The following is a 112,377-nucleotide window of genomic DNA, read 5'->3' as shown; positions in this document are numbered from 1 at the left end:
GCCGTCGTCGTCCTGGCGACCGTGGATGTCTCTCGTCCTGGCGAGTGTCACACCCGGCGCCAGCCGCACCACCGCCTCGCCCCGGTACAGCCGGTCGTGGAAGTCGCGCTGGTACGCCGCCCAGTAGGCGGCCAGGTCGAAGTCCTCGGGCCGGTCGAACACCTCGTCGCAGGTGCCGAGTTCGAGGATCTGGTCGACGCGGAAGGTGCGCGGGCCGGGGCCCGCGACGACGTACCAGCGGCCTGCCTTCAGCACGAGGCCGTACGGCTCCAGGCGGCGCTCCACGTCGGTGGGTTCGCGCCAGCGGCGGTAGACGACCCGCAGGACGCGGCTGTTCCACACGGCGTCGGCGACCGCCGGCAGAAACGGCGCCTCGTCCCCGTCCGCGTACCAGCCGGGCGCGTCGAGGTGGAAGCGGCCGCTGATCCGGTCGGCGTGGGAGCGCAGTTCCGGCGGCAGGGCGGCGCGCACCTTGAGCTGGGCGGCGGCCAGCACGGAGCCGAGACCGAGCTCGGCGGCGGGTCCGGGGGCACCGGCGAGGAACAGGGCCTGCGCCTCTCCCGCGGTGAGGCCGGTGAGGCGGGTGCGGTAGCCGTCGAGGAGCCGGTAACCGCCGGCGTGGCCCGCGTCCCCGTACAACGGGACGCCGGCCGCGCCGAGCGCCTCCACGTCCCGGTAGACGGTGCGCACCGACACCTCCAGCTCCTCGGCGAGCTGGGCGGCGGTCATCCGGCCCCGGGTCTGGAGCAGGAGCAGGATCGAGACGAGTCGGCCGGCCTTCACTGACACAGGATGGCAGTGAAGTGGTCCTAGCGTCCTGTTCATGGCCTTCACGGAGAAACTGCTGACCGCGCCGCCGCCTCTCCGGGTGGCGGGGCGGCACATCAAGCGCTACCACGTCACCGCGGACCCGGCGGGCATCGCGCCCGACGTGGAGAAGGCGGCGTACGCGATCCTGCCGGAGCTGTTGCCGGAGCCGGACGGCACGCCGCCGGCGACGTTCGTGGTGCTGCACCGGGGCGGTGACGACGGCGCCTATCTGAACGCGTACAGCTGGGTGTGGGACAACGTCCTGCACTTCCGGGGCGCCGCGGCGGGACAGCCCGTTCTCGGCTGCCCGGACGACGATCCGACGCACTTCGTCACACCCGACCTCCCGTGGATCGGCTGCGTCTGGGAGCTGCCGCCGATCCTGCACGAACGGGACGCCTGGGTACGACATCTGCTCGCCCCCGAAGTCCCCTCCTTGGAGGGCTACTTGACCGACTCACTGCCCGCCGGGACGACCGGGGACCGCCGATGAGCGGCCCGCACGACTTCGACTTCCTGCACGGCGAGTGGGAGGTCCGCCATCGCCGCCGCACCGACTTCCTGGACCCGGCGGCCGGTTGGGAGGAGTTCGCTTCCACCAGCCGCTGCCGGAGTCTGTTCGACGGGGCCGCGAACATCGACGAGCTGGACGTGCCGGGTCAGGGGTGGAAGGGGCTGACCCTGCGGCTCTTCGACCGGGAGACCGAGGAGTGGTCGCTGCACTGGTCCTCCAGCCGCAGCGGAAGGCTGTACCCGCCGGTGGCCGGCCGCTTCGAGGGCGGGCGCGGCGAGTTCCACGGCGACGACACACACGACGGCAAGGAGGTGCGGGTGCGGTTCGTGTGGTCGGGGATCTCCGCCACCACGGCCCGCTGGGAGCAGGCCTTCTCCGCCGACGGCGGGGACACCTGGGTGGCCAACTGGTCCATGGACTTCAGCCGGGTTTCCTGAACGCCAGCACCGTGAACACCGGGTCGGGGCGTGGCCGGTCCTGGTCGGGGAGCGCTCCCAGACGGGCGGCGAACCGGGCGGCGAGCGGGTGGTCGGGCGGTACCCGCGTGAACCAGCCGCGCCGCAGGTCCGCGACCGTGCTGCGCGGGCTGCGGCCCTGCCCGAGGCCGGTGAACCGGGCCTGCCCGGCCGGCTCCAGTCCGCGGGCGACGGCGTAGCAGGTGACCGCGTCGGTGGCGTCCTGGGCGGGCCGGCGCGGGCGGGGCGCCAGTACCGCGTCGATGTCGCTGCCCACGTCGTGGGCGGCGGCCTTGTCGACGGTGGTGACATACACCCCGCCGGGCCGCAGGACGCGGGCACACTCGGCGACGACGGCCCGGACGTCGCCGGACCCGTCGAGCAGATGGAGCAGCCAGACGCCGGTGACGGCGTCGAACGCCCCGTCGGGGAACGGCAGCCGGCGGCCGTCCGCGAGGACGATCGCACCCGGCAGCCGCAGCGCCGCCATCCGGGCCATGCCGTACGTCAGGTCCGCGCCCGTCACCCGCAGGGCGGGGCGGGCCGCCGCCAGGCGCCGGGTGACGATCCCGGTGCCGCAGGCGACGTCGAGGAGGCGGGTGGTGTCCGGCGGGACCAGGCTGAGGACGGCGTCGGCGGCCGCGGCGGCTCGGAGCTCGCCGCCGCGGGTGGCGTCGTAGGCGTCGGCCTCCTTGTCGTAGTCCAGCACCTGTCACCGGGCTCCGTGGCCGGGGGCGAGCGCCTCCACCCTCGTCGCGAGTTCGAAGTCCAGCCCGGTCACGGCCCCGCCCACGCTGTGGGTGTTCACGGTCAGCGAGACGGTGTTGTAGCCGAGGGTGAGGTCCGAGTGGTGATTGAGCTCCTCCTGGACCTGGGCGATGTGGACGACCATCGCCGTGGCGGCGAAGTGCGTGCCGAGCCGGTAGGAGCGGGCGAGGCGGTCGCCGTCGAGCGACCAGCCGGGCAGCTCCGCGAGCCGGTCCTCGATCTCCTTCTGCGACAGCGGTTCGGGCATGACCGCGCTCCTTCCTGGATGCCGGGGCATTACCTCAGGCTGCCACAGCACGGTCGCCGCGGCCCTGGTCAGAAGGGTTCCCGGTGGTCACCGGGCGACACTCCCCCGGAGGGGGCGCCCCCACGCGGCGAGGTCGTCGGCGAGCGCGGCGATCCTCGCCCGGCCCTCGACCCGCTCCACCCAGGCGTGCGGCAGTCCGACGTCGCCGTACCGGGCGCCGAGCAGGTTGCCGCAGATGGAGCCGGTGGAGTCGCTGTCGCCCGAGTGGTTGACGGACAGCAGCAGTGCCTCCTCGATCCGGGGCTCGGCGAGGGCGCAGTAGACGCCGATGGCGAGCGCCTGCTCGGCGACCCAGCCCTCGCCCAGGGACTCGACCCTCTCCGCCGTGCCAGGCCCCTGCGCGGCCAGGTCGAGGGCCTCGCGCAGGGCGGTGGAGGTCTCCTCGTGGCCGCGGAACCGCTCCAGCTCGCGCAGGGCGCGCAGCACGGAGCCCTCCAGGGACTCCCCCTGGACGAGGTGCGCGACGATCGCGGCCAGCGCGCCGGCCGCGTAGTAGCCGGTGGGGTGGCCGTGGGTGATCTGCGCGCCGCGGGCGGCCATCGCGAAGGCCGCGTCGGCGGGGTTGACGAGACCGAACGGGGCCGAGCGCATCACGGTGCCGCAGCCCTTGGAGTCGGGGTTGACCTGTCCCGGTGTGCCGTCGAGCTCCAGCCACGGGTCGGGGGCGTACATCTGGGCGACCCCGGACAGACAGGCGTTGCCGGGGGCACGGCGGGAGTACAGCCAGGCCTCGGTGATCAGTCCGCCCGCGGGGGCGCCGTCCTGCGGGGGCGCGGCCTGCTCGGGACCCGGCTTCGTCTGGGTCTCCAGCCACCGCTCGTACGCCTGGAGCAGCAGCTGGGGCCACGCGCCGCCGATGCCCTTGGCCCGTTCCCGGGCGTGCGCCTGGTTCAGTGCCTCCACGGTGAACAGGGTCATCTGGGTGTCGTCGCTGATCCGGCCGACCACGCCGTGCGCGCCGGGCACGTAACCGGTCACGCCGCGTTCGCCGTGCGAGGCGCGGATCCGGTCCAGGGAGGCGAACTCGATCGGGTAGCCCAGGGCGTCGCCGACCGCGCCGCCCAGGAGGCACCCACGCACTCGGGCGCGGTACACCGCGGCGGTCTCCAGGGTCGGCTCCGGCAGCCAGGTCATGCGCCCACTCCTCCACTCGGTACGGCTGGTCCGCGGTGCCCGCGGCCACCCGTTCCTCGACTACGGTCGTCCTATGACCATTCTCGCGTCCGGTTCCGCCGCGTCCTTGGGCACCCCCGGCGACCAGGGTGTGGGCCCGCTGCTGCGGGCCTGGAGGGAGCAGCGGCGGGTCACCCAACTGGAGCTGGCGCTGCGGGCCGACTCCTCGGCCCGGCACATCAGCTTCGTCGAGACGGGCCGCGCCCGGCCGAGCGAGGAGATGGTGCTGCGGCTGGCCGAACACCTCGACGTCCCCGTCCGGGAGCGCAACGCGCTGCTGCTGGCGGCCGGTTACGCCCCGCGCTATCCCGAGACCCCGCTCGACGACCCGGCGCTGGGCGCCCTGCGCGAGGGCATGGAGCGGCTGATCCAGGGTTACGAGCCCTACCCGGCCCTCGTGGTCGACGCGATGTACGACGTGGTCGCGGCCAACCGGGGCGTCCTGCTGCTGCTCGACGGTGTCCCCGAGTCGCTGCTCGCGCCGCCGCTCAACGCGATGCGGCTGACCCTGCACCCGGACGGGCTGGCCCCGCGCATCCGCAACCTCCGTGAGTGGCGCGGGCATCTGCTGGCCCAGATGGAACGGCAGATCGCCCTGCGCCGCTCGAAGCCGCTGCGGGCGCTGTACGAGGAGGTCGCGGCCTACCCGGTGCCCGAGGAGTCGCCGGCCGGCCGGGAACCGGCCGAGCCCGTCCCCTACTTCGCACTGCCGATGCGGATCGAGCACGAGGGCCGGACCCTGTCGTTCATCTCGTCCATCTCCACCTTCAACACCCCCATGGACGTGACCGTCGCCGAGCTGGCCATCGAGACGCTGCTCCCGGCCGACCCGGCGACGGTCAAGTACCTTCACTCACTGATGTCCTGACGACTCCTCAGGGACGCGTACTGGAGCAGGGCGAACCCCGCGACGGTGAGCGCCTGGAGGACGGTCCACACCGCGCCGGCCGTGGTCGGCTCGAGCCACAGCCCCAGGGCCACGCAACTCACCGCCGCCCAGGCGAGGTTGGCCTCGATCACGGCCCGGACCGGCAGAACGGCCGGGCGGGCGCGGGCGGCGAGGAGACCGACGGCGGCCGCGTACACCGCGAGGAAGACGCCGAGACCGAGCAGCAGCCCCGAGTCGACTCCGAGGAAGCGCCCCAGCGGACCGGACGCGGCGAGGTAGGCGAGGCCGTTCACCCCGGTCACCACCGCGTCCAGGGCGAGGAAGCGGCGCAGCACGGCGTGCGGGTCGGAGGTGCGGGCGAGCGAGGCGAGCTGGGTCGCGGACATGACGAATCACCCTCCGTCGAGGTCGGGGCTGTGGGATGCCGGGTCCCGGGCCGGAGTGCGCCGGCCCGGAACCCGACGACACCACGATCCCGCCGGGCCGCGCCCCGGTCGATTACCCGCGAGGTAATGCCCGTTCCGTGGCCCCGTGAGCGGTGGAGGCGCCGATTTCGGGCCGCCTGGGGCTGGTGAGACCGACAGCGGAACATGGCACACTGCACGCAAGCTTCGACGCGTAGGGGAGGCGTGGCGTGAGTGAGCGGCGTCCTGCGCCCACCGTCGGTCAGGTGGTCCTCGGCAGACGCCTGCAGGAACTGCGGGAAGCGGCCGGCCTCAAGCGCGAGGAGGCCGCGCAGGTGCTGCGGGTGGCCCCGGCGACCGTGCGGCGGATGGAAATGGCCGAGGTCGCGCTGAAGATACCGTATGTCCAGGTGCTGTTGGAGACCTACGGTGTCGGCGAGGAGGAGACGTCCGCCTTCGTCGACCTGGCCGAGGAGGCGAACCGGCCGGGCTGGTGGCAGCGGTTCCACGACGTGCTGCCGGAGTGGTTCAGCCTGTATGTGAGCCTGGAGGGCGCCGCCCGGATCATCCGCTCCTACGAACCGCACTTCGTGCCGGGCCTGTTGCAGACCGAGGCGTACGCGCGGGCCGTCATGGAGGCCGGGACGATCGGACAGACAGGGCCGGGCGCGATCGAGCGGCACGTGTCCCTGCGCATGGAACGGCAGCGGCTGCTGGAGCGCGCGGAAGCGCCCCACCTGTGGGTGATCATGGACGAGACGGTGCTGCGCCGGCCCGTCAGCATGTGCGGCGAGGTCATGCGCGACCAGTTGGACCGGCTCCTGGAGTTCGCCGAGCAAGACCGCGTCACGCTGCAGGTCGCCGAGTTCGCGCAGGGCCCGCACCCGGGGACGTACGCGCCGTTCTCGCTGTTCCGCTTCGCCGAGCCCGAACTGCCCGACCTGGTCTTCACCGAGTACCTCACCGGCGCCCTCTATCTCGACTCCCGCAAGGAGGTCGCGACGCACCTGGAGGTCCTGGACCACATGTCGGCACGGGCCGCGTCCGCGGAGCGCACGAAGGAGCTCCTGCGCGAACGCCGGGCGGACTTCTGAGCGAGGCGGGGCACGACACACCAGCGCGGGGCACACCACACCAGCGCAGGGCACTCCGGCACGGAGAGACGGCACCACGGCACGGACGTACGGCACTTCCGCACTCTGGACCCGAACCGAGGAGAAGACACCGCATGACCGGATCCGAGGCCGCACCCCCCGCCGTCGACACCAGCAGGCCGCATCCGGCCCGGGTGTACGACTGGTGGCTGGGCGGCAAGGACAACTACCCGGTGGACGAGGCGCTGGCCCGCAGGATCCTCGCGGTGGACGCCACCGTGTTACGCGGGGCGCGCGCCAACCGGCGCTTCATGCACCGGGCGGTGCGTACCGTCGCCGAGGCCGGGACACGACAGTTCCTGGACGTCGGCACCGGCATACCCACCGAGCCCAACCTCCACCAGGTCGCGCAGGGCGTCGCCCCGGACGCGAAGGTCGTCTACGCGGACAACGACCCGATCGTGCTGCGGCACGCCCAGGCACTGCTGCACGGCTCGGCCGAGGGCAGCACCGACTACGTGCACGCCGACGTCCGCGACGTCGACACCCTGCTGGGCCGGGCGGCCGAGTGCCTGGACCTCACGCGGCCGGTCGCCCTGTCGCTGGTGGCCCTGACCCACTACCTGGACGACGATCCCGACGGCGACGACGTGCACGGCCTGCTGAAGCGGTACGTCGACGCGCTCGCCCCGGGCAGCCACCTGATCCTGTCCCAGGTCACCCCGGACCTCAGCCCGCAGGACGTGGCGAAGGCGACCGAGCACTTCCATCGCAGCGGCGTGCCCTTCCACCCTCGCCCGCTGGCCGACTTCCGGCGCTTCTTCGACGGGCTGGAGCTGCTCGGGCCCGGTGTGATGCCGGCCTCCGGCTGGCGCCCGGAACCGGAGGACGTGGCGGCCCAGGCGGAGGGCATCGTGCCCGTGTACGCGGGGGTCGCCCGCAAGCCCTGACCCGGACGGGTGCCGTCAGCAGGTGCGCTCCCCCGCCGGGCCCTAGGTTCGAAACAGCCACGGGCACGTCGGGGGACGCGCGCGGTCCACAGGAGTCGGTTCTGCCCCGCTGGGCGGCCTCGACCACGGGGACGGGCCGGGGACGGGCGGCGACGGGCCGTCCGGCCGGGACTCGGGGCGCGGACAGCTGCCGCCGGTGTCGGTGGAGAACCTCCACGGACCGCTCCGGTGGCGGACAGCCGACGAACCGGAGGAGGCCTGATGCCCTCGGACGCGGTGCTGTACCAGGCGGCGGCGCTCTGCCTGACGTATCCCGACGACGCCCTCCGCGCCCGTCTGCCGCTCCTGCGGGAAGCGGCCCCGCAGCTGCGGGAGTTCACCGACCACGCGGCGGTGACTCCCCCGCGGGAACTGGCCGCGCACTACGTCCGGGTCTTCGACTTCGAGAACGGGCACAGCCTGTACCTGAGCCGGTGGCAGGACGAGGACGCCCGGTGGCGCGGCAGGTCCCTGGCGCGCCTGAAGGACGTCTACCGTGCGCACGGCCTGGAGGTCACCGACGCGGAGCTGCCCGACTTCCTGCCCGCGGTGCTGGAGTTCTCGGCCCGCACCGGCGACCTCGGCCCGCTCACCGAGCACCGCGACGGCCTGGAGGAGCTCCGCTCCCGGCTCACCGCGTGCGGGACGCCGTACGCGGCCGTCCTGGACGCCGTCTGCGCCACCCTGCCGACCGCACCGGCCTGAGCGCGTCCGCCGGGACGCGGCCCGCGCCTACGCCCCACCGCCCTTGGTGTCCCGGTCCTCGTCGACGATCTCGGCGTCGACCACGCCTTCTTCCTCGGGTGTGCTCTGTTCGCGGGCCGTTCCCTGTTCGCCGGTCGAACCGCCGGCGGCGGCGTACATGGCCTGGCCCATCTTCTGGCTGACGGAGGCGAGTTTCTCGACGCCGGCGCGCAGTTCGTCGGTTGGGGCCTCGCGTTCCAGGAGCTGCTTCAGTCCGGTGACCGCGGACTCGACCTCCGATGTGGTGTCGGCCGGGATCTTGTCGCCGTTCTCGCGGAGGAACTTCTCGGTCTGGTAGACGAGTTGCTCGGCCTGGTTGCGGGTCTCGGCGGCCTCGCGACGCTCGCGGTCCTCCTCGGCGTACTGCTCGGCGTCGCGCATCATGCGGTCGATGTCGTCCTTGGGGAGGGCCGAGCCGCCGGTCACCGTCATCTTCTGTTCGCGGCCCGTGGCCAGGTCCTTCGCGAAGACGTGCATGATGCCGTTCGCGTCGATGTCGAAGGCGACCTCGATCTGCGGGACCCCGCGCGGCGCGGGCGGCAGGCCGGTGAGGTCGAAGACACCGAGCTTCTTGTTGTAGGCGGCGATCTCACGTTCGCCCTGGTAGACCTGGATGCCGACCGAGGGCTGGTTGTCGGTGGCGGTGGTGAAGATCTCCGAACGGCGGGTGGGGATCGTGGTGTTGCGTTCGATGAGCTTGGTCATGATGCCGCCCTTGGTCTCGATGCCCAGGGACAGCGGGGTGACGTCGAGCAGGAGGACGTCCTTGACGTCACCGCGCAGGACGCCCGCCTGAAGGGCCGCGCCCAGGGCCACGACCTCGTCGGGGTTGACGCCCTTGTGCGGGTCCTTCCCGGTGAGCTCCTTGACCAGGTCGGTCACCGCGGGCATGCGCGTGGAGCCGCCGACGAGGATGACGTGGTCGATCGCGGCCAGCTTGATGCCGGCGTCCTTGACCGCCTGGTGGAAGGGGGTCTTGCAGCGGTCGAGGAGGTCGGCGGTGAGCTCCTGGAACTGGGCGCGGGTCAGCTTCTCGTCGAGGTGCAGGGGGCCTTCGGCGGACGCCGTGACGTAGGGGAGGTTGATCGTCGTCTCGGAGGAGCTGGACAGTTCGATCTTGGCCTTCTCGGCTCCCTCACGCAGGCGCTGCACCGCCATCTTGTCGTTGCCGAGGTCGACGCCGTACTGCCCCTTGAAGCGCTTGACGAGGTACTCGACCACCCGCTGGTCCCAGTCGTCGCCGCCGAGGTGGGTGTCGCCGTTGGTGGCCTTGACCTCGATGACGCCGTCGCCGATCTCCAGGAGGGAGACGTCGAAGGTGCCGCCGCCGAGGTCGAAGACGAGGACGGTCTGCTCCTCGCCCCGGTCGAGGCCGTAGGCGAGGGCGGCGGCGGTGGGCTCGTTGATGATCCTCAGGACCTTCAGGCCCGCGATCTCCCCGGCCTCCTTGGTGGCCTGCCGCTGCGCGTCGTCGAAGTACGCGGGAACGGTGATCACCGCGTCGGTGACGTCCTCACCGAGGTAGGACTCGGCGTCCCGCTTCAGTTTCTGCAGCACGCGCGAGGACAGTTCCTGCGCCCGGTAGCGGGTGCCGTCCACGGCGCCCTCGGCCGGGAAGCGCCAGCTCGTGTCGCCCATGTGGCGCTTCACCGAGCGGGCGGTGCGCTCGACGTTGGTCACCGCCTGCCGTTTGGCGACCTCGCCGACGAGCACCTCGCCGTTCTTGGCGAAGGCCACGACGGACGGGGTGGTCCTGGCCCCCTCCGCGTTCGCGACGACCGTGGACTCGCCGCCCTCCAGGACGGCCACCACCGAGTTCGTCGTCCCCAGATCGATTCCGACCGCACGTCCCATCGCTGTCCCCTTCCGCCAGGGAGCCTCCCGCACTCCAGCACAAAACTTGAGTGCGTATCTGTCAATGGGTGGGTCAGGTCAGTGGGCGGCTCCGCTCACCGGGACGGGTACCCCAGTCGGCGCTCGTCCTGCCTCCCGCCCCGCAGGGCCACCGCCCGCCGGGGGCGGTCGGTGACCAGGACGTCCACCCGCGGGTCGGCGAGGAAGGCCCGCATCGGCGCGTCCTCGTTGACCGTCCACACCATGGTGAACAGGCCGTGCCGGGCCGCCTCGCGCAGCACGTTCGCGCGGGCCAGCCCCTGGTGCACGGCCACCCCGTCCGCACCGCAGGCGCGCACCCGGCGCATCGGCAGCAGCTCGCTCAGCCGGGTCCCCGCCAGCCGGACCGGGCCGACCTCCCGCCGGTCCCGGCCCAGCGACAGCGCCGTACGCACCGCGGGGAACGCCGACCCGATGGCGGCGACCGACGGGTCCTCCAAGGTGGTGGCGACGAAGCCGTCCACGCCGAGCAGGGCGATCGCCCGGTCGATCAGCTCACGCTCGTGGCCCGTCTCCTTCAGGTCGAGATGGCCCACCAGCTTCCCGGCGATCAGGGCCATCACCTCGTCGACGACCGGCACCGCGTACCCGGCGCGGTCGCTCAGCTCGGCGTGGGTGATCCGCGAGACGAGCGGGCCGGTGCGGGCCACCCTGGCGTCGTGGTAGACGACGAAGACGCCGTCGGCCGTGCGCCGGATGTCGAACTCGGCGTACTCGGCTCCGGACTCGACGGCGTCCTCGTACGCCGCCCAGGTGGCGGCGCCGGCGCGTTCGGATCCTCCCCGGTGGGCCGACACGGCGGGTCGTCGCGGCATGGTCGGCTCAGCTCCCGGAGGCGGGTCGGGGCGGGGGCACGGGAGCGGTCCGACCGCCGTCGGGCGGCGACAGGAAGGTGCCGGAGCGTCGGCTGACCCGCCTGAGCCGGAGGTATCCGATCACGACGAGGACGACGAAGGGAAGCCAGGCCAGCGTGTACGCCGCACCGTAGTGGCGCAGGTCGAGGATGGAGTGGCCGGCGTCGACGTCGGTGCCGTTGACCCCGAAGAACGTCAGCAGCAGGGTCGGCGGCAGGGCGATCAGGGTGGCCGCGGCGACCAGCCCGGAGACGGTGCGGGCGCGGCGGTCGTCGCGTTCGGCGAGTTCCGCGTCCAGGGCGGCGGAGCGGGCGCTGATCACGGAGGTGAGGCGCTCGACCATGCGGGCCGAGTTGTCGAGACTGTCGCGGATGCCGAGGGCGTCCCGCAGCGAGCTCTGGAAGCCCTCCATGAGCATCTCGGGGATCAGCAGGCTGTCGACGTAGGCCTCCACCCCGAAGGCCAGGTCCAGTTGGAGTTCGTTGACGCCCGCGGAGAGCCGGGAGATCAGGGAGCGGACCTCGTACGGCGAGTCGGTCGTGACGCGTTCGTTGGCCCGCATCGTCTCGAAGGCGGTGAGGCGGGTGCGCTGCAGGGCGGCGAGCGCGGAGATCATGCCGAGGGCGACCAGGGTGAGGCTGTTCTCCACGTGGGGCGCCCAGCCGGCCTGCACGGAGACGCCACGGCCGTGCGCGGAGAGGGTGAGGCCGTGGTCGCGCAGGTTGGGCGGCGTGGTGGCGTCGAGGTCCCGGTCGTGGTGCGCGGGCAGCCTGCCGCGGTAGACGAGCGCGTTCAGCAGGGCGGGCCGCCCGGTCGGGCCGTCGATCCCGGCCGCGAGCAGCTCGCGCAGTAACCGCCCGCCGGGGAAGACGAGTTGGTGCACGTTCTGGCCGAGGGCGAGCGGGGCGGGCAGGGCGAGCCGCTCGTTCAGCACGTCGAGCAGCGGCCGGTCGCCGAGGCGGATCCGCTCGCGTTCGAAGCAGGTGTCCGCGAGCCACGCGGCGAGGGCGGCGGGCTCGGTGTCGCCCGCGAAGGCGCAGTCCAGGAGCAGGGTGGTGTCGCCGCGCGGGGTGGCGACGACGGTGATCTCGACCGAGGCCAGGGTGAGTCCGTGGCTGCCGTGCGGCAGGTGCAGGTCCTCCGGCGCGGCGCGTTCGGTCAGGACCGGTACCGGGAGCACCTGCTCGCTGGAGCGCAGGTGCGGTTCGAAGCGGCCGAAGTCGTAGCGGTCGACCAGGGCGCCCAGTGGGGAGCGGTCCGGACGCATCCGACCGGACAGGCTGAACAGCAGTACCGCGCGGGTGAGTTCACGCGTGGCGGAGTCGAGTACCGCCGATCCGCCGGATGTTGTCGGCACCATCGCATCCCTTTCGACACCGTCATCCTGATACCCCACCCCCCGGTCACGAACCGACCGTCGCGCGGGCCGCCCCGGGTGGGGCCGCCCGCGCGACGGTCTCGGTGCGCCGGTCCGGTCAGGCGAGCTTCGCGGACAGGGTGATCGGTACGGCCTTCAGGGCCTGGCTGACGGGGCAGTTCACCTTGGCCTGCTCGGCGGCGGCGACGAAGCCGTCCTCGTCCAGGCCGGGCACCGTGCCCTCGACGGTGAGGTGGATGCCCGTGATGCCCTCGCCCGGCTGGAAGGTGACGTCGGCGGAGGTGACGAGCTTGGTGGGCGGGGTGCCGGCCCCCGCGAGGGCGTGCGAGAACGCCATGGAGAAGCAGCTGGAGTGGGCGGCGGCGATCAGCTCCTCGGGGCTGGTCTTGCCGTTCGCCTCCTGGGTGCGGGCAGCCCACGTCACCGGCTGCTCGTCGATGGCGCCGGAGGAGTCGAAGGTGACGACTCCGTTGCCCTCGAGCAGGTTGCCTTCCCAGACGGTGTGTGCGGAGCGCGTGGTGGCCACGGTCATTCCTTTCGTGTGGTTCCCGGTTCCGGGGTACGGGCCCCATCCGATCACACTCCGGCTCAGCCCACCCACAAGACCGGTCCACGGGCGCCGCAGGGCGGCCTCGTCCCCGCGGCTTCAGGCATGCGGCTCGGTGACCGGCGGGCAGCCGGCGCGGTGCGGGGCCGCGTCACGGCACACGATCCGCAGGTCGAGGCCGCGGCTGTAGCACCCGTCGAGGTCTACGCCCGCACGGCGCGGGCCGAGCGGACCGACCGAAATCTCCCCGCGGCCCCTGCCGCGCAGCGCGGGAGATGGGCTGCGCCGGACGACCGCCGCGCCCGCACGCCGCCGAGGTGCGGGTTCAGGCGGCGCGCCGGTCCTGGGGGTCGGACAGCGGCACCTGGGGGCCGTGCGTCTCCCGCAGCCAGCGGCGCAGCACCCGGTGGACGTGCTCGGCGCCGGCGAGTTCGGCGCCCGCCTCGACGGGTGCGGACAGGGCGAGCGGCGACAGCAGGAAGGGCTTGGCCTGGGCGCCGCCGAGGCCGCCGTGCGAGCCGATCTGCTCCTCGAAGGCGAGAACCTCGCCCTCGGCGGGGTCGTACCAGGAGTTGACCATGATGTCGGCGGTGTGCGGGAAGGAGTGCGTGCGCCGTACGACGTCGGCGGCGCCCGGGCCGAAGTCGGCGAGGGGGCCGGGGTTGTCGTCGAGTTCGTCGAGCGGGATCTCGGCGCCGAACGGGCCGAGGACGACTCCGCCGTGCTCCTCGCTGCGCACCAGCAGGAAGCCGACGCCGGGGTGGTTGGCGAGCGTCGTCAGCAGGGCCGGGTGGCGGGCGTCGATCTCCTCCTTGCTCATGCGGTGCCCCACGTCCGGGAAGGAGACCAGGCCGAGGTTGCCGGAGGCCAGCACGATCGGTTCCGAGGGGTGGTCGGCGGGCCGGTACTCCTCGCGGCCCTCCTCGACGGGCCTGCGCAGCGCGGCGCGTACGGCGGCGCGGGCCTCGGCGCCGCTGTGGGTGCGCCGCGCCTTGCGGGGCACGGGCAGTCCGCAGCCGGCCCGGACCAGGTCGCCCAGGGTGAGTCCGTAGCGGGTGCGGAAGGTCTCGCCGGGGCTCTGGCCGTGGTCGGACAGGACGACGATGCGGTACGGACGCGGGGCGTGCTCGGCGACGTTCTCGATCAGGGCGAGACAGCGGTCGAGGCGTTCGAGGACCTTGGCGGCGTCGCGGCTCCGCGGCCCGGAGTGGTGGGCCACCTCGTCGTAGGCGACGAGGTCGGCGTAGACGGCGGTGCGGCCGGCCAGCATGTCGCCGGTCACCGCGGCCACGACGACGTCCCGTTCGACGACGGTCGCGAAGGCGCGGACGAGCGGGTAGAGGCCGCCCCGGCCCACCCGCGGGCGCACCTTGTGCACGCGGGCCCGGGTGGACTGGCCGATCTCGCGGCCGACCTCGGCGACGAAGGACATCGCGGTGCGCACCGCGTTGGCCGGGTCGGAGAAGTAGGCGAAGTAGCCGGCCCGGGAGCGGTTCTCGCGGCTGCGGCGGCGGGTGGCGATGGACAGCACCAGGGCCTGTTCGTCGGCGCCGCCGGAGAAGAGGTTGCCGCGGCTGGCGCCGTCGAAGGTGAGCAGTCCGCCGTCGCCGGTGGCCTCGACGGCGCGTCGCTGGAGGTCGGCGGCGCTGGTGGGGCGGTTGCAGACCATCACCTCGCCGCGGTCCTTCTCGTACCAGCGGAAGGCGGGCACGTCGTGGTTGTGGCCGTGCAGGATGCCCAGCTGGCTGGCGCCGGTCTGGCTGGACCAGTCGGTACGCCAGGGGGTGAGCCGGTGGCTGGGCCTGCGCCCGGGGGCGGCCTCGGCGCCGAGCCAGCGGGCCACGGTGGGCATCAGGCCCCGGCCGACGGCGTCCAGCAGGACGTCGTGGCCGACGCCGTCGAGCTGCATGAAGACGGTGCCGTGGCCGGCCGGTCCGGCCGGCGAGGCTCTGCGGCGGCGGTCGGCGAGGCGGTACAGGCGGCGCCGGTAGGCGTCGTCGTCACGGACGGCCAGCGCGGCACCGGTGGCCGAGGCGACGGCGGACATCACGGCGGCGACCACCACCGCGGTCTCCGGGGCGGCGTCGCCCTGCTCGGTGGGGTTGAGACGCAGCGCCAGCAGCAGGAGCGCGCCGTTGAGGAAGAAGACCAGCAGTCCGAGGACGAGGGCCGGAACGAGCAGCAGCAGCCGTACCAGCAGGGGCCACACGAGCGCCGACAGCAGACCGAAGGCGCCGGCACCGAAGGCGGCGGTGACGGCGATGTCCGTGGCGCTGTCGCCGTCGGCGGACTGGAGCCGGAAGTCCGGCAGGATGCCCGCCAGCACGAGCATCGTGAGGGTGGAGACGGCCCACACCGCGACGCTCCGCCCGACCTGACTGGCCACCCGCCGCCAACGCCCTGCACGCACGCCCAGCACACCTCACGTCCCGGCCCGGCCCGTCATCGGCGCGGGCCCGGGGCCAGCCTGTCATACAAGCCGGTTCGGGCCTGGTGGAAGCGCCTGTTCGTCAGCCCGTCACCGACGTTCCCGAACAGCTCACCTAACGCCCGTCGTACCCGGCCGTCGGCATCGACAGCCTGCGGTGCACCCGGGCCTTCATCTGGGCGTCGTACGACGGCTCCGCGCGGCCCACCGTCTCGACCCGTACCCCGCGTCGTACGCACTCGGCGGTGAACTCCTCGACCGACGACAGGGCGCTCCGCAGAACGCGCAGGCTCGGCGCGACGAACAGATCGCGGCCGGGCCGCACGCCCTCCCACAGGACGCCGTGGTCGGGACGCAGTCCGCGCACGAGAAGTTCCCGGGTGACGACGTAGCCCCGCTCGGCGGCCCAGCGGGAACACATCGCGTGCTGGCTGCGGGAGTCGACCAGGAAGGGGTCGTCGTCGAGCTCCTCCAGGGGCGTCAGACTGGCGATCGCCGTCACGCGCAACGACGGACGCACGGGCGCACCGCGAACATCTCCCATGGAGTCCCCCTCACCTCCGCGTTTCGCCGCCGACCCTACTCCTGCCCGTAGGCTTCGGGGAGTCGCGCGAAGGAGGCAAAGAGGTGCCGGTGGAGATCACCTGGTGGGGTCACGCCACGTGCACGGTCACGGACTCGGACGTACGTGTGCTCACCGACCCCTTGTTCGCCCGCCGCCTCGCGCATCTGCGGCGCCGCCGCGGGGCGTTGCCGCCGCCCGCGGCCTGGCGTGCGGACGTGGTGCTGGTCTCCCATCTGCACGCGGACCATCTGCACGTCCCCTCGCTGGCGCGGCTCGCACCGGGCACGCGCCTGCTCGTGCCCCGGGGCGCACCACACGCGGTACCGGCGCTGCGCCGGCTCGCGCATCTGCGGATATCCGAGGTGGCGCCCGGGGACGAGACCACGGTCGGCGACATCACGGTGCGGGTGGTGCCCGCCCGGCACGACGGTCGGCGACTGCCGGTCGGACCGCACCGCTGCCCCGCCCTCGGTTATGTCGTCGAAGGTGAGGCCCGCACGTACTTCGCCGGGGACACCGGCCTGTTCGACGAGATGGCGAAGGAGGTCGGGCCGGTCGACGCGGCGCTGCTGCCGGTGGGCGGCTGGGGGCCCTACCTCGGGGAGGGCCATCTGGACGCGGGGCGGGCCGCGGAGGCGCTGACCCGGCTGGCGCCGCGCAGCGCCGTGCCGGTGCACTACGGCACGTACTGGCCGATCGGGATGGACGCGGTGCGCCCGCACGAGTTCCACGCGCCGGGCGAGGAGTTCGTGCGCCTCGCCGCCGAGCGCGCGCCGCGGGTGGCGGTGCACCGGCTCGGGCACGGGGAGAGTGTGCGGCTGGAGGTCGCCCGGTGAACTGGCTCGCCGTCGCCACGACGGGCGTGACACCGGGGCCCGCCCAGCAGGCGATCGGGTATCCGACGCTGTTCGTGCTGGTACTGCTCGGGGCGCTGGTGCCGGTGGTGCCGACGGGCGCCCTGGTGAGTTCGGCGGCGGTGGTGGCCTTTCACCAGACGGCGCCGTTCTCGCTGGCGCTGGTGTTCGTGACGGCGTCGGCGGCCGCGTTCCTCGGCGACATGGCCCTGTACTGGCTGGGCCGGCGCGGCATGAAGTCGAAGAACGGCTCGCGCTGGCTGGAGGCGATCCGCTCGCGCGCGCCCGAGGAGCGGCTCGCCCAGGCGCAGGAGAAGCTGACCGACCACGGGGTGGCGGTCCTGGTGCTGTCCCGGCTGGTACCGGCCGGCCGCCTCCCGATCATGCTGGCCTGTCTGATGGCCAAGTGGCCGATGCGCCGCTTCGCCCGCGGCAACCTCCCGGCCTGCCTGGCCTGGGCGGTGACGTACCAGCTGATCGGGATACTGGGCGGTTCGCTGTTCAGCGAGCCCTGGGAGGGCGTGCTTGCGGCGGTCGCGCTGACCGTGCTGATCAGCGTGGTGCCGAGCCTGTGGAAGCGGATCCGCCGCCCCGCGAAGGCCTAGGGGGTGGTCCGCGAAGTCCCGCCTGCCCCGCGACGCCCGGCACGCGCTCTCGCCTCTGCGGACACCTCTGGCGGGGCCCGCCGCGGCCCGGCCGGCGGGTGCGGGTAGGCCGGGGCCAGCCGCGGCCCGGCCGGCGGGTGCGGGTACGGAGAGCCGGCCGGGGACCGCTGGGGCCTAGCCGAGGGTGCGGGAGCCTCCCACCGGGAGGTCCCACAGGTCCTCTCGGGGCAGTCCCGCCTTCTGCCACGCCGCGCGGACGCGGGTGAGCGGCTCCAGCACTGGTTCCGCCGACAGCACGAAGGTGGCCCAGTGCATGGGGGCCATACGGCGTGCCCCGAGGTCCTGTGCCGCGCGGACCGCCTCCTCGGGATCGCAGTGGACGTCGCTGAGCCACCAGCGGGGGTCGTAGGCGCCGATGGGGAGGAGGGCGAGGTCGATGCCCGGGTAGCGCTGTCCGATGCGGGCGAACCAGTGGCCGTAGCCCGTGTCGCCGGCGAAGTACACCCGCAGGCCGTCGGAGTCGGTGAGTACCCAGCCGCCCCACAGGGAACGGCACGTGTCGGTGAGGGAGCGCTTGGACCAGTGGTGGGCGGGGACGAAGTCGAAGCGGACACCGCCCAGTTCGGCCGCCTCCCACCAGTCCAGCTCGGTGACGCCGGTGAACCGGCGCCGGCGGAACCAGTTGCCGAGTCCGGCCGGCACGAACACCGGGGTGTCGCGGGGCAGTCGGCGCAGGGTGGGCGCGTCCAGGTGGTCGTAGTGGTTGTGGCTGATGACGACGGCGTCGACGCGCGGCAGGGCGCTCCAGGGGATGCCGACGGGGGTGATACGGGCCGGGGTGCCGAGGATGCGGCGGGACCAGACCGGGTCGGTGAGGACGGTCAGCCCACCGATCTGAACGACCCAACTGGCGTGCCCCGCCCAGGAGACGGCGATCGTCCGCGCGTCCACGCGGGGCAGCGGGCCGGGGGCGAAGGGCAGGCGCGGGATGTCGGCGAGGCCCTCCGGGCCGGGGCGGATGGAGCCTTCGCGGGCGAAGCGGGCCATGGACTTCAGGTCGGGCAGTGGGGCGGTCAGCCGGTCGTGGAAGGACCGCGGCCACACGCGGCGTTCACCGAGCGGTCTGGGGGCCGTGGAGGGAGCGAGGGGGGACCGGGCCGGCGGAGCATCGGTGTCGTGGGCAGGTGTGCTCGTGGTCGACTCGGACTGCTGCGTCATCGAGGAGGCTCCCGTCGCTGAGCGTCGTCATGGAGATCATCGAGTACCGATTCCAGAAGGATCAACGCGCTTCGCACGTGTGGCAGTTCCAACGGCGAGGGTGAACGCAGGCATTCCGCGCGTTCCTCGTCCGTGCCGCCCAGCAGCGAGCCGGTGGACAGACGCACGCGCAGCGCCCCGAGGTCGTCGCCGAAACGGTGGCCCCCCGGTGCGGGCATGCCGAGCCGGGCGGTGAGGAAGTCCTCCAGTTCCTGGGCGTCGCCGACCCCGTGCGCGGTGAGCGCGGACCGCAGGGGGCCGAGGTCGGCGTAGAGATGACGGCCGGCCTGCGGGGGACGCGCCAGGCCGCCGGCCGCGACGACTGCCTCGTGCGCGGCGGCGGCCACGCGCGCGTGCAGGCGTACGGCGGCGGTGACGCGGGCGGTCAGCGGCTCGGGTTCGGTCAGGGCGTACGCGGCCGTCGCGGCGACCGGGGCGGCGACCCGGGCGCCGAGCGCGGTGAGCACGTCGAGCACGCGGGCGCGCAGGACCTCGCCGGTCTCGCCCTCGGCGAAGCGGGCGACGGCGGCCGGCCAGCCGGCCGGCAGCAGCGCACCGGCCAGGTCGGAGACGACGGTGACCTTGCCGGGCAGCATCTCGGCCGGGCTGAGCAGAACGGTCCCGTGCGGGTCGTGCACGGTGTCGCGCCAGGTCTCGTCGCTCACCAGGTGCAGCCCCTCGCCCACTGCCGCCTCGAGTGCCTCGTGCAGCAGTTCGGGGGGCGCCACGGTGGCGGTGGGGTCGTCGGCCACGGACAGCACCAGCAGCCGCGGGTCGCCGCCCTCGTCGCGTACCCGGCGGACGGTCTCCAGGAGGGCGTACGGATCCGGCACGCCGCCGCTCTCCACCGACGTCGCCACATGAAACGCGGGTCTGCCCAGCAGACGCGCGTACGGCGCCCACCAGGCGGCGCAGGGGCGGGGCACGAGGACGTCTCCGCCGACCGCTGCGGTGAGCGCGAGCAGCAGGGGCGGCGAGCCGGGGGCGGCGGCCACGCGGTCGGGCTCGGTGGGCAGGCCGCGCCGGGCCCAGTAGCCGCAGGCGGCTTCCAGCAGGGTGCGGCCGCCGCCGGCCGGTTCGCCGCCGCCGCGGCCGGCCGCGGCGGCGAGTACGGCGGACAGCTCGGGCAGCACGGGCAGCCCGTCCTCGGGAAGCGGCGGCCCGAAACGGACGGGGCCATGGCCTTCCGGGTCCGTCCGCGGCATACGTACCTCCGGGGTGGGGGGCTTCGGGCTTTCCTGTTCTGCCGTCGGTCGCCGCCGGCGTGTTCGGGGCGGGTGGTGCGGGTCGTGCCCTCGGGCTGTGAGTACCCAGCGGGGCGCTGTGGCATGGGTGCCGGTCCGGGTCGAGCGGATCACACGGCGCGGCGGCCCGGTCAGACGTCGGCGGTGGGCTTCCCGCGGCGCAGTCGGTAGACGGCGCCGGCGCACGCGCCCGCGATCAGCACACCGCCGGCGACCAGCGCGGGCACGGAGTCGGTGAAGGACCCGCCCTCGCCGGCCTGCACCCCGCGCGGGACCACCGCCCCGCCGCAGGAGTCGGCGTGCGGTTCGGCGCAGGGTCGGGTGCTGGGGCAGGTGCCGGCGTGCGACTCGGTACAGGGGTGGGCGGAGGCGCAGGACTCCGTGTGCGACTCGGCGCACGGCTGGGTGCCGGCCCGGGCGACGGTGAACGTGGCGCTCCACTGCTTGCCCTGTCCGCCGGGGGCCGCCGGGCAGGTGCCGTCGACGGTCCACGCGGAGTCGCTGCCGACCCCTTCCACCTCACCCTCCAGGGTGTCGGCGGGCCCGATGCGGGCGGTGCCGCTGTAGGCGGGGCCGACGATCTCGTCCTCGTTGCCGGAGACCAGCCGCAGTCGTACGGTGCCCGCCTCGAAGGCCTCCGAGGCGGCGTCCATCGTGGCCGGCGCGGCGCCTCCGGTCGGGTCGCACGAGACGGACACGGTCACGCTGCCGCCCGGCACGGCGCTGCTCGGGCTGACCTCGGCGGCCGGCTCCGCCAGAGCGGCCGGCCCGGCGATGCCCAGGGCGGCACCGGCCAGTACGGCGACGGACAGGGCGCGGGCGCTGCGGCGCATGGGGAGAACTCCTTCGGCCGACGGCTGCGGAGGCACGACCGCCGTGCCCCCGCCCCCATCACAGCCCGCCCACCACCCCACCGCGCGCGGCCGACCACCATTCGCGGGACGGGGAGGGCCGAGCGGGTGACCGCCGGGCGCGCGGTCACGGGGCGTGCCCGGGCGCGCGGTCACGGGGCGCGGCCGGGCGCGGGGGCGCGGGGCGCGACGGGCGTTGGGCGCGACGGGCGCGGGGCGCGACGGGCGCGGGGCGCGACGGGCGCGGGGCGCGACGGGCGCGGGAGCGCGGGGCGCGGCGGGCGGTCGCGGGGCGCGGCGGGCGGTCGCGGGGCGCGGCCGGCACGGGCACCTGCGGGCCTGACCGAGGGCCTGCGGGCCTGGCCGGGGGCGCGCGCCGGTGGGCGTGTGTGCCGGCACGCCACCCGTGCGCCTCATCAGCGCACACCCCCGTGGGGCGAGGCGGCGGCCCGCACGCGTGAGGCCGGGCCGGGGCCGGGGCCTAGCTCAGGCTTGGCAGGCCCGACGCCGCCCCGCATGCTCCCGTCAGGCGGCCGCGTCCCGCATGACCTGTTCCCTCAGTCGGCAGCAGCAGCGGTTGATCAGGCGGGAGACGTGCATCTGTGAGATGCCCAGCTGCTCGGCGATCCGGCTCTGCGTCATGTCCCCGAAGAACCGCATGTACAGGATCGCCCGCTCACGCTCGGGGAGGGCGGCGAGCCGGTACCTGACCGACTCGCGGTCCACCACCGTGTCCAGCGCGGGATCCGGCGAGCCCAGCGCGTCGCTGAGCGAGTAGCCGTCCTCGCTGCCGGGCAGTTCCGCGTCGAGGGACAGCGCGGTGAAGCTCTCGAGGGCCTGCAGGCCCACCCGGACGTCCTCCTCGCTCATGTTCGCCTGCTCGGCGATCTCCGCGACGGTGGGCCGGCGCCCCGAGATGGTCTGGGACAGGTCCTGCGTGGCGAAGCGGACGCGGTTGCGCAGCTCCTGGACGCGGCGCGGCACGTGCAGGGTCCACATGTGGTCGCGGAAGTGCCGCTTGATCTCGCCGCTGATCGTGGGGACGGCGTAGCTCTCGAAGGCGTTGCCGCGTTCGGGGTCGTAGCGGTCGACGGCCTTGACCAGGCCGAGGGCCGCGACCTGGCGCAGGTCGTCGTAGCTCTCGCCACGGTTGCGGAAACGCCCCGCGAGCCGGTCGGCCATGGGCAGCCAGGCTTCGACGATCTCCGCACGGAGCGTGTCACGCCGGTGTCCCGGAGGAAGCCCGGCGAGCTCGCGGAACGCCGGCGCGGTGTCGGGGGCGTCGTTGTGCGGATGGTGCTTCGCGCTCGCTTTGGTCGGCATGGTGCGTCGCAACTCCCTGGGAGGTGCTCTGGGATGGACGGTCACCGTGAGGGGGGCGTCTGCGAGGTTCGGACAGGCGCGGCCGTGGCGGCGTCTCGCCGCTCCCACGGACGTGCCTCCGGTCCGAAGCACTGACAGTCCGCCTGCCCCCGACCTCCGGGCACAAACATGCCTGGGTCGAGGGGGGATGGCCCGGCCGTGATCGAGTTCCTGACCGGCCCGGCCCTGCCGCCGGTCCCCCCGCTCGCCACCCGGGGCCCAGACGGAGGCCACGGCCGCGTCGGTCCTCAAGGGCGACGCGGACCGCGGCTCCATGGTCAGGCAGGGGTTCAGGGCGAAGGTGCGGGAGTTCCTGCCGGGGCGGGCGAAGAAGTGACCGCGGCGACCGGGGGTGGGGCGACGGCCGGTTCGTGCCGGTCGGCGTCCTCCTTCGGCAGCAGCAGCTCCTCGTAGCGGCCCATGGCCAGCACCACGCCGAGCATGAGGAACGGGATGATCACAGCGAGCACCGCCATGGCCTGTCCTTCTGCAGGAATGTGCGCGGGGGGCTCGCTCCGGGTCTCCCGTCATCGGGGGTGCAAACCCGGTGTCGGCGTCCGGTGCTCGGGTACGCGGTGGCCACCCGAGGGATCTGGAGGGAGACATGCAGCGAGGCAGCGACCGGCTGAGCCGCCACCGTGACGACGAGATGAAGCACGAACTTCAGGGGCTGCTGAAGTCCGGCCACCCCACGCGCAGCGAGGAGTGGCACGACCCGGAGCCGACCGCCGACGACGATCCGGAGATCTGGGGCGGTCCCGTGACGCCCGGCCGGGCCGGGACGTCGATGGAGGCCGTGCGTCTGGAGGCGGCGCGGATCCTGGGCCGTGGCTCGTTCCCGGCGACGTCCGTGGAACTGGCCCGAGGCCTGCGCCGCAAGCACGCCCCCGACGCCCTCACCGAGGCCGTGGAGCGGCTGCCGCGCAAGGAGACCTACGCCACCGCGCAGGAACTGGCGCAGGCGCTGACCCGGAGGGAGGCCTCGTAGTGTCCACCGACTTCGTGAAGGACGTCATGACGCCCGGCGTGGTCGCCGTACGCCCGGACGCCTCGCTGGTCGAGGCGGCGCGGCTGATGCGCGCCCAGGACATCGGCGACGTCCTGGTGGCCGACGGGCAGGACGTCGTCGGCATGCTCACCGACCGGGACATCACGGTGCGGGCCGTCGCCGAGGGCGCGGACCCGCTGACGACGAGCGCCGGGGCGGTGTGTACGCCGGATCCGGTGGTGGTCGGGCCGGGCGACTCGGTGTCGGCGGCGGCCGCGCTGATGCGTGAGCACGCCGTGCGGCGGCTGCCGGTCCTCGAGGGCGGGGTGCCGGTCGGGGTGGTGAGCCTCGCCGACCTCGCCGAGGCCGAGGACCCGGACTCGACGCTCGCCGACATCAGCCGGGCCCTGCCGGACGACGGCCGGGCCGGCACGTGAGGCGAGGCCGCGGCCAGGTCGCCGAGGTCGGCGCCGGCACCCGCCACCGCATCCGTTTTCTTCTCAGGAAAGGGCGTTGAACCATCATGCGCATCGCGTTTCTGACCGCACCCGAGGGCGTCGAACAGGTCGAGCTCACCGAGCCGTGGCAGGCGGCGAAGGACGCGGGGCACGAACCCGTGCTGGTGTCGACGCGGTCCGGCGAGATCCAGGCGTTCGAGCACCTCGACCAGGCGGACACGTTCCCCGTGGACGAGGTCGTGGGCGACACGTCGGCCGACTCGTTCGGCGCGCTGGTGCTGCCGGGCGGTGTGGCCAACCCGGACTTCCTGCGGATGGACGAGAAGGCCGTGGCGTTCGTGAAGGACTTCTTCGAGCAGGGCCGGCCGGTGGCCGCGATCTGCCACGCCCCGTGGACGCTGGTGGAGGCGGACGTCGTACGCGGACGGGTGCTGACCTCCTGGCCGAGTCTGCGGACGGACATCCGCAACGCGGGCGGCACCTGGGTGGACGAGCAGGTCAAAATCTGTGACCACGGCTCCAACAAGCTGGTCACCAGCCGCAAGCCGGACGACCTGAAGGCGTTCTGCCAGGCGTTCCTCGAGGTGTTCGCCCAGGAGAGCGCCTGACAGGGCGCTCGGGCGCGGTCTCAGGGGCGGGGAGTCGTCGACTCCCCGCTCTCGCGTTCCCGGGCCCCCTCGCGGGTGCGGCCCGCGGCCACCGGGCGGCGCGGGTTGCGGCGCAGGTACTCGCCCTCCAGCTGCGCCATGCGTTCGTTGTGGGCGCGCAGCGCGTCGTTCGACCCGTACAGCAGGGCGTCGTGGCGTGTGCGGTGGATGGTCTCCAGCTCCTTCATGAGCTGCTGCTCGTCCAGGCTGCTGGGGTCGACTCCGGTCATCGTGTGCCCCGCTCGTCGTGTTCGTCCATGAGGTTCGGGTACCCGCCCGGGACGCAATACCCCCAGCGGCATCCGGGAGGGAGCCATGGATCTCGCTTTTCTGCATCCACTCTACGAACACCCGGGCCCTTGGGCCTCCGTTTATGTCGACACCTCCCGCCATACGGAGTCCATGGCCCACGAACGGCAGCTGACGGCGGTGGCGCTGTCCAGGGAACTGTCCCGGCAGGGCGCCGACGAGGCCACCTGCCGGGCCGTACGGGAGGCCGTCGAGGCACTGGCCCACTCCCCCGAGCCGCACGGCCGGGCGCTGTTCGCGCGGGCCGGCGAGGTGGTCCTGGACACGCCGCTGACCAGGGCGCCGGACGGCGACCGCGCTCACTGGGCGCCGCTGCCGCACACCGCTCCGCTGCTGGAGCTGGCCGGGGAGGACCCGCTGTGCATCGTCGCCTACGTCGACCGCAAGGGCGCCGATTTCGAGCTGCGCAGCGGCCTGGGACGGCGGGCGGCCGGGACGGTCGCGGGCCGTCAGTACCCCGTGCACCGCACGAGTTCGGCCGACTGGTCGGAGCGGCACTTCCAGCTCCGGGTGGAGAACACCTGGGAGCACAACGCGGCGGAGATCGCCGACGCGCTGGCCGTCTCGCAGGAGGAGACGCGGGCCGACCTGCTGATCCTGGTCGGTGACGACCGGGAGCGGCGGTCCGTGCACGAGCGGCTTCCCAAGCGGCTGCACGACCTGGTCGTGCACGCTCCGCACGGCGCCGGCAGCAGGCTGCTCGACGAGGACGTGGAGCAGGCCCGCGCCGCGCACGTGCTGCAGCGGACGGAGCAGGAGCTGGAGCGGTTCCTGGCGGCCCGCGAGCCGGGCGACGACGGTCGGCCCGGGGCGGTCGAGGGCGTGCCCGCGCTGGTCGAGGCGGCCCGTGAGCACCGTATCGACGCGCTGCTGATCCGGCCGGACGGTCCGGACGCGCACCGCGAGGTGTGGATCGGCGAGGACCCCGACCAGCTGGCGATGCGCCGCACCGAACTGAAGATCCTCGGTGAGCAGAACTCCTGGTCGGCCCGCGCGGACGACGCGCTGATCCGCTCCGCGGTCGCCACCGGCGCCCCGGCGATCTCGGTGACCACGCTGGCCGAGTGGACCGAGGCCGACGCACCGGTCGGCGGCCTGGGCGCGCTGCTGCGCTGGACGTGAGCGGCTGAGCCCCGCGAGAAAGGGCCCGGTGACCTCCGGGTCACCGGGCCCTCTCGGGTCGTCGGGCGGTCAGCGGGCCCGTTCCACCCGGCGTTCGTCCCACACGGCCTCGGCCGTCTCCCGCACCCGGCCGTCGCTGCCGAAGACCAGGTAGCGGTCGAAGGAGCGGGCGAACCAGCGGTCGTGGGTGACCGCGAGGACCGTGCCGTCGAAGGCCTCCAGGCCCTCCTGGAGGGCTTCCGCGGACTCCAGGTCGAGGTTGTCGGTGGGCTCGTCCAGCAGCAGGGCGGTCACGCCCTGGAGTTCCAGCAGGAGGATCTGGAAGCGGGCCTGCTGGCCGCCGGAGAGCCGCTCGAAGCTCTGCTCGGCCTGACCGGTGAGTTCGTAGCGGCGCAGCCGTGACATGGCGGCGCCCCGGTCCTGGGCGTGCTCCTTCCACAGGATGTCCAGGAGCGTACGGCCCTCCAGCTCGGGGTGGGCGTGCGTCTGGGCGAAGTGCCCGGGCACCACCCGCGCCCCGAGCTTCCAGATCCCGGTGTGCGCCACGTCGTCGCCGGCCAGCAGCCGCAGGAAGTGCGACTTGCCGGAGCCGTTGGAACCGAGGACGGCGACCCGTTCGCCGTAGAAGACCTCCAGGTCGAAGGGCTTCATCAGGCCGGTGAGTTCGAGGCCCTCGCAGGTGACGGCCCTGACGCCGGTGCGGCCGCCCTTCAGGCGCATCGTGATGTCCTGCTCGCGGGGCGGCTCGGGCGGCGGCCCGGCCTCCTCGAACTTGCGCAGCCGGGTCTGGGCGGCGTGGTAGCGGGAGGCCAGCTCGTGGCTGATGGAGGCGGCCTGACGGAGGTTGAGGACGAGCTTCTTCAGCTGGGCGTGCTTCTCGTCCCAGCGCCGGCGCAACTCCTCGAAGCGGGCGAAGCGTTCGCGGCGGGCCTCGTGGTAGGTGGCGAAGCCGCCGCCGTGCACCCAGGCGTCGGCGCCCGTGGGCGAGGGTTCGACGGAGACGATCCGCTCGGCGGCGCGGGCGAGGAGTTCGCGGTCGTGGGAGACGAAGAGGACCGTCTTGCGGGTCTCCTTCAGGCGCTCCTCCAGCCAGCGCTTGCCGGGCACGTCGAGGTAGTTGTCGGGCTCGTCGAGCAGCAGCACCTCGTCGGTGCCGCGCAGCAGCGCCTCCAGCACCAGCCGCTTCTGCTCGCCGCCGGAGAGGGTGCGCACCTCACGGAACTGCGCCTTGTCGTAGGGCACGCCCAGCGCGGCCATGGTGCACATGTCCCACAGCGTCTCGGCCTCGTAGCCGCGCACCTCGGCCCAGTCGGAGAGGGCCTGCGCGTACTGGAGCTGCGCGGCCTCGTCGTCGACGGTCATGATCGCGTGCTCGGCCTTGTCGACGGCCCGGGCGACCTCCCGGATACGGGGCGGCGCGACCGACACCAGCAGGTCCCGTACGGTCGTCTCGTCCCGTACGGATCCCACGAACTGGCGCATCACCCCCAGGCCGCCGCTCACGGTGACGGTCCCGCCGTGTGGTTTGAGTTCGCCGGAGATCAGCCGCAGCAGGGTGGTCTTGCCGGCGCCGTTGGGGCCCACGAGGGCCACGACGGCGCCTTCGCCCACCCGGAACGACACGTCGCCGAGCAGCGCCCTCCCGTCGGGGAGGTAGTACTCGAGGTGTGCGGCTTCCAGATGTCCCATGAGGCCGCATTCTGCGGGCCGTGGGCCGGGCCGGGCAAACCGTTAATCCCTCACTCCGCGTCGACGGGCCGGCCCGCGGGGCCGCCCTCACCGGCGGGTGCGACCAGCGCGCCCGCCCACGACAGGGCCTTCCAGCCGTCCGAGGGCGACCCCTCCAGGATCACCACGCCGGTGTTCTCCAGCGGGCGGGCGGCGGCGAAGGACACCTCGACGTTGTCCGCGCGGGCGGCCGTCCACATCCGGATGGCAGCGCCGTGGCTGACCATGGCGACCGCCCCGGCCCCGCTCGCCGCGGCCTCCGCGACCACGCTGTCGTACCGTGCCAGCGCCTCGGCCCCGCTCTCCCCGCCCGGCATCCGCCGCCGCGTGTCGCCGGCCGACCAGGCGAAGGCCGTCTCCATGTAGGCGCGGCCGTGCTCCGAGTGGCCGGGCAGCATCTCCAGGTCCCCCGCGGACAGCTCCCGGATGCCGTCCCGGACGCGCACGTCGAGGCCGCGGGCGGCGGCCAGCGGGGCCGCGGTGTGCTGGGTGCGGACGAGGGTGGAGGCGTACAGGGCGTCGATGTCCTCGCCCGCGAGTGCCTCGGGCAGAGCGGCGGCCTGGCGCCCGCCGAGTTCGGTCAGGCCCGGGCCCGGGACGGCAGTGTCCAGCAGGAACCGCACGTTGCTGGGGGTCTGGGCGTGACGGATGAGCAGCAGACGCATGGGGGACCCTCCGGTGCGCCGCCCGACGGACAGGAAACGGCCACTGCAGGGTACCCGGCACCGTATGAGCCCAGACGTCGACCTCACCGTCCTGAAGCCCGGCGCGCACGCGGTGCGCGACCGGCTGCTCGCTCTCGACAGCCGGCTGTTCGAGTTCGCCGCCGAGCGGAACTGGCCGGCCGCCGAACCGGTCCTGCCGCGCCTGAGCCGCAGCGCGAACCACGGGGTGTTGTGGTTCGCGACGGCGGCCGCGATGGCCGCCGTCCGCACCCCGCGGGCCCGCCGGGCGGCCGCGCGGGGCCTCGCCTCGCTCAGCCTGGCCTCGCTGACCATCAACACCCTCGGCAAGCGCTCGGTGCGCCGCACGCGGCCCGCCTTGGACCCGGTCCCGCTGGTGCGGCAGTTGAAGCGGCAGCCGATCACCACGTCGTTCCCGTCCGGCCACTCGGCGTCGGCGGCCGCGTTCGCGGCCGGAGTCGCCCTGGAGTCGCCGTCCTGGGGCGCGGTGGTGGCGCCGGCCGCCTTCTCGGTGGTCATGTCCCGCGTCTACACCGGTGTCCACTTCCCGAGCGACGTGCTGGCGGGCGCGGCCCTGGGAGTGGGCGCGGCGTTCGCGGTACGGCGCCTGGTGCCGACCCGCGCCCAGGTGCTGCCTGCCGCCCGCCCCCGCGCGGACGTTCCCTCGCTGCCCGACGGAGAGGGCCTGGTCGTCGTCAGCAACACCGCCTCCGGCACCGCCGACCGGGTGCGCGCGCTGCGGGAAAGCCTGTCGGGCGCCGAGGTCGTGGAGTGTGAACCGGCCGATGTGCGGGACGCGTTGGAGAAGGCGGCGGCCCGCGCCCGGGTGCTCGGCGTGTGCGGCGGCGACGGCACGGTCAACACGGCCGCCGAGATCGCCCTGCGGCACGGTGTGCCGCTGGCGGTGCTGCCGGGCGGCACGCTGAACCACTTCGCCTACGACCTGGGCGTGGAGGGGGTCCGCGATCTGAGCCGGGCCGTCCGGGAGGGTGAGGGTGTGCGGGTGGACGTGGGCCGCTTCGCCTGCGGCGAGCGGCAGGGCGTCTTCCTCAACACCTGCAGCCTCGGTGTGTATCCGGAGCTGGTGCGCGAGCGGGAGCGGTGGTCTTCGCGGATCGGTGGCTGGCCGGCCGGCGTGCTCGCGGCGCTGCGCGTGGTGCGCGCCGACCGGCATCCGCTGGAGGCCGGGTTCCGTGGTGAGTGCCGGCCGCTGTGGCTGCTGTTCGCAGGCAACGGCACCTATCACCGGATGGGTCTCGCGCCCGGCCGTCGCCGCGACCTGGCGGACGGCCGGCTCGACGTACGGGTCGTGCACGGCGGACGGCGGCCCGCGCTGCGGCTGCTCGCCGCCGCGGTGGCCGGGCCGCTGACCCGCTCCCCCGCCCACGCGGCGGTCCAGGTGCACCGGCTGGACCTGACCGGCGTCGCCCCGGGCACGCTCCTCGCCTACGACGGTGAGGTCACCGAGGTGGCGGGCGAGGTGACGCTGGAGAAGCTGCCCGAGGCGCTGACGGTGTACCGCCCCCTGACCGGAAACTGATCACCCGTCAGTCCAGATGGCAAAACGGCGGTCTCATCATTCGACATACGCGCGTAGCGTGAGGCGTGTCCGAGGAGACGCCGAACAGGGAGCACACCCATGTCGAAGTCACAGGAGACCGCCGTCTACACGCACGGCCACCACGAGTCGGTGCTGCGTTCGCACACCTGGCGCACCGCCGCCAACTCGGCGGCCTACCTGCTCGGTTCGCTCAAGCCCCACATGAAGATCCTGGACATCGGCTGCGGCCCCGGCACGATCACCGCCGATCTGGCCGCGCTGGTCCCGGACGGGCACGTCACCGGGGTCGATCACGCGCCGGGCATCCTGGACCAGGCACGGGCCACGGCCGCCGCTCGCGGTCTGGCCAACGTCGATTTCGCGGTCGCGGACGTGCACGCCCTGGACTTCCCGGACGACACGTTCTGCGTGGTCCACGCCCACCAGGTGCTGCAACACGTGGGTGACCCGGTGCAGGCACTGCGGGAGATGCGCCGGGTGACCGCCCCGGGCGGCTTGATCGCCGTACGGGACTCGGACTACGCGGCGATGACCTGGTACCCCCGGACGCCGGGCCTGGACGACTGGCTGGAGCTGTACCGGCGGGTGGCCCGCGCCAACGGCGGCGAGCCGGACGCCGGGCGGCGGCTGAAGTCCTGGGCGCTGCGGGCGGGCCTGACGGACATCACCACGACCTCGGGCACCTGGACCTTCTCGACGGCCGAGGAGCGGGAGTGGTGGAGCGGCCTGTGGGCCGACCGCACCGTCGCCTCGGAGTACGCCGGGCGGGCGGTGGAGGGCGGGCACGCGACCGCACAGCAGCTGCGGGCCGTGTCGGAGGCGTGGCGGGGGTGGGGCGGACACGAGGACGGTTGGTTCTGTGTACTGCACGGAGAAATTGTGTGCCGAAAGTAAGCCTGAATCTCCATTTCCGGGAAACCCGGAGAACAGGAGGTTCACACTATGGTTCCCATCTTGCTCGTGCTGCTTCTGGTGCTGATTCTCTTCGGCGCCGGATTCGCAGTGGAACTGCTCTGGTGGATTGCGCTGGTCGTATTGGTGCTGTGGCTTCTGGGCTTCCTGATGCGGGGTACGACCGCGGGCGGAGGCAGGGGTCGCTGGTACAGGTGGTGAATGAACCGGGAGTGGACCCGGCGCGGGTCCACTCCCGGTAGAACTTCGACAAGACAGATTTCGGCAGAACAGATGAATGCACCCGGGTCTCATTCCCGGGGAAGCAGAGGTCCCAGCGGCCCGAGGTCCAGATTGAGGTCCTCGGGCCGCAGTCCGTAGCGCTCGCGCAGCTCGGTCATGCGGTCGTCGAGCAGCATCAGGGTGAGTCCGATGCGCTCCTCCTGGTCCTCACTGAGCTCCCCCTCGTCGAAGCGGCGCACCGCCTGGCGTTCCATGAGCTGCCGCAGCAGCTCCACCACGGTCAGGACGAGTTTGACCAGGTCCCGCTCGACGGTGTCGGGTTCGAGGTCCAGCCGGTTGTGTCGCTCGGTCACAGCAGCTCCCCAAACGGCGACGGCACCTGTGTGTTCACCGAGCTGATCAGGGCGTTCAGGTCGATGCGGACCAGGTCGACGTCGGCGATGCGCAGGGTGATGTCGCCGGTGATGACGACCCCGCCGGCGAGCAGCCGGTCGAGGAGGTCCACCAGCGCGACCTCGCGGCGTTCGATCGCCGTCACCGGTCCTCCTTCTGAGTCGGGTCACCGGACACCGGGTCACCGGACGCCGGGTCACCGGAGAACGAATAGGCGGCCCAGGGGCCGGTGAGTTCCACCCGCATTCCCGGCACCTCGCCCTTCGTGCGGTCCACGAGTTCCACGAATTCCTCGGATTCCGTGCGCGACACGAGATAGGCCGCGTTGAGCACGTTCTGTCCGGAGGCACCGGAAAGGGCGGCGTTCTGCGGGGCGTGCAGCCGGGAATCCTCGGCGTAGGTGGACAGCGTTTCGTGCAGGCGGTTCGCGAAGGTCTCCGCCTGCTGCCACAGGTCCTCGTTCGACCGCACCTTCATACGCCGCTGGCGCAGATAGTCACGGCCTGACGCGGGCTTCTCCGCAGGGGTCTCCTTGTCCTTGCTCTCTGTTTCGGCGTACACCTTCACGCCCCACTCCACCCGCCCCTGCAACCGGTCGAGGGTGCGCCGGAACGCCTCCTCGCGTTCCTCCATCATCACGCGCACCCCGCTGTCGTCGCGGAAGACGGTGGCCATCCGCAGCGGCAGCGGGGTGGTGACGACGGTGAGGGCGTCGATCACGCCCTGGTGGGCGCGGGCGGTCGCGGTCAGCCAGTCCAGGTCCTCCAGATGCCTGTGGAGCGGACCTTCGGCGAAGTCCCGCTCCGGCACGTGGCTGACCACGGCGACCAGACCGTGGTGGTGCAGCAGTCTGGGCGGGTCACCCGCCACGCCCGTCAGCTGGGCCTGCAGGGGCGTGCCGAAGGGGCGGCAGACGGCGTACACGTACCGCAGTCCTGTCACTGTGCCTCCTCTTCGGCGCGGGCGGGCTCCAGTTGGGCCAGTCGTTCACGCAACTCGGCGTTCTCCCGGGCGAGTTCCTTGTGGCGGGCGCGGGAGGACAACGCCGGGTCGTCCTCCCACCAGTCGATGCCCATCTCCTTGGCCTTGTCGACGGAGGCGACGATGAGGCGCAGTTTGATGGTGAGGAGTTCGATGTCGAGCAGGTTGATGCGGATGTCGCCGGCGATGACGATGCCCTTGTCGAGGACGCGTTCCAGAATGTCCGCGAGGTTGGCGCCGCTGCCCTGGCCCCAGGGTTCGGGCACTCGGCTGGGGGTTGTCATCGTCGGCTCCCGCCGTCGGCGTCCTCGTACTCGTCCTCTTCCTCGACCTCGTCCTCGGCCGCCGGCTCCTCATCCTCCTCCGGCTCCTCCTCGTCGTACTCGCCCTCCTGCTCCTCGTCGGCCTCGGGCTCCTCCTCGTCCTCGGCCTCGGTCTCGTCCTCGGCGTACGGGCCTTCCTCCTCGTCCTCGTCCGCCTCCTCGTCCTCCGCGGCGCCCTCCGCCTCGCCGTCCTCGGCGGATTCCTCCTGCTCCTGCTCCTCCTCCTCGGCCACGGCGTCGTCATGGCTCTTCACGAGCTCGCCGTCACGGATCTCTCCGCGCCAGCCTTCGTCCACCTCGCCCTTGAGGGTGATGAACCGGGCGAAGTGCTTGAGGTCGAGCCGGGCCCGGCGGCCCTGGGCGCGCCAGATGTTGCCGGTCTTCTCGAAGAAGCCCGTCGGGTAGTACTCGATGACCAGCAGGACACGGGTGAGGTTCTCGGCGAGCTGGTGGAAGGAGACCACGCCCTTGGTGGTGCCCTTGGCGCCCTCCGAGGACCAGGAGATCCGTTCGTCCGGCACCTGTTCGGTGGTGGTCGCCTTCCAGCTGCGGCTGGACCAGAAGACCTTCGCCTGCCAGTCGGAGTGCGTGTCGTCGGCGCGGCTCGCGCTCTTGACGCCCTTCGCGAAGGTGCTGAAGTCCTGGTACTGGGTCCACTGGTCGTAGGCGGTGCGCAGCGGGACGCCGACGTCGATGAACTCGATGATGACGGTCGGCTTCTGACCGGACCCTCGCTTCTTGCCCTTGCCGCCCCCGAGTTTCTTGAACGCGCCGACCACGTTGTCCTTGGCGCGGGAGGCGCCTAGTTCCAGCGCGCTGCGCAGGGGGCCCTTGCCCTCGGCGAGCTTCTTGCCGCCGTCGAGGGCGAGCTTGGCGAAGCCGGGGCTGTTGCCCTCGGCGATGTCGTTCAGCTTGCCCGTGGTCTCGCCGAGCTTGTGGCCGAGGCCGGTCAGCATGCGCTGGGCCTGGGCGGAGAGGTAGTCCTGCACCTCTTCCTTGAGCCGGTCTGCGGCCTCGCTCTTGACCACGTCGGTGATCGGGTTGCCCGTGGCCTGGTCCTTCGCCTTGTCGGTGGCGCCCCGCGCCGTTCCGAGAGTGTCGGTCATCGCTCAGCGCCTCCCTTCGGCATGCGGGCCCGGGCGCCGCGGGTGGCGCTCCCGCCCGAGCCGGTCTTCTTGGCGGCCGTCTTCTTGGCCCCGGTCTTCTTCGCCGGCGCCTTCCTGGCCGGCGACTTGTCAGCCGCCTTCTTCGCCGGCGCCTTCTTCGCGGGCGCCTTCTTGGCGGCCTTCCTCGGCGGGGACGAGGTCTTCTTCGCGGCCGGCCTGCGGCGCGGCTCCTCCTCGTCCTCCTCGTCCTCCTCGTCCTCCTCGTCCTCCTCGTCCTCCTCGTCGGCGTCCTCTGCCTGCTCCGCCTCTTCGTCGGTGTCCGCGTCCTCGTCGTCCGCGTCTTCGGCCTCTTCGGCGTCTTCGGCGTCTTCGGCGTCCGCGTCCTCGGCCTGCTCCGCCTCTTCGTCGTCCGCGTCCTCGGCTTCCGGCTCCTCGTACTCGTCCTCCGCCCCGTCGTCCTCATCGTCCTGGGCGGAGCCCGGGACGACGCCCGCGAGCTGGTCGCGGACCTGGGAGGTACGGCCGTGCAGCCGGTCGGCGAGGGAGTCGATCTGCCGTTCCACCATGGCACCTGAGGCGGCCTTGCCGACGCCGCGCAGATCCTGGCGCAGCTGGTCCCCGATCTCCTTGAACTGCGGGTTGTTCTGCAGTTGCTGGGACAACAGGTCCCCGATGGCCTTGGGGCTCAGGTGCATTCGTTTGCCGGCCACCGCCGTGCCGATCGCGAACGCCAGTTTCATCTTCTTGGTACGTCCGAGGACGTATCCGGCCCCTACCGCGAGGCCCAGTCCCACTCGGTTCATCGTGCCGTCCCGTCGCCAGTCCCCGCGCCGCCGCGCAGGCCGATCTCCAGCCGGTCGAGGAGTTCGTCCTCAAGGCGGTCGAACTCCTCCTCGTCGACCTCACCTGCCTCAAGCCGTTGTTCGAGTTGGGCGAGTTCGGCCCGGACAGCCGCCGGGTCGTAGTAGAGGCGTTCCGCCTCCTGCAGCACCTGCTTCATCACCCAGGCGCTACCGCGCACCGGAGCGAACGGCAGCAGCAGCACCTCGCCTATGAGTCCCACGGCGTCGTCACTCCTCAGCCCCGACGCCCAGCGTGGCGCTCTCGGACTCGTTCGGATCCGGTTCGACGAAGCTGTACGGCGGCAGCGGGCCGTTGACGCGCAGTTCGAGGTGGGGATGGCCGTCGCGGACCTGGTCCACCGCGGTCAGGAACGTCGCGGCGTCGTCGCGGCCCACCAGGAAGGAGAGGTTGGCCAGCCAGCCGCTGGACTCGGGGCCCACGCTCACGGCCTCGGCGGTCGGTTCCAGGGTGTGCCGCACGTCGGTCGCGTCCTCGGACTCCCGGGCCTTGATCGCGGACACCACCATCTCACCGAGGTGCAGCTTCTGGTCGTAACTGCCGCCGCCCGCCTGCCGGTTGGCCTCCGTCATGGCGCGGATCTCCGGGTTCTCCGACATCACCCGGTGCAGCACGGCCTCCTCGTTGTGGATGGCCTTGACGTTGTACTCGACCCTGCCGTCCAGGGCGCGCAGCCGTTCCAGGTAGTGGTCGGCTCGCTCGGCGAGGACCTGGGTGACGGTGCTGTCCTCGGGGGCGACGCTGCCGAACCGCATGGGAAGGATGCAGCCCTCGGCCCCCACTTCGCTCAGGACGTTCTGGTGGGCGAGCAGATCCTTGCGCTTGGGACGCAGCCCCTCGGGGGCCTCGCTGACGATCGCCGCCAGCTCGCCCTCCTTGAGGACCCGTACGGGACGGGGCGGGTCACCCACGCCTCCAAGCCCCTCGGGCAGCGAAGGATGCGACGCGGCGGTGATGCCGTAGACGTACGTGCTCACTCCTCTTCCTCCTTCCTGCGCGAAGCCGTGGACTTGCGGGCCCGAGGCCGGGACTGGCCCTCCTCGCGGGCCTCCTTGAACGCGCCGGAGATGGTCTCCGCGGCGCCGGACAGCGCGCCCTTGGACTTGCCGCGGGCGCCGGACTCGGTGATCGAGCCGACGACGTCGGGCAGACCGGGGCTCTTGTTGGGCCCGGATTCGAGGTCGAGCCGGTTGCACGCTTCGGCGAAGCGCAGATAGGTGTCGACGCTGGCGACGACGACCCGTATGTCGATCTTCAGGATCTCGATGCCGACCAGGGAGACCCGTATGAACGCGTCAATGACGAGACCCCTGTCGAGGACGAGTTCGAGGACGTCGTAGAGGCCGCTCGAGCCGCCTCCGCCACCGCTCTGCTGGGCCGGGACAACGGTCATGCCGACCGCGCCTCCTTCTCTGTGGACTGGGTTACGGATGTCGGTGCGGGGCCGGCGGCCTAGCGGCCGCCCTGCCGCGCGTCGGCGCGTCCGCGTTCGTAACGGCGTGCACGCCGGTAGCCGGTGAGCTGGCCGTCCGGGTCGAGTTCGACCTGGTAGCTCGCCATCAGGCTCATCGTGTCGGGCACGCGCTGGAGTTCGAGGACCTCGACCTCCAACGTCCAGCCGTCCTCCGTCTGTTCGAAGGACGAGACGGACTCCGCGGTCATGCCGGTCAGCTCCGCCAACTGGGTGCGCGCGTGGCGCAGCACCTCCATGGGGTTCGGCCGGTCGTTCGTCACGTCGCGCTCCGTGTCCTTTTCTTCTTGCTTGCGGGAATTCTGTGAACCCTGTGATTCCCCTGAGTTCTTTGTGTTCGCCATGGCCACCTCTCACTCCGGGTGGCCGCTCGCCGGACGGTCAAACCTTTGTGCGGGCGCGCTTCAGGAAATGAGCGCTCCGTACCAGGTCAGAGGCGGTACGTGCGTCAGCCACCCAGTGCTTTCAGGCGGCGCCGGGCGGGGCCGAGAGCGCGGCCCCTGGCCATCACTCCGGCCCACGGATCGGTGCGGGCCTGGTCGACGGCGTCGGCGACGGTCCACCGCTGGGCGTCGAGGCCGGGGTCGTCGAGCTGGGCCCATGCGAACGGTGTTGCCACGGGTGCCCCCGGCTTGGCACGGACGGTGAAGGGCGCGACCGCGGTCTGCGCGTAGGCGTTGCGCTGTATGTCCAGGTAGAGCCGGTCGCCGCGCTCCTTCTTGCGGGCGGCCGTGGTGAGCCGGTCGGGGTGGCCCGCGACGAGGGTGTCGGCGACGTTCCGGGCGAAGGAACGCACCTCGTCGAAGTCGTGGTGACCGTCGACCGGGACGATCACGTGCAGTCCGCGCGAGCCGGTGGTCATCAGCACGGACGGCAGTTTCAGCGCGTCGAGCAGCTCGCCCAGCAGCCGCGCCGCCTCCCGCACCGCCTCGAAGTCGTCGGCCGTGTCCCCGGCCGGATCGAGGTCGAAGACCATCCGGTCGGGCCGCTCGACCCGGCCGACGCGGGACAGCCAGCGGTGCAGGGTGAGGGCGGCCTGGTCGGCGAGGTACAGCAGGGTGGCGGTGTCGTCGCACACCGTGTGGCGGACCGTGCCGCCCTCCTTCGCCAGCTCGACCCGGGTGATCCACTCCGGGTAGTTATCCGGGGTGTTCTTCTGCATGAACCGGGGGCCGCCGACGCCGTCCGGGTGCCGCTCCAGCATCAGCGGGCGGCCGCGCAGGTGCGGCAGCATGAAGGGGGCGACGGACCGGTAGTAGTCGACCAGGTCGCTCTTGGTGTACTCCTTCGCGCCGCCCTCCCCGGGGAAGAGCACCTTGTCCGGCCGGTGCACCTCCACCGTGCGCCGACCGGCCCGTACGGTCCGTACGTCACCGTCGCTCACCGCACGACCGCCTCCTCCACCAGGAGCTTGCCGGCCGCCGCGATCGACTCGGCGTCGATGCCCGCGGCGTGCAGCTGCTCCTCCGGCGAGCCGGAACCGGGCATCGTACGGACGGCCAGACGCACCAGCCGCGGTACCGGCCGCCCGTCGGCGAAGGCGTCGAGCACGGCGTCACCGAGGCCGCCCTCCTCGTGGTGGTCCTCCACGGTCACCAGACAGCCGGTCTCCTCGGCGGCCCGGCGCAGGGTGGAGCGGTCGACGGGCTTGACCGAGTACAGGTCGATCACCCGGACCCGGATGCCCTCCCGGTCCAGCGCGTCGGCGGCGGCCAGCGCCTCGAAGACGGTGACACCCGCCGCGACGATCGTCATCCGGTCCTGCTCGGAGGAGCGCAGCACCTTGCTGCCGCCGATCGGGAACTCCTCGTCGGGCCCGTAGATCACCGGGCTGCCGCCGCGCGAGGTGCGCAGGTAGCGCACGCCCTCCCGGCCGGCCATCCGGGCGACCAGCTGTGCGGTCTGGTTGGCGTCGCACGGGTACAGCACGGTCGAGCCGTGTACCGCCCGCATCATCGCCAGGTCCTCCAGACCCATCTGGCTGGGGCCGTCCTGCCCGATGGCGACACCGGCGTGCGAACCGACCAGGTTGATGCCGGAACCGCTGATGGACGCCATGCGGATGAAGTCGTAGGCGCGCGTCAGGAAGGCCGCGAACGTGCAGGCGTACGGCACCCAGCCGCGGGTCGCGAGGCCGACGGCCGCGGCGACCAGCTGCTGCTCGGCGATGTAGCACTCGAAGTAGCGGTCGGGGTGCTTCTTGGCGAAGAGCTCGGCGCGGGTTGAGTCGCCGACCTCGCCGTCCAGGGTGACCACGTCACCGCGTCCGTCACCGAGCGCGGCGAGCGCCTGCCCGAAGGCGTCACGGGTGGCCACGTCGTCGCCGCCCTTGTCCCAGCGGGGCAGTTCCAGGTGTCCGGCGCGCACGGCGTGCAGCATCCGGGCGGCCGTCGGCTCGTGCACCGCCACCCGGACGTCCCGCGGGCCGCCGAGTTCGGCGATCGCCTCGTCGGGGTCCTTCAGCGGCTTGCCGTGCAGACCCTCGCGGTCCTCGACGTCGGTGACGCCCTTGCCCTTGAGGGTGCGGGCGAGGATCGCGGTCGGCTGTCCCTTGGTGGACGCGGCCTCGCCGTACGCCCGGTCGACGGCGTCCACGTCGTGGCCGTCCACCTCCACGGTGTGCCAGCCGAAGGCCTGGAAGCGGCGGGCGTAGGCGTCGAGGGCGTGGCCGTGCCGGGTGGGGCCGCGCTGGCCGAGCCGGTTCACGTCGACGATCACGGTGAGGTTGTCGAGATGCTCGTGGCCCGCGTGCTCGGCGGCCTCCCACACGGAGCCCTCGGCGAGCTCGCTGTCGCCGCACAGCACCCACACCCGGTAGCCGGTACGGTCCAGCCGCCGGCCGGACAGTGCGATGCCGACGCCGACGGGCAGCCCCTGGCCGAGCGAGCCGGTCGCGGTCTCCACCCACGGCAGCCGCCTGGGCGTCGGATGCCCTTCGAGCCGGCTGCCGAGCTTGCGGAACGTCAGCAGTTCCTCGTCGTCGATCACGCCGGCCGCCTTGTAGGCGGAGTACAGCAGCGGCGAGGCATGCCCCTTGGACAGCACGAAGCGGTCGTTGCCCGGGTGCGCCGGGCGGTCGAAGTCGTAGCGGAGGTGGTGGGCGAGCAGTACGGCCATCAGATCCGCGGCGGACATCGACGAGGTCGGGTGCCCGGAGCCCGCGGCGGCCGACGCACGCACGCTGTCGACGCGCAACTGCTGGGCCAGTTCGACGAGTTCACGGGTGTTCATGAGTCTCCTTCGGCGGGGGTTCGTCGGGGTGCCGGACGGGGGCGGGGGTGGGGGCGGGATCGGGGGCTCGGTCGACCTCGGCGCCGACGGCGGTGCGGGGTCGGCTCACGGCTCGCCTCCGGGGCCGGTGCGTACCTCGGGAGCCTTCCGCGTCCCCCTGGTCGGGGCCCCCAAACGTCCGGCGGGTTCGGGTCCCCGCGCCGGTTTCCGCCGCGGGCGCCGGGTAACCCGGTCGGCGAACCGACCGCCCACCCCGTGGAGGCACATCCCCCATGCCCGAGTACGGCTATTTCCTCTCGTGCGAGCAGTACGGTCCCGCGGAGCTCATAGAGCAGGCGCGCATGGCCGAACAGGCCGGATTCGAGTCCCTGTGGATCTCGGACCACTACCACCCGTGGAACGACGAGCAGGGCCAGAGCCCGTTCGTGTGGTCGGTGATCGGCGCCCTGTCCGAGGCGGTGTCGCTGCCGGTCGAGACGGCGGTGACCTGCCCGACCGTGCGCACCCATCCGGCCGTGGTGGCACAGGCCGCCGCGACCAGCGCGGTGATGACGGAGGGCCGCTTCCGGCTGGGCGTCGGCACCGGTGAGGCGCTCAACGAGCACATCCTCGGGGACGCCTGGCCGCCCGCCCACGTGCGGCTGGAGATGCTGGAGGAGTCCATCCAGATCATGCGGCGGCTGTTCACGGGCGAGGAGGTCAGCCACCACGGCACGCACTACACGGTGGAGAACGCCCGCCTGTACACCGTCCCGGACCAGCCCGTCCCGATCGACATCTCCGGTTTCGGCCCCGCGGCGACCAAGCTGGCGGCCCGGGTCGGCGACGGCTTCATCACGATGATGCCGGACGCGTCCATGGTGGAGCAGTACCGCAAGGGCGGAGGCGGCGGGAAGCCCGTCAGCGGTGGCACCAAGGTCTGCTACGACCTCGACAGGGACGAGGCCGTGCGGACCGTGCACCGTCTGTGGGCGAACGAGCAGCTGCCCGGCGAGCTGAGCCAGGTGCTGCCCTCGCCGAAGCACTTCGAGCAGGCGCAGACCCTGGTCACCGAGGACATGGTGCGCGACAGCCGGGTGTGCGGGGACGACGTGGACGAGCATGTCGCGGAGCTCAAGCGGTTCGCCGACGCGGGTTTCGACAAGGTCTACGTCAACCAGATCGGCCCCGACCTGCGCGGGTTCTTCGACTTCTACCGTACGAAGGTGCTGCCGCAGCTCCAGCAGGGCCACTGAGCGACGGTGCGCGGGTGGTGGTGGGAGGGGTGCCGCGACGCTCCGGCCCGGCACCCCTCCCACCACCACCCGGGCGCCTGTCCCTACCGCCTTCTACCGCCGCCGCAACGGCCCCCGTCCGGCCGCGGTTGCGGGACATCCAGTCCTGCGGGCTGACGGAGAGGGCCTCCGCGTCGAACCGTCCGTGAGACCCGAAGTCCCGTCCCCGCGGCCCGTCCGAGGGTGTCCACAGGTTGGCGGGATCGGCGCCGTGGTCCGCCGCGTGCCGCCCGCTCTGCTCGTCCCGCTCGTCCTGCTGCGAGTCGAACCCGGTACGGCCGAGGTAGCGGTCGAGGAGTCCCGGCGCCACGGCGTTGGCGATCAGGGTCGCCGCCGTCGACGCCCCGACCCAGTACTCGCGCCGCCGCGCGTGCCCGGCCGCGTGCACGATCGCCCGCGCCGCGATCTCCGGCTGGTACACGGGCGGGATGGGCCTGGGCCGGCCCGGCATCCGGTTCAGCACCCAGTCGAACTGGGGGGTGTTGAGACCCGGCATCTGCACCATCGTGGTCCGCACGCCGCTGCGGCGGTGCAGCAGCTCGCAGCGCAGCGACTCGTTGAAGCCCTGGATGGCGTGCTTGGCGCCGCAGTACGCCGACTGCAGCGGGATCCCCCGGTAGGCGAGCGCGGAACCGACCTGCACGATCGAGCCCCGGTCCCGCGGCAGCATGTGCCGCAGCGCGGCCCGGGTGCCGGACACGTAGCCCAGGTACGTCACCTCGGTCACCCGCCGGAACTCGTCCGCGGTGATCTCGGTGAACGGGGCGAAGACCCCGCTGAAGGCGTTGTTGACCCATACGTCGATGTGCCCGAACGCGTCGACGACCTGTTGGGCCGCGTCGTCGACCGCCTTGGCGTCGGCCATGTCCACGGTGACGACGAGGGCCTCGCCGCCGGCGCGCCGCACGTCGTCGGCCGCCGCGGCGAGGCCCTCACGGCCCCGGGCCAGCAGGGCGATTCTGGCGCCCCGGGCGGCGAAGGCCACGGCCGTGGCCCGGCCCACCCCGCCGCTGGCGCCGGTCACCACGACGACCTCGCCCTGCTCGGACGGCGGACGGTTCCGGTGGAAGTCGAGCACCCCGCATCACGCCCGGTGGTGCGGCTGCTCGGGATCGGTGTCGTCGGGCCGCGGTGTCGTCGAGGCGGACCCGCCGGGCGCCGGCCTGGCCGTCTCGGGCGCGACGGGCGGCATCGGCGGGTACGGCATGCCGAGCCCGCTCGGCGGGATGCCCGGAGCACTGCCGCCGACGACGCGCTCGGGACCGCCGGTTGGCAGGTCGGCGTCGCCGCGCGGCGCGGGACGGGAGGCGTGGGGCCGGGCGGCTCCGCGCAGGACGTAGGCCACGACGCCCAGGATCGCGGCGGTGATCAGCGCGGCGGCCCAGTCGGGCAGGGCGAGGGCGAGGGCCAGTCCCACGGCCAGCGCGAGGGCCGCGCCCGCGTACAGGGCGACGGCTCCTGACGCACCGTAGAGCATGGCCTTGCGGCGCTGCTTGCGGGTCTGCTCGCGCAGTTCGTCGCGCACCGTCTCGCGCGCCACCTGCGCCAGCTCGTCGACCAGATGCCTGTCGAGATGCTCCAGATGATCCAAGCGGTCCATGGGCGCCGGGTACCCGCAGTCACCTGCGCGTAACGCCGTGCGGCCACGGGCCCGCGGTGGTCCGGGGCGAGGGCGGGGGGAATCGTGTGAAACGATCTCGCTGCCCCGGCCACCCCAACTAGGCTCGTCCGCATGGACATTCTGGGAGCCACGCTGCGCGTCTGCGTCGACGACCTGGAGACCGCGGTCCCCTTCTACGAACGGCTGGCGGGCGGTACCGCCCTGCGTTTCGAACGCGGCGGCGTCCAGGTCGCCGCGGTCGGCTGCTTCCTGCTGATGAGCGGGCCGGCGGCCGAGCTGGAGGTGCTGCGCAAGGTCGCCGCGACGATCGCCGTCAAGGACGTCGAGGAAGCCCACCGGGTGCTGACCGAGCTGGGGGCCCGTGTCATCGCGGGACCGGTCGGCACGCCCGCGGGCCGCAACCTGATCGCGATGCATCCGGACGGGGCGGTCTACGAGTACGTGGACCGCGGGGGCGAGTAACCCCTCACGCCCCCTGGCGGCCGGCCCGACCTTGTCGGGAGATCAACGGGAAGCCCGCATCTCGGCGGTGATCGCCCAGCGTTCGTGGTCCCGCCAGGCCCCGTCGATGAAGATCATGTCCGGTGAGAAGCCCTCCAGCCGGAATCCACAGCCGCGGGCCAGGGCGATCGACGCGGTGTTGGCGGGCTGCACGTTGATCTCCAGCCGGTGCAGCCGCATGGGCCCGAACGCGTACCCGACCACGAGGTCGAGGCCCTCCCGCATCAGCCCGCGCCCGGCGGCGTGCGCGAAGGCGCCGTATCCGAGCGCCCCGCACTGGAAGCCGCCCTCGACGATGTTGTTGATGTTGATGAACCCGGCGATCGCCCCGCCGTCCTTCTCGCAGACCAGGAACCCCGCCTTCGCGGGGTCCTCGATCAGCCGCCCGGCGTAGGCGGTGTAGGCGTTGAGGCTGTCCGGCGGGAAGAGCCAGGGCTGGTGCAGTTGCTTGCTCTCCCGGGCGCGGGCGGTGAACTCGGCACCGTCGTCGTAGGTGAAGTGGCGTATGCCCACCCGGGGGCCTGCGGCCAGGTAGGGGGAAACGTTGTGCGGCATCTCGCCACCTTACGGCGCGCAGGCCCGGCCCCGGCCGCGGCTCCCGGTGGTCTTCGGGCTCATGCGACCAGGGTGAGCCCCCGGCCACCGTCCCGCACGGTGCATCCCGCCCTCCGGGTGACCGGGGCCTTGGCCGTCCGTCGGCGGGAGCTCAGCGCAGCGCCGGCTCGTCGAGGGTGAGCGTGCCGGCCTCGGCGTCGAGTTCGGCCGGCGCCCCGAGGGGCATCGTCAACGCCCCTTCACAGTGTCCGAACCCGAACTCCTCTGCCACGGGCACACCGAGGCCGCCGAGCCGGTCGGCGAGGACGGCGCGCAGATCGTCGTAGGGGCCGCACCCGGCCCAGGAGCCGAGCGCGACGCCCGCGACACCGTCGAGGCGGCCGGCGCGCAGGAGCTGCGTCAGCATCCGGTCGACGCGGTACGCCGGTTCGCCGACGTCCTCGATCACGAGCAGCCCGCCGCGGGCGGTGGCGGGTGCGTGCGGAGTGCCGAGATCGGAGGTGAGCATGCTCAGACAGCCGCCCAGGGTGATGCCCCGAGCGCGTCCCGGGACCAGGGCGGCGCCCGACGAGGCGATGGTGCGGACCGTCTCCGGAGCGAACAGCGTGGCCTGGAGATGCTCCTGTGCGCGGGCGTTCTTGACGAAGTCGACGCCGGCGGCGGCCGGACCGTACAGCGTGACCAGTCCCAGCCGGGTGGCGATGGCCTGGTGGAGCACGGTGACGTCGCTGAAGCCCACGAACACCTTCGGGCCCGCCGCCCGCATCGCCTCCCAGTCGAGCAGGTCGACCATCCGCTGCGCCCCGTATCCGCCCCGCGCGCACAGCACCGCGGCCACGGACGGATCGCACCAGGCGCCCTGCAGGTCGGCCGCGCGGTCGGCGTCGGAACCCGCCAGATAGCGCAACTCGCCGTGCACGTCGAGCACATGAGAGGCGACCACCGGGTCGAGGTCCCAGCCCCGCAGGATGTCGAGCCCGGCCTGCAGCCTCTCCTCGGCCACCGGCCCGCTGGGCGCGACCACGGCCACCCGCGCGCCCGGGGCGAGTCTCGACGGTCGGTCCAGTGGTTTCACTTGGTGAGCTCCAGGGTCGGGACGCCGGGCGGGTTCAGCCCGAAGACCTGTGCGTACAGGGAGAGTTCGGCCTCGAGGGCGCGGATCGTCGTCTCCGCGCGCCGGAAGCCGTGGCCCTCCCCCTCGAACGCGATGTAGGCGTGCGGCACCTGTCTGCCCGCCATCCGGGCCAGGAAGCGCTCGCACTGCGCGGGGGGGCAGATCACGTCGTCCAGGCCCTGGAGCAGCAGGAAGGGCGCGGTGATCCGGTCGGCGTGCTCGGTGGGCGAGCGCTCCGCGTAGCGGGCGGGCACCTCGGCGTAGGGCCCGACCAGGGACTCCAGGTACTGCGACTCGAAGTCGTGGGTCTCCCCCGTCGCCCAGCCGGCCAGGTCGAGAATGGGGTAGATGATCGTGCCGCAGGCGTAGACGTCGGTGCCGGCGAGCGAGGCCGCCGCGGTCCAGCCGCCCGCGCTGCCGCCCCGTACGGCGAGCCGGTCGCGGTCGGCGGTGCCCTCCTCGGCGAGGGCGAGCGCGACGGCGGCGCAGTCCTCGACGTCGACCACCCCCCACTGTTCGCGCAACCGGTCACGGTAGGCGCGGCCGTACCCGGCGGAGCCGCCGTAGTCGACCTCGGCGACCCCGATGCCCCGCGAGGTGAAGTAGGCGATCGCCAGGTCGAGCACGAGCGGGGCCCGTCCGGTGGGGCCGCCGTGCGCCCACACGACGTACGGCGGCAGCGTGTCGCCGGGTGCCACGCAGCCGGGGTTGTGGGGCGGGTAGATGTGGGCGTGGATGTCGCGTCCGGCGGGCCCGGTGAAGGTGCGGATCTGCGGCTCGGGGTAGTACGCCGGGTCCACGGCGTCGTCGTGCGGGTCGCCGATCACCCGGGCGCGGCCGGTGCGGGCGTCGAGTTCGACCACCTCGTAGGCGCTGCGCGGACTGGCTCCGACGGCGACCACCCGGTCCCCGTGCACGGCCAGGGTGGGGGCGAACTCGGTCCAGGGGCCCGCCGCGTCGACGACCTCGCCGGTCTCCGGGTCGAGGATACCGAGAGTGGTGGCGCCGCGGCCGTGCACGACGGCGACGAGCCCGCTCTCCAGCGGGGCGAACCAGCGGTGGCCGAGTTTCCACAGCGGGCCGCCGAACTCCTCGGCCCGCGGGCACAGGGGCTGCCCGTCGCGATACAGGTTCCACCAGCCCGTGCGGTCGCTCGCGTACAGCAGTCGCCCGTCCGGCGCCCACTCGACCTGGGCGACGGACTCCGTCGGCCCGCCGGCCACGGTCCGCGGCGCCCGGAAGGTGCCGTCCTCGCCGATCCCGGCGACGAGCAGCTCCGTCCCGTCCCACGGCATGCGGGGGTGGTCCCAGGCGAGCCAGGCGGCCTGCCGCCCGTCCGGCGAGATCCGGGGGCCGGTGACGAACCGGTGGCGGGCGTCGGTGAGTTCGCGTACGCCGTCCCGGTCCTGGGCCGCCGAACCGTCCAGCGGCACGGCGGCGAGCACTCTCCGCACGTCGTCGGGGCCGTCGCCGGTGAACTCCTCCAGGACGCACCACACCTCACCGCGGTCGGGCCGCACCTGCGGTTCGGCCCAGCGCAGCCCGCCACCGACCGGGGACACGGGTGTCAGCGGCTCCGGTGCGGCGCCCGGCCGGAACCGGTACAGACGCTGGTCGGCGAAGTGCACGAACACGACGAGCGGTTCACCCTCGACCGTCGCCCCGGCCCAGGGCTGTCCGCCGTACTCGATGACCCGGCTGCGCACGTTCCACGGCGCGGGCAGAACCGACTGCTCGGTGCCGTCGGCGGTGCGCCGCACCAGCGTGCGCCGGCCGCCCTCGGTGGGCCGTGGCGCGGTCCACCACGCCTCGTCGCCGACGAGTCCGACGTACTCGGGGTGCCCGTCGTGCGCGGCGGCGAGCGCCGCGTCGATGGGCGAGGGCCACGATCCGTACGCCAAGGTCCGCACTTCGTCCCCCAGGGGTGTCTAGGCCGTGCGCAGGAAGCGGTCGAGTACCCGGACTCCGAAGTGCAGCGCCTCGACGGGCACACGTTCGTCGACCCCGTGGAAGAGTGCCTGGTAGTCGAAGCCCTGCGGAAGCCTCAGCGGTGTGAAGCCGTAGCCCGTGATGCCGAGGCGCGAGAACTGCTTGGCGTCGGTACCGCCGGACATGCAGTACGGCACCACGTGTCCCTGAGGGGCGAACTCCTCGACGGCGGCCCGCATCCTCGCGTACGTCGCCGAGTCCACCGGCGACTGCAGGGCCACCTCCCGGTGCTGGAACTCCCACTCCACGCCCGGTCCGGTCAGGTGGTCGAGGGTCGCGCGGAACTCGTCCTCGGCGCCGAAGAGATACCGCCCGTCGACCTGGGCGACGGCCTCCCCCGGGATCACGTTGATCTTGTAACCGGCGCTCAGCATGGTCGGGTTGGCGCTGTTGCGCACGGTCGCCTCGACCAGTGTCGCCGCCGGCCCGAGCTTGTCCAGCAGCGCGTCCACGTCGCTCAGGTCGGTCTCGATGCCGTAGAGCGCGGCGAGTTCGGTGAGCGCGGCGCGCACGGTCGGGGTGAGTCTGAGCGGCCACTCGTGCTCGCCGATCCTGGCGATCGCGCCGGCCAGGCGCGTGACGGCGTTGTCCCGGTTCACCTTGGAGCCGTGCCCGGCCCGTCCGCGCGCGGTGAGCTTCAGCCAGGCCGTGCCGCGCTCACCGGCGGCGATGGGGTAGATCTCCCGCCCGCCGCCGTCGTGGAAGGTGAACGCCCCCGACTCGCTGACGCCCTCGGTGCAGCCCTCGAACAGCCCGGGGTGTTCGTCGGCGAGGAAGCCGGAGCCGTCCTCGGCGCTGGCCTCCTCGTCGGCGGTGAACGCGATCACGATGTCCCGGCGAGGCCGCACGCCCCGGCGCGCCCAGTCCCGCACCACGGCGAGGATCATCGCGTCCATGTTCTTCATGTCGACCGCGCCCCGGCCCCACACCACCCCGTCGAGGATCTCCCCGGAGAACGGGTGCACGCTCCAGGCCGCCGCCTCGGCGGGCACCACGTCCAGATGGCCGTGCAGGAGCAGCGCGTCGGCCGACGGGTCGGTGCCCTCGATCCGGGCGACCACGTTCGTACGGCCCTTGGTGCGCTCCAGCAGGGTGGGCTCCAGGCCCGCCCCGGCGAGCCGCTCGGCGGCGTACTCGGCGGCCGGCCTCTCCTGACAGTCCCCGCCGCCTCGGTTGGTCGTGTCGATCCGGATGAGGTCGGAGGTGAACTCGACGACCTCGTCCAGGGCCTGCTGCTCAGCCATACTGCTCCTCCACCGCGGCGGAGACGATCGTGGTGACCGCCTTGAAGGTACGGATGCCTTCGTACATGGTGTCGCTGGTGTAGGCGACCTTGCGTTCGCCGGTGCGGGCCACGCCCGGCACCACGGTGGCGGCCATCGCGAGATGCTCCGCGTCGAACTCCAGCGCGACAGTGAACGGCCCGGCGTGGACCGCTTCCTGACGGGTCGCCAGTGTCGCCGCCGCCTTCGCGGCCGCCCGGATGTCGGCGGCGGTCCTGGCCGGCGTGCGGCACACGGCCGCGTACCGGGAGACATGGTCCTTGACGGCGACCTTCAGTGCCTCGGGGGCGTATCCGAGCGCGTCCTCGCAGGCCACGTCGTCGCCGGTGACCAGGACGACGGGCACTCCGAACTCGGCCACCACATGGGCGTTGAGCAGCCCCTCGCTGGCCCGTAGGCCGTCCAGCCACACGCCGGTGACGGAGTTGGCGAGGTAGGTGTGGGCGAGGACGCCCTCCATTCCGGCGCCCGCGTGGTAGCCGACGAAGGCGATGCCGTCGACGTCCCCGTGCTGGACTCCCTCCACCATGGACAGCGACTTGTGCCGTCCGGTGAGCATCTCGGCGCGCTCGTCGAGCTGTTCGAGGAGGAGGTTGCGCATCGTCCAGTGGGCCTCGTTGACGAGCACCTCGTCCGCGCCGCCGTCGAAGAACCCCAGCACGGCCGCGTTGACGTCCGAGGTGAACATCGAACGGCACCGCTCCCACTGCGGCGTGCCCGGCAGCACGTCGGCCGGCCAGGTCACCCCGGTGGCGCCTTCCATGTCGGCGCTGATCAGGATCTTCATGCTCCGCCACGTTACGCGCGCCAGGGGCGAGGGGCCAGGAAGCCCTCACCCTCAGCCGGCGTGGATCCGGTCCACCAGGATGTCGATGACCAGCGGCGTGCGCGGCCCGAAACCCAGCAGCACGCCGTCCTCCAGTGTCACGATCCGCCGGTTCACCCCCGCCGGCGTCTCCCGGATCCCCGGGATGTCGACGAGGCCGTCCACACCGCCCGCCGACTCCAGCCCCTTGTCCATCATCAGGATCACGTCGGGCCGGGCCGCGACGAGGGCCTCGCTGGTGAGGGGCGTGAAGGGCTTGTCGAGGCCCCTCTCGACGCCGGCGTCGGGTCGCCTTCGTCGGCCAGGACCCGGTGGACACCGACGCCGGCACGGGAGACACCGGCGGCTCCGGCACCCCGGGGACGACGGGCGGCGCCTCCGGCGGTATCGGGGGCGGGGCCTTCGGGTCCACGACCGGCTCCACCACGGGCGGCAGCGGCACCTCGGCCACGGGCGGCAGCCTCACCTCCGCCGGTGTCACCGTGCTCACCGTCGCCGCCCTCGCGGCCGCGCTGCCGGCCACCGGCTGGGCGGCCTACCGTCGCGGCCGCTCAGCCGGCTGACGGCCACCGCTCAGACGGGGACGGCGACGGCGTCGTACGTCGTCTCGGGCGTCGGCGGCGTCGTGAAGCGGGCGTTGACCAGGTAGAGGCGGTCGCCGAAGCGGGCGGCCGTGGTGGGCACGTCGAAGCGCGGGTCGGTGATCGTCCTGCGCAGGGTGGCGGTGGTGGCCTTCCTGTCGAGGTCCCAGACGCTGACCAGGTTCAGGCGGTTCTGTACGACGTACAGGGTGCGGCCGGTACGCCACAGGCCGTCGCCGTTGACGACGGTGTCCTGGCCGACCAGCCTGATCCTGGTGGTGCGGCCCGTCGCGAGGTCGACGTTGTGGAGCTCGCCGGGCGTGCTCTTGACCACGATCAGGCCGCGCCCGTCGGGGGTGGCGACGATGCCGTTGGCGTTGTTGACGTCGGGCAGCTGCGTCCAGTCGCCGGTGAGTGGAAGGACGCGGACGGCGCCGCTTCCGCCGCCGCGCGGGACGCCGTGGACAGCCGCGTCCCTGGAGTCGGTGAACCAGGCGCGGTCGCCGAGCAGGGCGACGTCGTTGATGAAGTGGCCGGTGGCCTCCGTGAGCCGGTGGGTGGCGAGGAGCTCGCCGGTGCGGGAGTCGTGGACCCGGGCCACGCCGGTGTTCCCGGCGACGTACAGCAGTCCGTCATGGTCGATCTTCAAACCGACGGAGATCAGGCCGGTGCCGCCCGCGAAGAGGATCCTGCCCTCTCCGGTGCGCAGGTCGGTGCGGTAGATCCCGCCGTTGGCACGGGAGCCCAGGTAGGCGTACGGCCTGCTGCCGATGGCGATGCCCTCGGGGAGCCAGCCGTCGGGGAGCGGGAACCGGGTCGGCCAGGTGGCGGCGCCGGGGGCCGCGGCCGCCGTGCCGGCGCCTGCCGTCACGGCCAGTGCGGCCAGGGCGGCGCCGCCGAGCACGGCACGGCGGGTCGGACGGAGCGGGGGCGGGGGCGGGGTCATGGTGGGGCCTCCATGAGTCGGCTTCGTTGACAACTTCGACAACAACTACGCTGACAATGCCGTGAGTTGACAACGATCCGTCGACGGCCGGAGTTCCCGGCGGCCCCGGCCACCACCGGCGTCACACGGAGCGCCCCGCCACCAGCCACTTCGACGGCAGTTCGATCCGGGTGCCGTCGGCCCGGTACTCGGTGGTGGTGAGCGGCAGGTCGCCGCTCGCCAGCACGGTCAGCCCGGCCGCGTTCAGGTAGACGGGCACCGCCTCGTCGGCGACCTCGCCGGGGGCGAGGCCGTGCCGGAAGACCGGCGCCAGCTTGGGCGGAGGGCCGTCGGGCCCCTGCGCCAGGCCCATGAGGACGGGCTTGGCGGCCTCGGAGAGCTCCACCAGGAAGGCCCGGCCGCGCTCCCCGAGCAGTGCCGCGAGCCCGTCCACGAGCGGCTGCCGGTCGTCGGGGTCGGCCTGGTGCAGGACGCCCCGCATGTACACGTTGGCGTCGCCGAGTTCCGCGTGCAGTGTCTGAGCCTCGCCCTTCCCGGCCGCGTCCAGCAGCCGGTACGTGGCCTGCCCCGCCGGGTCGGCGCGGCGGGCGTGGTCGAGGGCGGCGGCGGACAGGTCGACGCCGAGGACGCGCGGGAAGCGGTCGGCGAGGAACCGGGTCTGGGTGCCGTTGCCGCAGCCGAGGTCCACCAGCGGCAGGCCGTGCTCGGCGAGCTGGGGTTCGAAGAGCGCGAGGTGGGCCCCGGCCGTGAGGATCGGCTCGGCGTCCCAGAACACGGCCCCCTGTTCGGCGGGAGCCTCCCGCCAGAAGCCCTCCCATGCCTCGCGGTACCGACTCGTCACGCTCATGACCAACTCCCCAGGGTGCGACGGCCGCCCGCCCCAAGCGACGGGCGAGTACGGTGTATCGCGCCCTGGCCGCGCCCACAAGCGCGCGGTGCCTTCCTTCACGGCTCGTTCGAGGTGGGCACTCCCTCGCGTCCCCCGCCTCGGGTGGATCAGCGGCGCGGCAGCGTCAGCTCGAACCACACGGTCTTGCCGGCCTTCGTGCGGCTGGTGCCCCACTCGCGCGCGAGGGTGCTCACCACCCGCAACCCGCGCCCGGCCTCGTCGACGGGGCCCGTGTTCAGCAGCGTCGGCAGGTCGTGGTCGTCGTCGTCCACCTCGCACAACAGGGTGTCCCCGCGCACCAGACGCAGGTCGACGGGACGGCTGTGGGAGTGCCGTACGGCGTTGGTGACGAGCTCGCTGACCATGAGCTCGGCGGGATCGGCGAGCCTCGCCAGCCCCCAGTCGTGGAGCTGTTCGCGGACCACCGCGCGGGCCCGGCCGACCTGGGCCGGGTCGAGGGGCAGCCGCCACTCGGCGACGTCGTCGGGCTCGATGCCGTTCAGGCGGGTCATCAGCAGGGCCACGTCGTCCTTGCGGCCGCCGCACGTGTTGAGGGCGCGGATGATCGTGTCGCAGGCGTCGTCCATGGAGGCGGCCGGGTGCGCGGCGGACTCGCACAGGGTCGCCAGCCCCACGCCGATGTCCTCGCCGCGCACCTCCACCAGTCCGTCGGTGCACATCACGAGCCGGTCGCCGGGCTCCACAGGCACGCGCACCGCCTCGAACGGCACCCCGCCGACGCCGATCGGGGCGCCCGTCGGCAGGTCCAGCAGCTCGCTCCCGCCGTCCCGGGCCCGGACCAGGACGGGCGGGATGTGCCCGGCGTTGGCGAGGTGGAGCTCGCTAGCGATGGGGTCGTAGACCGCGTACAGACAGGTCGCGAGGTAGGTGTCGCCGAGGCGCTGGGCGAGGTCGTCGAGGTTGCGCAGCAGCTGGGCCGGCGGCAGGTCGAGGGCGGCCATGGTCTGTACGGCCGTGCGCAGCTGGCCCATCATGGCGGCCGAGTTGAGACCGTGGCCCATCACGTCGCCGACGACCAGGGCGGTGCGGGCGCCGGGCAGCTTCACGGAGTCGAACCAGTCGCCGCCGACCCGTCCGAGGAGGGTGCCGGGCAGATAGCGGGTGGCGATGTCGCAGCCCGCCATGCGCGGCGGGATGTGCGGCAGCATGCTGTCCTGGAGGGTCTCGGCGACGCTCTCCTGGTAGGTGTACATACGCGCGTTGTCGAGCACGAGACCGGCGCGGGCGGCGAGTTCGGCGCCGGTGACACGGTCCATGTCGTTGAACTCGACGCGCTCCGGGTGGCGTAGCAGGATCATGAAGCCGAGCACCACGTTGCGTGCCTTGAGGGGCACGACCAGCATGGAGCGGCCCGTGATGAGGGGCCGGATGTCACGCTTCTCGAACTGTGAGGCGATGGCGTGGCCCATCGGTTCGCTGATGCGCGGCACGAGGACCGGTTCGCCGCTGGTCATGCACTGGAAGAACGGCGTGTGCGCCGGGAACGGCATGGCCTCGCCGACCGGCACGACGTCGTCCCAGCGGCCGGGCTCGTCGGTGTGTTCCAGGGCGACCCGGTGCCACATGGTGGTCGTGTCCGGCACGCCCTCGGAGAACTCCTCGCCGGCGACGACCTGTTCGCGCAGATAGGTGCCGGCGACGTCGGTGAAGCGGGGCACGACGGCCTTGCTGACCTCGACGATGGTCTTCGCCAGGTCCAGGGAGGTGCCGATACGGCCGCTGACCTCGTTCAGGAACTCCAGACGTTCGCGTACGGCGGTGTACTCGAGGTCTTCCGCCTCGTCTAGGACGTCCTGCGGGACGGGCCGCCCCTCGGCCATGGCCCGGGCCGCGCGTTCGCGGCGGGCCTCGCGCTCGGCGCGGCGGGGCACGCCCCAGTCGGGGGTGACGGGAACGCGGTCGTTCTGGCTGAACTCAAGTACGGGATAGCCCAGTTCGAGGATCTGCGCGACGATGCGGGCGCCCTCGCCCACGCTCATGCTGGGCAGGATCTCGGGCAGCCTGCGGGCCAGTTCGTCGGCGCCGGGGAAGTCGGTGTGGAGGGCGAAGCCGGGCGCGATCCGCTCGAACGCCGCGCCCTCGGCGCCCCGCCCGGCGGAGTCCGGCCGCAGCCCGCCCGCGTCGGCGGCCAGGACCAGCAGACGCTCCCGCCCGGGGCCGATCAGCGGGTACGCCCACCACAGGACGTCGACGCGGTCCTCGCCCGCCTCCACGGTGAGGCGGGCGCGGCCCGCGGCAGGGTAGGACAGCCTGCCGTCCAGGGACGACTCGAGGTCGGGCCCGAGACCGTCGAAGGACGCGTACTGCCCGTGGGGCGCGACCTCGTCCTCCTCGGGCAGGGCTCCGGAGACGGGGAGAAGGTCCAGCGCCGACCGGCCGATCGCCTCTTCCTTGGCGGCGCCGAACAGCCGCCGCGCGCCCGTGCTCCAGTGGGAGACGAGGCCGTCGCGGTCCACCACGACCACGGCCAGCGGGATGCGTCCGGCCGCGGCGTGCTCCGCCGTGCCGTTCCCAGCTCCGGGGCTGGGAGGTGCGTCCCTCTCGGTGCCACGGTCCATGGCGCAGGCCTCTCTCCCCACGGCTCCGCAAAGATCTGTGCCGCCTTCACCACCGTACGGCTCCGGCTGGTCACGATGTGCGGCAATACGGGAATTTCCTCAAGGGATCACACCGGCGTACGCCCCGGCGCCCCCGCGCTGAGCAGGGCGAACGGTCCGTGGGAGCTTTGTTACTGACAGGTTGTCAGTCGTCGTGCCCCAGGTGCAGGTCCCGTTCCGTGCGGCCTCCTCCGGCCACCTGGAGGACGGTGGCGACCGGCGGGTAGCCCGCGGCCATGACCGTGTACTCGCCGCAGGACAGGTCGACGAACCGGAACGCGCCGTCCGGGCCGGTGGTGAGGGTGTCCACGACGTTGCCGGCCACGTCCAGGAGCGTGACGCGCGCGTCCTCGGCGGGCCGTCCGCCGCCGGCCCGGACCGTGCCGCGCAGCACGGCTCCGCCGGCGAGCTCGACGTCCTGGCGGGTCTCCCGGGAGGCCTGGACGGTGACGGGGAGCGCGGCCGGGCGGAAGGCGGGCGCGCCGGCGGCGAGGGTGTACTCGCCGGCCACCAGCTCGGTGATGACGTAGCCGCCCTCGCGTCCGCTGCGGGTGGTCGCGACGACCTCGCCGCGCACGTCGGTGAGGGTGACGAGGGCGTCCCGCACGAGCGTGCCGTCGGCGGTGACCACGGCCCCGGCGAGGCGTCCGGCGCCGCCGAGGACGATGTCGACCTCGACGGGGTGCTCCCCCACGGTCACCGAGACCGCCTGCGGCTGGTGCCCGCCGGCCGCGGCGATCAGGACGTACGCCCCCGTGCCCGGCGTCGACAGCGCGTAGCCTCCGTCCTCGCCGCTCGTGCCCCGCCCGATCTGCGCTCCCGTGACGTCGATCAGGGTGAGTGCCGCGCGGGGCACGACCGTCCCGTCGGGGTGCCGCACCGTGCCGTACACGGGAATGTCGGCGGCGTACGGCGCGCGGGCCTGCGGGATCGACGCGTTCGTCGGGGCGGTGAGCGGATCCGCGGCGGGGGCGTTGTGGGACACCAGCGGTTTCTCCTTGAGGAAGAAGGCGAGGACCAGACCGAGGAGGAGCAGCGGCACCAGGTAGAGGAAGATCCGCGGCATGGCGTCGGCGTAGGCCCGGACGTAGGCGTCGCGCAGTTCCGGGGGCAGCGCGTGGACGAGCTGCGGGGTGAGCGACTGCGGGTCGGGGAGCTGGCCGCCCGCGGACGCGGGGAGGCGGTCCGCGAGGGAGCCGGCCAGCCGGTCGGCGAACAGGGTGCCGAAGACCGCCGCGCCGACGCTGCCGCCGATCTGCCGGAAGTAGGTGTTGGCGCTGGTGGCGGTGCCGAGGTCGGCGGGGCGCACGGAGTTCTGCACGGCGAGGATCAGGACCGGCATCACCATGCCGATACCGGCGCCGAGGACGGCCATCCAGACGCTGTAGTGGAGCCTGGGGGTGTCGGCCTCCAGGCGGGACAGCAGCCACATGCCGAGCGCGGACAGCGCCACGCCGATGATCGGGTGGATCTTGTAGCGCCCGGTGTGGCTGACCATCTGGCCCGAGACGATCGAGGCGCCGACGATGCCGGCCATCATCGGCAGCATCAGCAGTCCCGACTCGGTGGCCGAGGCTCCGTCGACCATCTGAAGGAAGGTCGGCAGATAGCCGGCGGCGCCGAACAGGGCGACGCCGACCACGAGTCCGACCAGGCCGGTGACGTTGAAGACGGAGTCCCTGAACAGCCGCAACGGGATGAGGGGTTCGACCGCGAAGCGTTCGGCGACGAGGAAGAGCACGGTGGCGGCCACCGTGCCGGCGCCGAGCCCGACGACGACCCGCGAGTCCCACGCGTACTCGGTGCCGCCCCAACTGGTCAGCAGCACCAGGCAGGTGGAGGCGGCGGCCAGCAGCAGCGCGCCGAGGACGTCCAGCCGGGGCCTGGCCGCCTGCTTCGGGAGTTTCAGCACGACGGCGACGACGGCCATGGTGACCAGGCCGAAGGGGACGTTGACGTAGAAGCACCAGCGCCAGGAGAGGTGGTCCGTGAAGTAGCCGCCCAGCAGGGGCCCGGCGACGGAGGCGAGACCGAAGACGGCGCCGATCAGCCCCATGAAGCGGCCGCGTTCCCGGGCCGGCACGATGTCCGCGACGATCGCCTGCACGCCGATCATCAGGCCGCCGGCGCCCACACCCTGGACCGCGCGGAAAGCGATCAGCTGGTCCATGGACTGGGCGCGGCCGGCGAGGGCGGAGCCGACGACGAAGACGACGATCGCGAACTGGAAGACGCCCTTGCGGCCGAAGAGGTCACCACACTTGCCGTAGACCGGCAGTCCGATCGTGGCGGTGAGGAGGTAGGCGGTGATCGCCCAGGACATCCGGTCCAGACCGTGCAGCTCGCCGACGATCTTCGGCAGCGCGGTGGCGACGATCATCTGCTCCAGCGCCGCCAGCAGCAGCGCGAGCATCAGCCCGACGAAGACCAACCGCACCCGCCGCGGGCTCAGTTCCGCTGCGGCGGCCGAGGCCGGGGGCGGTCCTGGTGACGAGGGCGCCGGGGTCGGTTCGTCCCGTACCGGAGTCGTCCCGCCCACGAACCGCTCCCCTCGTCGCACCTGCCGCACATTTCCCGCAATAAGCGACAACTATGAGCAAGCGCGACGAGTTACGGCGTCCTGCCGGTCCGAGCGGAGATCCACTCGAACCGGTGAGGGACAACGTCCCTGGAGAATCCGCCGGTCGGTGTTACTTCTCGACCTCGGTGGCGAGGTTGTCGAGCAGGGCGTCGTAGATCCGGCCGAGGCCCTTGGGGGCGAAGGTCTTCTCGAAGAAGCCGCCGATGCCGCCGGCGCCGGTCCAGGTGGTGGTCACGACGACCCGGGACTTGCCCTCACCGGCCGGGGTGACCCGCCAGGTGGTGACCATGGAGGAGTTGCGGTCCTTCTCGACGAGCTCGCCGTCGGTGGGCTCGCTGACCTCCAGGAGGCAGTCGCGGACGCGCTTGCTGGTGGCCTGGAGCTTCCAGTGGACGAGGGTGCCCTCGCCGTCGCCGCCCTCGCGCACCTCGTACTCGCTGAAGTGCCCGGGCAGCAGCTTCGCGCGCGTGCCGCTGTAGTCGGCGAGGGCGTCGAACACCTTCTCCGCGTCCGCCGCGACGACCCGCTCCGTAGTGGCCTCGACCTGCGCCATTGACTTCCTCCAGCACCTGAGTTCTCGGGGTTGGGGCAAGCCAACCACCCCGGGTCCCGGGCGCCCAAATCGGGGGGTCCGAGGCCGGTCGCGGCCGATCAGAAATACGGCTCGCACGATCAAGGGAACATGTGTTCTATTCTGTGGGCAGTGCTACCGAGGAGGCCTCATGCGCTGGGAGAACCTCACCGAGTCCGACGACCACAGCCGGGCCGACGCCGCCCTGTTCGGCGCCGACGCGGTGACCAGGCGGACGTTCGACACGCCCGAGTTCGCCGGAATCACGTTCCACGAGATCCGGGCCCGCTCGATCATCAACCGGGTGCCGGGGGCCTCCCGTATGCCGTTCGAATGGACGGTCAACCCCTATCGCGGCTGCTCACACGCGTGCGTGTACTGCTTCGCCCGCAAGACGCACAGCTATCTGGACCTCGACACGGGTCTCGGCTTCGACTCCCAGATCGTGGTCAAGACGAACGCGCCGCAACTGCTGCGCCGGCAGCTGGGCTCCAGCCGCTGGCAGGGCGAGCACATCGCGATGGGCACCAACGTCGACTGCTACCAGCGCGCCGAGGGCCGCTACCGCCTGATGCCGGGCATCATCGCCGCGCTGCGCGACCACGCCAACCCCTTCTCCATCCTGACCAAGGGCACGCTGATCCTGCGCGACCTCGACCTGCTGACGCAGGCGGCCGAGGTGACGGACGTCGGCATCTCGGTCTCGGTCGGCTTCACCGACCCCGAGCTGTGGCGCACCGTCGAGCCGGGCACGCCCGCCCCGGAGCGGCGCCTGGACGTCGTACGGACGCTCGGCGAGCACGGCATCGGCTGCGGTGTCCTGATGGCGCCGGTCATCCCGTTCCTGAGCGACCACCCGGACCGGCTGCGCGACACCGTGCGGGCCATCGCGGCCTCCGGGGCCACCTCGGTCACCCCGCTGGTACTGCACCTGCGCCCGGGCGCCCGGGAGTGGTTCATGGCCTGGCTGGCCGAGCACCACCCGTATCTGGTCGCCCGTTACGAGCGGCTGTACGCCGACGGCGCGTACGCGCCGAAGTGGTACCAGCGCCGGATCACCCGTCAGGTCCACGAGCTGGCCCAGGAGTACGGGATCGGGCCCACGCGCGCGGGGATGTCGCGACGGATCCGGGAGCCCGGGCCCGACCGGCCCGATCTGTCCGAACCGACCCAGCTGACGCTGATCTAGCGCGCAGAATGAAGGCATGACCGATGGCCCGCGCGCGGTGGTGTTCGACTTCTCGGGGACGTTGTTCGGCCGGCTCCCCGGTCACGGCTGGCTGTTCGACGAGCAGTCGCCTCTCGACGAGGGCCGGCGAGCCCGCGTCGTCCACGCGCTGCGGCACCCGGCGGAGTTCGTGGCCCGCATGTCGCCGGGCCGGCGCCGCGACTGGGCCGACCGGGACGTGTCGTCGAAGGCCAACCACCGCGCGTACGCCGAGCTGTTCAGGCTCGCCGGACTGGAGGACGCGGAGTTCCCCGAGGTCTACGACCGGCTGATCACCCCCCGCACCTGGCATCCGTACGAGGACACGCTGCCGGTCCTGGAACGCCTGCGGCGTGCCGAGGTGCACGTCGGCGTGCTGAGCAACATCTCCTGGGACATCCGCGAGGCGTTCGCCCGGCACGGCCTGGGCCGGTATGTCGCGCAGTACGTGCTGTCGTACGAGGAGGGAGCGTCCAAGCCCGACGTGGCGCTCTTTTGGCTCGCGGCGCAGCGGTTGGGAGTGCCGCCCGGGCAGTGCCTGATGGTGGGGGACGACTCCGAGTGCGACGGTGCCGCGGCGCGGGCCGGGATGGCCTACGCCGAGGTCGCGACCGGGCCCGTGGGGGTGCGCGAACCGGTCCTGGTGGACGCGCTCGCCCGGCACGGCCTCTGACGTCAACGCGCCCGCAGCCGCGCCTCCGTGATGAGGCCGGTCAGGTCGTCGTGGTCGCCGCCGGGCGGTCCGCACTGGGGCCGGTCCCCCGCGTCGGACACGTCCCAGAAGCGCACGGTACCTCCCGCCAGCGTGGCCGCGAGCGAGGGGCTCCCGGCCCAGAAGACCTGCTCCACCGTTCCGGGGAGGGAGGCGGCCTGGACGCGCAGGACGGTCAGACAGCCGCCCGTGGCGCCGCTCCAGACCTTCGCCGTACCGTCGCGCGAGCCGGTGAGCAGCAGGCTGCCGTCGGGCGACCAGGCGAGGGTGCCGACCGCCTGCCGGTGCCCGAGCAGCGGGCGCCGCGCCCGGAGCCCGTCTTCGGTGCGGTCCAGCACGAGGACCCCGCCGTCCGTGCAGCCGACGGCGAGGGCGGTGCCGTCCGGGTGCCAGGCGAGGCTCAGGAAGACCCGGTCGCCGCGGTACTCGGCTGTCGTGGCGTCCAGCGAGTTCACGGTGATCAGGTTGTCCTGCCCTGCCACGGCGAACTCCGGCAGCACCGGGTGCCAGGCGAGAGCGCTCAGGAAGCTCGCGTGGCGGGTCCACCCCGTCGCGCTCTGCCACGGACGGCCGTCGCGGTCGTACACGCGGGGGAGCCAGGTCCGGTCCTTGGAGGTGACGGCCAGCCACGCCCCGTCCGAGGACCACTGCGCGTCGGTCACCGTGTCATGTGCGTCGGTGAGTTCGGCGACCGCCCGCAGCGTGACCACCTCGCCGGGGCCTTGCCCGGGTTGCCCGAATCCCTCCCACAGCGACACCTTGTCCCCGTCGCTCACCACCGCGCAGCGTGTCTCGTCGGGCGACCAGGCCAGCGAGGAGGCGAAGGCGATTCCCGTCATCCTCAGGACGTCCGTGGCCGAGGGCGGCACGTCGGCGGACGCGTGTTCGACCGCGACGTCTGCCATGGCGTGCGTGACGGAGTTCGAGAGCAGCAGCAACCGGCTCGTGCGCGCGGACCACGCCACGCGATGCGCCTCATGGATGTCCCGTTCCGCCAGGGGTTCAGGACCGACCTTCCAGATCCGCACGCTGCCGTCGTCGGCGGCACTGGCGAGCCGGTCACCCGCGTGCGACCAGGCCACGTCGCACACACCCTGTCCGTGTCCGCGGAGGGTGAGGAGTTCCTGCCCCTCGACCACGCCCCACACCCGGACCGTGGCGTCGGCGCCGGCGGTCGCGAGCCGCCCGTGGGCGGGTGACCAGGCCAGTCGCCGCACCTGGTCCTCATGGCCCTCGAACGTCCCCGCCCGGCCGCCTCGCCCGTCCGCCGTACGCACATGGGTCGTGGCGCGGTGGCTCTGGTCACCGGCGGCCAGCCGGACGAGATCCGGAAGAGACGGCCCGAACCTCACCGAGCGGACTGCCTGCGGCTCCTCGTCGTCCGAGAACGGCGACAGCTGCACGACCTTCCCGTCCCGGTCGTGCAGATCGATCAGTCCGTCCTCCCGCGCCGCCGCCACGTACCGGCCGTCCGCCGAGATGTCCGCGTCCCACAGCCGGACGGCCCTGGGCCGCCCGTCGGGGCCAGCACCGGTGCTGAGGCAGGTGCGGACCGGCTTGCGTGACGCCCCCGCCACCTCCCACACGCGGGCCGACCCGTCTGCGCAGGCGACGAGGACCGCACCGCCGGACGCGGTGAACCGGACCGACCACGGGCGGTCGTCCAGCGGCACGATCCGCACCTCTTCGCGGGCGCGCCACGACCACAGCCGGAGCGTCTCGTCCGTGGCGACGGAGGCGATCAGCTCGCCGTCGGGCGACCAGTCCACCGAACGCACCCACCCCGGCCCGTCCCCCCTGGCCTCACGGGCGTGCCGGAACTCGGCGAGCACCCGGCCCGTGTCCGCGTCCCGGACCCTTACGCCGCCGTCCTTGGAGCCGGTGACGACCATGCTGTCGTCGGGGGACCAGGCCACCCCCCACAGTCCCGCCTCCCGCTCCCGGAACGAACGCAGCTGGGGATGGGCGGCCATCGCGCGGCGCAGCAGGCGCCGCCACTCCCCCAGATCGGGTGCGTGCAACAGCAGCCGGACCAGCACGTCGCCCCGGGCCGAGCCGTCGCCCGCGAGCATGTGCAGTGCCGCGCGCGGGTCGCTGTCGACCAGCACCTCGGAGCGTCGGACCTCGTCGTCGGCCATCCGCTGCAACGACTGCTCCACCAGGCTCAGCGCGGTCCGCGACACCTGGAGCTCGCGCAGGGTGTCCCGCAGTTCGGGCCAGGCGGCGACGAACTCACCCTCCGCGTCGGCTCCTTCGGTGTGCCGCGACAGCACGGACAGCAGGCGCATCAGCCGCGAGGCGGGGATCAGCTGGTCCGGCGGCCGGTCGAACCGGGCCCAGTCGTCCGCGATCTCCTCGATCTCCCGGCGGGCACGCAGCGCGTCGTGATCGCGTTCCAGGCTCTCCCGCAGCCGGGGCCAGTGGTCGAAGAGGCTCTCGTGGGCGACCTCGAAGGCGTCCTCGGCGAGGCGTTCCCACCCGTCGCCGGTGGCGGACTCCAGGGACCGCGGGTCCTCGGACGGATGACGGACGGTCGTCAGTACCCGGCACGCCACGAAGGGCCGCAGCAGCCGCAGTTCCTGGTCCGTGAGGTCGCGCAGCGCCACCGGCCGACGGGTGTACTTGCCGGACTCGTCCACCGCCACCAGGCGCCCGAGCGCCTTGAGGACGGTTCTCCCGGCATCGCTGCCCGAGCTGCGCTCCTGGTCGCGGAGGCTGTCGCGGGCCATCGAGAACGCCTCCTCCGCCTGGGTCTCCAGAACCTTCTGCACCCGGCCTGAGGCCTCGTACTCGCCACGGGTGATGGCCCTCGGCGTCCGTCTCCCGTCCGGGTTGACGTACTCCCACAGCCGGTGGAGTGCGAAGGCGAGGAGGGGCAGCGCCTCCCCCGCGGCGTCCTCCTGCACGAGGCCCAGGGCCAGGTCGTCGAGCCGCCAGCCCAGCGTGTCCAGCGGGGCGTTGATGATGAGGGGCAGCTCCGCACGGCTCAGCGGCTTCACGAGGTGGTGGTCCCGCAGCAGGGGTTCGAACGCCTCGAACCGCATCAGCGCGTCAAGGAAGTCGGCACGCACGGTGTACACGAGCCAGGCGCAGCGGCGTACGGCCTCGGCGAGGGCGTGGACGAAGAGCGGCGCGTCGTCCGCGTCGGACAGCAGCAGTTCCTCGGCCTGATCCACGATCACGAGGAGCCGTGCGTCCTCGACGGCCTCGACGATGCCGCCCAGCAGTAAGGCCAGTTCCTCGGGCCGGGCCCGCACGCGCCGCAGCACCTCGGCCGCCGTGCCGGCGTCCAGGCCCAGGTCCCGGCGAACCCCGGCGACCGCTTTCGCCAGCGCCGTCAGGCCACCGCGAGCGGGCGTCACGGGCCCCAGCACGATCCAGTGCGGCGTACGTCCGTCGAGGGTGCGCGGACGCTTCCTCAGCATCGGCACGAGTCCGGCGCGCACCAGTGAGGACTTGCCCGCGCCGGACGGTCCGATCACCGCCAGCGCGCCGTTGGGACGGTTGCCGAGCAGCGGCCGTCCTGTCGCCCGGATGTCGTCGTCCCGGCCGAAGAAGACGGACGCCTGCTCCTCCTGGAAGGCCGTCAGTCCCGGGAAGGGGGAGGACAGTGCGGGACCGCGGGTGACGCCCGCCTCGTCGAGCAGTCTCAGCGCCGTGCTCTTCGCCAGCGCCATGGACTGTGGGTCGTCCGGGTCCACCGACAGGGTCTGCAGGGTGTCGAGAGTGCTCCGCCCGCGCGGCACCCCGCTGAGGAACTCCACGACGAGCGCGTCGGGTTTGCGTTCCCGGAAGACGGAGATCTCCCAGAGGCACCACTCGGTCGAGGACCCTTCCGTGGTGACCACGACAAGGGCCTCCGCGGCCAGCAGATTGCGGCGCAGTTCGTCGCGCCAGGCGTAGGAGACGGTGGGGCCGTGGCCGGGGAGGGCATAGGCGAAACAGTCCTCGTAGCCGGCCGCTCTCATGGCCTCGACGAGACCATGAGCGGTCCGCCCTCCGTCGGCCTCGTGATAGCTGACGAACACCTTGCCCATGACACTCCCCCCCACAGCACACCGGACGGGCGCATCATGTCCCATGACGGCCCGTCACCATGCCCTTTCCCTCGATTCGGGCCCCTTCCTCCCAGGAGAGGAGCAGCAGTGAAGCAGGATCACTACCACGATCCCGGCGCCCCTGCCGCCAACCGGCTCTGGCCGGTCGTGAACGTCGCGGTGGACGACGGCGAGGGCCGGCTGCTGCTCATCGAGCGGGCCGACGACGGTTACTGGGCGCTGCCCGGTGGCATGGTCGACGTCGGCGAGTCGTTCGCGCAGGCGGCGGTGCGCGAGGTGCGGGAGGAGACGGGTCTGGACATCACCGTCACCGGGCTCGTCGGCCTGTACTCGGACCCGGGACACGTCACGTCGTACGACGACGGAACGGTGAGCCAGGAGTGCTCGCTGGTCTTCCGCGGCACGGTCGAGGGTGGTGTGCCACGGACCAGCGACGAGTCGCGGACCGTGCGCTTCGTCGAGGTGCGGGACATCGGCTCCCTGCGCACGCATCCTTCGATGCGGCTGAGAATCAGCCACGCGCTCGAGCGACGGGAGCATCCGTACTGGGGATGAGACGTCCCGGTCAGGTCGAGGCCGAAGCAGTGAATTCTGTGGTGAACCCGTCGTTCGAGGCCCGGTTTCCGTGCACGATGCGCAAAGGCCGTGGCGAGCACGGCGCACATTCCTCCACCCAGGGAGGCTCCATGCCGCATCTTCCCGGGGGGCGACCCCCGGAGCCCTCGTCGGCCCCACAGGCCGCGCCTCCGTCCGGTACTCCCCTGCGAGGTGACGTTTCGTGAGGAAACGCGCAACCGCCCTGTGCGGCGCTGCCGCGGTCGCGGCCGGGCTATTGGTCTCGGTCCCGGCCGACGCCAGCACGGGTTCCGCGCAACGGAGCATCACCGCCGCTACCGCTCAAGCCGTGAAACCCGCCTGGAAGAAGTGCGGCACCACCGACTACCCGACGCTGCAGTGCGCGTCCCTCAAGGTGCCGCTCGACCACGCGAAGCCGCACGGCAGGCAGATCACGCTCGCGCTGTCCCGCGTCCCGCACACCGCGAAGAAGTACCAGGGCCCCCTGCTGGTCAATCCCGGCGGCCCCGGCGGCAGCGGTCTGACGCTCGCCGGTTTCGTCGCGTCCGCACTGCCCGAGGCGGTCGCGTCCCAGTACGACGTCATCGGCTTCGACCCGCGCGGGGTGGGCGCGAGCAAGCCCGCGCTGGACTGCCGGCCGGGCCACTTCGACCCGGTGCGCCCCGACTCGCTGCCGAGCGGGCCCTCAGTCGAGAAGGCCAACCTGGCCCGCGCCAGGTCCTTCGCCACCGCCTGCGGCGAGAAGTACGCGAGCGTGCTGCCGTACGTCAACACGCTCAGCGCCGTGCGGGACATGGACGCGATCCGCCGGGCACTGGGCGCCGAGAAGATCAACTACTTCGGGTACTCGTACGGCACCTACCTGGGCGCGGTCTACGGCAAGCTCTATCCGGAGCGGGTACGGCGCCTGGTCCTGGACTCGGTCGTCGACCCCACCGGTGTCTGGTACGAGAACAACCTCGCCCAGGACGTCGCCTTCAACGACCGTCACCGGGCGTTCATGGCGTGGGTCGCGAAGTACGACGCCGAGTACAGGCTCGGCACCGATCCGGCGCGGATCGAGGCCAGGTGGTACGCGATGCGGGCGGCCCTGGCCAGGAAGCCGGCCGGTGGCACGGTGGGCGCCTCGGAACTGGAGGACACCTTCCTCCCCGGCGGCTACTACAACGGCTACTGGCCCTACCTGGCCGAGGCGTTCGCGGCGTACGTGAACGACAAGAACACCGATCCCCTGGTCGAGGCGTACGAGAACTTCGCCGCCGTGGACGCCGCGGGCGACAACGGCTACAGCGTCTACACCGCGGTGCAGTGCCGTGACGCGTCCTGGCCGCGGGACTGGGGCCGGTGGCGCGAGGACAACTGGTCGGTGTACGCGAAGGCACCGTTCATGACCTGGAACAACGCCTGGTACAACGCGCCGTGCGCGTTCTGGCCGACCCGCTCTCTAAAGCCCGTGAACGTCGCCAACGGCAAGCTGCCGCCGGTGCTGCTCTTCCAGGCGACGGGCGACGCCGCCACCCCCTACGAGGGCGGCGCGACGGTCCACCGGCTGCTCGCCCACTCCAGTCTGGTGGTCGAGCAGGGCGGCGGGAACCACGGCGTCTCGCTGAGCGGGAACGCCTGCCTGGACGAGTACCTGGCGGCGTACCTGACCGACGGCACGGTGCCGCGCGGTGGCGGCGAGGCGGACGCGGTGTGCCCGGCACTGCCCGATCCGAAGCCGCTGAGCTCGAAGGCGGCTTCGACGTCGTCCCGCGGCTCGACACTGCACGGTCTGCTGGGCTTCCGCGGCTGAGACCGAGCACGGCCTGACGGCCCGTCGGGGGCGTTGTCGGACCCATGGTCCACCATGGACGCATGAGTGAGCTGACGAGGATTCCCGCCCCCGACGGAGTCGCCCCCTCCGCCGCGTACACGCATGTCGTCACGGGCACCGGCCGCTTCGTCGCGGTCTCCGGCCAACTCGCCCTGGACGAGGACGGCGGGCTCGTCGGCGAGGGCGACCCCGCGGCCCAGGCCCGGCAGGTCTTCGAGAACCTGCGCCGCTGCCTGGCCGCCGCGGGCGCCACCTTCGACGACGTCGTCAAACTCACCTACTTCGTCACGGACATGGCGCACATGCCGGCGATCCGCGCGGCCCGCGCCGCCTTCATCCCCGACGACCGCCTGCCGGCCGCCTCGGCGGTGCAGGTCACCGCCCTGGTCCGGCCCGAGTTCCTGATGGAGATCGAGGCGTTCGCGGTGCTCGGCGCATGACGGACCCGCGGGTGCGGCCGATGAGGTTCGCCGACTGCGACCGGGTCTCCCAGATCCGGGTGCGGGGGTGGCGGAGCGCGTACCGCGGGCTCGTGCCGCAGTCGTATCTCGACGCCCTCAGCGTGTCGGCGGACGCCGAGCGCAGACGCGCCCGCTTCCCGCACACGGCGGACGGTGTGGTGAACCTGGTCGCCGAGCGGGCCGGCGAGATCGTCGGCTGGGCGGCGCACGGACCCTACCGGGCCGGCGAAACACCCACCGATGACGCCGAGTTGTACGCGCTGTACGCCGACGCCGCGCACCTCGGCAGCGGGGTCGGGCGGGCGTTGCTTCAGGAGTCGGTGCGGCAGCGCTCGTCCCACCCGCGCATGCTCCTTTGGGTGTTGAAGGAGAACACGCGCGCCCGGCGCTTCTACGAGCGGGCGGGTTTCCATGCCGACGGCGCCGAGGAGCCCTTCGAGGTGGACGGCGTCACCGTGCCCGAGGTGCGGTACGTCAAGCGCCTCGGACACTGACGGTTCACCGCCGCTGCCGGGGAATCCGCGCCAGCGCGTGCACCGCCGCCTCGGCGAGCGAGGGATGCGCGAGTGCCTCGTCCAGGACGGGCCTGGCCCGCGCGTCGCCCAGCGTGCCGAGTCCCTCCACACACGCGAGGGCCACCCGGCGGTAGGGGTCGTGCGGGCGCAGCCGCCGTTCCAGCGTGGCGATCAGCGCCGGCACGGCCTCGGGCGCGCGCAGTTCCACCAGGAGCCGGACCGGGTGGAGGGCGTAGGCCACCCGCAGCTCGTTGGTGGCGAGGGCGGCGGCCGCGCGGGCGGTCCGGGGGTCACCGAGGCGGGACAGGGCGTGGGCGGCGGAGGCGCAGCGAGGCGGGTCACGGTGGTTGAGGAGCAGGACCAGGGCCTCGAAGGCCCTCCGGTCGCCCGCGACGCCGAGCCGGAACGCGGCGAGCTCCCTGGCCCACAGCGGCTGCCCGGGTTCCACGAGCACTCCGGCCAGCTCGTCGAGCTCCTCGGTCGCGACGAGACGCTCGAACGCGGCCGATCCGCCCGCCTCCCGCCGTAAGCGCTCCGTGAGTGATCGCAACTCTTCGTCCATGACGCAGAGATTAGGGGCGCGGCGGGGAGGCCGGGACCCACATCACAAAGTCGGGGGCTGGCGCGCTCGTTACCCACGGGTTAAGCTCAGACGAGCGAGTTACCCACTCGTGGATCTGCTCGTGGTGGCCTGGTGACGCAGCCGCCGCGAGAGCCAGTCGGTTCGGTACTCCGTGTACTGAGTTACGACCCGGCCCCGGGACAGGGCCGGTCGGTTCCGCCGTTTTCCGGGCGTGTGCACGCCCGGCGTGACGGCTCCGGGCGTGTGCGCCAGCAGCCCGGCAACACCCGCACTCCTTCTCGCACCCGGTGCGCCCACGGTTCGGCTCGCTCGAGCCTCCTTCGGCGCACCCGGGCGCGCTTCCAGTCGTCACCCTCATTCCTGGAGTCCGCGATGGCCGCTCCCCTGTCCGACACCCCTCTGTCCCCCTTCAAGACCGTCGCTGTCGTCGGCCTCGGCACGATGGGCACCGGCATCGCCGAGGTGCTCGCCAAGGCCGGCCGCGAGGTCGTCGGCATCGACGTCAGCGAGGCCGCCGCCGCCCAGTCGGTCGCCGCCCTGGAGGCCGCTACCGCCCGCGCCGTGGAGCGCGGGCGTCTCACCGGGCAGGAGCGCGCCGACGTGCTCGCCCGCGTGAGCACCTCCACCGATCTGCGCGCCGCGGCCGACGCCGACCTGGTCATCGAGGTGGCTCCGGAGTCCTACGAGATCAAGCACCAGATCTTCCGTGAACTCGACGGGATCGTGCGCCCGGAGACGATTCTGGCGACCGGCACCAACGCCCTCTCCGTCACCCGGCTCGCCGCCGACTCGGCCCGCCCGGAGCGCGTGCTCGGTCTGCACTTCTTCAACCCGGCGCCGGCGATGAAGCTGGTCGAGGTCGTCTCCTCGGTGCTGACCGCGCCCCAGGCCGTCGCGGCGGTCACCGACCTCGCGATCGAACTCGGCAAGGAGCCCGTCGCGGTCGGTGACCGCCCCGGATTCGTCGCCGACGGGCTGCTGTTCGGCTACCTCAACCAGGCGGCCGCGATGTACGAGGCGAAGTACGCCTCCCGCGAGGACATCGACGCCGCCATGCGGCTGGGCTGCGGGCTGCCGATGGGGCCCCTCGCCCTGCTCGACCTGATCGGTGTCGACACCGCGCGTACGGTCCTGGAGGCCATGTACGCCGAGTCCCGTGACCGGCTGCATGCCCCCGCGCCGATACTCAAGCAGCTCAGCGAGGCGGGCCTGACCGGCCGTAAGTCGGGCCGCGGCTTCTACACGTACGAGGCCCCGGGCAGCGCGACTCTCGTGCCGGACGCGCTGACGCCCCTCGCCGACGGCCCCGCGGCCCCCGGCCGGCCCGTGCGGTCCGTCGGTGTGGCGGGCTCCGGCACCATGGCGTCCGGTATCGCCGAGGTCTTCGCCAAGGCCGGGTACGAGGTCGTCCTGGCCGCCCGCAGCGAGGAGAAGGCACAGACCGCCAAGGCCCGGATCGGCAAGTCGCTCTCCCGCTCCGTCGACAAGGGGCGGATGACCGCCGAGGCCGCCGCGCAGACCCTGGAGCGGATCACCCCGGCGGGTTCCTACGACGCCTTCGCCGACGTGGATCTGGCGGTGGAGGCCGTCGCCGAGGACCTGGAGGTCAAGCAGCAGCTGTTCGCGACGCTGGACAAGGTCTGCAAGCCGGGCGCGGTCCTGGCCACCACGACCTCGTCCCTGCCCGTCATCGCCTGCGCCCGCGCCACCTCGCGTCCGCAGGACGTGATCGGCATGCACTTCTTCAACCCGGCGCCGGCGATGAAGCTGGTCGAGGTCGTCCGCACCGTGCTGACCGCCGACGACGTGCACTCCACGGTCCGCGAGGTCTGCGCCAAGGTCCGCAAGCACGCCGTCGACTGCGGTGACCGGGCCGGGTTCATCGTGAACGCGCTGCTCTTCCCGTACCTCAACAACGCGATCAAGATGGTCCAGGAGCACTACGCGTCCCTCGACGACATCGACGCGGCGATGAAGCTCGGCGGCGGCTACCCGATGGGCCCCTTCGAACTCCTGGACGTGGTCGGTCTCGACGTCTCGCTGGCCATCGAGAAGGTGCTGCACCGCGAGTTCCGGGACCCCGGCCTGGCCCCCGCGCCGCTCCTGGAGCACCTGGTGGCCGCGGGCTGCCTCGGCCGCAAGACGGGCCGCGGCTTCCGCGAATATGCCCGCCGCTGAGCGTCCCGGCGACCGGTTCGCGGGGGAGGCGGACTGGGGCGGGCTGCTCGAGCCGGGCGGGTTCGCGGCCCTGGCCGCGCCCGGCCCGGCCCCGGCCGCCCGGCCCGCCGCTCCCCCGCCCGCGGAGGGCGCAGGGACCCGGGGACATGCGCATCGAGCTGCGCACATGCAGTACGTTCAGGGCATGTCCCAGCCCGCCAAGTCCTCACGTACACCAGCTTCGCCCGACGCGCCGGAGAGCGCCGCGGGCTCTCGCGCCGCCGCGCAGCGTCTCAAGATGCGCCGGGAGCTGGCGGCGGCGGCGATGGAGCTGTTCGCGACCAAGGGGTACGAGGCGACCACGGTCGACGAGATCGCGGCCGCGGCCGGGGTCGCGCGCCGCACCTTCTTCCGCCACTTCCGCTCCAAGGAAGAGGCGATCTTCCCCGACCACGACGACACGTTGATCCGGGCGGAGGCGGTCCTCAACGCGGCTCCTGCGCACGAGCACCCGCTCGACACGGTGTGCCGCGGCATCAAGGAAGTCATGCGGATGTACGCGGCCCGGCCGGAGATCTCGGTCGCCCGCTACAAGCTGACGCGTGAGGTACCCACGCTGCGCGAGGCGGAGATCGCCTCCGTGGCCCGCTACGAGCGGCTCTTCACCCGCTATCTGCTGGGCCACTTCGACGAGCACGCGCACGACGACGACGCCAACGACGACCCGCTGCTGGCCGAGGTCGCCGCGTCCGCCGTGGTCACCGCCCACAACCACGTCCTGCGTCGCTGGCTCAGGGCCGGCGCTCAGGGCGACGTGGAGGCCCAGCTCGACCACGCCTTCGCGATCGTGCGGAAGACGTTCGGCTCGGGCATCGGCGCCGGGCGCACCACGGCCCCGAAGCGGGCCGCGGCGACGGTCTCCACCCACGGCGAGGTGCTGGTGACGGTCGCCCGCACGGACGCCCCGCTCGACCAGGTCATGCGGACCATCGAGGAGGCGCTCAGGGACCGCTGAGCACCCTTCGCCCCCTGTGATGACGGCCACCCCTCGGGGTGGCCGTTTTGGCATGTCAGGGCACCTTTTCAGGCACCTTCCAGACCCCGTTCGATCGATCATCGCTCATTTGTTACGTAAAGATTTCAGTTGAGAGGAAGTTCTGGCACTCAGTGCCTTGCGAGGTGACACGCGGTGTCATACGTTGAAGAGGTCCGGGCGGCCGGCGTGCAGAGACCTTTCGTACGTCGGCTGTCCCAGCAAGCCAACGGCTCGCCCGCCCGGACGCCTGCGTCACAGGCAACCTCCCGCGCCACACAAAGCGCTGCCGATCAGCACCACCCGCCGAACCGACGGCACTTCCCAACCCACCCTCAGCAGCACCGACGTAACCCTCAGCGTCTCCCCTCAAGACGCCATTCGCCGGAGGCAACACCGTGACCGTGAAGGACATCCTGGACGCGATCCAGTCGCCGGACTCGACGCCGGCCGACTTCGCCGCCATGCCGCTCCCCGAGTCGTACCGCGCCATCACCGTCCACAATGACGAGACGGAGATGTTCGCGGGCATGCAGACCCGCGAGAAGGACCCGCGCAAGTCCCTGCACCTGGATGACGTGCCGCTGCCCGAACTGGGCCCGGGCGAGGCCCTGGTGGCCGTGATGGCCTCCTCGGTCAACTACAACTCCGTGTGGACCTCGATCTTCGAGCCGCTGTCGACCTTCGGGTTCCTGGAGCGCTACGGCAAGGTCTCGGAGCTCACCAAGCGCCACGACCTGCCGTACCACATCATCGGCTCCGACCTCGCAGGCGTCGTCCTGCGCACCGGGCCGGGCGTCAACGCCTGGCGGCCAGGTGACGAGGTCGTCGCGCACTGTCTGTCCGTCGAACTGGAGTCGTCGGACGGCCACAACGACACGATGCTCGACCCCGAGCAGCGCATCTGGGGCTTCGAGACCAACTTCGGCGGCCTCGCCGAGATCGCGCTCGTCAAGTCCAACCAGCTGATGCCCAAGCCGGACCACCTCAGCTGGGAGGAGGCCGCCTCCCCCGGTCTGGTCAACTCGACCGCCTACCGTCAGCTGGTCTCCCGCAACGGCGCCGGCATGAAGCAGGGCGACAACGTCCTGATCTGGGGTGCCAGCGGTGGACTGGGCTCCTACGCCACGCAGTTCGCGCTGGCCGGCGGCGCCAACCCGATCTGTGTCGTCTCCTCCCCGCAGAAGGCGGAGATCTGCCGCGCGATGGGCGCCGAGGCGATCATCGACCGCACCGCCGAGGACTACAAGTTCTGGAAGGACGAGCACACCCAGGACCCGAAGGAGTGGAAGCGCTTCGGCAAGCGCATCCGCGAACTCACCGGCGGCGAGGACATCGACATCGTCTTCGAGCACCCCGGCCGCGAGACCTTCGGCGCGAGCGTCTACGTCACCCGCAAGGGCGGCACCATCACCACCTGCGCCTCCACCTCGGGCTACATGCACGAGTACGACAACCGGTACCTGTGGATGTCCCTGAAGCGGATCATCGGCTCGCACTTCGCCAACTACCGCGAGGCCTGGGAGGCCAACCGGCTGATCGCGAAGGGCAAGATCCACCCGACGCTCTCCAAGGTCTACTCCCTGGAGGACACCGGGCAGGCCGCCTACGACGTGCACCGCAACCTCCACCAGGGCAAGGTCGGCGTGCTGTGCATGGCGCCGGAGGAGGGCCTGGGCGTGCGCGACGAGGAGAAGCGCGCGAAGCACGTCGACGCCATCAACCGCTTCCGGAACATCTGAGGTCACAGATGACTGAGCGTCAGAAGGACCGGCCGTGGCTGATGCGCACGTACGCCGGTCACTCCACGGCCGAGGCGTCCAACGAGCTGTACCGGCGCAACCTCGCCAAGGGCCAGACGGGTCTGTCGGTCGCGTTCGACCTGCCGACGCAGACCGGCTACGACTCCGACCACATCCTCGCCCGCGGCGAGGTGGGCCGGGTCGGCGTGCCGATCGCGCACCTCGGTGACATGCGCAGGCTGTTCCAGGACATCCCCCTGGAGCAGATGAACACCTCGATGACCATCAACGCCACCGCCATGTGGCTGCTGGCGCTCTACCAGGTCGTCGCGGAGGAGCAGGGTGCGGACATCACCAAGCTCCAGGGCACGACCCAGAACGACATCGTCAAGGAGTACCTGTCGCGGGGCACGCACGTGTTCCCGCCGGTGCCCTCGCTGCGTCTGACGACCGACATGATCGCGTACACGGTCTCCCACATCCCGAAGTGGAACCCGATCAACATCTGCAGCTACCACCTGCAGGAGGCGGGCGCCACTCCGGTCCAGGAGATCGCGTACGCGATGTCGACGGCGATCGCCGTGCTGGACGCGGTCCGGGACTCCGGGCAGGTGCCGCAGGAGAAGTTCGGTGACGTGGTCGCGCGTATCTCCTTCTTCGTGAACGCGGGTGTGCGCTTCGTCGAGGAGATGTGCAAGATGCGGGCGTTCGGCCGCATCTGGGACCAGGTCACCCGCGAGCGCTACGGCATCGAGGACGCCAAGCAGCGCCGCTTCCGCTACGGCGTCCAGGTCAACTCCCTCGGGCTGACCGAGGCGCAGCCGGAAAACAACGTCCAGCGGATCGTCCTCGAGATGCTGGCCGTGACCCTCTCCAAGGACGCACGCGCGCGTGCCGTGCAGCTGCCCGCCTGGAACGAGGCGCTAGGTCTGCCCCGCCCCTGGGACCAGCAGTGGTCGCTGCGCATCCAGCAGGTGCTCGCCCACGAGAGCGACCTGCTGGAGTACGAGGACATCTTCGAGGGCTCGAAGGTGATCGAGGCGAAGGTGGCGACGCTGGTCGAGGAGTCACTCGCGGAGATGGAGCGGATCCAGAAGATGGGCGGCGCGATGGCCGCCGTCGAGTCGGGCTACCTCAAGTCGCAGCTCGTCGCCTCGCACGCCGAGCGACGGGCCCGGATCGAGTCCGGGCAGGAGAAGATCGTCGGCGTCAACATCTTCGAGACGACCGAGACCAACCCTCTGACCGCCGATCTCGACACGGCGATCCAGACGGTCGATCCCGCTGTCGAGGCCCGCGTCATCGCGTCCCTCCAGAACTGGCGCGACACCCGCTACCAGCCGCCCTTCAACCACCCGCGCCCCTGCAAGGCGCTGGAGAGGCTGAAGGAGGCCGCCAAGGGCACCGCCAACCTCATGGAGGCCACCCTGGAGTGCGCCCGCGCCGGGGTCACGACCGGCGAGTGGGCCGGCGCCCTGCGCGAGGTGTTCGGTGAGTTCCGGGCGCCGACCGGGGTCTCGTCGGCTCCGGTGGCGGTCGCCGCCGAGGAGGGCTCGGCCATGAGCGAGGTCCGCCGCAAGGTCGACCTCACCGCCGGGGACCTCGGTGTCGGCAAGCTGCGCTTCCTGGTCGGCAAGCCCGGCCTTGACGGGCACTCCAACGGCGCCGAGCAGATCGCCGTGCGGGCCCGCGACGCCGGGTTCGAGGTGGTCTACCAGGGCATCCGGCTCACCCCCGAGCAGATCGTGGACGCGGCCCTCGCCGAGGACGTGCACGCGGTCGGCCTGTCCATCCTCTCCGGCTCGCACGCCCAGCTGGTGCCGGACGTGCTCGAACGGCTGCGTGTGGCGGGTGCCACAGACATCCCGGTGATCGCCGGTGGCATCATCCCGAATGGTGACGCCGAACAACTGCGGGCCGCCGGAGTGGCCGCGGTCTTCACCCCGAAGGACTTCGACATCACCGGCATCATCGGCCGCATAGTCGACGAGATCCGGAAAGCGAACAAGCTCGACCCCCTGGAGGTCCCCGCATGACCGTCAACCGTCTGCGTCCCCGCCGCTCGTGTCTCGCGGTCCCGGGAAGCAACCCCCGCTTCCTGGAGAAGGCGCAGGGCCTCCCGGCGGACCAGGTCTTCCTCGACCTGGAGGACGCGTGCGCGCCGCTCGCCAAGCCCGAGGCGAGGCACACCATCGTCAAGTTCCTCAACGAGGGTGACTGGACCGGCAAGACGAGGGTCGTGCGCGTCAACGACTGGACGACCGAGTGGACGTACCGCGACGTCGTGACCGTCGTCGAGGGCGCGGGCCCCAACCTCGACTGCATCATGCTGCCGAAGGTGCAGGACGCCCAGCAGGTCGTCGCCCTCGACCTGCTGCTGACGCAGATCGAGAAGACCATGGGCTTCGAGGTCGGCCGGATCGGCATCGAGGCGCAGATCGAGAACGCGCAGGGCCTCAACAACGTCAACGAGATCGCGCAGGCCTCCCCGCGTGTGGAGACCATCATCTTCGGCCCGGCCGACTTCATGGCCTCGATCAACATGAAGTCGCTGGTCGTGGGCGAGCAGCCGCCCGGCTACCCGGCGGACGCCTACCACTACATCCTGATGAAGATCCTGATGGCCGCCCGCGCCAACAACCTCCAGGCGATCGACGGCCCCTACCTGCAGATCCGCAACGTCGAGGGCTACCGCGAGGTCGCCCAGCGCGCCGCCGCCCTCGGTTTCGACGGCAAGTGGGTGCTGCACCCGGGCCAGGTCGAGGCGTCCAACGAGATCTTCTCGCCCTCGCAGGACGACTACGACCACGCCGAGCTGATCCTGGACGCGTACGACTACTACACCTCCGAGGCGGGCGGCAAGAAGGGCTCGGCGATGCTCGGCGACGAGATGATCGACGAGGCCAGCCGCAAGATGGCGCTGGTCGTCTCCGGCAAGGGACGCGCCGCCGGCATGCAGCGCACCAGCAAGTTCGAGATCCCGGAGGCGTGACGGCTATGCAGTTCGGACGCACCTACGAGGAGTTCGAGGTCGGGGCGGTCTACAAGCACTGGCCCGGGAAGACGGTCACGGAGTACGACGACCACCTCTTCTGCCTCCTCACCATGAACCACCACCCGCTCCACATGGACAGCAACTACGCCGAGAAGACCACCGACTTCGGCAAGAACGTCGTGGTCGGGAACTACGTCTACTCGCTGCTGCTGGGCATGTCCGTGCCGGACGTCTCCGGCAAGGCGATCGCCAACCTGGAGATCGAGTCGCTGAGGCACGTGGCGCCGACCTTCCACGGCGACACGATCTACGGCGAGACGACCGTGCTCGACAAGTGGCCGTCCAAGTCGAAGAACGACCGCGGCATCGTCCACGTCGAGACCAAGGGCTACAAGCAGGACGGCACGCTGGTCTGCGTGTTCCGCCGCAAGGTGATGGTGCCGACCGAGACGTACATCAAGGAGCGCGGCGGCGAGCAGCCCGGCCGCCCCGAGCTCGAGCAGCAGGAGAAGTAGCCATGGCGCGACTCGCCCAGACCCACGGGCTCACCGACATCCAGCAGGAGATCCTCTCCACCGTCCGCGACTTCGTGGACAAGGAGATCATCCCGGTCGCGACCAAGCTGGAGCACCGCGACGAGTACCCGCAGCAGATCGTCGACGGCCTCAAGGAGTTGGGCCTGTTCGGTCTGATGATCCCCGAGGAGTACGGCGGTCTGGGCGAGTCGCTCCTGACGTACGCGCTGTGCGTGGAGGAGATCGCCCGCGGCTGGATGTCGGTGTCCGGCATCATCAACACCCACTTCATCGTGGCGTACATGCTCAAGCAGCACGGCACGCAGGAACAGCGGGACCACTTCCTGCCGCGCATGGCGGCCGGCGACATCCGCGGCGCGTTCTCGATGTCGGAGCCGGGCCTCGGTTCGGACGTCTCGGCGATCACCTCGAAGGCGGTCAGGGACGGCGACGAGTACGTCCTCAACGGCCAGAAGATGTGGCTGACGAACGGCGGAACGTCAAGTCTGGTCGCCGTTCTCGTCCGAAGTGACGAAGGACACTCCCCCGAAGAGGCGGCCGCCAAACCCCACAAGTCGATGACCACCTTCCTGATCGAGAAGGAGCCCGGCTTCGGAGAGGTCCGTCCGGGCCTCACGATCCCCGGGAAGATCGACAAGATGGGCTACAAGGGCGTCGACACCACCGAGCTGATCATGGATGGCCTGCGGCTTCCCGCCGATCGGGTGCTCGGCGGCGTCACCGGCCGAGGTTTTTACCAAATGATGGACGGCGTCGAAGTGGGCCGCGTCAACGTGGCCGCGCGTGGCTGCGGCGTCGCTCAGCGTGCGTTCGAACTGGGTGTCTCGTACGCCCAGCAGCGCCACACGTTCGGCAAGCCGATCGCCCAGCACCAGGCGATCCAGTTCAAACTCGCCGAGATGGCTACCAAGGTCGAGGCGGCCCATGCGATGATGGTGAACGCGGCTCGCAAAAAGGACTCCGGGGAACGTAACGACCTTGAAGCAGGGATGGCGAAGTACCTCGCCTCCGAGTACTGCAAGGAGGTCGTGGAGGACGCATTCCGGATCCACGGCGGCTACGGCTTCTCCAAGGAGTACGAGATCGAGCGCCTCTACCGCGAGGCACCGATGCTGCTGATCGGTGAAGGTACCGCCGAGATCCAGAAAATGATCATCGGTCGCAGGCTGCTCGAGGAGTATCGGTTCCAGGGCTAGATGTCCGGGTTGGGGGTGTTTTCTTCGAGAAGAAGATCACACCCCGTCAACAGGGTTCAGCCGCCGACTCGGCTTCCTGGCTTGCCCAGTTGTGGCCCGCGACCGGTACGATCCGGTAAAGCCGCCGTCCCCCTCCCGCAGCGCGGCATCATCCGCTACGAAGGTCATCCATGCCCCACAGCCAAACCTCTGCACCTCGCGACAGCCTGGCAGGCGTACGCCTCGCGCGCGGAGCATCGCCGTGGCTTCTCCCGACCGTCGCCACCGCAGCCCTCAGCCTGGCCCGTGCCCGCCGTTCCGGCGCGGCCAAGGCCGTCGCCGTGCCCGCCACCGCGCTCGCGGCGGGCATGCTGTGGTTCTTCCGCGACCCCGAGCGCGAGATCGCCCAGGGCCGGGTCATCTCGCCCGCCGACGGCGTGGTGCAGAGCATCATGCCGTGGAAGGACGGCCGCACCCGCGTCGCGATCTTCATGAGCCCGCTCAACGTCCACGTCAACCGCGCGCCTCTCTCCGGCACGGTGACGTCGGTCGAGCACATCCCGGGTGGGTTCGTTCCGGCGTTCAACAAGGAGAGCGAGAACAACGAGCGCGTCGTCTGGCACTTCGACACCGAGCTCGGTGACATCGAGATGATCCAGATCGCCGGCGCGGTGGCCCGTCGCATCGTCCCCTACATCCCGCAGGGCACGAAGGTCGAGCAGGGTGAGCGGATCGGCCTGATCCGCTTCGGCTCGCGGGTCGACATCTACCTGCCCGACGGCGTGGAGGTGGCGGTCGAGGTCGGCCAGAAGACGGTGGCTGGGGTGACTCGCATTGACCGTGATTGATCCGGAGACCCAGGCGGGCTGGGTGCCCGAGGCCGACGAGGTGGACGAGGCAGAGGAGATGCCCCTCTCTCTCCGCCTCTCAATAGCGGACACCCTCACCCTCGGCAACGCCACGTGCGGCTTCATGGCGGTGTACTTCACCACCACCGGCATCCTGATCCCGCACCTCACGGCCAGCCAGGAGTCCGGCATGGCCCGCAACAGCGCGGCCACGGCGGTCATCCTGATGCTCTGCGCGGCGGTCTTCGACCTGTTCGACGGCCTGGTGGCGCGCAAGCTGCGCTCCTCGCCGATGGGCGCGGAGCTGGACAACCTCTCCGACCTGGTCAGCTTCGGCCTGGCCCCGGCGTACTTCGTCCTCGTCTACGGCATGGTCGCGAGGGACGCGCACGAGCGGGTCGCGGCGGTGGGCGCGATCGTTGTGCTGTTGGCGGTGGTGCTGCGGCTTGCCCGCTTCTCGTGCGTCACCGTGAAGGACGGCACGTTCCAGGGCATGCCCTCGCCGTTCGGCGCACTCACGGTCGTGTCGATCGTGCTGCTCGAGCTGCCGTTCGAGGCGACGCTGCTGGCGGTCGTCGGTACCGCGTGGCTGATGGTGAGCCGGGTCGAGTACCCGAAGCCGCGGGGCGTCCTCGCGGTGGCCATGCTCGCCTGGATCGTGTCGGCCATGGGCATGCTGGCGGCGTGGGCGTTCGACGCGCCGGGCGGCCAGGTGCTGCTGCAGACGGGCTGCGCGCTGCAGATCGTGATGGCGGCGACGATCCCGCTGTTCGCCACGGCCCGCCGGGTGAACACCTTCCGTGACAACCGGCGCGAGAGCCGCGAGGCGCGGGCGGCGCAGGTCCCGTAGCCCTGCTTGTACGTTGCCCGAGGGGCCTGGACCGCATCGTGATTCGGTCCAGGCCCCTCGGGTTTTCCCGCGCGGCACCGGCGATGCCCCACCGGTCTGGTCACAGCCGCTCGTACACCGTCACGCGCCGCCCGCGGACCTGCTTGTCCGCGACCACTGTGAAGCACTTCTCCAGGACGGCGATCTTCTCCTTGTCCCTTGCCGCCGACACCGGCCGGGCCACCTCGGGCACATCGGTGACCAGCACGATCCGCCGCTGCTCGAGCATCGCGGTCCGTATGCTCCGCGGGCTCGCCTCCTCACCCTTCAGCGTCCCGGACGCCACCGGACTCTCCGCCAGCGCGACGTCCCGCAGGCCGGCGAACGCGGCGGGGGAAACCAGCGCGGTGTCACGGCGGGCCGCCGGAACGAAGACGACCGCGTCGCCGTCCTTCTTGAGCTCTCGCACGTCCGCCGCCACCGCCAGGACATCGTCCACGCGGCTGGCCGGGGACCGTTTGGCCAGCGATTGCGGCCACAGCGCGATCACGGCCACGGCGACCACCACCGGCACCAGCCACCGTGACACCCGGGGGAACCGCGGACTGATCATCCGCGCCACCGCACCCAGTGCCGCGCCGATCAGCAGGGCCAGGCCCAGCATGCTGAACAGGACGTAACGGTCCAGGAAGAGTGGCTTGGCCAAGGAGAGGCCGATCAGGCCGATCTGCGGCACGGCCAGCAAGGGCAGCGCGACGGCCGCCAGCGACAGTCTGCCTGCCCGTGGCCGGTCGAGCAGGGCGCCGAGAGCGCCGATGGCCAGCACGATCGCCGGGCCGATCAGCATGTGCCAGGTCAGCGGCGGGATCCAGGACACCTGCCGGGACTGGGTGAGGGAGAAAAGGATCAAGGGCAGGGCAGCCGCCACGGCGGCCGTGCCCGCCCCCGCCCAGCGAATCCATGTCCGGCGCCCGGTTCTCGTCCAGGCCAGGGTCGCCGCGTGCGCGGGCAGTATGAGCAGCGACAGCCAGTTGAGCAGCGCGCACAGCAGGACCGTGCCGCCGTAGGCCGCCCAGTGGGCTTTCCGGTCGCGTCCCTGCAACGCGGTGACCAGCAGCAGTGTGGAGATGCCGGCTCCGGCCGCGACCAGTGCGTACGGGCGTCCCTCCTGGAGGTAGAACTGCACGGCGGGGAGCAGCCCGAAGACCAGCCCTCCGCCCAGACCCGCCCGGCCACCGGCCAGCCGGTGGCCGATGACCGTCACACACGCCGCCGCCACCGCCCCGGCCAGCACGGAGGGCAGGCGCAGTGTGGCGATGCCGGGCCCGAAGCATTCGAAGAGCCCGTGCATCAGCAGGTAGTAGAGGCCGTGTACGGCATCGACCTCCCCCAGCATGCGCCAGATGTCGGCGACGGGCCGCCGGGCCACCTGCCAGGTCGCGGCTTCGTCCCGCCACACGCTGTGCTGCCGGGACAGCCCCCACAGGCCCAGGGCGATGGTCCACAGCAGCGGTATCAGCCAGACGGGCAGCCGGCGCCGCAGGATGGTCATGTGGCAGCTCATGAAGTCGTTCAGGTCCTTGGGATGGCGGAGCCGGCCGAAGTCGACGTCGGGCGTCTGACGACACGCCCGACGCGGGCCGATGACCGCGTGCGGGAAGAGCGCCCTGGCGGGCGGGAGTGGGGTCGGCTGGATCACCGGCGCGGGCGGGAAACGCTCACGTCGGGATGGCCTCAGCCCCCGGGCCCCGGGGGCGGAACCGGGTGTGCGGGCCGAGCCAAAGGGACAGCTAGGCTCGCCAGTCGCGCGCCTGCCGCCCGGCGATCCGGGCAGCCCACAGCCCCATCACGACGGCCACGGCGAGCACCACGGCGACGGCGGTCGCCATCAGGCTCCCGGGGACGAAGTAGGCCATTCCCGGCCGGGCGACCGGTCGTGCGGTCCAGGCGGCGACGACGCATCCCGCCAGCGCGGCGAGCGTGAGCGGCGCGACGATCGCCCAGGCCGCGCTGCTGCGGAAGACGCGGTATCCCCCGGTCAACACGGTCAGCGGCGCAAGTGCCCGGCCCTGGCGCAGGAACTCGGCCTTGCCTCTGAGACCGATGGCGAGCACGAGGATTCCCATCCCCAGCACACCGAAGAGCCGGATCCACCGGCCCTGGTCCCGGTCCGGAATGCCGTCCACCAGCCACTCCTCGCCGGGGTAACGGACCTGGGCGCCACGGGGATAAGCCCGGTAGGAGGCTTCCTTGAGAGCCGTGACGGCGGGGAGGCCGCCGTCAACCCTCACCACCGCCAGGGTGTTGGTGCTCTGCACGGTCTGCTCGGCCAGCTCGGCGTGGTCGGCTCGGACCACCTTCAGATAGGTACCGCCCTCCGTGTTCCAGCGGAGCAGCTGCTGCAGGCGCCGGTCGAGAGCGACATCGACGCGGGCCGGCTTGGACGCACACGGCAGCCGAAGGCTCTCCAGAGCGACGCATCCCCCGCTGATCGTGACGGGGCCCTCACCGGCGGTGCGGGCAGGCGCGAGGACGACCGGCGCATGGCCCTCGGGGATGGACTCGAGATAGGCGGCGGCCTCTGTGGCGGAGGCCGTCCCCCTGGGGCCGATCTCGGCCACGTTCCTGTCGGCGGCGCTGAGGATCTCCTCCATTTCGGCGTGGTAGGTCCCGAACATCGCCTGCCAGGCGAGGGCCTGCGTGAAGACGATCAGCGCGACCGTCACACCCGTGACCAGGCGGGCCGTGGCGGCCGGGTAGTGGCTGAGGCGGCGGCCCGCGATCAGCGCGCCGGCCCACCCCCGCTGTCGTCCGGCCCGCGCCAGGCTTCCCCCGAGCCTGGCCACGACGACTGCCACCGCGGCCGGCAGGGTGAGGACGACGAGGGCGAGGCCGACCCAGCTGATCCATGACCGGTACTGCGTACTGTCGCCGGCCAGTTCCGGACCGCGGCTGGCGAGCAGGACCGCCGGCGCGCACAGGAACGCGAGGTACCGCTGTCGGCGTGACCTGCTCGCGGTGGCGGGTCGGGTCCCCTTGACCCGGCTGGACAGCTGGTCGCTGATGACGGCGAGGGCCAGCGCCGTCACCACGGCGGCCACGGGAGTCAGCAGGACCGGCCAGCCGTGCTGACGTACGTCGGTGGACGACGTCACGTAGCCGACGAACGGGACGCGGACGTCGACGAACGCGGCCGCGGCGAAGAACGGCACGGACGCGAGGGCTCCCAGCGTCACCGGTCGCATCGCCTCGCCCACGGCGATCAGCGCGCGGTCGCGCCCCAGTCCTCCCAGGGCCTCGACCAGGGCGCCTCTGCGGTCACGGCCATGTGCCCCGGCGCGGAGCGCGGTGAACAGCAGCACGAGACTCGGTACGAGCAGCAGGCCGATGACGAGGCTCTGGAACATCCACTCGGGCTTGTCGTTGTCGCCCCCCGTTCCCGGCTGCAAGCCTTCGGCCGGCGTGCCGGCCTTCGGCCCGAAGCCGACCACGGCCTCGATCGGCGCCTCGGCCTTCATGCCCTGGGCGGGCCGGACGTAGGCGAGCCACTCCCCGGGGTCGTCCAGCCCCTCCTGCCCGACCGTGCCGGAGAGTTTTCCGTAACGGTCGGCGATTCCCTCCGCGGCGCCGGCTTTCAGCAGACCGGGGGACAGAACGGCCTCACCCGGTCCCGGCCAGCGATCCACTCCTGGAGGAAGCGGGGCATTCGACGTTCGCGGCGCGATGAACACGACGCTGAAACTCCGCTGCCCCTTCAGCGCGTCCGAGCCGACCAGCCACAACGTGGCACGGCTGGCCCGCGATTGCTCTGTCTGCCCGACCGGAGTCCTGGCGTCGCGCCGCAGTTCCTTGCCGGCATAGGTGGCGTGCACCATCGCCAGCAGGCCCAGGCACAGTGCGACGGCGAACGCCGAGAGCGCCAGGGCCGCGGCCCTGGTTCCGGCCGCCTCCGAGCGTCGACCCGCGTCGCGCCCTATACGCAGCAGCTGACGTGACAGGCCGCCGTGGCCGGCCCCGCTCACGCCTGCACCGCCTCCTGTGCCCGGGCGGGGACCAGCAGACCGGCCTCGAGACGCAGCACCCGGTCCGCTCGTGCGGCAACCTCGACATCGTGCGTCACCAGCACCAGCCCACACCTGCGCCGCCGAGGGAGATCGAAGAGCAGTTCCGCGATGCGGGCAGTGGCGTCAGGGTCGAGGGAGCCCGTGGGTTCGTCGGCCAGAATCAGCTCGGGCGAGTTGATCAGCGCACGAGCCACGGCTGTCCGCTGATGCTCTCCTCCGGAGAGTTCCTCCGTCGTCCCAGCCCGCGGAACGCGTAGTTCGTCCAGCAGTTCCTGTGCCTGGCGGTACCCGCCGGCGCGGTCGGAGCGCGACAAAAGCGCGGCCAGCGCCACGTTGTCCAGCGGGCTGAGTTCGGGCAGCAGCTCCCCGAACTGGAAGACCGTGCCGATCGTTTCGCTGCGCAGCCTGGCGAGCTGCCTACCCCGCAGCTTCGTTACGTCCGCACCGCTCACCCTGATGCTTCCGCCGTGCGGCTCGATCAGACCGAGGATCGACGAGAGCAGCGTGCTCTTGCCCGAGCCGCTCGGTCCCGTGATCGCTACTGACTCGCCGGCACTGACAGTGAGTTGCAGGCCCTTGAAAAGGGCCCGGTTCCGGACCGAGTACTTCAGATCCTGAATGCGGAGTACGGGATCGGGCGCGGGCCCGCTGTCGGAGTTGCTCACGTGATGTGCCCTCGGGTAGCTGTTGCCGCGTCACCGTGCGACGTCGCGGTGGCGCCGCGGGGCAGAGGCGAGCCCCCTGTCCCGCGGATGTCGGGCTCTTCCCGTGAGCATGAAACAGCGCCCCCGTGAATCGTCCCCCGTTGCGCGAGAGAGGTCAGCCCCTCGCGATCGGTGCCGATAGTAGGCCAAGGCGATCAGCGGGCAAAAGAAATAGACCAACACGCCCTCGGCGCGTTCACGTTGCACACGGAGACAAATCGGGCCTAAGGATCTCGATGGGCTTCTATGACCCCGACACGTGACGCACAGGGGAGCCGATCGGAACACAGCGCACACGAGCCCGCGTCTGTGACGTGGGACACGCTGATTTCGTGCCCATTGAAGGGTTTTGACGGATAGGCAGCAATGTCGGCCTCCCGAAGAAGCCTCGCCCCTCGGTCGGTTGCACCGATCCCTCCAGGACAGTAAGTCGCTTACTCCACAACGAAGTTGAGAACTCGCGGGGATAAATCTCCCCTTCCCCAGTGAAGCGTCGAGCGGTGTTGCGAGCCCCGCCGGAATTGCACTTGCCTGCCGCCGGCTTTGACATAAGATCTTGCACTGGTCGCGAGGAAGGCCCTTCTTCTCGCTTCCATGGGGGGATCTGCAGCAAAAGCCGCCAGGCGTGACCTGCCTGGCGTTGCCTTCCCATGGGTGCGCCCTATCTGAGGGCCGTCTCGTAATGGCCGCCAACCGCAGCTGTTGAGTTGCTGCGCCAAAGGGGAGAATCATGCAGATAACCAGGACTGCCAAGAAGGCCGCGATGGCGGTTGCCATGCTCGGGGCCGTTGCGGGGGCATCGCCGGCCTACGCCGACGCCGGCGAAGACGTCACGTCCAGGCTCAACCACCACACCAACCCCAACATCCACATCTCCTACGCCTACAGCCTGCAGTCGAACGGCAACAAGAACGTCGCCGTTCGCGACGAGAGGGCGGACGGCAACGGCGTCTACTCGGAGTTCGACCGCAAGAACACCAAGGGCCTCCGCCTCCTGAACAACCAGGGCCAGGGAGAGACCACGTACAGCGACTCCTCCGCGAGCAACTACGTCGTGAAGGTCACCGCTTGCGTGCACTTCGACGGGACCCCGGACAAGTGCGGCCCGGACGACCGGCCCGGCGACGGACGCTGATCCCACGCCCTGTGTGGCAGATGCGGCATCTGCCACACAGGGCGTCCGCGCCCCGGGCGTCAACGCGCCGGTGCCTGAAGGCCTTGCCTCACCCGTTGTACGCCGGCGCCGGCACGTTGCGCGGGGCGTCCGGGGCGAGCAGGCCGAGCCGCTGTGCGTTCAGCACGGCGCTGAGCCGGTCCGGGGCGTCCAGCTTCCGGTACACGCTCTGCAGATGCTTGTGCACGGTCCGAACCGACACGTGCAGTCGACGTCCTATGGCCTGCGCGGGCAGGCCCTCGGCGAGCAGTCGCAGGACAGCGGTCTCGCGCGGGGTGAGGCCGAGGTCGGACGTCCCCGCTCCGGACGGGCGTTCCGCTCCACGGTTTGGGCCCGCCACGCCCGGCGCCGCGTAACCGGTCAGCAGTTCGTGCTGGGCGGCGGCCGCGCGCAGCAGCGGCTGAACGGCCGTCGCGTACCGCAGGGCCCGTTCGTCGAAGTCGGGGCCCGCGCGGTGGATCAGGAAGCCCCGCACCGGGTTGCTCCGGCCCGGTAGGGGCAGGCCCAGCATGTGTTCGGTGCCGAGACACTGCCCAAGGACGCTCGCGGTCTCGCTGTTGCGCCACCCGGCGCCGGTGAGCTGGGCGGCCGTGCGGGGTGCCCGGTCCTGCACGGTGCCGTAGTGCCCGGCGAAGGGGTAGCCCTCCCGGATCAGGCGCGCGGCCTGACGCGAGGGCACGTCCGCCGCGCTGCCCGCGCCCCTTCGCCACGCCCGCACGGGCCCGTCGTCGGCGGCCCACTCGCAGTCCTTGCCGACGACCACCTCGCCGCCGAGCGCGCGCATCAGTTCCTCCGCCACAGCACACCACAGATGATCCGGGTCCCTGGTCTCCAGGAGACACACGGCGAGCTCCAGCATGCGTGCGTAGTCGTTTCCCGCGGGGTCTGACATCCCTCTGCCTTTCGCGTCCCCCTGCCTGAGCAGAGAGCGCCACGCGACGATCAAGCGTGGCGTACGGAGCAGCTTGCCGCAGAGGCGCTGACCGTGGCCAGCGGCCGCCCGGCCGTCAATACGCACTTGTCCCCATGGCAGGGGTGAGGCGGCTCGGCGATAGTTCTGGCGGGGCCTGCGCGCCGACGGTCCGCTACGGGGGTTCGGACCGGAGGCGGCAGGCCTCGCCCCCCGCGGCCGACGGGGAGCTGATCCCGCTGCGGTGACCGGTTCAGGTCAAGAAGTCCCGCCCGATCCGCTCCGCGACCCGTTCCAGAATCGGCCCGGCCTCGGCGATGCACTTCGCCACGTCCGGCTCCACGTCCGTCAGGGGGTACGCCCGCCGGATGCCGGCCCGGCCCAGGGCCTCGGGCGGCAGGGCCAGACGGCCGCAGACCGCGACGACCTCCTTGTCGGCGGCCCGGGCCGCCGCGGCGACGCCCGCCGGAGCCTTGCCGTGGAGCGTCTGCTCGTCGAGCGAGCCCTCGCCGGTGATGACCAGGTCGGCGCGGTCCAGGGCGGAGGCGAAACCCAGGACGTCGAGCATGACCTCGATGCCGGGGCGGAAGCGGGCGCCCAGCAGCAGGGCGCCGTAGCCGATGCCGCCCGCGGCGCCCGCGCCCGGCGACGCCGCGTACTCGGCGGCCTGCGGGCCGACCGGTCCCTCCAGCACCTTCGCGAAGTGCGCGAGAGCGGCGTCCAGGGCCTCCACGTCGTCCGGCGAGGCGCCCTTCTGCGGGCCGTAGACCGCGGGCGCGCCCTTCGGGCCGGTCAGCGGGTTGTCGACGTCGCTCGCGAGGACCACTTCGACGTCGGTGAGGCGCGCATCGAGGCCCGACAGGTCCGCCGAGGCCAGCTCGGCGAGGCCGCCGCCGCCCGGCGGCACCGGCTCACCGTCCGCGTCCAGGAACCGGGCGCCCAGCGCCGACAGCATCCCGGCGCCGCCGTCCGTGGTGGCGCTGCCGCCGACCCCGAAGACGATCGTGCGGGCGCCCGCGTCCAGCGCGGCCCGCAGCAGCTCGCCCGAGCCGTACGTGGACGCCGTCAGCGGGGCGAAGGTCCCGGCGGGCAGCCTCTGCAGTCCGCTCGCCTCGGCCATCTCCACGACCGCCGTGCCGTCGCGGAGCGCGAAGGCGGCCGTCACCTCCTGCCCGAGGGGCCCGGCGACCCGTACCTCCCGGCGTTCGAACCCGGCCGCGACGGCCGCGTCCACCGTCCCGTCGCCGCCGTCGGCCACGGGCAGCGACGCCACGTCGAGACCGGGCACGGCCCGGCGCAGCCCGGCCGTCACGCGCTCGGCCACCTGTACGGCCGTCAGTGAGCCCTTGAACTTGTCCGCGGCGATGAGCACCCGCGCCTTCGCCCGGGCATCCTTGCCTGCAGCCTCCGCCACCTTGTCTTCCCCTTGCTCTCCGGGCCTCACGCACGTCAAGGCCAGTCGCGCCGCTGTGACCTTAACCTGAGGACGCCCGCGCCGTCCCGTCCCGACCGGCCCCTGGGACGCGCCGATGATGTCCGTCCGGACGGCCCAAGCCCGCGCGGGTGTCCCCGGAATTGGGTAGACCGGAGCTATGACCCCTGTGGGCACTGAGCCAGAGCTCGCCGACCGCGTCCTCGGGGGCTGGCTGGGCCGGATCGCGGGCAACATGCTCGGCAAGCCGGTCGAGCAGGGCGACCTGTGGACGCGGGACCGGATCGACCGCTATCTGCGGCAGGCCGCCGCGCTGCCGCTCACCGACTATCTGCCGGAGCCCGTCGGCGAGAGCGCCGGTCTCGAGCTGCGACCGGAGTGGCGCCAGTGCGTGCGGGGCCGTATCCACGGCAGCTGCCGCGACGACGACGTCGACTACGCCATCCTGGGGCTGGACCTGCTGGAGACCCACGGTTTCGCGTTCAGCACCGAGCAGGTCGGTGACCTGTGGCTGCTGCGGCTGCCGTACCTGCAGACCTTCACCGCCGAGCGGGCCGCCTACCGCAACCTCTCCAACGGCCTGAAGCCGCCGCTGACGGCGACGTACGACAATCCGTACCAGGAGTGGATCGGGGCCCTCATCCGCGCCGACATCTACGGCTGGACCCGCCCCGGCGCCCCGCGGCGCGCCGCCGCCCTCGCCCGCCGGGACGCGGTGCTGTCCCACACCGGAAACGGGGTGTACGGCGCGATGTGGGCGGCGGCGCTGGTCTCGGCGGCGTTCACCGCCGTCAGCGTGCGCCAGGCGGTGGACGAGGCGCTGACCGTCATCCCGGCGAGCAGCCGGCTCGCCCGTACCGTACGGCGGGTCGTCTCCCTCCACGACACCCGGATGACCTGGGAGGACACACTCACCACGGTGGCCGAGGAGACCGCCGGGCTCGGCTGGATCCACACCGTCCCGAACGCCGCCGTCCTGACAGCGGGGCTCCTGTACGGCGACGGCGACTTCACCCGCACCATCGCGCTCACCGTCCGCGGCGGTCTGGACACCGACTCCAACGGCGCGACCGCGGGATCCGTGGCCGGGGTGCTGACCGGGGCGGACGCCATCCCGGCCCAGTGGAAGGACCCGCTGGAGGACACGGTGCGCAGCGCGGTCTTCGGCTTCGACGGCGTACGCATCAGCGAACTGGCCGAGCGGACGCTGCGGCTGGCCGAGACGGCCGAGTCGTAGCCGGTGGGCGGCGCACGCGGACCGAGGGTGTGGTTGCGGAGCCTGGTTACCCTTTTTTGATGACCACCACAGAAGACTTCGCCGCGTACATCGCTGGTCTCCCCCGTGTCCTCGCCGGTGCCGCCGCCCTCTTCCGCGACGCCGAGGGCCGGATCCTGCTCGTGGAACCCAACTACCGTGAGGGGTGGGCGCTTCCCGGCGGCACCATCGAGTCCGACGAGGGCGAGACCCCACGGCAGGGGGCGCGTCGTGAGACCTTCGAGGAAATCGGCCTGGACCGCGAGCTCGGCCGCCTGCTCGCGGTGGACTGGGTTCACGGGACGGCCCGGCCGCCGCTGGTGGCGTACCTGTACGACGGCGGGGTCTTCGGCGAGGACGACTTCAAGGCGATCCGCCTCCAGGAGGAGGAGCTGCTGTCCTGGCGGATGGTCCCGCGCGAGGAGCTCACCGAGTACCTGCCGGGCGCCCTCGGCCGCCGCGTCCTGTCCGCACTGGACGTGCTCGCGAACGGCTCGGGGACGGCGGAGCTGGAGAACGGGCACCGGGTGGGCTGACGCCGGAGGGCCAGGACGCGGGCGCGCGACGGTCCAGTTCCGGTTGAGCGAGGACGGCGACGGTCTCGGGTCCGCGCACGCGGGCTCCTTGCAGGTGCAGGCCGCCGGACAGGTGCGCGCCCAGCAGGCGTATCCCCCCCGTCCACCTCGGCCCTGCGGCAGAAGACCCCGCCCTCCGCCACCAGCCCGCCCGCGAAGACGGCCCAGTCACCCGGGTGGTGGAGGACCGCCTCGGTGAGCACCAGCTGGCCGGCCAGCCGGGCGTTCAACAGCGACATCCTGCCTCGCACCACCGACCCGCACAGCTCGACCCGGCCCTTCACCCGGGCCATCGTCAGGTCGGCACCGGGGATCTCGCTTCGGTTTGATCGCCATGGTCCGGGTGGCGGCGCCGGAGAAGCTGACGCCCTCCTCGAACGAACACTGCTCGAACCACAGCCCGAGGGTGCTCTCGGCACCGCTGAGGTCGAGCCGGCCGCTGATCCTGGCGCCGGCGAGCCGCAGCGCCGGCACGGCCCCCGCCCGCGCGGGGTTCCCGCCGAGCAGCAGAGCGGCGAGCACTAGGTTAGCGGCCCGCGGTGGCGGAGGAAGTGGTGCGCAGCCGCGTGGGACGAGGGCCCGGACCCGCCGCGCCGCCCCGCCCTTCGAAGAATTGAAGGTTCCGGCGCGACCCCTCTCGGTGGCATGATCGACTGGCTGTTCGGGACGTCACGCCGATGTTCGGGACGTCACGCTGAAGGGGGAACGGTTGTCTTTCGAAGAGGAATGGGCTCAGCTCAAGGCCGACGCCTTGGCGCGACAGCAGACGGGCATGCAGATCGACCAGCTGCCGGCGGACGGAGGCGGTGGTTCGCAAGCTCCTGCCGCGGGTTCCCTGGCAGCCAGTACGGAGTCGATCAACGGCAACGCGAACCTGCTGATCGAGATCGCGGGTTTCCTCCAGGAGGGGCGGCCTGACGCCGAACTGACCACCATGGCCCGGGAGCCCCGGGCGCACGGGGACGTGGCCGAGCAGGTGGCGCGGTTCGCCGGATTCGCCGGGGACCAGTACCTGGACGCGGTCGCCCTGTTCGCGGCCCTCTCCACCCGGCTGCGCACGACGGGCAGCGACTTCGTGAAGATCGAAGACGACACGGCGCAGCACTTCCTCGACAGCCTCCTGCACTACGGCCAGTACGTCGCCCCGGAGGCGCGATGACCAGCGGTATGTGCCACCGGAAGGACGTCGAGTTCCTGGACGGCTGCAGCCCGCCCCTCGTCGAACGGAACGCGGACGAGTTCAAGCGTCTGCGGGACCTGCTCGTAGCGGTCGACCCGTCCGCCGAGCGGGCTGAGAAGCACACTCAGTGGAAGAGCGAAGGCAGTCAGCACTACGAGGCCCGCCTCGCCGAGGGGCGCAAACTCCTCGCGCAGCTGGCCGAGGGCTACGACAAGGCGGCGAGCGCCCTTCGCGGTTACGCGTTCGCGCTGGAGGTGGCCAAGGCCCATTTCTCCAACGGCAAGGCGACCGAGCAGCTCCTCGCGGACCTGATCCACACCAAGGGCACGGCCATCACTCGTGAGGCCCAGGAGGCGGAGCCGATGCGCCAGTGGGAGGACATGCGGGACACCACCGGTGTCATGGACTTCTTCGCCGAACTCACCATGGACGTCGATGACATCCGCGAGGACGCCAACCGCCTGCACGACGCCACGGGTGGTGACTTCTACCTGGCGAAGACCACGGAGCACGAGGCGAGGGAGCTCTGTGTCCACGAGCTCAAGCAGGCGTACGACCTCCTGCCGGACTTCCGTATGGGTTTCATCCAACGCGTCGACATCGTTTCCGCGATCTCGGAACTGCGGCGAGAGGCGGCCGAGGCACGCACGAACCCTCTGACGCATCTGCCCGGCAGTGGCCCCAAACAGGACCACTACCCCATGGCCGGGAACGAGATCGTCTCCCCGGCTCTGCGCGACATCCGAATGCAGGTCGCCAACCTCCCCGGCGCGAAGGACAACTACTGGAGCCCGCCCTCCAACGCCCAGGAGCGCGCCGAGTGGATCACCGCGAACAAGGAGATCATCAAGGCGGCGGCACAGAACTCGGGGCTGCCCCCGGACATGGTCGCCGGCATCGCGTGGCAGGAGATCGGCGGGCAGCCCGGCATCCTCGACGACATCACCGACACCGTCCGCGAACAGGCGGACTCCCCGCTGAGCCCGCTCGCCCCGGAGAGCCTGCCCTGGCGTCTGGGCGGCGACCCGGACAACACCTCCATGGGGCCCATCGCCATCCAGGTGCGACGCGGCGCCGAGGTCCTCGGTTACGACCCCGACAACCTCACCGACCAGCAGCGCGGCACGGTGGAGGAAGCCCTCCAGGACCCCGCGCAGAACATGTTCATCGCCTCGGAGTACCTGGCCCAGCTCAAGGCCGAGAGCGACTTCGCCGACGTACCGCCCGAGGAGATGACGCCGGCTCAGTACCAGGAGCTTGCCGCACGCTACAACGGCGGCCCGTACTGGCAGACCGACGACGCCCAGGGCTACGGGCGTGGCTTCACCAACAACCTGGACGACGCAAGGAACGCGCTGCGCTGATGACCCACCCCGCTCACCCCGATGCCGACCGCGGCTGCCTGCGCCTGGTCCTGGCCGTACCCCTCACCCTGCTCACCCTCGTCGCCGCGTATTTCTGCTGGACAGCCCTGACGATCAGTCCGTCGGGGTCCTGGGACGACGACGCGTACGCCGGCATCGTCCTCTCGTGCGTCCTCACCATCGTGGCTGCCGCTGCGGCGACGGGGTTGTGGCTGCTTCCGTCGGTGCGGCGGGTCATGGGGTGGGGGTGGGTGGTTCCTGCCCTGCTGTTGGGGGTCGTGGCGGGCGTGCGATGGGGGTTGGGCGGCTAGGGACCGCTGCCGCGGTGCGGCACGTCATGCGGGCGTCGTGAACGGGGAGCCGACGCCGTACGACGAGGTGGTCGGGGAGCCGATCGGCACCGTGCGCCGGCCGAAACCGCTGCGCGAGATCGGCGGGCCGGCCGAGAATCACTGTCATGACCTCCGCGATACGCCATGTGACGATCGACTGCGCCGACGCCTACGGGCTGGGCAGCTTCTGGGCGCGAGCCCTGGGGCAGCCCCTGCACGAGGACGACGAGCCGGGTGACCCGGAGGCGCTGCTCGAGGGCGCCGGACTGCTGTTCGTCACCGTCGCCGAGCCGAAGACCGTCAAGAACCGTCTGCATCTCGACCTCCAGCCGCAGGACCGCACCCGCGACGAGGAGGTCGATCGCCTCCTCGCCGTCGGGGCCACGCTGGTCGACGACCGCCGCAACGCCGACGGCACGGGCTGGGTGGTCCTCGCCGACCCGGAGGGCAACGAGTTCTGTGTGGAGCGCAGTGCGGCGGAGCGGGCCGGCTGACTCGGGCGAGGGGCCGGGCCGGACGGGAGCTAGAACAACGCGGTGCCGCTCTCGAAGTCCAGCAGGCGCTGCTTGCGGTCCAGGCCGCCGCCGTAGCCGGTCAGGCTGCCGCCTGCGCCGACCACGCGGTGGCACGGCACGATGATGCCGACGGGGTTCCGGCCGTTGGCGAGACCCACCGCGCGGGAGGCGGCTGGGTTGCCGAGGGCGTCGGCGAGTTCGCCGTAGGTGCGGGTCTCGCCGTAGGGGATCCTCTGGAGCTGTTCCCAGACACTGCGCTGGAACGGGGTTCCGTGCAGGCGCAGTTCGAGGCCGAACTCCTTCAGCTCGCCGGCGAAATAGGCTTCCAGTTCCTCTTCGGCCGCCGCGAAGACCCTCGCGTCGCGGGAGCCGAACGTCTCCTCCGACGGCCGGTGGCGCTGCTCGGTCATGTAGAGGCCGCACAGGACGCCGTCGTCGGCGACGAGGGTCAGCGGGCCGTAGGGGCTGTCGAGGACCGTGTGCTGTTTCACTGAACGTCCTTATACGGGGAGGAAGTTGATCGGGTGACTGTCGGTCGCCCACAGGTACTGGACCGCGTACGCCCGCCAGGGGCGCCAGGCCGCCGCGCGGGCGGTGAGCGCCGCCGGGGTCGAGGGCAGCCCCAACTCCTGTGCGGCGCGCCGGATGCCGAGGTCGGTGGGGAGGAAGGCGTCGGGGTCGCCGAGGGCGCGCATGGCGATGACGTCGACCGTCCAGGGCCCGAAGCCGGGAAGTTCCAGCAGTCGGGCACGGGTTCGCGCCCAGTCGCTCTCCACTCCCAGGCTGAGTGTGCCGTCGGCGAGTTGGCTCACCAGGGTGGTGAACGTGGTGCGACGGGTGCGGGGCATCGCCAGCGCGGCCGGGTCCACCGCGGCCAGCGCCTCGGGGGTCGGGAAGAGGTGGGTGAGGCCGCCCTCGGGGTCGTCGACCGGGTCGCCGTGCGCGGTGACCAGGCGGGCCGCGTGCGTGCGGGCGGCTGCCGTGGAGACCTGCTGGCCGAGGACCGCGCGGACGGCGAACTCCGCCTCGTCGACCGCGCGCGGCACCCGTCGGCCGGGGGCCTTGTCGACCAGCGGGGCGAGGCACGGATCCGTGCGCAGCTGGTCGTCGACGGCGACCGGGTCGGCGTCCAGGTCCAGCAGGCGGCGGCAGCGGCTGATGGCGACGGTCAGGTCGCGCAGGTCGGTGAGGGTGAGGCGGCAGGCGATGTGGTCCGGCCGCGGGGTGAGGGCCACGATGCCGTGGCCGTACGGCAGTCGCAGTGTGCGCCGGTAGGCGCCCTCCCGCCACTCCTCGACGCCCGGGACGGCGGTCGCGGCGAGGTGGCCGAAGAGGTTGTCGGGGTTCAGGGGGGCGCGGAACGGGAGGCGGAGGGTGAGGGCGCCGGGGGTGCCGCCGGGGCGCGGGGCGGTCGCGTCGAGGCCGGACGCCGGTGCGCTCCTCTTCGGCAGCCGGGCGCGCAGCTCGCTGGGTGACAGGGCGAAGACCTCGCGCACGGTGTCGTTGAAGGTGCGGATCGAGGCGAAGCCGGCGGCGAAGGCGATCTCCGCCATCGGGAGCGGGGTCGTCTCGATGAGCAACCGGGCCGTCTGGGCGCGCTGCGCCCGGGCGAGGGCGAGCGGACCGGCGCCCAGCTCGGCGAGCAGCTGGCGTTCCACCTGCCGGGTGCTGTAGCCGAGCCGGGCGGCGAGTCCGGGCACGCCCTCGCGGTCCACGACGCCGTCGGCGACCAGGCGCATGGCGCGGGCCACGAGGTCGGCGCGCTGGTTCCACTCCGGGGAGCCCGGGCTGGTGTCGGGCCGGCACCGCTTGCAGGCCCGGAACCCGGCCTGCTGGCAGGCCGCCGCGCTCGGGTGGAACGTCATGTTCTCGGGCTTGGGCGGCACCACCGGGCAGCTGGGCCGGCAGTAGATCCGGGTCGTCAGGACGGCGGTGAAGAACCAGCCGTCGAAGCGGGCGTCCTTGGACTGGACGGCGCGCACGCAGCGCTCGGTGTCGGTGTGCATCCCCATCTGCATGCGTCCAGCATCGTCCACGGGCCGAACCGGGGCTGGCGAGAATCCGACATCAACCTCGGCTGTCCTGCACCGGGCCGGATCGCCACGCGGACTCGCGCAGCAGCCGCAGTCCGTTGAGTCCGACCAGGACCGTCGAACCCTCGTGACCTGCGACGCCCAGGGGCAGCGGCAGATGACCGAAGAGGTCCCACAGGACCAGTCCGGTGATGAAGACGCCGGCGATCACCAGGTTCTGCACGACCAGGCGGCGGGCCGCGCGGGACAGCCGTACGACGGCCGGGACGGTGGCGAGTTCGTCGCGCACGATCACGGCGTCCGCCGTCTCCAGCGCGAGGTCCGACCCCGCCCGGCCCATCGCGACGCCGGAGTGGGCGGCGGCGAGGGCGGGCGCGTCGTTGACGCCGTCGCCGACGAACAGCACCTTGCGGCCGGCGCGCTGCAGGTCCCGTACCGCGTGGACCTTGTCCTCGGGCAGCAGCTGTGCGCGGACGTCCGTCAGGCCGGTGGCGTCGGCGACGCGGGCGGCGGCCCGGGCGTTGTCGCCGGTGAGCAGGACGGGGGCGGTACCGGTCAGGGCGGTGAGGGCGGCGGTGGTCGCGGGGGCGCCGGCGCGGAGGCGGTCGGTGAGGGCGAGGGTGCCGACGGGGGTGCCGTCGCGGGTGACGAGGACGACCGTAGCGTCGCTGTCGGCGTCGTCGGCTCGGCCGACGCTCACGGTCCGGCCGTCCACGGTGGCGGTGACCCCTTGGCCGGGAGTCGCCGTGAAGTCCGCCGCGGGCTCGATCCGCAGCCCACGGCTCCGGGCGGCGGCGACGACCGCGCGGGCCAGCGGGTGCTCGCTTTGGTGCTCGGCCGCCGCGGCCAGCGCCAGCAGCGCGTCCTCGTCCAGGTCCGAGTCGGGCAGCGGGCGTACGGCCGTGACCTCGGGGGTGCCTTCCGTGAGGGTGCCGGTCTTGTCGAGGGCGGTGGTGTCGATCTCGCCGAGGCGTTCCATGGCGACGGCCGACTTGACCAGGACGCCGTGCCGGCCGGCGTTGGCGATGGCGGAGAGCAGGGGCGGCATGGTCGCGAGGACGACCGCGCACGGCGAGGCGACGATCATGAAGGTCATCGCGCGCAGCAGCGCGTCCGTGAGGTTCGCGCCGAAGGCGACGGGGAGCGCGAAGACGGCGAGGGTGGCGGCCACCATGCCGACGGCGTAGCGCTGCTCGATCTTCTCGATGAACAGCTGTGTGGGTGCCTTGGTGCGGGAGGCCTCCTCGACGAGGGTCACGATCCGGGCGATCACCGAGTCGGCGGGGTCCCGGCCGACCCGGACGCGCAGGGCGCCGGTGCCGTTGAGGGTGCCCGCGAAGACCTCGTCGCCGGGCCCCTTGGCGACCGGGAGGGGTTCGCCGGTGATGGTGGCCTGGTCTGCCTCGCTGGTGCCGTCGAGGACACTGCCGTCGGCGCCGATGCGCTCGCCGGGGCGGACCAACAGGACGTCCCCCACCGCGAGTTCGGAGGTCGGGACCGTCTGCTCGCCCGCTTCGGTGACCCGCGTGGCGGTGGTGGGCGCCAGGTCGAGCAGGCCGCGCACCGAGTCGGCGGTGCGCGCGGTGGCCAGGGCCTCCAGGGCTCCGGAGGTGGCGAAGATGACGATCAGCAGGGCGCCGTCCCGGACCTGTCCGATCGAGGCGGCGCCCAGGGCCGCCACGATCATCAGCAGGTCGACGTCGAGGGTCTTCTCACGCAACGCCCGCAGGCCCTCCAGGGCCGGTTCCCAGCCGCCGGTGACGTAGGCGACCGCGTACAGCGGTCCGTACGCCCAGTCCGGGGCGCCGCCGAAGTCCAGGGCGAGGGCCAGCAGGAAGGCGACGGTCGCGGTGAGCGCCCAGCGGGCTTCGGGCAGGGCCAGTACGCGGGTGCGGCGGCGGGGCGCCGAGCGGGCGGACGAGGGGGAGGGCGTCGGGGCGGGGTGCGTGGCGGAGGTCGTGGAGGAAGGCGAAGTCGTGGACACCGGACCCACCTTACAGGAACACATGAAGACTCATTCATCTGTTCATATACGGTGAGTAAGATACCCGCATGGGTCATGGAGCCGTCACCACCGCGCAGGACGCCCCCGAGCGCGTACGTCTGGACGCGGACAACGTCGCCAAGGTGGCCACCACGCTCCAGGCCCTGTCCACGCCCTCCCGCCTGCTGATCCTGGCGCGCCTGCGCGAAGGCCCGCTGCCGGCGACGGAGTTGGCGGCGGAGGTGGGCATGGAGCAGTCGGCGTGCTCGCACCAGCTGCGGCTGCTGCGCAACCTGGGTCTGGTCGTGGGTGAACGCCGCGGCCGTTCGGTGGTGTACGCACTGCACGACCACCATGTCGCCGAGCTGCTCGACCAGGCCGTCTACCACGTGGAGCATCTGCGCCTTGGCCTCAGTGACGCCGCGGAGTGAGCCCGCGGGCCGCCGCCGGCTGTGGCCGCTGTACGCGGCCGGGTTCACCACCGCCTTCGGGGCGCACGGCATCGCCGCGAACCTCGGCGGCGGCTCGGAGGACGCGGTCACCTCACTGCTCGTCCTCGGCGGACTGCTGGCCCTGTACGACGGCGCCGAGGTGCTGCTGAAGCCGGTCTTCGGCACGCTGGCCGACCGGGTCGGCGCGCGGCCGGTGCTGCTGGGCGGGCTCGTGGCGTTCGCCGCCGCCTCCGCGCTGTACGCCGTCGCCGACCAGGCGGCCTGGCTGTGGGCGGCTCGGCTCGGCCAGGGGGCCGCGGCCTCCGCGTTCTCACCGGCCGCCTCCGCGCTGGTGGCCCGGCTCAACCCGACGGCCGGGCAGGGGCGGGCGTTCGGGACGTACGGCTTCCACAAGTCGCTCGGGTACACGCTCGGGCCGCTGCTCGGCGGGGTCTTGGTGTGGGCGGGCGGGCTGCGGCTGCTGTTCGTGGTGCTGGCCGGGCTGGGTGCGGTGGTGGCGGTGTGGGCACTGGTCGCCGTACCGCACGTACCGCCCCTCCCCCGCGCCCGGCAGACCGTGCTGGATCTGGCGCGGCGGCTGGCCGACCCGGTGTTCCTCGTCCCCACGGCCGCGCTCGCCGGGGCTACCGCCGCGCTGTCGGTCGGCGTGGGCTTCCTGCCGGTGTCCGGTTCCGCGGCGGGACTCGGCACGGTGGCGACGGGTGCCGCGGTGTCGGTGCTGGCAGCCTGCGCGGCGGTGGTCCAGCCGCGTGCCGGGCGGGCGTTGGACGCCGGACGGCTCACCGTGCGGACGGGACTGGTCGCGGGGCTGCTGCTCGCGGCGGTCGGGCTGGGCTGCGCGACGCTGCCCGGCCTGGCGGGTGTCCTTCCGGCCGCCGCGCTGATCGGGGTGGGGACGGGGCTGATCACCCCGCTGGGATTCGCCGCCCTGGCGTCCTCGACGCCTCGGGAGCGAATGGGGCAGACCATGGGGGCGGCGGAGCTCGGGCGTGAACTGGGGGACGCCGGTGGGCCGTTGCTGGTGGCCGGGGTGGCCGCGGCCGCGAGTCTGACGTACGGGTTCGGGGCGCTGGCGGTGCTGTTGGCGTGCGGGCCGTTGGTGGCGGTGGCGGCGGGCGTACGGCGTCGGGGCGCGACCGGCCCGGGGTGATCAGGCGCGACCCGGCGTGCGGTGAGGGCGGCGCCACGGCGGTGCCGGTGCCGGCTGACGAACGAGGAGGGGGCCCGCACGGCGTACGGGCCCCTGCCCGCTATCCGGTGAACTCCCCCGCCGTGGGCCGCCGCGAGGCCGCCGTCGCCTCGTCGACGTCCGTCAGGGGTCGCAGCCGGTAGGTGTAGGCGTAGTCGCGGTTCGCGAACAGCTTGTACTCGTCGTGGGTGTGCGCGCCCCAGCTGTTGTCGCCGCCCACGCCCATCTGCCGGTGGTTCAGGCGCAGTACGACCTCGTCCCGCGCGGTGAGCTGGTAGTCGTGGCGCGCCCCGACCGACAGGTCCTCCGGCGTGAAGTGCGAGGCGTTGACCTCCAGCAGCGGCTCGCCGCTGACCAGGAGGCCCACGCCGTCGCGGCCGGTGAGCGCGGCCCAGCGGACGTCGGTCTTGTTGCCGTTCTCCTGCGGGCGGAGATAGGGGGTCCACTGGCCGGAGACGGTGCCGGAGTAGAGGCCAACGTCGGTGCCGTTGTTGCGGTCCCAGTGGTTCTCGTCGGGGCCGCGGCCGTAGTAGTGCAGACGGTCCAGGCGGCCGGGCAGCAGGAGCAGGGTGCCGACCTCCGGGATGTACGGCAGGCTCGCCGCGCCCGGGCGCAGGGTGTTGTCGACCTTGATCTCGCCGTTGCCGAAGACCGTGTACGTGGTGGTGTACGTCGATTCGACGGCGGTGGGCAGGGTGCCGCTCACCTTGATCTCGACGGCCCGGTCCCGCAGGGCGCGCACGCTCACGCCGGTCACCTCGCGGCCGGTACCGGCGTCGCGCCAGGTCTGGTTGCGGATGTGGTGGCCGTTGCCCCGGTCGTTGTCGGTGGGCGCCCGCCAGAAGTTGGGCACGGGCCCCGACGTGATGAGGCGGACGCCTGACACCTCGTACGACGTGATGGTTCCGGTGCCCTTGTCGACGGTGACGGAGAACCCGTCGCCCCGGACGGTCACGGCCTTCTCACCGTCGTCGTGCCGCAGGGCCGGCACCCTCTCCAGCGCCACGGGCGTCACGGGCGGGCTGCCCGCGTCCACGGCGAGTTGCGCCCTGGCCACCTCGAAGCCGCCCTTCGCCCACTTCGTGGGCTCCTTGGTGGTGAAGGAGAGGTGCAGGAAGTACTCCGTGCCGGGCGCCGGGTTCTTCGGCAGCCGCAGGAGGATGGCGATCTCCTTGCCGCTGAGCGGCGCGACGTCCAGCTGCTCCCGGCCGAGGGTGCCCCGCCGTACGGTCCTGCCGTCGGCGACGAGGGACCAACGGCCGTCGAACTCGCGGAGGTTGGTGAACAGGTACTCGTTGGTGAGGGTGACCCGCCCCTGCGGACCGACCATGTCGCCGGACGCCGGCGCGGCGTTGATCGCCTGGTAGACCCGCTTGACCTCCACGGCCTTGCCGGTGCTGCCGCGGTCGGCGGTGACGATGCCGTCGCCGGAGAAGGCCCCGTCGTTCGGGTTGTCGCCCCAGTCGCCGCCGTAGGCGAGGAACGTCCTGTCCCCCGGCCGCTTCGCGGTCGCCTTCACGGAGGCGGCGTCGAACCAGAACCGCACGCCCTCGTCGCCCGGGCCGCGGTCGGTGGCGGCCAGCTCGGTGGCGCTCAGGGCCCTGGCGTACACGCGGGCCCGCCGGATCGTGCCGCTGAACTCCCGGGTGGGGTTGTCCATGTCGGTGGCGAGCGCGAGGGAGGCGGTGTTGTTGGCGGGGCGGCGCGTGGTGGTCCTGGTGGCCCGCTGGACGCCGTCGACGTGGAGGGTCAGTGTTCCCGCGTCGGCGTCGAAGACGCCCGCCACATGGTGTTCGGCGCCGGTCCAGTCGTCCGGCAGCGCCCAGCTCGCGGTGACCCACTGGCCACCGCCGTAGATGAAGAACTCCAGTGTCCTGTCGGTCTGCTTCAGGGCGTACTGGGTGTCGCCCTTGGCGAGGATGGGCTGGTGGTAGCCGGTGACATACGGGGTGACCCACGCCTCCAGGGTCAGTGACCCGGTGAGGTCGAGACCCGGGTGACGGGGGAAGACGGTGCCGCCGGAGACGCCCTTGGCACGGTCGAAGGTGGCGCTGGGGGCGACGACCTCGCCGCGGAGTGCGGCGGGGCCCGACTCGGTGAGCAGGGTGCGGTCCGGGGTGGGCCAGGTGAGGGCCTGGTCGACGAAGTCCCAGATCCAGCCGCCCTGGAGGACGTCGTGACGCCGGATGACGTCCCAGTACTTCTTGAAGTTGCCGCTGGAGTTCCCCATCGCGTGGGAGTACTCGATCATCACGTAGGGCCGGGTGTCGGCGGTGTCCTTCGCCCGCTGTTCGACGCGGGCGGGGCTCTCGTACATCTCGGAGCGGATGTCGCTGATCGTCGGCCGGTCGTCGCCCTCGTACTGGATGACGCGCGTGGGGTCGTACGAGCGGATCCAGTCGTGCATGGCGACGAACGTGCTGCCGCCGCCCGCCTCGTTGCCGAGCGACCAGATGACCACCGAGGCGTGGTTCTTGTCGCGGTGGACCATGTTCTGCGCGCGGGCCACGCACGCCTCGCTCCACTCGGCGTGGTCTCCGGGGTACTCGCCGCGGATGCCGTGGGTCTCCAGGTCGGTCTCGTCCACGAGGTACAGGCCGTACTCGTCGGCGAGTTCGTACCACAGCGGGTTGTTCGGGTAGTGCGAGGTGCGGACGGAGTTGATGTTCAGCCGCTTGATGATGCCGATGTCCTCGACCAGGTCCGCGCGGGTGAGCGCGGTGCCGTGCGTCGGGTGCATCTCGTGCCGGTTGGTGCCCCGCAGGGAGACGGGCCTGCCGTTGATGCGCATCAGCCCGTCCTTTAGCGCGAACTCCCGCAGCCCGACCCGGTGCGAGAGGGTCTCGACCACCCTGCCCGCCGGGTCGCGCAGCCGCAGCACCGCCGTGTAGAGATACGGGTGCTCGGCCGACCAGAGTTCGGGGTCGGGTACGGCTCGCGCGGCCTGTACGGTCGTCTCGTCACCGGCGCCGAGTGCCACGGCCTGACGCAGGGGGCGCGACCAGACGGCGTGCCCGCGGGCGTCGTAGAGCTGGGTCTCCACGGCGTACCGCCCACCACCGTCGCCCCCGTAGTCCCGCACGCTCGCGGTGACCGACAGCTCGGCGGCGGTGTGGTCGTCGCTCAGCGGGGTGTCCAGCTTGAAGTCGCGCAGGTGCACGGCCGGCGTGGAGAACAGGTACACCGAGCGGAAGATGCCGCTCAGCCGGATCATGTCCTGGTCCTCGAGCCAGTCGCCGTCGGAGTAGCGGTACACCTCCACGGCGATCTGGTTGGTGCCCGGCTTGAGGTGGTCGGTGATGTCGTACTCGGCGGGGACGTAGGAGTCCTCGTGGTAGCCCACCAACTCCCCGTTGATCCACACGTAGTGGGCCGACTTGACCCCTTCGAAGTGCAGGAACGTCCGGCGTCCCGACCAGTTCCGGGGAACGGTGAAGGTACGGCGGTACTGGCCGACGGGGTTGTAGAGGGTGGGGGCGGCCGGCGGCTGGGCGTCCTGGCCCCGGCCGTTGGGGCCCCACCAGGGGTAGGTGATGTTGACGTAGATCGGCGAGTCGTAGCCGTGCATCTGCCAGGCCGACGGGACGGGAACGGTGTCCCAGTCGCTGTCGTCGAGGTCGGTGCGGTGGAAGTCGGCGTCGCGGTCGTCGGGGCGGTCGACGTGCGCGAACCGCCACTTGCCGTCGAGGCTCATCCGGTACGGCGAGCGCGTGCGGTCGGCCGCCAGCGCCTGTCTCACGTCCGCGTACGGCATGAGGGTGGTGTGCGGCGGCTCGGTGCCCAGCCGGAAGACGGAGATGTTGCCGTTCCACTCCGGGGAACCGTCCGCCGCCGCACGCCGGCCGGCGGCCGACGCGGGCAGGGACGGTCCGGACAGGGCGAGCGCACCGAGAACGGCGGCTCCTCCCTCCAGCAGACGACGGCGGCTGAACACGTGCGAGTGCGGGTGCGGCATGACCGGGGCCTTCCTCGGTACGACAGTGCGGTGCACGGACTGAGGGTGCGTCAGGAGGGTCAGAACATGACTACCGGCGACAAAGGCAACTGCTGAGCCAGCAGAACCCTAGGACTCGCACACAATCGAAGCAATGTTCCTGTCGGACTTTGTTCGGTCCTGTTGAGCCACACCCGGGCCGCGCCCGTCAGGCCGCGTCAGCGCGCCTGCGCCGCGAACGCCTCGTAGGCCCGCTCGTCGAAGAGCACGAACGTGACCTCCTCGACCGCCGTCCTCGCCTCCCGCACCGTCCGCACCGCGATCCGGGCGGCGTCGTCCATCGGCCACCCGTAGACACCTGTCGAGACGGCCGGGAACGCGACCGTGCGGGCGCCCAGTTCGTCGGCGATGCGCAGGGACTCCCGGTAGCAGGAGGCCAGCAGCTCGGACCGGTCCTCCTCGGTCGAGTAGCGTGGTCCGACCGTGTGGATCACCCACCGCGCGTCCAGCTCGCCGGCGGTCGTCGCCACCGCCTTGCCCGTGGGCAGGCCCTTGCCGTAGTGGGAGGCGCGGAGTCTGCGGCAGTCCTCCAGGATCGCGGGGCCGCCGCGGCGGTGGATGGCGCCGTCGACGCCCGAGCCTCCGAGCAGCGAGGAGTTCGCGGCGTTGACGATCGCGTCGACGCGCCGGCGGGTGATGTCGCCCTGGACGAGGGTGATGGTGGTCATGTCTGACGCAGCTTTCGCCACACGGCCTTGGCGGCGTTGTGGCCCGACATGCCGTGCACTCCGGGACCCGGCGGGGTGGCCGAGGAGCAGATGAAGACGGCGGGGTGCGGGGTGCCGTACGGGGACAGGGACACCTTGGGGCGCAGCAGGATCTGCAGGCCGGTGACCGCTCCGGAGGCGATGTCGCCACCGACGTAGTTGGCGTTCCGGGCGGCGAGTTCGGCCGGTCCGGCGGTGGCGCGGGCGAGGACACGGTCGCGGAAACCGGGGGCGAAACGCTCCAGTTGACGCTCCATGGCGTCGGTGAGGTCGCCGGTCCAGCCGCTGGGGACATGGCCGTACGCCCAGAAGACCTGCTGGCCGGCCGGCGCCCGGGTCGGGTCGACGACGCCGGGCTGCACCGTGATCATGAAGGGCCTGTCGGGTGCGCGGCCCTCCCGGGACGCCGCGTCCAGCGCCGCGCCGATCTCCGCGCTGTCGGCGCCGATCTGCACGGTGGTGGCCCTGCGTGCCTCCGGAGCGGTCCACGGCACCGGGCCGTCCAGCGCGTAGTCGATCTTGAACACTCCGGGGCCGTACCGGTAGCGCTCGTAGTAGCGGCCGAAGCCCGCGATCCGGGCCAGGGCGGTGGGTGAGGTGTCGAAGACGTAGGCGCGGGCGGGCGGCAGGTCGTCGAGGCGCTTGACCTCGTAGTCGGTGTGGATGGTGCCGCCGAGGTCCTTCAGATAGGCGGCCAGGGCGTCGGAGATGGCCTGGGAGCCGCCGCGGGCCACGGGCCAGCCACGGGCGTGGGCGGCGAGGGCGAAGACCAGGCCGACGGCGCCGGTGGCGAAGCCGCCGAGCGGGGCCATCACGTGCGCGACCAGGCCTGCGAAGAGGGTCTTCGCCCGCTCGTCGCGGAAACGGCGGGTCAGCCAGGTCGACGGAGGCAGGCCGACCAGGCCGAAGCGGGCGAGCGTGAGCGGGTCCCTGGGCAGCGCGGTGAGCGGCAGCGACATGAAGTCGCGCACCAGGGTGTCCCACTTCGGCAGGAAGGGCTCGACCAGCCTGCGGTACGCGCCCGCGTCACGCGGGCCGAGCGAGGCCGCCGTCTCCCCGACCGACCGCGCCAGCACGGCCGCGGTGCCGTCGGTGAAGGGGTTCGCCATGGGCAGGTCGGCGTGCAGCCACTCCAGGCCGTAGCGCTCCAGGGGCAGCGCGCGGAAGGCGGGTGAGTTGATACCGAGGGGGTGGGCCGCGGAGCACGGGTCGTGCCGGAAGCCGGGGAGGGTGAGCTCCTCGGTGCGGGCGCCCCCGCCGACGGTGTCACGGGCCTCGAACAGGGCCACGGAGAATCCGCGGCGGGCCAACTCCACGGCGGCGGTCAGTCCGTTCGGCCCCGCACCCACCACTACGACATCGAACATCGACGGCACCTTCGGACTCCTTCGTCAGCCGATGGCCTGTGAGGATCAGGATATGACGGAGGCCGGACAGCGCCGGGGCGGGGCGACACACGAAGGACGTGCTGCGGGGCTACGCGCTCAGCAGCTCCACCACCCGGCGGGCCGTGGCCGCGTCCCGGGCCGCGGTGAAGGGGAGCGTGTTGTGGCCGGTGACGCGGAACGGCTCCCCTGCGAGGGTCAGGTGCGCGCCGCCCGCCTCCTCGACCAGCAGCAGACCGGCGGCATGATCCCAGGCCGCCTCCCATGAGAAGGCAGTCGCGTCCAACTCTCCACGGGCGACGGCGAGATACTCCAGACCGGCCGAGCCGCACGCACGCGGCGCCACGCCGTCGGTCCACAGTCCCAGCAGGGCCTGCTTCTGCTCGTCGGTCGTGTAGTCCGGGTGCGAGGTGGCTATCCGCAGGTCACGGCCGGTTTCCGGCACTCCGGCGTGCAGGCGCGCACCGTCGAGGAACGCGCCCTGGCCCCTTACGGCCGTGGCGAGCCGGTCCTGGGCGGGAGCGTAGGTCCACGAGGCACGCAGCACGCCGCCCTGCGCGAGGGCGACCAGGGTGCAGAACCCGGGGTCGCCGTGCACGAACTGCCGGGTCCCGTCGACCGGGTCGACGATCCAGACCGGGGTGTCGCCCTGTATCGCCTCGTACGACGCCGGATTGGCGTGCACCGCCTCCTCGCCGACCACGACCGACCCGGGCAGGAGGGCGCCCAGCGCCTCCGTGAGGTACTGCTCGGCCCGGCGGTCGGCGTCCGTCACCAGATCGTGCGGGCCGCTCTTCTGGTCGACCTCGTGCGCGGCGAGGCGACGGAAGCGCGGCATGATCTCGGCGGCGGCCGCCTTGCGCACCGCTTCCTCCACGTCGGTCGCGTGCCGGGCGAGAAACTCGTCGATGGTTTCCTTGTCTTCGATCATGACTCCATGAGAGCACGGGCCACTGACAATCCCCACCGGGCCGGTGGATCACGGGTGGAATCGGCGTGAACACCGGGATGTGGACGGCGGCGGTCGGTGGCGGCGGGCCGGTGGCGCCGGGTCAGCGGCCCACCGCGTACCCCTGCATCCCCCGGGGATTCGCCGCCGCCGAGAGGATCCCGGTCTCCGGGTCCCGTGCGACCGCGCACAGCCGCCCTTCCGACCAGGGATCGCCGACGGTCACCTCATGCCCGCGCCGCCGCAGCTCCGCGACCACCTCCTCGCTCATCCGCCCCTCGACCGTGACGCTGCCCGGCCGCATGCCGCGCGGGTAGAAGGAGCCGGGGAAGCTGTCGTTGTGCCAGTTCGGGGCGTCGATCGCGCCCTGGAGGTCGAGTCCGCCCCGGGCCCGGGCGCGCAGGACGACGGCGAGGAGGAAGTGCAGCTGCCACTGGTCCTGCTGGTCCCCTCCGGGCGTCCCGAACGCCAGCACCGGCACGCCGTCACGCAGCGCGATCGAGGGTGTGAGGGTGGTACGCGGGCGGCGCCCGGGCGTGAGGGAGTTCGGCAGCCCCTCCTCCAGCCAGGCCATCTGAAGCCGCGTACCGAGCGGAAAGCCCAGCTCGGGCACGACGGGGTTGGACTGGAGCCAGCCGCCGCTGGGCGTGGCGGAGACCATGTTGCCCCACCGGTCGACGATGTCCAGATGGCAGGTGTCGCCCCGGGTGAGCCCGTCGGTACCGACGTCGGGCTCGCCGGGCACCGGGGAGGTGGGGTGCTTGGCGACGGTGGGTTCACCGACGCCCGGCGCGGCGGACCCGGGCCCGTCGGCGCGCGGCCCCGCAGGGGCGCTCAGCCTCGGCGTCCGCCCGCCCGGGCTGCCCGGCCGCAGCTCGTACGACGCCTTCTCCCCCACGAGCTCCCGCCGCTGCGCGTTGTACGCGTCCGACAGGAGCGTCCCCAAAGGCACCTCGGCCGCGTCGCCGTACCAGGCCTCCCGGTCGGCCATGGCCAGCTTGCAGCCCTCGATCAGCTGGTGGACGTACTCGGCGGACCCATACCGGGGCAGCTCGTCCGGCAGCAGGGCGAGCTGCTGGAGCAGCACCGGGCCCTGACTCCAGGGGCCGGCCTTGCACACGGTCCAGCCGTTCCAGTCGTACGTCGCCGGCGTCTCGTACGTCGCGGACCAGCCGGCGAGGTCCTCGGCCGTGAGGGTGCCCACGTGGCGCTCGCCGCTGGTGTCCATGGTGGGCCGCTGTGCCTGCCGCACGAGGGCTTCGCCGATGAACCCGCTACGCCACACCTCCCGCGCGGCCTCGATCTGCGCGTCCCTGTCCCCCGCGCCGGCGGTCTGAGCGAGCAGCCGCTTCCAGGTGGCGGCGAGGGCGGGATGACGGAAGAGCCGGCCGGGCCGGGGCGCCTGCCCTCCTTCGAGGTACACCTCCGCCGACGTGGTCCACTCCGTCTCGAACAACTCCCGCACGGTCTCGACGGTCGCCCCGACGTTCTCCACGGGCGCGTGTCCGTGCTCGGCATAGCCGACGGCGTACTTGAGCACGTCGGCGAGCGACTTGGTCCCGTGGTCCCGCAGGAGGAGCATCCACGCGTCGAAGGCACCGGGGACCGCGGCGGCGAGGGGGCCGGTGCCGGGTACGAGGTCCAGCCCGAGTCCCCTGTAGTGCGCGACCGTCGCCCCGGCCGGGGCGACGCCCTGCCCGCACAGCACCCGCACGTCACCGCCCGCCGGGGCCAGCAGGATCGGCACCTCGCCTGCGGGGCCGTTCAGATGAGGCTCGACGACATGCAACACGAACGCGCCCGCGACGGCGGCGTCATAGGCGTTCCCGCCGTCCTCCAACACGGCCATGGCCGACTGGGAGGCCAGCCAGTGCGTGGAGGACACCATGCCGAAGGTGCCCTGGAGGGTGGGGCGGGTGGTGAACACGGGGACTCCCTGGTTGCCGCTTACAGGTAACCTTCTGGAGGATCGTAGTCATCACGTTTCTGCCGCACGACCTCTGCCTCTTCCGTTCGTAGGTCATTCAGCATTTCCCAGGCCCTGTTACTGCGCTCGCCCACTGCGGCAAGTCCGTTGGCAGCCAGGGATCGCACGATTCCGCTCGGGTCCTGGGTGGCGACATACACCAGGAAGTCAGGTACCCAGTCCGGGTAGTCCTCCGACGCACGACCGGTGGCCCTCCGGCGATAAAGCTCCTCGACCCTCCGCAGCATGATGTCCTCGGCATCGAAATCATAGGTCCAGTCGAAAAGCCACAGACTTCTCCATGGCTCTGCCCACAGGAACTCCGGTGTAGGGGGGATACGCTGCCCTCGCGGGGCGACCAGGTGGCGCAGGATCCCCATACGCACCACTGTTTCTTCGCCGGTGAATTTCTTGACCAGCAGGGGACGCACCCAAGGAGCGTCGCATTCCGAGATGAGCCCGAAGAGGCGCTGCCGTATGGAGATGTTTTTCTTGCGCGACACCATGAGCTGGGCGACACGTTGCTGTTCTCCACGCTCTGCGACTTCCAGGAACAGCATCATCGCGAGGTAGCGAATCGCCGCCTCGTCGTCATGGATCGCCCGCTCCGCGAGCAGCGATTTCCGACCCTTCGTGTGTGGATGGACTGCTTGCCATACCAGCATGGCCTCGAATCTGAGGCCGGCGTCTGGTTCCACCTCGATGCGACCCTCAAGCCATTCCACGATCTCCTCGTCGCCGTACTGCGACCTAAGTGCCGCCATGGTCAATCGACGGAGATAGGCCGGTACCGTCACATCCTCGCACTTCCAGAGCACCCAGGATTTGGCTTCAACATCCCGGACCAACGCGGCAACAATGTTCCGCACCAACGAATCCGTGATGTACGGCCATCCAGTGACATGTTCATCGGATAGCCGTCGGTACACCCATTGGCGATTCTCCGCGTCGCCGGGCCAGCCGCGTGCCAGAGCGACCAGCGCGACACCCGCCGGCCGCATGAATTCAGCCCCCGTCTCGTGCCCCCGCAGAATCGTCCGGCAGTCCTCACGGTGACGCCAGCCTTCGAGAAGGGCGTCTGCCAAGGCGTCCTGAACGGCCTCCCCGTCCTCCCTTGGATTCCGCCCACGAAGCCCGGCACCGGAAAGCCTGAGGACCAACTCCAGCGCCCGGCGATTCCCCGACCAACGGCGCGCCAGATACTGGGCCATCTCGATGATCACCGTATAGGCGGTCTCCACCCGCGCCCGCGTCTCCAGTGCGTCGAGCACCACCGTCGACTCCGGCCAACTGCGGTCCAGAGCCTGTAGTGCCGACATCCGTACCCGGGAGATCCGGTCGCTGCGCAGCACGTCCGCCAGGGGTGCCGCCACGTCCTCCCTGCCCGGCCACTCCCGTTCGAGCGCCGCGATGGCGCCCCGCCGGACCGGTTCCGCCGGGTCCTTGAGGGAGGCCAGGGCGAATTCCCGGCGTTCCTCCTTCGAGCGCAGGGCCAGTTGGAGCTGGAAGGCGATCATTCTTCCGCGAAGGGGTTTCGCCCCTTCCAGGTCGTCGATGATCTTTCGCGTCGTCTTCCGGACGGTGACCGTGGAGGCGAGCACCGAGAAGGACCCCAGCGCGTCGTCGAGGAACGCGGTCACCGCGTGCGACTCGGACTGCCGTGCGGCCGCGCGGACGGACTCCACCAGGTCGTGGACGAACTGGCGTGACCAGGCGTCGTCGTTGGTCCCCACCTCCGCGAGGCAGCGCGCCGCGAACGTCAGTTGCAGGGGAAGGCCGCTCACCTCCTCGCCCCGAACGTGTTCGATGACCTTGCGTACCGGGGATTCCTGCTCCTTCAGCATCGCGATCAGCAGTAACAGCACCTCACGCCACTCGCTCTTGCGCCAGTGCGCGCCGAAGAGTTCACGGGTGAGCCAGTCGTAGTCCGCCTCGCGGCGGTTGAACTCGGCCTTGCAGTGCAGTGCCGCGTAGTACTCCATGAACGTGCGGTGGACGAACCCGAACCGCTGCTCCCCCACCTCCGCGATGACGTACGTCCGCTCGCGAAGGTGGTCGAGTATCTCGGAGGCCACCGCCCGGGCCTCCCCGGGTGACTTGTGGTACTCGCTCTGCAGGTACGCGGCGATGATGGTGAGCAGCGGCTCGCGGGCGATGGCGTTGAGTTCGCTGCCGGCCCGCTGGTGCTCCAGCATGTACATCGACACCTGCTGGAGGAGTTCGGCCTTCTGCTCCGCCACCATGGGGAAGCCGAGGGGAAGCGACTCGTCCCGCGCGATCTTCTTGCGTTTGACCTCCCAGTCCTCCAGGAGGACCTCGGTGCACCTCTTGTAGAGCTGCATCCGCTTTTCCGGCAGGTCGTGGTGCTTGTAGATGACCGCCATCATGGTCAGGAGGAGCGGGTTTCCCGCGAGTTCCAGCAGGCGCGGGCTCTCGGAGATCCGCCGGGTCAGCCCCTGGGCGTCCCGCTCGTCACCCTGCCACGTGTAGTAGGTGTACCACTTCGGCACGAACTCCCGGACCTCCGGCATCCCGAAGCCCAGGACGGTGTAGTGGCGGAAGTCGTCGCGTTCGAGTTCGAGTGCGCTGTAGCCGGCGATGCGTGAGGTCACCACCACGCGGCATCCGCCGTACGTGCGCGAGAACTGCCGGAACTCCTCGATCACCTCGGTCTGGGTGCGGGGGTCGAAGACCTCGTCGAGGCCGTCGAACATGACGACCACCCGGTCCCGCTCGTCGAGGACCGCCCGCACGTCCTCGGCGTCCACGCGCACGCCGTACCGGCGCCCGACGTTGGCGGCGATGTAGTCCACGAAGTTCGTGGCGGGGTCCAGGACGTACTGTCGCAGCTCGACCAGGAAGGGAAGCGGGGCGTGCCGGAGGTTGGCGGGCAGTTGGTCCGGGCCGCGTCCGGTGTCGCAGAGCCGCAGCACGGCGTCGAGGAGCAGGGTGCTCTTCCCGCTGCCCGGAGCCCCGAGGAAGACCTGTCGGCGTTCCCGGGCCAGCACGTCCTGGATCTGTTCCACGGGGGCGCCGCTCGCACCCGTCGCCGCGCCGAGCGACATCTCGGCCGCCTCGTCCGCCTCCGTCTCCTCCGGCGGCTCGCCCGGCTCGTCCTGCGGGCAGGTCACCTCGTACTCGGGCGAACCGCCCTGGACCGGCTGCGGCACGAACACGTCGGTCAGCGGGATCTCCGCGAAGCTGCGGTCCTGCTTCGCACCGGCGATGACCGCCAGCCTGACCCAGCGATGGGCGTCGAACATGGCCCGCCGGTACGCCTCCCAGTCGGCCACTCCGCGGGTGCCGCCCTGTTCCCGCTCCCAGCGGTAGATGGCCTCGCCGACCTTCTTGCTCAGGTCGAGCTCGTCCAGGAACTCGTCGGCGATCCTGTCGTGCTGCAGGCGGGTGCGGAACGCGGCCAGCCTCCCCATGGCCTCCGCGTTCAGTTCGAGGCGGCTCATGGGCCATCGGGCGTCCTCGGAGAGGAGGAAGAGCAGCCGGGGCTTGCCGAGTTCGACGGCCTTCAGGTACTCGAGTTCGGTGATGGACACCTCCCCGTCCCCGGGGACGAACCCGTACCGTCCCGCGACGATGCACACGTAGAGGTCGCAGGCGGCCACGTCGGCCAGGCACTTGTCGAGCGGACGTACGTCCTCGGCCCCGTAGTACTCCATGGCCACGTCGGTGTGCTTCATCCGTCGGATGGTCTGCGACACCTGCCGGCGGGCCTCCTGGAGGTCCTGGAAGGTCGAAGAGATGTACACGTTGGCCAAGGCGCCCCCTCGTTCGGCCCGGCCGTGCGTCCCCCGCAGCGACCTGACCTCCATCGTCGTCGGTGTGCCGCCGCGCGGACAAGCGGTTCCGGTAGATCTTCGAGCGGGGGCCGGCCCCTGTCACTGGCTGCGTGCCGTGACCAGCCCCGACTCGTACGCGAACACCACCAACTGCGCCCGGTCCCGTGCCCCCAGCTTCGTCATCGCCCGGCTGACGTGCGTCTTGGCCGTGAAGGGGCTGATGACCATGTGCTCGGCGATCTCCTCGTTGCTGAGGCCGCGCGCCGCGAGGGCGGTGACCTCGCGTTCCCGGCGGGTCAGGCACTCCAGGCCGGGGGCCGTGGACCGGTCGGGTGGCCGGGAGACGAACTCGCCGATCAGGGTGCGGGTGACCGACGGTGACAGCAGCGCCTCGCCGCCGGCCACCACCTCGATGGCCTGGAGGAGGTCCGCCGGTTCGGTGTCCTTGAGGAGGAAACCGCTCGCGCCCGCCCGCAGTGCCTCGAAGACGTACTCGTCGAAGCCGTAGTTGGTGAGGATGACGACGCGGACGGCGGCCAGGGCCGGGTCGGCGGCGATGTGGCGGGTCGCCTCGATGCCCGTCATCACCGGCATCTGTACGTCGATCAGCGCGATGTCGGGCACCTGTGCGCGGACGAGGGCCACGCCCTGCCGGCCGTCCGCCGCCTCGCCCACCACCTCGATGCCGTCCTCGGCGTCGAGCAGCGCGCGGAATCCGGCGCGCATCAGCGCCTGGTCGTCGACGAGTGCCACGGTGATCATCCGGCAGCCTCCCACGGCAGGTGCGCACGCACCGAGAACCCGCCCTCGGCGCGCGGCCCGGTGTGCAGTGCGCCGCCGAGGGCCGTGACGCGTTCACGCATGCCGGTGAGGCCCATGCCCGGGGCGGCCGGGCGGCTCGGGTCGGCTGCCCCGTCGTCGTCCACACGTATCACCAACTCGTCCTCTCCATAGCACAGTTGGACCTGGACCTTTGCCTGCCCCGCGTGCCGTGCCGCGTTCGTCAGCGCCTCCTGGACGATGCGGTACACCGCCCGGTCGACAGTCGCCGGCCGGGCACGCTCCTCACCGGTCACCGTCAGCTCGACCGCCAGGCCGGCCGCTCGCGCCCGCTCCACGAGCTCGGCGGGCGTGCCCGTGGGCTCGTCGGTGCGCAGCACCTCCAGCGTGGCGCGCAGCTCACGCATCGCCTCGCCGCCGGCCTCCTGGATGGCGAGGAGGGCGGGCGGTACCTCCTCGCCCCGTTTGCGGGCCAGGTGGACGGCGACGCCCGCCTGGAGTTTGACGATGGAGATGCTGTGGGTGAGGGAGTCGTGCAACTCCCTGGCTATGCGCAGGCGTTCCTCGCCAGCGCGGCGCAGGGCCACCTCCTCGCGGGTCCGTTCGGCCTCCAGCGCGCGTTGTTCGGTCTGGCGCAGGTACGCCTGCCAGTTGCGGTCGGCGAGGCCGGTCACGACCGCGCACAGGAACCAGCCCGTCAGCAGGGCGGCCTTCTCCACCACTTCCCGGGTGGTCGGATCCGTGGCCACGTACGCCGCGAGGTAGAGCCCGCTCGCCGCTCCGGCCCAGCCGCGGTGCCCCACGCGGGCCGCGGTGTGCACGGCGGCGAGGACGGGGAGGGCGGCCGGCAGACCCGGCTGGGCGTGCAGGACGTGGGCCACGCCGGTCGCCGTGGCCACGGCCAGGACCGACAGCGGACAGGGGCGGTAGAAGGCCAGGGCGGCCGAACCCAGCGCGAGGAGCGCGTAGTCGAGGGCCGTCGTGTCCGCGTCGAACGCGGCCGTGGTCAGGACGAGGGCGCCGACCACGGCCGCCAGGGCCGCGTCGGCGAGACTCCTGCGTGTGACCAAGTGCCCGCTCATGCACGCACCGTAGCGGGCCCGGCGGACATCGGCGTCAGCCCTGTGGACAACTCCCGGACTACTCCCGGCGGAGTAGCGAGCGGGGCCGGACGGCCCGGCCGGCGCAGCGCCAACCGTCTCCGGCGGTACGACGACCAGGCCCGTCTCCGTGGCGCACGCTGCTGCCCATGCCCACACCTTTCCGCTACACCGAACCCCTGCCGCCCCGGGCGGCCACCGGTCGCGTGGCCGAGGTCTACGCCCAGCTCTCCCGTGACTTCGGCATCGACAAGCCCGTCACCTTCGTGGTCCTCTCCTCGGCGCCCGAGATCCTCGCGCCCGCCTGGGCGCTGATGCGCGAGTCGCTCATCGCGGGCCCCGGCAGCCGTACCGGCAAGGAACTGGCGGCACTCGGGGTGTCGCTCGCCAACAGGTGCCCGTTCTGTGTGGACGCGCACACCATGCTGCTGCACGCGACCGGCGACCACGCGCTCGCCGAACGGCTGGCCGCAGGAGGGCGGCCGGAGAACGAGGAGCACGCTCGCGTGCTGGACTGGGGTGAGCGCACCCGTGTACCGGGCGGCCTCCGCACCGGGCCCTACCCCTTCCCGCGCGAGCACGCCCCCGGCTACCTCGGCACCGCCCTCGCCTTCCACTTCATCAACCGGATCGTGTCGGCCCTGCTGACCGAGAACCTGCTGCCGGGCAACGCCCAGCGGTTCCGGGCGGTGCGCAGCCTCGGCGGCCGCGCGCTCGCCCGGACCGTACGCCGCCCCGCCCGGCCCGGCGATGCCCTCACGCTGCTCGATCCCGTCGACCCCGGCGAGGCCCCCGCCTGGGCGGGCGGCACACCGGTCGGCATCGCGTACGCGGCGCTGCTCAGGGCGGCCATGGCGGGCGCCGGCCTCCTCGACGCCGACGACCACGACCTCGTGGAACAGACCGTGCAGGACTGGGACGGAACACACCCGCCGCTCGCCCTGAGCGGGTTCCCCGACCGGCGGG

General features: G+C 72.0%; 104 protein-coding genes and 3 pseudogenes (2 of these 107 only partly in view). 45 read left to right on the top strand and 62 right to left on the bottom strand.

Annotated elements, in window-relative coordinates; genetic code table 11:
* Positions 1–783 carry the 5' portion of a helix-turn-helix transcriptional regulator gene (locus tag AQJ84_RS02820; protein ID WP_053190264.1) on the bottom strand. The gene continues 174 nt to the left of window position 1, outside the view, so only the first 783 of its 957 coding nucleotides appear in the window; the start codon lies at positions 781–783; its stop codon lies beyond the left edge, outside the window.
* 40 nt (positions 784–823) lie between these two features.
* Here AQJ84_RS02820 and AQJ84_RS02815 point away from each other — a divergent pair, with 40 nt between their 5' ends.
* Complete coding sequence (locus AQJ84_RS02815) at positions 824–1,303, top strand: hypothetical protein (RefSeq protein ID WP_030042893.1); 480 nt, start codon at positions 824–826, stop codon at positions 1,301–1,303.
* On the top strand, positions 1,300–1,761 hold the full coding sequence (locus tag AQJ84_RS02810; protein WP_030042894.1) for a hypothetical protein: 462 nt from the start codon (positions 1,300–1,302) through the stop codon (positions 1,759–1,761). Before AQJ84_RS02815 ends, AQJ84_RS02810 begins: the two co-directional genes overlap by 4 nt.
* On the opposite strand, the gene AQJ84_RS02805 is transcribed toward AQJ84_RS02810, so the two are convergent.
* The 3 genes from AQJ84_RS02805 to AQJ84_RS02795 all read right to left on the bottom strand — a co-directional run bounded on the left by AQJ84_RS02805 (position 1,745) and on the right by AQJ84_RS02795 (position 3,988).
* Positions 1,745–2,488 (bottom strand): class I SAM-dependent methyltransferase, encoded by a 744-nt coding sequence (locus AQJ84_RS02805; protein ID WP_030042895.1) that lies wholly within the window; start codon positions 2,486–2,488, stop codon positions 1,745–1,747. The two genes, AQJ84_RS02810 and AQJ84_RS02805, sit on opposite strands and share 17 nt — an antisense overlap.
* A gap of 3 nt (positions 2,489–2,491) precedes the next feature.
* Positions 2,492–2,794: a 4a-hydroxytetrahydrobiopterin dehydratase gene (locus AQJ84_RS02800; protein WP_030042896.1), complete on the bottom strand. Its 303-nt coding sequence runs from the start codon at positions 2,792–2,794 to the stop codon at positions 2,492–2,494.
* Positions 2,795–2,881: 87 nt separating this feature from the next.
* Positions 2,882–3,988 carry an ADP-ribosylglycohydrolase family protein gene (locus AQJ84_RS02795; RefSeq protein WP_051870125.1) on the bottom strand — a complete coding sequence of 369 codons (1,107 nt, stop codon included), beginning with the start codon at positions 3,986–3,988 and terminating at the stop codon, positions 2,882–2,884.
* Positions 3,989–4,061: 73 nt separating this feature from the next.
* Between AQJ84_RS02795 and AQJ84_RS02790 the strand changes: the two genes are divergently transcribed.
* Positions 4,062–4,895, top strand: coding sequence for a helix-turn-helix domain-containing protein (locus AQJ84_RS02790; RefSeq protein WP_030042898.1), 834 nt, complete (start codon positions 4,062–4,064; stop codon positions 4,893–4,895).
* Here AQJ84_RS02790 and AQJ84_RS02785 read toward each other — a convergent pair.
* A complete protein-coding gene (locus AQJ84_RS02785) occupies positions 4,877–5,302 on the bottom strand; it encodes a hypothetical protein (protein WP_030042899.1) in 426 nt (141 codons plus the stop codon). The two genes, AQJ84_RS02790 and AQJ84_RS02785, sit on opposite strands and share 19 nt — an antisense overlap.
* 248 nt (positions 5,303–5,550) lie before the next feature.
* Here AQJ84_RS02785 and AQJ84_RS02780 point away from each other — a divergent pair, with 248 nt between their 5' ends.
* From AQJ84_RS02780 to narJ, 3 genes are all read left to right on the top strand, one after another.
* A complete protein-coding gene (locus tag AQJ84_RS02780) occupies positions 5,551–6,414 on the top strand; it encodes a helix-turn-helix domain-containing protein (RefSeq protein ID WP_030042900.1) in 864 nt (287 codons plus the stop codon).
* Positions 6,415–6,548: 134 nt separating this feature from the next.
* Positions 6,549–7,364: an SAM-dependent methyltransferase gene (locus AQJ84_RS02775; RefSeq protein WP_030042901.1), complete on the top strand. Its 816-nt coding sequence runs from the start codon at positions 6,549–6,551 to the stop codon at positions 7,362–7,364.
* A gap of 261 nt (positions 7,365–7,625) precedes the next feature.
* Positions 7,626–8,108 carry a nitrate reductase molybdenum cofactor assembly chaperone gene (narJ, locus tag AQJ84_RS02770; RefSeq protein WP_030042902.1) on the top strand — a complete coding sequence of 161 codons (483 nt, stop codon included), beginning with the start codon at positions 7,626–7,628 and terminating at the stop codon, positions 8,106–8,108.
* Between the two features lie 27 nt (positions 8,109–8,135).
* Here narJ and dnaK read toward each other — a convergent pair whose 3' ends face one another.
* The 6 genes from dnaK to AQJ84_RS02740 form a co-directional block, all read right to left on the bottom strand.
* Positions 8,136–10,001 carry a molecular chaperone DnaK gene (gene dnaK, locus AQJ84_RS02765; RefSeq protein ID WP_030042903.1) on the bottom strand — a complete coding sequence of 622 codons (1,866 nt, stop codon included), beginning with the start codon at positions 9,999–10,001 and terminating at the stop codon, positions 8,136–8,138.
* A gap of 95 nt (positions 10,002–10,096) precedes the next feature.
* A complete protein-coding gene (locus AQJ84_RS02760; RefSeq protein WP_030042904.1) occupies positions 10,097–10,855 on the bottom strand; it encodes a glycerophosphodiester phosphodiesterase family protein in 759 nt (252 codons plus the stop codon).
* 7 nt (positions 10,856–10,862) lie between these two features.
* A complete protein-coding gene (locus AQJ84_RS02755; protein ID WP_030042905.1) occupies positions 10,863–12,254 on the bottom strand; it encodes a hypothetical protein in 1,392 nt (463 codons plus the stop codon).
* A gap of 115 nt (positions 12,255–12,369) precedes the next feature.
* Positions 12,370–12,798 (bottom strand): OsmC family protein, encoded by a 429-nt coding sequence (locus AQJ84_RS02750; protein WP_030042906.1) that lies wholly within the window; start codon positions 12,796–12,798, stop codon positions 12,370–12,372.
* A gap of 346 nt (positions 12,799–13,144) precedes the next feature.
* Entirely contained in the window at positions 13,145–15,238 is a 2,094-nt protein-coding gene (locus AQJ84_RS02745) for a phage holin family protein (RefSeq protein ID WP_107082613.1), read from the bottom strand.
* 124 nt (positions 15,239–15,362) lie between these two features.
* Positions 15,363–15,791, bottom strand: a complete 429-nt coding sequence (locus AQJ84_RS02740) for a hypothetical protein (RefSeq protein ID WP_051870126.1) — start codon at positions 15,789–15,791, stop codon at positions 15,363–15,365.
* Positions 15,792–15,874: 83 nt separating this feature from the next.
* On the opposite strand from AQJ84_RS02740, the gene AQJ84_RS02735 reads away from it, so the two are divergent.
* Positions 15,875–16,648 (top strand): MBL fold metallo-hydrolase, encoded by a 774-nt coding sequence (locus tag AQJ84_RS02735; protein ID WP_030042909.1) that lies wholly within the window; start codon positions 15,875–15,877, stop codon positions 16,646–16,648.
* The gene (locus AQJ84_RS02730) at positions 16,645–17,271 is read left to right on the top strand and encodes a DedA family protein (RefSeq protein WP_030042910.1); all 627 of its coding nucleotides are present in this window, start codon (positions 16,645–16,647) and stop codon (positions 17,269–17,271) included. The genes AQJ84_RS02735 and AQJ84_RS02730 overlap by 4 nt, the downstream gene beginning before the upstream one ends.
* A gap of 174 nt (positions 17,272–17,445) precedes the next feature.
* Here the strand turns inward: AQJ84_RS02730 and AQJ84_RS02725 are convergent, their stop codons facing one another.
* The 4 genes from AQJ84_RS02725 to AQJ84_RS02710 all read right to left on the bottom strand — a co-directional run bounded on the left by AQJ84_RS02725 (position 17,446) and on the right by AQJ84_RS02710 (position 21,946).
* Positions 17,446–18,489: an MBL fold metallo-hydrolase gene (locus AQJ84_RS02725; protein WP_030042911.1), complete on the bottom strand. Its 1,044-nt coding sequence runs from the start codon at positions 18,487–18,489 to the stop codon at positions 17,446–17,448.
* Positions 18,486–19,733: an aminotransferase class I/II-fold pyridoxal phosphate-dependent enzyme gene (locus tag AQJ84_RS02720; protein ID WP_053190265.1), complete on the bottom strand. Its 1,248-nt coding sequence runs from the start codon at positions 19,731–19,733 to the stop codon at positions 18,486–18,488. The genes AQJ84_RS02725 and AQJ84_RS02720 overlap by 4 nt, the downstream gene beginning before the upstream one ends.
* Before the next feature lie 170 nt (positions 19,734–19,903).
* The gene (locus AQJ84_RS02715; RefSeq protein ID WP_030042914.1) at positions 19,904–20,605 is read right to left on the bottom strand and encodes a hypothetical protein; all 702 of its coding nucleotides are present in this window, start codon (positions 20,603–20,605) and stop codon (positions 19,904–19,906) included.
* A 543-nt stretch (positions 20,606–21,148) separates the two neighbouring features.
* Entirely contained in the window at positions 21,149–21,946 is a 798-nt protein-coding gene (locus AQJ84_RS02710) for an RNA polymerase sigma factor SigF (RefSeq protein ID WP_030040736.1), read from the bottom strand.
* 186 nt (positions 21,947–22,132) lie between these two features.
* On the opposite strand from AQJ84_RS02710, the pseudogene AQJ84_RS43840 reads away from it, so the two are divergent.
* Positions 22,133–22,322, top strand: a pseudogene (locus AQJ84_RS43840) (thiamine pyrophosphate-requiring protein); the annotation flags it as partial.
* Here AQJ84_RS43840 and AQJ84_RS02705 read toward each other — a convergent pair.
* Complete coding sequence (locus AQJ84_RS02705; RefSeq protein WP_030040737.1) at positions 22,276–22,461, bottom strand: hypothetical protein; 186 nt, start codon at positions 22,459–22,461, stop codon at positions 22,276–22,278. The pseudogene AQJ84_RS43840 and the gene AQJ84_RS02705 overlap by 47 nt on opposite strands.
* 128 nt (positions 22,462–22,589) lie before the next feature.
* On the opposite strand from AQJ84_RS02705, the gene AQJ84_RS02700 reads away from it, so the two are divergent.
* From AQJ84_RS02700 to AQJ84_RS02690, 3 genes are all read left to right on the top strand, one after another.
* Positions 22,590–22,973, top strand: a complete 384-nt coding sequence (locus AQJ84_RS02700) for a DUF2795 domain-containing protein (protein ID WP_030040738.1) — start codon at positions 22,590–22,592, stop codon at positions 22,971–22,973.
* Between the two features lie 26 nt (positions 22,974–22,999).
* Positions 23,000–23,410, top strand: coding sequence for a CBS domain-containing protein (locus AQJ84_RS02695; RefSeq protein ID WP_053190292.1), 411 nt, complete (start codon positions 23,000–23,002; stop codon positions 23,408–23,410).
* Between the two features lie 86 nt (positions 23,411–23,496).
* Complete coding sequence (locus tag AQJ84_RS02690; protein ID WP_030040740.1) at positions 23,497–24,039, top strand: type 1 glutamine amidotransferase domain-containing protein; 543 nt, start codon at positions 23,497–23,499, stop codon at positions 24,037–24,039.
* A gap of 20 nt (positions 24,040–24,059) precedes the next feature.
* Here the strand turns inward: AQJ84_RS02690 and AQJ84_RS02685 are convergent.
* Positions 24,060–24,337: pseudogene (locus AQJ84_RS02685) on the bottom strand (DUF6158 family protein).
* Between the two features lie 56 nt (positions 24,338–24,393).
* Here AQJ84_RS02685 and AQJ84_RS02680 point away from each other — a divergent pair.
* Complete coding sequence (locus AQJ84_RS02680; protein WP_030040743.1) at positions 24,394–25,509, top strand: baeRF2 domain-containing protein; 1,116 nt, start codon at positions 24,394–24,396, stop codon at positions 25,507–25,509.
* A gap of 69 nt (positions 25,510–25,578) precedes the next feature.
* On the opposite strand, the gene AQJ84_RS02675 is transcribed toward AQJ84_RS02680, so the two are convergent.
* Positions 25,579–27,198, bottom strand: coding sequence for an ABC-F family ATP-binding cassette domain-containing protein (locus tag AQJ84_RS02675; protein WP_053190266.1), 1,620 nt, complete (start codon positions 27,196–27,198; stop codon positions 25,579–25,581).
* 50 nt (positions 27,199–27,248) lie between these two features.
* Positions 27,249–27,902, bottom strand: a complete 654-nt coding sequence (locus AQJ84_RS02670; RefSeq protein WP_030040744.1) for a histidine phosphatase family protein — start codon at positions 27,900–27,902, stop codon at positions 27,249–27,251.
* 64 nt (positions 27,903–27,966) lie between these two features.
* Between AQJ84_RS02670 and AQJ84_RS02665 the strand changes: the two genes are divergently transcribed.
* The 3 genes from AQJ84_RS02665 (at position 27,967) to AQJ84_RS02655 (ending at position 30,594) form a co-directional block, all read left to right on the top strand.
* Positions 27,967–29,460: a bifunctional phosphatase PAP2/diacylglycerol kinase family protein gene (locus AQJ84_RS02665; RefSeq protein ID WP_053190267.1), complete on the top strand. Its 1,494-nt coding sequence runs from the start codon at positions 27,967–27,969 to the stop codon at positions 29,458–29,460.
* A gap of 99 nt (positions 29,461–29,559) precedes the next feature.
* Positions 29,560–30,375, top strand: coding sequence for a class I SAM-dependent methyltransferase (locus tag AQJ84_RS02660; RefSeq protein ID WP_053190268.1), 816 nt, complete (start codon positions 29,560–29,562; stop codon positions 30,373–30,375).
* Between the two features lie 48 nt (positions 30,376–30,423).
* Positions 30,424–30,594: a hypothetical protein gene (locus AQJ84_RS02655; protein WP_030040747.1), complete on the top strand. Its 171-nt coding sequence runs from the start codon at positions 30,424–30,426 to the stop codon at positions 30,592–30,594.
* A gap of 89 nt (positions 30,595–30,683) precedes the next feature.
* Here AQJ84_RS02655 and AQJ84_RS02650 read toward each other — a convergent pair whose 3' ends face one another.
* The 12 genes from AQJ84_RS02650 to AQJ84_RS02595 all read right to left on the bottom strand — a co-directional run bounded on the left by AQJ84_RS02650 (position 30,684) and on the right by AQJ84_RS02595 (position 39,041).
* The gene (locus tag AQJ84_RS02650) at positions 30,684–30,968 is read right to left on the bottom strand and encodes a gas vesicle protein K (protein ID WP_030040749.1); all 285 of its coding nucleotides are present in this window, start codon (positions 30,966–30,968) and stop codon (positions 30,684–30,686) included.
* Positions 30,965–31,153 (bottom strand): gas vesicle protein, encoded by a 189-nt coding sequence (locus tag AQJ84_RS02645; RefSeq protein WP_030040750.1) that lies wholly within the window; start codon positions 31,151–31,153, stop codon positions 30,965–30,967. Before AQJ84_RS02645 ends, AQJ84_RS02650 begins: the two co-directional genes overlap by 4 nt.
* Positions 31,150–31,950 (bottom strand): GvpL/GvpF family gas vesicle protein, encoded by an 801-nt coding sequence (locus AQJ84_RS02640; RefSeq protein WP_030040751.1) that lies wholly within the window; start codon positions 31,948–31,950, stop codon positions 31,150–31,152. The genes AQJ84_RS02645 and AQJ84_RS02640 overlap by 4 nt, the downstream gene beginning before the upstream one ends.
* Positions 31,947–32,273 carry a gas vesicle protein gene (locus AQJ84_RS02635; RefSeq protein WP_030040752.1) on the bottom strand — a complete coding sequence of 109 codons (327 nt, stop codon included), beginning with the start codon at positions 32,271–32,273 and terminating at the stop codon, positions 31,947–31,949. Before AQJ84_RS02635 ends, AQJ84_RS02640 begins: the two co-directional genes overlap by 4 nt.
* Positions 32,270–33,418, bottom strand: a complete 1,149-nt coding sequence (locus AQJ84_RS02630; protein WP_053190269.1) for an SRPBCC family protein — start codon at positions 33,416–33,418, stop codon at positions 32,270–32,272. Before AQJ84_RS02630 ends, AQJ84_RS02635 begins: the two co-directional genes overlap by 4 nt.
* Positions 33,415–34,221: a hypothetical protein gene (locus AQJ84_RS42850; protein ID WP_053190270.1), complete on the bottom strand. Its 807-nt coding sequence runs from the start codon at positions 34,219–34,221 to the stop codon at positions 33,415–33,417. The genes AQJ84_RS02630 and AQJ84_RS42850 overlap by 4 nt, the downstream gene beginning before the upstream one ends.
* Complete coding sequence (locus AQJ84_RS02620; RefSeq protein ID WP_030040755.1) at positions 34,218–34,481, bottom strand: gas vesicle protein GvpG; 264 nt, start codon at positions 34,479–34,481, stop codon at positions 34,218–34,220. The genes AQJ84_RS42850 and AQJ84_RS02620 overlap by 4 nt, the downstream gene beginning before the upstream one ends.
* Before the next feature lie 7 nt (positions 34,482–34,488).
* Positions 34,489–35,256, bottom strand: coding sequence for a GvpL/GvpF family gas vesicle protein (locus AQJ84_RS02615; protein WP_030040756.1), 768 nt, complete (start codon positions 35,254–35,256; stop codon positions 34,489–34,491).
* A complete protein-coding gene (locus tag AQJ84_RS02610) occupies positions 35,253–35,672 on the bottom strand; it encodes a gas vesicle structural protein GvpA (protein WP_030040757.1) in 420 nt (139 codons plus the stop codon). Before AQJ84_RS02610 ends, AQJ84_RS02615 begins: the two co-directional genes overlap by 4 nt.
* A gap of 59 nt (positions 35,673–35,731) precedes the next feature.
* Positions 35,732–36,094 carry a gas vesicle protein GvpO gene (locus AQJ84_RS02605; RefSeq protein WP_030040758.1) on the bottom strand — a complete coding sequence of 121 codons (363 nt, stop codon included), beginning with the start codon at positions 36,092–36,094 and terminating at the stop codon, positions 35,732–35,734.
* Positions 36,095–36,198: 104 nt separating this feature from the next.
* Positions 36,199–37,134 (bottom strand): non-homologous end-joining DNA ligase, encoded by a 936-nt coding sequence (gene ligD, locus AQJ84_RS02600; RefSeq protein ID WP_030040759.1) that lies wholly within the window; start codon positions 37,132–37,134, stop codon positions 36,199–36,201.
* The gene (locus AQJ84_RS02595; RefSeq protein WP_225889068.1) at positions 37,131–39,041 is read right to left on the bottom strand and encodes a transketolase; all 1,911 of its coding nucleotides are present in this window, start codon (positions 39,039–39,041) and stop codon (positions 37,131–37,133) included. Before AQJ84_RS02595 ends, ligD begins: the two co-directional genes overlap by 4 nt.
* 212 nt (positions 39,042–39,253) lie before the next feature.
* On the opposite strand from AQJ84_RS02595, the gene AQJ84_RS02590 reads away from it, so the two are divergent.
* Positions 39,254–40,216, top strand: a complete 963-nt coding sequence (locus tag AQJ84_RS02590; RefSeq protein WP_030040761.1) for an LLM class F420-dependent oxidoreductase — start codon at positions 39,254–39,256, stop codon at positions 40,214–40,216.
* On the opposite strand, the gene AQJ84_RS02585 is transcribed toward AQJ84_RS02590, so the two are convergent.
* Together AQJ84_RS02585 and AQJ84_RS02580 are read right to left on the bottom strand one after the other, a co-directional pair.
* The gene (locus AQJ84_RS02585) at positions 40,134–41,333 is read right to left on the bottom strand and encodes an SDR family oxidoreductase (protein ID WP_078631934.1); all 1,200 of its coding nucleotides are present in this window, start codon (positions 41,331–41,333) and stop codon (positions 40,134–40,136) included. The genes AQJ84_RS02590 and AQJ84_RS02585 overlap by 83 nt on opposite strands.
* Positions 41,334–41,339: 6 nt before the next feature.
* Positions 41,340–41,855 (bottom strand): phage holin family protein, encoded by a 516-nt coding sequence (locus AQJ84_RS02580; protein WP_030040765.1) that lies wholly within the window; start codon positions 41,853–41,855, stop codon positions 41,340–41,342.
* A 132-nt stretch (positions 41,856–41,987) separates the two neighbouring features.
* On the opposite strand from AQJ84_RS02580, the gene AQJ84_RS02575 reads away from it, so the two are divergent.
* The gene (locus AQJ84_RS02575) at positions 41,988–42,338 is read left to right on the top strand and encodes a VOC family protein (protein WP_030040767.1); all 351 of its coding nucleotides are present in this window, start codon (positions 41,988–41,990) and stop codon (positions 42,336–42,338) included.
* A gap of 42 nt (positions 42,339–42,380) precedes the next feature.
* Here the strand turns inward: AQJ84_RS02575 and AQJ84_RS02570 are convergent, their stop codons facing one another.
* From AQJ84_RS02570 to AQJ84_RS02545, 6 genes and pseudogenes are all read right to left on the bottom strand, one after another.
* Positions 42,381–42,932 carry a GNAT family N-acetyltransferase gene (locus tag AQJ84_RS02570; RefSeq protein ID WP_030040768.1) on the bottom strand — a complete coding sequence of 184 codons (552 nt, stop codon included), beginning with the start codon at positions 42,930–42,932 and terminating at the stop codon, positions 42,381–42,383.
* A 151-nt stretch (positions 42,933–43,083) separates the two neighbouring features.
* Positions 43,084–44,007: a S66 peptidase family protein gene (locus AQJ84_RS02565; protein ID WP_030040769.1), complete on the bottom strand. Its 924-nt coding sequence runs from the start codon at positions 44,005–44,007 to the stop codon at positions 43,084–43,086.
* Positions 44,004–45,956, bottom strand: a complete 1,953-nt coding sequence (locus AQJ84_RS02560) for a prolyl oligopeptidase family serine peptidase (RefSeq protein ID WP_030040770.1) — start codon at positions 45,954–45,956, stop codon at positions 44,004–44,006. The genes AQJ84_RS02565 and AQJ84_RS02560 overlap by 4 nt, the downstream gene beginning before the upstream one ends.
* Before the next feature lie 18 nt (positions 45,957–45,974).
* The gene (locus tag AQJ84_RS02555; RefSeq protein ID WP_053190271.1) at positions 45,975–47,279 is read right to left on the bottom strand and encodes a M20/M25/M40 family metallo-hydrolase; all 1,305 of its coding nucleotides are present in this window, start codon (positions 47,277–47,279) and stop codon (positions 45,975–45,977) included.
* Positions 47,272–48,105, bottom strand: coding sequence for a M55 family metallopeptidase (locus AQJ84_RS02550; protein WP_030040772.1), 834 nt, complete (start codon positions 48,103–48,105; stop codon positions 47,272–47,274). The genes AQJ84_RS02555 and AQJ84_RS02550 overlap by 8 nt, the downstream gene beginning before the upstream one ends.
* Positions 48,106–48,156: 51 nt before the next feature.
* A pseudogene (locus AQJ84_RS02545) lies at positions 48,157–48,429 on the bottom strand (ABC transporter substrate-binding protein); the annotation flags it as partial.
* 26 nt (positions 48,430–48,455) lie between these two features.
* On the opposite strand from AQJ84_RS02545, the gene AQJ84_RS02540 reads away from it, so the two are divergent.
* Positions 48,456–48,707 (top strand): hypothetical protein, encoded by a 252-nt coding sequence (locus AQJ84_RS02540; protein ID WP_053190272.1) that lies wholly within the window; start codon positions 48,456–48,458, stop codon positions 48,705–48,707.
* A gap of 10 nt (positions 48,708–48,717) precedes the next feature.
* Here AQJ84_RS02540 and AQJ84_RS02535 read toward each other — a convergent pair whose 3' ends face one another.
* The 5 genes from AQJ84_RS02535 to AQJ84_RS02515 form a co-directional block, all read right to left on the bottom strand.
* A complete protein-coding gene (locus tag AQJ84_RS02535) occupies positions 48,718–49,671 on the bottom strand; it encodes an SMP-30/gluconolactonase/LRE family protein (protein ID WP_053190273.1) in 954 nt (317 codons plus the stop codon).
* A gap of 121 nt (positions 49,672–49,792) precedes the next feature.
* Entirely contained in the window at positions 49,793–50,518 is a 726-nt protein-coding gene (locus tag AQJ84_RS02530; protein WP_053190274.1) for a class I SAM-dependent methyltransferase, read from the bottom strand.
* Positions 50,519–50,667: 149 nt separating this feature from the next.
* Entirely contained in the window at positions 50,668–53,139 is a 2,472-nt protein-coding gene (locus tag AQJ84_RS02525; protein WP_030040778.1) for a SpoIIE family protein phosphatase, read from the bottom strand.
* Positions 53,140–53,323: 184 nt separating this feature from the next.
* Positions 53,324–55,717, bottom strand: a complete 2,394-nt coding sequence (locus AQJ84_RS02520; protein ID WP_030040779.1) for an MFS transporter — start codon at positions 55,715–55,717, stop codon at positions 53,324–53,326.
* A 151-nt stretch (positions 55,718–55,868) separates the two neighbouring features.
* On the bottom strand, positions 55,869–56,312 hold the full coding sequence (locus tag AQJ84_RS02515) for an SRPBCC family protein (RefSeq protein WP_030040780.1): 444 nt from the start codon (positions 56,310–56,312) through the stop codon (positions 55,869–55,871).
* A 169-nt stretch (positions 56,313–56,481) separates the two neighbouring features.
* Between AQJ84_RS02515 and AQJ84_RS02510 the strand changes: the two genes are divergently transcribed.
* Positions 56,482–57,519 (top strand): Rv2578c family radical SAM protein, encoded by a 1,038-nt coding sequence (locus AQJ84_RS02510; RefSeq protein WP_030040781.1) that lies wholly within the window; start codon positions 56,482–56,484, stop codon positions 57,517–57,519.
* Between the two features lie 16 nt (positions 57,520–57,535).
* Positions 57,536–58,210 (top strand): HAD family hydrolase, encoded by a 675-nt coding sequence (locus AQJ84_RS02505; protein ID WP_030040782.1) that lies wholly within the window; start codon positions 57,536–57,538, stop codon positions 58,208–58,210.
* A gap of 2 nt (positions 58,211–58,212) precedes the next feature.
* Here AQJ84_RS02505 and AQJ84_RS02500 read toward each other — a convergent pair whose 3' ends face one another.
* On the bottom strand, positions 58,213–62,286 hold the full coding sequence (locus AQJ84_RS02500) for an NACHT and WD repeat domain-containing protein (protein ID WP_053190275.1): 4,074 nt from the start codon (positions 62,284–62,286) through the stop codon (positions 58,213–58,215).
* A 108-nt stretch (positions 62,287–62,394) separates the two neighbouring features.
* Between AQJ84_RS02500 and AQJ84_RS02495 the strand changes: the two genes are divergently transcribed.
* The 4 genes from AQJ84_RS02495 (at position 62,395) to AQJ84_RS02480 (ending at position 65,654) form a co-directional block, all read left to right on the top strand.
* The gene (locus AQJ84_RS02495) at positions 62,395–62,862 is read left to right on the top strand and encodes an NUDIX hydrolase (RefSeq protein WP_030040784.1); all 468 of its coding nucleotides are present in this window, start codon (positions 62,395–62,397) and stop codon (positions 62,860–62,862) included.
* A gap of 223 nt (positions 62,863–63,085) precedes the next feature.
* Positions 63,086–64,678, top strand: coding sequence for an alpha/beta hydrolase (locus AQJ84_RS02490; RefSeq protein ID WP_030040785.1), 1,593 nt, complete (start codon positions 63,086–63,088; stop codon positions 64,676–64,678).
* Between the two features lie 62 nt (positions 64,679–64,740).
* Entirely contained in the window at positions 64,741–65,139 is a 399-nt protein-coding gene (locus AQJ84_RS02485; protein WP_030040786.1) for a RidA family protein, read from the top strand.
* On the top strand, positions 65,136–65,654 hold the full coding sequence (locus tag AQJ84_RS02480) for a GNAT family N-acetyltransferase (RefSeq protein WP_030040787.1): 519 nt from the start codon (positions 65,136–65,138) through the stop codon (positions 65,652–65,654). The genes AQJ84_RS02485 and AQJ84_RS02480 overlap by 4 nt, the downstream gene beginning before the upstream one ends.
* Positions 65,655–65,658: 4 nt before the next feature.
* Here the strand turns inward: AQJ84_RS02480 and AQJ84_RS02475 are convergent, their stop codons facing one another.
* Complete coding sequence (locus AQJ84_RS02475) at positions 65,659–66,237, bottom strand: adenylosuccinate lyase (RefSeq protein ID WP_030040788.1); 579 nt, start codon at positions 66,235–66,237, stop codon at positions 65,659–65,661.
* Positions 66,238–66,630: 393 nt separating this feature from the next.
* Here AQJ84_RS02475 and AQJ84_RS02470 point away from each other — a divergent pair, with 393 nt between their 5' ends.
* The 9 genes from AQJ84_RS02470 (at position 66,631) to pssA (ending at position 77,594) form a co-directional block, all read left to right on the top strand.
* Positions 66,631–68,436, top strand: coding sequence for a 3-hydroxyacyl-CoA dehydrogenase family protein (locus tag AQJ84_RS02470; protein ID WP_030040789.1), 1,806 nt, complete (start codon positions 66,631–66,633; stop codon positions 68,434–68,436).
* A 184-nt stretch (positions 68,437–68,620) separates the two neighbouring features.
* A complete protein-coding gene (locus AQJ84_RS02465) occupies positions 68,621–69,430 on the top strand; it encodes a TetR family transcriptional regulator (protein WP_030040790.1) in 810 nt (269 codons plus the stop codon).
* 422 nt (positions 69,431–69,852) lie between these two features.
* Complete coding sequence (gene ccrA, locus AQJ84_RS02460; RefSeq protein ID WP_030040791.1) at positions 69,853–71,190, top strand: crotonyl-CoA carboxylase/reductase; 1,338 nt, start codon at positions 69,853–69,855, stop codon at positions 71,188–71,190.
* Between the two features lie 8 nt (positions 71,191–71,198).
* The gene (locus tag AQJ84_RS02455; protein ID WP_053190276.1) at positions 71,199–73,226 is read left to right on the top strand and encodes a protein meaA; all 2,028 of its coding nucleotides are present in this window, start codon (positions 71,199–71,201) and stop codon (positions 73,224–73,226) included.
* Entirely contained in the window at positions 73,223–74,182 is a 960-nt protein-coding gene (locus AQJ84_RS02450) for an HpcH/HpaI aldolase/citrate lyase family protein (protein ID WP_030040793.1), read from the top strand. Before AQJ84_RS02455 ends, AQJ84_RS02450 begins: the two co-directional genes overlap by 4 nt.
* Positions 74,183–74,187: 5 nt before the next feature.
* The gene (locus tag AQJ84_RS02445; RefSeq protein ID WP_030040794.1) at positions 74,188–74,700 is read left to right on the top strand and encodes a MaoC family dehydratase; all 513 of its coding nucleotides are present in this window, start codon (positions 74,188–74,190) and stop codon (positions 74,698–74,700) included.
* Between the two features lie 2 nt (positions 74,701–74,702).
* On the top strand, positions 74,703–75,917 hold the full coding sequence (locus tag AQJ84_RS02440) for an acyl-CoA dehydrogenase family protein (protein ID WP_053190277.1): 1,215 nt from the start codon (positions 74,703–74,705) through the stop codon (positions 75,915–75,917).
* Positions 75,918–76,087: 170 nt separating this feature from the next.
* Positions 76,088–76,744 (top strand): phosphatidylserine decarboxylase, encoded by a 657-nt coding sequence (locus tag AQJ84_RS02435; RefSeq protein ID WP_053190278.1) that lies wholly within the window; start codon positions 76,088–76,090, stop codon positions 76,742–76,744.
* Entirely contained in the window at positions 76,731–77,594 is an 864-nt protein-coding gene (gene pssA / locus AQJ84_RS02430) for a CDP-diacylglycerol--serine O-phosphatidyltransferase (protein ID WP_079022597.1), read from the top strand. The genes AQJ84_RS02435 and pssA overlap by 14 nt, the downstream gene beginning before the upstream one ends.
* Positions 77,595–77,694: 100 nt before the next feature.
* Here pssA and AQJ84_RS02425 read toward each other — a convergent pair whose 3' ends face one another.
* The 3 genes from AQJ84_RS02425 to AQJ84_RS02415 form a co-directional block, all read right to left on the bottom strand.
* Complete coding sequence (locus AQJ84_RS02425) at positions 77,695–79,125, bottom strand: glycosyltransferase family 39 protein (RefSeq protein ID WP_374934645.1); 1,431 nt, start codon at positions 79,123–79,125, stop codon at positions 77,695–77,697.
* Between the two features lie 238 nt (positions 79,126–79,363).
* Complete coding sequence (locus AQJ84_RS02420) at positions 79,364–81,595, bottom strand: hypothetical protein (protein ID WP_051869976.1); 2,232 nt, start codon at positions 81,593–81,595, stop codon at positions 79,364–79,366.
* Positions 81,592–82,302 (bottom strand): ABC transporter ATP-binding protein, encoded by a 711-nt coding sequence (locus AQJ84_RS02415; protein ID WP_030040801.1) that lies wholly within the window; start codon positions 82,300–82,302, stop codon positions 81,592–81,594. Before AQJ84_RS02415 ends, AQJ84_RS02420 begins: the two co-directional genes overlap by 4 nt.
* 769 nt (positions 82,303–83,071) lie before the next feature.
* Between AQJ84_RS02415 and AQJ84_RS42845 the strand changes: the two genes are divergently transcribed.
* The gene (locus AQJ84_RS42845) at positions 83,072–83,476 is read left to right on the top strand and encodes a hypothetical protein (protein WP_157874916.1); all 405 of its coding nucleotides are present in this window, start codon (positions 83,072–83,074) and stop codon (positions 83,474–83,476) included.
* An 88-nt stretch (positions 83,477–83,564) separates the two neighbouring features.
* On the opposite strand, the gene AQJ84_RS02405 is transcribed toward AQJ84_RS42845, so the two are convergent.
* Together AQJ84_RS02405 and AQJ84_RS02400 are read right to left on the bottom strand one after the other, a co-directional pair.
* Complete coding sequence (locus AQJ84_RS02405) at positions 83,565–84,407, bottom strand: helix-turn-helix transcriptional regulator (protein WP_037802997.1); 843 nt, start codon at positions 84,405–84,407, stop codon at positions 83,565–83,567.
* Between the two features lie 271 nt (positions 84,408–84,678).
* A complete protein-coding gene (locus tag AQJ84_RS02400; RefSeq protein WP_053190294.1) occupies positions 84,679–85,797 on the bottom strand; it encodes a glycerate kinase in 1,119 nt (372 codons plus the stop codon).
* A 220-nt stretch (positions 85,798–86,017) separates the two neighbouring features.
* Between AQJ84_RS02400 and AQJ84_RS02395 the strand changes: the two genes are divergently transcribed.
* The 7 genes from AQJ84_RS02395 (at position 86,018) to AQJ84_RS02370 (ending at position 91,057) form a co-directional block, all read left to right on the top strand.
* Complete coding sequence (locus AQJ84_RS02395) at positions 86,018–87,094, top strand: ADP-ribosylglycohydrolase family protein (protein WP_053190280.1); 1,077 nt, start codon at positions 86,018–86,020, stop codon at positions 87,092–87,094.
* Positions 87,095–87,153: 59 nt separating this feature from the next.
* Positions 87,154–87,648 (top strand): NUDIX domain-containing protein, encoded by a 495-nt coding sequence (locus tag AQJ84_RS02390; protein WP_030040808.1) that lies wholly within the window; start codon positions 87,154–87,156, stop codon positions 87,646–87,648.
* A gap of 234 nt (positions 87,649–87,882) precedes the next feature.
* Positions 87,883–88,212 carry a hypothetical protein gene (locus AQJ84_RS42840; protein WP_128092280.1) on the top strand — a complete coding sequence of 110 codons (330 nt, stop codon included), beginning with the start codon at positions 87,883–87,885 and terminating at the stop codon, positions 88,210–88,212.
* Positions 88,213–88,396: 184 nt separating this feature from the next.
* Entirely contained in the window at positions 88,397–88,846 is a 450-nt protein-coding gene (locus AQJ84_RS02385; RefSeq protein WP_225889054.1) for a hypothetical protein, read from the top strand.
* Positions 88,843–90,231: a hypothetical protein gene (locus AQJ84_RS02380; RefSeq protein WP_030040810.1), complete on the top strand. Its 1,389-nt coding sequence runs from the start codon at positions 88,843–88,845 to the stop codon at positions 90,229–90,231. Before AQJ84_RS02385 ends, AQJ84_RS02380 begins: the two co-directional genes overlap by 4 nt.
* Positions 90,231–90,542 carry a hypothetical protein gene (locus AQJ84_RS02375; RefSeq protein ID WP_030040811.1) on the top strand — a complete coding sequence of 104 codons (312 nt, stop codon included), beginning with the start codon at positions 90,231–90,233 and terminating at the stop codon, positions 90,540–90,542. The genes AQJ84_RS02380 and AQJ84_RS02375 overlap by 1 nt, the downstream gene beginning before the upstream one ends.
* Before the next feature lie 146 nt (positions 90,543–90,688).
* Positions 90,689–91,057, top strand: a complete 369-nt coding sequence (locus tag AQJ84_RS02370; RefSeq protein ID WP_030040812.1) for a VOC family protein — start codon at positions 90,689–90,691, stop codon at positions 91,055–91,057.
* A 29-nt stretch (positions 91,058–91,086) separates the two neighbouring features.
* Here AQJ84_RS02370 and AQJ84_RS02365 read toward each other — a convergent pair whose 3' ends face one another.
* The 3 genes from AQJ84_RS02365 to AQJ84_RS02355 are packed head-to-tail and all read right to left on the bottom strand — an operon-like array spanning position 91,087 to position 95,119.
* Positions 91,087–91,569 (bottom strand): methylated-DNA--[protein]-cysteine S-methyltransferase, encoded by a 483-nt coding sequence (locus tag AQJ84_RS02365; RefSeq protein ID WP_030040813.1) that lies wholly within the window; start codon positions 91,567–91,569, stop codon positions 91,087–91,089.
* Positions 91,570–91,578: 9 nt separating this feature from the next.
* Positions 91,579–93,096 (bottom strand): AlkA N-terminal domain-containing protein, encoded by a 1,518-nt coding sequence (locus AQJ84_RS02360; protein WP_030040814.1) that lies wholly within the window; start codon positions 93,094–93,096, stop codon positions 91,579–91,581.
* A 49-nt stretch (positions 93,097–93,145) separates the two neighbouring features.
* Complete coding sequence (locus tag AQJ84_RS02355) at positions 93,146–95,119, bottom strand: heavy metal translocating P-type ATPase (protein ID WP_051869981.1); 1,974 nt, start codon at positions 95,117–95,119, stop codon at positions 93,146–93,148.
* 44 nt (positions 95,120–95,163) lie between these two features.
* Here AQJ84_RS02355 and AQJ84_RS02350 point away from each other — a divergent pair, with 44 nt between their 5' ends.
* Together AQJ84_RS02350 and AQJ84_RS02345 are read left to right on the top strand one after the other, a co-directional pair.
* A complete protein-coding gene (locus AQJ84_RS02350; protein WP_030040816.1) occupies positions 95,164–95,526 on the top strand; it encodes an ArsR/SmtB family transcription factor in 363 nt (120 codons plus the stop codon).
* 19 nt (positions 95,527–95,545) lie between these two features.
* Entirely contained in the window at positions 95,546–96,697 is a 1,152-nt protein-coding gene (locus tag AQJ84_RS02345) for an MFS transporter (protein ID WP_053190296.1), read from the top strand.
* A 100-nt stretch (positions 96,698–96,797) separates the two neighbouring features.
* Here the strand turns inward: AQJ84_RS02345 and AQJ84_RS02340 are convergent, their stop codons facing one another.
* The 8 genes from AQJ84_RS02340 to AQJ84_RS02305 all read right to left on the bottom strand — a co-directional run bounded on the left by AQJ84_RS02340 (position 96,798) and on the right by AQJ84_RS02305 (position 111,393).
* Positions 96,798–100,691 carry a glycoside hydrolase family 2 TIM barrel-domain containing protein gene (locus AQJ84_RS02340; protein ID WP_053190281.1) on the bottom strand — a complete coding sequence of 1,298 codons (3,894 nt, stop codon included), beginning with the start codon at positions 100,689–100,691 and terminating at the stop codon, positions 96,798–96,800.
* Positions 100,692–100,888: 197 nt separating this feature from the next.
* Positions 100,889–101,398, bottom strand: coding sequence for an O-acetyl-ADP-ribose deacetylase (locus AQJ84_RS02335; protein WP_030040819.1), 510 nt, complete (start codon positions 101,396–101,398; stop codon positions 100,889–100,891).
* Positions 101,395–102,804, bottom strand: coding sequence for a phytoene desaturase family protein (locus AQJ84_RS02330; RefSeq protein ID WP_030040820.1), 1,410 nt, complete (start codon positions 102,802–102,804; stop codon positions 101,395–101,397). The genes AQJ84_RS02335 and AQJ84_RS02330 overlap by 4 nt, the downstream gene beginning before the upstream one ends.
* A gap of 109 nt (positions 102,805–102,913) precedes the next feature.
* Entirely contained in the window at positions 102,914–103,753 is an 840-nt protein-coding gene (locus tag AQJ84_RS02325; RefSeq protein WP_030040821.1) for an inositol monophosphatase family protein, read from the bottom strand.
* Between the two features lie 121 nt (positions 103,754–103,874).
* A complete protein-coding gene (locus tag AQJ84_RS02320; protein WP_030040822.1) occupies positions 103,875–105,698 on the bottom strand; it encodes a gamma-glutamyltransferase family protein in 1,824 nt (607 codons plus the stop codon).
* Positions 105,699–105,718: 20 nt separating this feature from the next.
* Entirely contained in the window at positions 105,719–109,501 is a 3,783-nt protein-coding gene (locus AQJ84_RS02315; protein WP_225877268.1) for a DUF4062 domain-containing protein, read from the bottom strand.
* A 129-nt stretch (positions 109,502–109,630) separates the two neighbouring features.
* Positions 109,631–110,293, bottom strand: a complete 663-nt coding sequence (locus tag AQJ84_RS02310; RefSeq protein ID WP_030040824.1) for a response regulator — start codon at positions 110,291–110,293, stop codon at positions 109,631–109,633.
* On the bottom strand, positions 110,290–111,393 hold the full coding sequence (locus tag AQJ84_RS02305) for a sensor histidine kinase (protein ID WP_030040825.1): 1,104 nt from the start codon (positions 111,391–111,393) through the stop codon (positions 110,290–110,292). Before AQJ84_RS02305 ends, AQJ84_RS02310 begins: the two co-directional genes overlap by 4 nt.
* A gap of 167 nt (positions 111,394–111,560) precedes the next feature.
* On the opposite strand from AQJ84_RS02305, the gene AQJ84_RS02300 reads away from it, so the two are divergent.
* Positions 111,561–112,377, top strand: partial view of a carboxymuconolactone decarboxylase family protein gene (locus AQJ84_RS02300; RefSeq protein ID WP_053190283.1) — the 5' portion only. It continues 188 nt past the right edge of the window; only the first 817 of its 1,005 coding nucleotides appear in the window; the start codon lies at positions 111,561–111,563; its stop codon lies beyond the right edge, outside the window.

The organism is Streptomyces resistomycificus (assembly GCF_001514265.1).
In the GTDB taxonomy this organism is placed as follows: domain Bacteria; phylum Actinomycetota; class Actinomycetes; order Streptomycetales; family Streptomycetaceae; genus Streptomyces; species Streptomyces resistomycificus.
Note: the sequence above shows the minus strand (reverse complement) of the source record. Positions and strands in the feature narration are given on the sequence as shown.

What these genes read in the sequence shown, in the direction of transcription:
- AQJ84_RS02815 (WP_030042893.1), top strand. Translation starts at nt 824, where the DNA reads ATGGCCTTCACGGAGAAACTGCTGACCGCGCCGCCGCCTCTCCGGGTG.
- AQJ84_RS02810 (WP_030042894.1), top strand. Translation starts at nt 1,300, where the DNA reads ATGAGCGGCCCGCACGACTTCGACTTCCTGCACGGCGAGTGGGAGGTC.
- AQJ84_RS02800 (WP_030042896.1), bottom strand. Translation starts at nt 2,794, where the DNA reads ATGCCCGAACCGCTGTCGCAGAAGGAGATCGAGGACCGGCTCGCGGAG.
- AQJ84_RS02795 (WP_051870125.1), bottom strand. Translation starts at nt 3,988, where the DNA reads ATGACCTGGCTGCCGGAGCCGACCCTGGAGACCGCCGCGGTGTACCGC.
- AQJ84_RS02790 (WP_030042898.1), top strand. Translation starts at nt 4,062, where the DNA reads ATGACCATTCTCGCGTCCGGTTCCGCCGCGTCCTTGGGCACCCCCGGC.
- AQJ84_RS02785 (WP_030042899.1), bottom strand. Translation starts at nt 5,302, where the DNA reads ATGTCCGCGACCCAGCTCGCCTCGCTCGCCCGCACCTCCGACCCGCAC.
- AQJ84_RS02775 (WP_030042901.1), top strand. Translation starts at nt 6,549, where the DNA reads ATGACCGGATCCGAGGCCGCACCCCCCGCCGTCGACACCAGCAGGCCG.
- narJ (WP_030042902.1), top strand. Translation starts at nt 7,626, where the DNA reads ATGCCCTCGGACGCGGTGCTGTACCAGGCGGCGGCGCTCTGCCTGACG.
- dnaK (WP_030042903.1), bottom strand. Translation starts at nt 10,001, where the DNA reads ATGGGACGTGCGGTCGGAATCGATCTGGGGACGACGAACTCGGTGGTG.
- AQJ84_RS02760 (WP_030042904.1), bottom strand. Translation starts at nt 10,855, where the DNA reads ATGCCGCGACGACCCGCCGTGTCGGCCCACCGGGGAGGATCCGAACGC.
- AQJ84_RS02755 (WP_030042905.1), bottom strand. Translation starts at nt 12,254, where the DNA reads ATGGTGCCGACAACATCCGGCGGATCGGCGGTACTCGACTCCGCCACG.
- AQJ84_RS02740 (WP_051870126.1), bottom strand. Translation starts at nt 15,791, where the DNA reads ATGGGAGATGTTCGCGGTGCGCCCGTGCGTCCGTCGTTGCGCGTGACG.
- AQJ84_RS02725 (WP_030042911.1), bottom strand. Translation starts at nt 18,489, where the DNA reads ATGACGCAGCAGTCCGAGTCGACCACGAGCACACCTGCCCACGACACC.
- AQJ84_RS02720 (WP_053190265.1), bottom strand. Translation starts at nt 19,733, where the DNA reads ATGCCGCGGACGGACCCGGAAGGCCATGGCCCCGTCCGTTTCGGGCCG.
- AQJ84_RS02715 (WP_030042914.1), bottom strand. Translation starts at nt 20,605, where the DNA reads ATGCGCCGCAGCGCCCGCGCCCTGTCCGTCGCCGTACTGGCCGGTGCC.
- AQJ84_RS02710 (WP_030040736.1), bottom strand. Translation starts at nt 21,946, where the DNA reads ATGCCGACCAAAGCGAGCGCGAAGCACCATCCGCACAACGACGCCCCC.
- AQJ84_RS02705 (WP_030040737.1), bottom strand. Translation starts at nt 22,461, where the DNA reads ATGGCGGTGCTCGCTGTGATCATCCCGTTCCTCATGCTCGGCGTGGTG.
- AQJ84_RS02700 (WP_030040738.1), top strand. Translation starts at nt 22,590, where the DNA reads ATGCAGCGAGGCAGCGACCGGCTGAGCCGCCACCGTGACGACGAGATG.
- AQJ84_RS02695 (WP_053190292.1), top strand. Translation starts at nt 23,000, where the DNA reads ATGACGCCCGGCGTGGTCGCCGTACGCCCGGACGCCTCGCTGGTCGAG.
- AQJ84_RS02690 (WP_030040740.1), top strand. Translation starts at nt 23,497, where the DNA reads ATGCGCATCGCGTTTCTGACCGCACCCGAGGGCGTCGAACAGGTCGAG.
- AQJ84_RS02680 (WP_030040743.1), top strand. Translation starts at nt 24,394, where the DNA reads ATGGATCTCGCTTTTCTGCATCCACTCTACGAACACCCGGGCCCTTGG.
- AQJ84_RS02675 (WP_053190266.1), bottom strand. Translation starts at nt 27,198, where the DNA reads ATGGGACATCTGGAAGCCGCACACCTCGAGTACTACCTCCCCGACGGG.
- AQJ84_RS02670 (WP_030040744.1), bottom strand. Translation starts at nt 27,902, where the DNA reads ATGCGTCTGCTGCTCATCCGTCACGCCCAGACCCCCAGCAACGTGCGG.
- AQJ84_RS02665 (WP_053190267.1), top strand. Translation starts at nt 27,967, where the DNA reads ATGAGCCCAGACGTCGACCTCACCGTCCTGAAGCCCGGCGCGCACGCG.
- AQJ84_RS02660 (WP_053190268.1), top strand. Translation starts at nt 29,560, where the DNA reads ATGTCGAAGTCACAGGAGACCGCCGTCTACACGCACGGCCACCACGAG.
- AQJ84_RS02655 (WP_030040747.1), top strand. Translation starts at nt 30,424, where the DNA reads ATGGTTCCCATCTTGCTCGTGCTGCTTCTGGTGCTGATTCTCTTCGGC.
- AQJ84_RS02635 (WP_030040752.1), bottom strand. Translation starts at nt 32,273, where the DNA reads ATGACAACCCCCAGCCGAGTGCCCGAACCCTGGGGCCAGGGCAGCGGC.
- AQJ84_RS02630 (WP_053190269.1), bottom strand. Translation starts at nt 33,418, where the DNA reads ATGACCGACACTCTCGGAACGGCGCGGGGCGCCACCGACAAGGCGAAG.
- AQJ84_RS42850 (WP_053190270.1), bottom strand. Translation starts at nt 34,221, where the DNA reads ATGAACCGAGTGGGACTGGGCCTCGCGGTAGGGGCCGGATACGTCCTC.
- AQJ84_RS02610 (WP_030040757.1), bottom strand. Translation starts at nt 35,672, where the DNA reads ATGACCGTTGTCCCGGCCCAGCAGAGCGGTGGCGGAGGCGGCTCGAGC.
- AQJ84_RS02605 (WP_030040758.1), bottom strand. Translation starts at nt 36,094, where the DNA reads ATGGCGAACACAAAGAACTCAGGGGAATCACAGGGTTCACAGAATTCC.
- AQJ84_RS02590 (WP_030040761.1), top strand. Translation starts at nt 39,254, where the DNA reads ATGCCCGAGTACGGCTATTTCCTCTCGTGCGAGCAGTACGGTCCCGCG.
- AQJ84_RS02580 (WP_030040765.1), bottom strand. Translation starts at nt 41,855, where the DNA reads ATGGACCGCTTGGATCATCTGGAGCATCTCGACAGGCATCTGGTCGAC.
- AQJ84_RS02575 (WP_030040767.1), top strand. Translation starts at nt 41,988, where the DNA reads ATGGACATTCTGGGAGCCACGCTGCGCGTCTGCGTCGACGACCTGGAG.
- AQJ84_RS02570 (WP_030040768.1), bottom strand. Translation starts at nt 42,932, where the DNA reads ATGCCGCACAACGTTTCCCCCTACCTGGCCGCAGGCCCCCGGGTGGGC.
- AQJ84_RS02555 (WP_053190271.1), bottom strand. Translation starts at nt 47,279, where the DNA reads ATGGCTGAGCAGCAGGCCCTGGACGAGGTCGTCGAGTTCACCTCCGAC.
- AQJ84_RS02550 (WP_030040772.1), bottom strand. Translation starts at nt 48,105, where the DNA reads ATGAAGATCCTGATCAGCGCCGACATGGAAGGCGCCACCGGGGTGACC.
- AQJ84_RS02535 (WP_053190273.1), bottom strand. Translation starts at nt 49,671, where the DNA reads ATGACCCCGCCCCCGCCCCCGCTCCGTCCGACCCGCCGTGCCGTGCTC.
- AQJ84_RS02530 (WP_053190274.1), bottom strand. Translation starts at nt 50,518, where the DNA reads ATGAGCGTGACGAGTCGGTACCGCGAGGCATGGGAGGGCTTCTGGCGG.
- AQJ84_RS02525 (WP_030040778.1), bottom strand. Translation starts at nt 53,139, where the DNA reads ATGGACCGTGGCACCGAGAGGGACGCACCTCCCAGCCCCGGAGCTGGG.
- AQJ84_RS02515 (WP_030040780.1), bottom strand. Translation starts at nt 56,312, where the DNA reads ATGGCGCAGGTCGAGGCCACTACGGAGCGGGTCGTCGCGGCGGACGCG.
- AQJ84_RS02510 (WP_030040781.1), top strand. Translation starts at nt 56,482, where the DNA reads ATGCGCTGGGAGAACCTCACCGAGTCCGACGACCACAGCCGGGCCGAC.
- AQJ84_RS02505 (WP_030040782.1), top strand. Translation starts at nt 57,536, where the DNA reads ATGACCGATGGCCCGCGCGCGGTGGTGTTCGACTTCTCGGGGACGTTG.
- AQJ84_RS02500 (WP_053190275.1), bottom strand. Translation starts at nt 62,286, where the DNA reads ATGGGCAAGGTGTTCGTCAGCTATCACGAGGCCGACGGAGGGCGGACC.
- AQJ84_RS02485 (WP_030040786.1), top strand. Translation starts at nt 64,741, where the DNA reads ATGAGTGAGCTGACGAGGATTCCCGCCCCCGACGGAGTCGCCCCCTCC.
- AQJ84_RS02480 (WP_030040787.1), top strand. Translation starts at nt 65,136, where the DNA reads ATGACGGACCCGCGGGTGCGGCCGATGAGGTTCGCCGACTGCGACCGG.
- AQJ84_RS02475 (WP_030040788.1), bottom strand. Translation starts at nt 66,237, where the DNA reads ATGGACGAAGAGTTGCGATCACTCACGGAGCGCTTACGGCGGGAGGCG.
- AQJ84_RS02470 (WP_030040789.1), top strand. Translation starts at nt 66,631, where the DNA reads ATGGCCGCTCCCCTGTCCGACACCCCTCTGTCCCCCTTCAAGACCGTC.
- AQJ84_RS02465 (WP_030040790.1), top strand. Translation starts at nt 68,621, where the DNA reads ATGTCCCAGCCCGCCAAGTCCTCACGTACACCAGCTTCGCCCGACGCG.
- AQJ84_RS02455 (WP_053190276.1), top strand. Translation starts at nt 71,199, where the DNA reads ATGACTGAGCGTCAGAAGGACCGGCCGTGGCTGATGCGCACGTACGCC.
- AQJ84_RS02450 (WP_030040793.1), top strand. Translation starts at nt 73,223, where the DNA reads ATGACCGTCAACCGTCTGCGTCCCCGCCGCTCGTGTCTCGCGGTCCCG.
- AQJ84_RS02445 (WP_030040794.1), top strand. Translation starts at nt 74,188, where the DNA reads ATGCAGTTCGGACGCACCTACGAGGAGTTCGAGGTCGGGGCGGTCTAC.
- AQJ84_RS02440 (WP_053190277.1), top strand. Translation starts at nt 74,703, where the DNA reads ATGGCGCGACTCGCCCAGACCCACGGGCTCACCGACATCCAGCAGGAG.
- AQJ84_RS02435 (WP_053190278.1), top strand. Translation starts at nt 76,088, where the DNA reads ATGCCCCACAGCCAAACCTCTGCACCTCGCGACAGCCTGGCAGGCGTA.
- AQJ84_RS02425 (WP_374934645.1), bottom strand. Translation starts at nt 79,125, where the DNA reads ATGACCATCCTGCGGCGCCGGCTGCCCGTCTGGCTGATACCGCTGCTG.
- AQJ84_RS42845 (WP_157874916.1), top strand. Translation starts at nt 83,072, where the DNA reads ATGCAGATAACCAGGACTGCCAAGAAGGCCGCGATGGCGGTTGCCATG.
- AQJ84_RS02405 (WP_037802997.1), bottom strand. Translation starts at nt 84,407, where the DNA reads ATGTCAGACCCCGCGGGAAACGACTACGCACGCATGCTGGAGCTCGCC.
- AQJ84_RS02395 (WP_053190280.1), top strand. Translation starts at nt 86,018, where the DNA reads ATGACCCCTGTGGGCACTGAGCCAGAGCTCGCCGACCGCGTCCTCGGG.
- AQJ84_RS02390 (WP_030040808.1), top strand. Translation starts at nt 87,154, where the DNA reads ATGACCACCACAGAAGACTTCGCCGCGTACATCGCTGGTCTCCCCCGT.
- AQJ84_RS02380 (WP_030040810.1), top strand. Translation starts at nt 88,843, where the DNA reads ATGACCAGCGGTATGTGCCACCGGAAGGACGTCGAGTTCCTGGACGGC.
- AQJ84_RS02375 (WP_030040811.1), top strand. Translation starts at nt 90,231, where the DNA reads ATGACCCACCCCGCTCACCCCGATGCCGACCGCGGCTGCCTGCGCCTG.
- AQJ84_RS02370 (WP_030040812.1), top strand. Translation starts at nt 90,689, where the DNA reads ATGACCTCCGCGATACGCCATGTGACGATCGACTGCGCCGACGCCTAC.
- AQJ84_RS02360 (WP_030040814.1), bottom strand. Translation starts at nt 93,096, where the DNA reads ATGCAGATGGGGATGCACACCGACACCGAGCGCTGCGTGCGCGCCGTC.
- AQJ84_RS02355 (WP_051869981.1), bottom strand. Translation starts at nt 95,119, where the DNA reads ATGTGTTCCTGTAAGGTGGGTCCGGTGTCCACGACTTCGCCTTCCTCC.
- AQJ84_RS02350 (WP_030040816.1), top strand. Translation starts at nt 95,164, where the DNA reads ATGGGTCATGGAGCCGTCACCACCGCGCAGGACGCCCCCGAGCGCGTA.
- AQJ84_RS02340 (WP_053190281.1), bottom strand. Translation starts at nt 100,691, where the DNA reads ATGCCGCACCCGCACTCGCACGTGTTCAGCCGCCGTCGTCTGCTGGAG.
- AQJ84_RS02335 (WP_030040819.1), bottom strand. Translation starts at nt 101,398, where the DNA reads ATGACCACCATCACCCTCGTCCAGGGCGACATCACCCGCCGGCGCGTC.
- AQJ84_RS02330 (WP_030040820.1), bottom strand. Translation starts at nt 102,804, where the DNA reads ATGTTCGATGTCGTAGTGGTGGGTGCGGGGCCGAACGGACTGACCGCC.
- AQJ84_RS02325 (WP_030040821.1), bottom strand. Translation starts at nt 103,753, where the DNA reads ATGATCGAAGACAAGGAAACCATCGACGAGTTTCTCGCCCGGCACGCG.
- AQJ84_RS02310 (WP_030040824.1), bottom strand. Translation starts at nt 110,293, where the DNA reads ATGATCACCGTGGCACTCGTCGACGACCAGGCGCTGATGCGCGCCGGA.
- AQJ84_RS02305 (WP_030040825.1), bottom strand. Translation starts at nt 111,393, where the DNA reads ATGAGCGGGCACTTGGTCACACGCAGGAGTCTCGCCGACGCGGCCCTG.